This window comes from Streptomyces sp. NPDC031132 (assembly GCF_055570595.1).
The window spans coordinates 1-87,051 of record NZ_JBVIGX010000001.1; the positions used below are offsets into that span (position 1 = coordinate 1).

82 protein-coding genes and 1 pseudogene are annotated in these 87,051 nt (G+C 71.9%); 55 read left to right on the plus strand and 28 right to left on the minus strand.

Annotation, left to right across the window (positions count from 1 at the left end):
* The first annotated feature begins 256 nt into the window (after positions 1-256).
* Positions 257-1,360 (plus strand): alpha/beta hydrolase, encoded by a 1,104-nt coding sequence (locus tag ACZ49B_RS00005; RefSeq protein WP_468298876.1) that lies wholly within the window; start codon positions 257-259, stop codon positions 1,358-1,360.
* Positions 1,357-2,154 carry a trypsin-like serine peptidase gene (locus ACZ49B_RS00010; RefSeq protein WP_468298878.1) on the plus strand — a complete coding sequence of 266 codons (798 nt, stop codon included), beginning with the start codon at positions 1,357-1,359 and terminating at the stop codon, positions 2,152-2,154. The genes ACZ49B_RS00005 and ACZ49B_RS00010 overlap by 4 nt, the downstream gene beginning before the upstream one ends.
* A gap of 19 nt (positions 2,155-2,173) precedes the next feature.
* On the opposite strand, the gene ACZ49B_RS00015 is transcribed toward ACZ49B_RS00010, so the two are convergent.
* The 3 genes from ACZ49B_RS00015 to ACZ49B_RS00025 all read right to left on the minus strand — a co-directional run bounded on the left by ACZ49B_RS00015 (position 2,174) and on the right by ACZ49B_RS00025 (position 5,180).
* Positions 2,174-3,109 carry an EamA family transporter gene (locus ACZ49B_RS00015; protein WP_468298880.1) on the minus strand — a complete coding sequence of 312 codons (936 nt, stop codon included), beginning with the start codon at positions 3,107-3,109 and terminating at the stop codon, positions 2,174-2,176.
* 43 nt (positions 3,110-3,152) lie between these two features.
* Complete coding sequence (locus tag ACZ49B_RS00020) at positions 3,153-3,962, minus strand: isocitrate lyase/PEP mutase family protein (RefSeq protein WP_468298882.1); 810 nt, start codon at positions 3,960-3,962, stop codon at positions 3,153-3,155.
* Positions 3,963-4,064: 102 nt separating this feature from the next.
* On the minus strand, positions 4,065-5,180 hold the full coding sequence (locus ACZ49B_RS00025) for a threonine synthase (protein WP_468298884.1): 1,116 nt from the start codon (positions 5,178-5,180) through the stop codon (positions 4,065-4,067).
* 208 nt (positions 5,181-5,388) lie between these two features.
* Between ACZ49B_RS00025 and ACZ49B_RS00030 the strand changes: the two genes are divergently transcribed.
* The 7 genes from ACZ49B_RS00030 (at position 5,389) to ACZ49B_RS00060 (ending at position 13,545) form a co-directional block, all read left to right on the plus strand.
* Complete coding sequence (locus tag ACZ49B_RS00030) at positions 5,389-6,972, plus strand: S8 family peptidase (protein ID WP_468298886.1); 1,584 nt, start codon at positions 5,389-5,391, stop codon at positions 6,970-6,972.
* A gap of 125 nt (positions 6,973-7,097) precedes the next feature.
* Positions 7,098-8,237, plus strand: a complete 1,140-nt coding sequence (locus tag ACZ49B_RS00035; protein ID WP_468298888.1) for a DUF4190 domain-containing protein — start codon at positions 7,098-7,100, stop codon at positions 8,235-8,237.
* A gap of 150 nt (positions 8,238-8,387) precedes the next feature.
* Positions 8,388-9,140: a GntR family transcriptional regulator gene (locus ACZ49B_RS00040; RefSeq protein ID WP_468298890.1), complete on the plus strand. Its 753-nt coding sequence runs from the start codon at positions 8,388-8,390 to the stop codon at positions 9,138-9,140.
* Positions 9,141-9,534: 394 nt separating this feature from the next.
* On the plus strand, positions 9,535-9,720 hold the full coding sequence (locus tag ACZ49B_RS00045) for an SPOR domain-containing protein (protein WP_468298892.1): 186 nt from the start codon (positions 9,535-9,537) through the stop codon (positions 9,718-9,720).
* A gap of 30 nt (positions 9,721-9,750) precedes the next feature.
* Positions 9,751-10,182 (plus strand): (deoxy)nucleoside triphosphate pyrophosphohydrolase, encoded by a 432-nt coding sequence (locus tag ACZ49B_RS00050; RefSeq protein WP_468298894.1) that lies wholly within the window; start codon positions 9,751-9,753, stop codon positions 10,180-10,182.
* Between the two features lie 163 nt (positions 10,183-10,345).
* Complete coding sequence (locus tag ACZ49B_RS00055; protein ID WP_468299815.1) at positions 10,346-10,774, plus strand: ATP-binding protein; 429 nt, start codon at positions 10,346-10,348, stop codon at positions 10,772-10,774.
* Between the two features lie 158 nt (positions 10,775-10,932).
* Positions 10,933-13,545, plus strand: a complete 2,613-nt coding sequence (locus ACZ49B_RS00060; protein WP_468299817.1) for a SpoIIE family protein phosphatase — start codon at positions 10,933-10,935, stop codon at positions 13,543-13,545.
* A gap of 53 nt (positions 13,546-13,598) precedes the next feature.
* Here the strand turns inward: ACZ49B_RS00060 and ACZ49B_RS00065 are convergent, their stop codons facing one another.
* The 6 genes from ACZ49B_RS00065 to ACZ49B_RS00090 all read right to left on the minus strand — a co-directional run bounded on the left by ACZ49B_RS00065 (position 13,599) and on the right by ACZ49B_RS00090 (position 20,696).
* Positions 13,599-14,315 carry a PspA/IM30 family protein gene (locus tag ACZ49B_RS00065; protein WP_468298896.1) on the minus strand — a complete coding sequence of 239 codons (717 nt, stop codon included), beginning with the start codon at positions 14,313-14,315 and terminating at the stop codon, positions 13,599-13,601.
* A 32-nt stretch (positions 14,316-14,347) separates the two neighbouring features.
* On the minus strand, positions 14,348-16,426 hold the full coding sequence (locus ACZ49B_RS00070; protein WP_468299819.1) for a TPM domain-containing protein: 2,079 nt from the start codon (positions 16,424-16,426) through the stop codon (positions 14,348-14,350).
* Positions 16,427-16,853: 427 nt separating this feature from the next.
* A complete protein-coding gene (locus tag ACZ49B_RS00075; protein WP_468298898.1) occupies positions 16,854-17,627 on the minus strand; it encodes a succinate dehydrogenase/fumarate reductase iron-sulfur subunit in 774 nt (257 codons plus the stop codon).
* Positions 17,624-19,528, minus strand: coding sequence for a fumarate reductase/succinate dehydrogenase flavoprotein subunit (locus ACZ49B_RS00080; protein WP_468298900.1), 1,905 nt, complete (start codon positions 19,526-19,528; stop codon positions 17,624-17,626). The genes ACZ49B_RS00075 and ACZ49B_RS00080 overlap by 4 nt, the downstream gene beginning before the upstream one ends.
* 1 nt (position 19,529) lies before the next feature.
* Positions 19,530-20,351 (minus strand): hypothetical protein, encoded by an 822-nt coding sequence (locus ACZ49B_RS00085; protein ID WP_468298902.1) that lies wholly within the window; start codon positions 20,349-20,351, stop codon positions 19,530-19,532.
* 114 nt (positions 20,352-20,465) lie between these two features.
* Positions 20,466-20,696 (minus strand): hypothetical protein, encoded by a 231-nt coding sequence (locus ACZ49B_RS00090; protein ID WP_468298904.1) that lies wholly within the window; start codon positions 20,694-20,696, stop codon positions 20,466-20,468.
* 350 nt (positions 20,697-21,046) lie between these two features.
* On the opposite strand from ACZ49B_RS00090, the gene ACZ49B_RS00095 reads away from it, so the two are divergent.
* The 21 genes from ACZ49B_RS00095 to ACZ49B_RS00195 all read left to right on the plus strand — a co-directional run bounded on the left by ACZ49B_RS00095 (position 21,047) and on the right by ACZ49B_RS00195 (position 46,479).
* Positions 21,047-23,473 (plus strand): ABC transporter family substrate-binding protein, encoded by a 2,427-nt coding sequence (locus tag ACZ49B_RS00095; RefSeq protein WP_468298906.1) that lies wholly within the window; start codon positions 21,047-21,049, stop codon positions 23,471-23,473.
* A 328-nt stretch (positions 23,474-23,801) separates the two neighbouring features.
* Positions 23,802-25,706 carry a translational GTPase TypA gene (gene typA, locus ACZ49B_RS00100; protein WP_468298908.1) on the plus strand — a complete coding sequence of 635 codons (1,905 nt, stop codon included), beginning with the start codon at positions 23,802-23,804 and terminating at the stop codon, positions 25,704-25,706.
* A 426-nt stretch (positions 25,707-26,132) separates the two neighbouring features.
* Complete coding sequence (locus tag ACZ49B_RS00105) at positions 26,133-27,755, plus strand: peptide ABC transporter substrate-binding protein (RefSeq protein ID WP_468298910.1); 1,623 nt, start codon at positions 26,133-26,135, stop codon at positions 27,753-27,755.
* A 94-nt stretch (positions 27,756-27,849) separates the two neighbouring features.
* The gene (locus tag ACZ49B_RS00110; protein WP_468298912.1) at positions 27,850-28,794 is read left to right on the plus strand and encodes an ABC transporter permease; all 945 of its coding nucleotides are present in this window, start codon (positions 27,850-27,852) and stop codon (positions 28,792-28,794) included.
* Positions 28,787-29,749: an ABC transporter permease gene (locus tag ACZ49B_RS00115; RefSeq protein ID WP_468298914.1), complete on the plus strand. Its 963-nt coding sequence runs from the start codon at positions 28,787-28,789 to the stop codon at positions 29,747-29,749. Before ACZ49B_RS00110 ends, ACZ49B_RS00115 begins: the two co-directional genes overlap by 8 nt.
* Positions 29,750-29,762: 13 nt before the next feature.
* Positions 29,763-30,818 carry an ABC transporter ATP-binding protein gene (locus ACZ49B_RS00120; protein WP_468298916.1) on the plus strand — a complete coding sequence of 352 codons (1,056 nt, stop codon included), beginning with the start codon at positions 29,763-29,765 and terminating at the stop codon, positions 30,816-30,818.
* Positions 30,811-31,857 carry an ABC transporter ATP-binding protein gene (locus ACZ49B_RS00125; protein ID WP_468298918.1) on the plus strand — a complete coding sequence of 349 codons (1,047 nt, stop codon included), beginning with the start codon at positions 30,811-30,813 and terminating at the stop codon, positions 31,855-31,857. Before ACZ49B_RS00120 ends, ACZ49B_RS00125 begins: the two co-directional genes overlap by 8 nt.
* Before the next feature lie 124 nt (positions 31,858-31,981).
* Positions 31,982-32,947, plus strand: a complete 966-nt coding sequence (locus ACZ49B_RS00130) for a GNAT family N-acetyltransferase (RefSeq protein WP_468298920.1) — start codon at positions 31,982-31,984, stop codon at positions 32,945-32,947.
* 106 nt (positions 32,948-33,053) lie between these two features.
* Positions 33,054-34,688 (plus strand): peptide ABC transporter substrate-binding protein, encoded by a 1,635-nt coding sequence (locus tag ACZ49B_RS00135; RefSeq protein ID WP_468298922.1) that lies wholly within the window; start codon positions 33,054-33,056, stop codon positions 34,686-34,688.
* Between the two features lie 30 nt (positions 34,689-34,718).
* A complete protein-coding gene (locus tag ACZ49B_RS00140) occupies positions 34,719-35,642 on the plus strand; it encodes an ABC transporter permease (protein WP_053784538.1) in 924 nt (307 codons plus the stop codon).
* On the plus strand, positions 35,635-36,636 hold the full coding sequence (locus ACZ49B_RS00145; protein ID WP_468298924.1) for an ABC transporter permease: 1,002 nt from the start codon (positions 35,635-35,637) through the stop codon (positions 36,634-36,636). The genes ACZ49B_RS00140 and ACZ49B_RS00145 overlap by 8 nt, the downstream gene beginning before the upstream one ends.
* An 11-nt stretch (positions 36,637-36,647) precedes the next feature.
* Entirely contained in the window at positions 36,648-37,622 is a 975-nt protein-coding gene (locus ACZ49B_RS00150) for an ABC transporter ATP-binding protein (protein WP_468298926.1), read from the plus strand.
* Positions 37,615-38,685, plus strand: coding sequence for an ABC transporter ATP-binding protein (locus tag ACZ49B_RS00155; RefSeq protein WP_468298928.1), 1,071 nt, complete (start codon positions 37,615-37,617; stop codon positions 38,683-38,685). Before ACZ49B_RS00150 ends, ACZ49B_RS00155 begins: the two co-directional genes overlap by 8 nt.
* A 366-nt stretch (positions 38,686-39,051) precedes the next feature.
* Positions 39,052-39,246, plus strand: a complete 195-nt coding sequence (locus ACZ49B_RS00160; RefSeq protein ID WP_030291103.1) for a hypothetical protein — start codon at positions 39,052-39,054, stop codon at positions 39,244-39,246.
* A gap of 24 nt (positions 39,247-39,270) precedes the next feature.
* Positions 39,271-40,197 (plus strand): N-acetyl-1-D-myo-inositol-2-amino-2-deoxy-alpha-D-glucopyranoside deacetylase, encoded by a 927-nt coding sequence (gene mshB / locus ACZ49B_RS00165; RefSeq protein WP_468298931.1) that lies wholly within the window; start codon positions 39,271-39,273, stop codon positions 40,195-40,197.
* Complete coding sequence (locus ACZ49B_RS00170) at positions 40,194-40,577, plus strand: DUF6113 family protein (RefSeq protein ID WP_468298933.1); 384 nt, start codon at positions 40,194-40,196, stop codon at positions 40,575-40,577. The genes mshB and ACZ49B_RS00170 overlap by 4 nt, the downstream gene beginning before the upstream one ends.
* Before the next feature lie 206 nt (positions 40,578-40,783).
* Positions 40,784-42,760, plus strand: coding sequence for a peptidoglycan binding domain-containing protein (locus ACZ49B_RS00175; RefSeq protein ID WP_468298935.1), 1,977 nt, complete (start codon positions 40,784-40,786; stop codon positions 42,758-42,760).
* Positions 42,761-42,945: 185 nt separating this feature from the next.
* Positions 42,946-43,902, plus strand: coding sequence for an ABC transporter ATP-binding protein (locus ACZ49B_RS00180; protein ID WP_468298937.1), 957 nt, complete (start codon positions 42,946-42,948; stop codon positions 43,900-43,902).
* Positions 43,902-44,657, plus strand: a complete 756-nt coding sequence (locus ACZ49B_RS00185; protein ID WP_468298939.1) for an ABC transporter permease — start codon at positions 43,902-43,904, stop codon at positions 44,655-44,657. The genes ACZ49B_RS00180 and ACZ49B_RS00185 overlap by 1 nt, the downstream gene beginning before the upstream one ends.
* 50 nt (positions 44,658-44,707) lie before the next feature.
* On the plus strand, positions 44,708-45,865 hold the full coding sequence (locus ACZ49B_RS00190) for a sensor histidine kinase (RefSeq protein WP_468299821.1): 1,158 nt from the start codon (positions 44,708-44,710) through the stop codon (positions 45,863-45,865).
* Positions 45,862-46,479 (plus strand): response regulator, encoded by a 618-nt coding sequence (locus ACZ49B_RS00195; protein ID WP_468298941.1) that lies wholly within the window; start codon positions 45,862-45,864, stop codon positions 46,477-46,479. Before ACZ49B_RS00190 ends, ACZ49B_RS00195 begins: the two co-directional genes overlap by 4 nt.
* Before the next feature lie 51 nt (positions 46,480-46,530).
* Here ACZ49B_RS00195 and ACZ49B_RS00200 read toward each other — a convergent pair whose 3' ends face one another.
* Both ACZ49B_RS00200 and ACZ49B_RS00205 read right to left on the minus strand, forming a co-directional pair.
* Positions 46,531-47,322, minus strand: a complete 792-nt coding sequence (locus ACZ49B_RS00200; RefSeq protein ID WP_468298943.1) for a transglutaminase family protein — start codon at positions 47,320-47,322, stop codon at positions 46,531-46,533.
* Complete coding sequence (locus tag ACZ49B_RS00205; protein ID WP_468298945.1) at positions 47,319-48,305, minus strand: GNAT family N-acetyltransferase; 987 nt, start codon at positions 48,303-48,305, stop codon at positions 47,319-47,321. The genes ACZ49B_RS00200 and ACZ49B_RS00205 overlap by 4 nt, the downstream gene beginning before the upstream one ends.
* A 117-nt stretch (positions 48,306-48,422) precedes the next feature.
* On the opposite strand from ACZ49B_RS00205, the gene fdxA reads away from it, so the two are divergent.
* Together fdxA and dapC are read left to right on the plus strand one after the other, a co-directional pair.
* The gene (gene fdxA, locus ACZ49B_RS00210) at positions 48,423-48,749 is read left to right on the plus strand and encodes a ferredoxin (RefSeq protein ID WP_030291119.1); all 327 of its coding nucleotides are present in this window, start codon (positions 48,423-48,425) and stop codon (positions 48,747-48,749) included.
* A 122-nt stretch (positions 48,750-48,871) separates the two neighbouring features.
* Complete coding sequence (gene dapC / locus ACZ49B_RS00215) at positions 48,872-49,966, plus strand: succinyldiaminopimelate transaminase (RefSeq protein WP_468298947.1); 1,095 nt, start codon at positions 48,872-48,874, stop codon at positions 49,964-49,966.
* A gap of 88 nt (positions 49,967-50,054) precedes the next feature.
* Here the strand turns inward: dapC and ACZ49B_RS00220 are convergent, their stop codons facing one another.
* A complete protein-coding gene (locus ACZ49B_RS00220; RefSeq protein WP_468298949.1) occupies positions 50,055-50,468 on the minus strand; it encodes an ATP-binding protein in 414 nt (137 codons plus the stop codon).
* A 238-nt stretch (positions 50,469-50,706) separates the two neighbouring features.
* A complete protein-coding gene (locus ACZ49B_RS00225) occupies positions 50,707-51,663 on the minus strand; it encodes a hypothetical protein (RefSeq protein ID WP_468298951.1) in 957 nt (318 codons plus the stop codon).
* 86 nt (positions 51,664-51,749) lie between these two features.
* Between ACZ49B_RS00225 and dapE the strand changes: the two genes are divergently transcribed.
* Positions 51,750-52,829 (plus strand): succinyl-diaminopimelate desuccinylase, encoded by a 1,080-nt coding sequence (gene dapE / locus ACZ49B_RS00230; protein WP_468298953.1) that lies wholly within the window; start codon positions 51,750-51,752, stop codon positions 52,827-52,829.
* Positions 52,830-52,893: 64 nt separating this feature from the next.
* Positions 52,894-53,652 (plus strand): LOG family protein, encoded by a 759-nt coding sequence (locus ACZ49B_RS00235; RefSeq protein ID WP_468298955.1) that lies wholly within the window; start codon positions 52,894-52,896, stop codon positions 53,650-53,652.
* 34 nt (positions 53,653-53,686) lie between these two features.
* Here the strand turns inward: ACZ49B_RS00235 and folP are convergent, their stop codons facing one another.
* Positions 53,687-54,547, minus strand: coding sequence for a dihydropteroate synthase (gene folP, locus ACZ49B_RS00240; RefSeq protein ID WP_468298957.1), 861 nt, complete (start codon positions 54,545-54,547; stop codon positions 53,687-53,689).
* 82 nt (positions 54,548-54,629) lie between these two features.
* Between folP and ACZ49B_RS00245 the strand changes: the two genes are divergently transcribed.
* Positions 54,630-54,977: a DivIVA domain-containing protein gene (locus ACZ49B_RS00245; protein WP_468299823.1), complete on the plus strand. Its 348-nt coding sequence runs from the start codon at positions 54,630-54,632 to the stop codon at positions 54,975-54,977.
* Positions 54,974-55,549: a DNA-3-methyladenine glycosylase I gene (locus ACZ49B_RS00250; RefSeq protein ID WP_468298959.1), complete on the plus strand. Its 576-nt coding sequence runs from the start codon at positions 54,974-54,976 to the stop codon at positions 55,547-55,549. Before ACZ49B_RS00245 ends, ACZ49B_RS00250 begins: the two co-directional genes overlap by 4 nt.
* Before the next feature lie 49 nt (positions 55,550-55,598).
* On the opposite strand, the gene chcB is transcribed toward ACZ49B_RS00250, so the two are convergent.
* Positions 55,599-56,402: a 2-cyclohexenylcarbonyl CoA isomerase gene (chcB, locus tag ACZ49B_RS00255; RefSeq protein ID WP_468298961.1), complete on the minus strand. Its 804-nt coding sequence runs from the start codon at positions 56,400-56,402 to the stop codon at positions 55,599-55,601.
* Between the two features lie 333 nt (positions 56,403-56,735).
* On the opposite strand from chcB, the gene ACZ49B_RS00260 reads away from it, so the two are divergent.
* Positions 56,736-56,903 (plus strand): DUF3117 domain-containing protein, encoded by a 168-nt coding sequence (locus ACZ49B_RS00260; protein WP_003966491.1) that lies wholly within the window; start codon positions 56,736-56,738, stop codon positions 56,901-56,903.
* 142 nt (positions 56,904-57,045) lie between these two features.
* Here the strand turns inward: ACZ49B_RS00260 and ACZ49B_RS00265 are convergent, their stop codons facing one another.
* Positions 57,046-57,708, minus strand: coding sequence for an O-methyltransferase (locus tag ACZ49B_RS00265; protein WP_266664074.1), 663 nt, complete (start codon positions 57,706-57,708; stop codon positions 57,046-57,048).
* Between the two features lie 216 nt (positions 57,709-57,924).
* Between ACZ49B_RS00265 and sigE the strand changes: the two genes are divergently transcribed.
* The 5 genes and pseudogenes from sigE (at position 57,925) to ACZ49B_RS00290 (ending at position 62,231) form a co-directional block, all read left to right on the plus strand.
* Entirely contained in the window at positions 57,925-58,704 is a 780-nt protein-coding gene (sigE, locus tag ACZ49B_RS00270) for an RNA polymerase sigma factor SigE (RefSeq protein WP_468298964.1), read from the plus strand.
* Positions 58,701-59,285: pseudogene (locus tag ACZ49B_RS00275) on the plus strand (zf-HC2 domain-containing protein); the annotation flags it as partial. The gene sigE and the pseudogene ACZ49B_RS00275, both read left to right, overlap by 4 nt.
* A gap of 161 nt (positions 59,286-59,446) precedes the next feature.
* Entirely contained in the window at positions 59,447-60,763 is a 1,317-nt protein-coding gene (locus ACZ49B_RS00280; RefSeq protein WP_468298966.1) for a S1C family serine protease, read from the plus strand.
* Between the two features lie 106 nt (positions 60,764-60,869).
* On the plus strand, positions 60,870-61,313 hold the full coding sequence (locus tag ACZ49B_RS00285; RefSeq protein WP_468298968.1) for a sec-independent translocase: 444 nt from the start codon (positions 60,870-60,872) through the stop codon (positions 61,311-61,313).
* Positions 61,314-61,478: 165 nt separating this feature from the next.
* The gene (locus ACZ49B_RS00290) at positions 61,479-62,231 is read left to right on the plus strand and encodes a hypothetical protein (protein WP_468298970.1); all 753 of its coding nucleotides are present in this window, start codon (positions 61,479-61,481) and stop codon (positions 62,229-62,231) included.
* 54 nt (positions 62,232-62,285) lie between these two features.
* On the opposite strand, the gene ACZ49B_RS00295 is transcribed toward ACZ49B_RS00290, so the two are convergent.
* From ACZ49B_RS00295 to ACZ49B_RS00305, 3 genes are all read right to left on the minus strand, one after another.
* Positions 62,286-63,446: an Mrp/NBP35 family ATP-binding protein gene (locus ACZ49B_RS00295; protein ID WP_468298972.1), complete on the minus strand. Its 1,161-nt coding sequence runs from the start codon at positions 63,444-63,446 to the stop codon at positions 62,286-62,288.
* Positions 63,447-63,488: 42 nt separating this feature from the next.
* On the minus strand, positions 63,489-64,040 hold the full coding sequence (locus ACZ49B_RS00300; RefSeq protein ID WP_468299825.1) for a DUF1003 domain-containing protein: 552 nt from the start codon (positions 64,038-64,040) through the stop codon (positions 63,489-63,491).
* 133 nt (positions 64,041-64,173) lie between these two features.
* A complete protein-coding gene (locus tag ACZ49B_RS00305) occupies positions 64,174-65,445 on the minus strand; it encodes a magnesium transporter MgtE N-terminal domain-containing protein (protein ID WP_468298974.1) in 1,272 nt (423 codons plus the stop codon).
* Between the two features lie 214 nt (positions 65,446-65,659).
* Between ACZ49B_RS00305 and ACZ49B_RS00310 the strand changes: the two genes are divergently transcribed.
* Positions 65,660-66,442: a hypothetical protein gene (locus tag ACZ49B_RS00310; protein WP_468298976.1), complete on the plus strand. Its 783-nt coding sequence runs from the start codon at positions 65,660-65,662 to the stop codon at positions 66,440-66,442.
* Between the two features lie 103 nt (positions 66,443-66,545).
* Here ACZ49B_RS00310 and ACZ49B_RS00315 read toward each other — a convergent pair whose 3' ends face one another.
* Positions 66,546-67,058, minus strand: coding sequence for a hypothetical protein (locus ACZ49B_RS00315; protein ID WP_468298978.1), 513 nt, complete (start codon positions 67,056-67,058; stop codon positions 66,546-66,548).
* Between the two features lie 53 nt (positions 67,059-67,111).
* Positions 67,112-68,227, minus strand: a complete 1,116-nt coding sequence (locus ACZ49B_RS00320) for a magnesium and cobalt transport protein CorA (RefSeq protein WP_468298980.1) — start codon at positions 68,225-68,227, stop codon at positions 67,112-67,114.
* Between the two features lie 378 nt (positions 68,228-68,605).
* On the opposite strand from ACZ49B_RS00320, the gene ACZ49B_RS00325 reads away from it, so the two are divergent.
* The 4 genes from ACZ49B_RS00325 (at position 68,606) to ACZ49B_RS00340 (ending at position 71,547) form a co-directional block, all read left to right on the plus strand.
* Positions 68,606-69,190, plus strand: a complete 585-nt coding sequence (locus tag ACZ49B_RS00325; protein WP_133896959.1) for a suppressor of fused domain protein — start codon at positions 68,606-68,608, stop codon at positions 69,188-69,190.
* 61 nt (positions 69,191-69,251) lie between these two features.
* Positions 69,252-69,893, plus strand: a complete 642-nt coding sequence (locus ACZ49B_RS00330) for a DUF6758 family protein (RefSeq protein WP_468298982.1) — start codon at positions 69,252-69,254, stop codon at positions 69,891-69,893.
* A 120-nt stretch (positions 69,894-70,013) separates the two neighbouring features.
* Entirely contained in the window at positions 70,014-70,880 is an 867-nt protein-coding gene (locus ACZ49B_RS00335; protein WP_468298984.1) for a PHP domain-containing protein, read from the plus strand.
* A 61-nt stretch (positions 70,881-70,941) separates the two neighbouring features.
* Positions 70,942-71,547, plus strand: a complete 606-nt coding sequence (locus tag ACZ49B_RS00340) for a MarC family protein (RefSeq protein WP_468298986.1) — start codon at positions 70,942-70,944, stop codon at positions 71,545-71,547.
* Between the two features lie 104 nt (positions 71,548-71,651).
* Here ACZ49B_RS00340 and ACZ49B_RS00345 read toward each other — a convergent pair whose 3' ends face one another.
* The 3 genes from ACZ49B_RS00345 to ACZ49B_RS00355 all read right to left on the minus strand — a co-directional run bounded on the left by ACZ49B_RS00345 (position 71,652) and on the right by ACZ49B_RS00355 (position 75,099).
* Positions 71,652-71,804, minus strand: coding sequence for a hypothetical protein (locus ACZ49B_RS00345; RefSeq protein ID WP_166663124.1), 153 nt, complete (start codon positions 71,802-71,804; stop codon positions 71,652-71,654).
* Positions 71,805-71,900: 96 nt separating this feature from the next.
* On the minus strand, positions 71,901-72,758 hold the full coding sequence (locus tag ACZ49B_RS00350) for an alpha/beta fold hydrolase (protein WP_468298989.1): 858 nt from the start codon (positions 72,756-72,758) through the stop codon (positions 71,901-71,903).
* A 103-nt stretch (positions 72,759-72,861) separates the two neighbouring features.
* On the minus strand, positions 72,862-75,099 hold the full coding sequence (locus ACZ49B_RS00355; RefSeq protein ID WP_468298991.1) for a DEAD/DEAH box helicase: 2,238 nt from the start codon (positions 75,097-75,099) through the stop codon (positions 72,862-72,864).
* A 305-nt stretch (positions 75,100-75,404) separates the two neighbouring features.
* Between ACZ49B_RS00355 and ACZ49B_RS00360 the strand changes: the two genes are divergently transcribed.
* Entirely contained in the window at positions 75,405-76,163 is a 759-nt protein-coding gene (locus tag ACZ49B_RS00360) for a ferritin-like fold-containing protein (RefSeq protein ID WP_030291173.1), read from the plus strand.
* A 150-nt stretch (positions 76,164-76,313) separates the two neighbouring features.
* Here ACZ49B_RS00360 and ACZ49B_RS00365 read toward each other — a convergent pair whose 3' ends face one another.
* The 4 genes from ACZ49B_RS00365 to ACZ49B_RS00380 all read right to left on the minus strand — a co-directional run bounded on the left by ACZ49B_RS00365 (position 76,314) and on the right by ACZ49B_RS00380 (position 78,223).
* Positions 76,314-76,616, minus strand: coding sequence for a hypothetical protein (locus tag ACZ49B_RS00365; protein ID WP_399246738.1), 303 nt, complete (start codon positions 76,614-76,616; stop codon positions 76,314-76,316).
* Positions 76,617-76,746: 130 nt separating this feature from the next.
* On the minus strand, positions 76,747-76,974 hold the full coding sequence (locus ACZ49B_RS00370; RefSeq protein ID WP_468298994.1) for a DUF3107 domain-containing protein: 228 nt from the start codon (positions 76,972-76,974) through the stop codon (positions 76,747-76,749).
* A 176-nt stretch (positions 76,975-77,150) separates the two neighbouring features.
* Positions 77,151-77,804: a TetR/AcrR family transcriptional regulator gene (locus tag ACZ49B_RS00375; protein ID WP_468298996.1), complete on the minus strand. Its 654-nt coding sequence runs from the start codon at positions 77,802-77,804 to the stop codon at positions 77,151-77,153.
* Positions 77,805-78,007: 203 nt separating this feature from the next.
* The gene (locus ACZ49B_RS00380; protein WP_468298998.1) at positions 78,008-78,223 is read right to left on the minus strand and encodes a hypothetical protein; all 216 of its coding nucleotides are present in this window, start codon (positions 78,221-78,223) and stop codon (positions 78,008-78,010) included.
* Between the two features lie 145 nt (positions 78,224-78,368).
* Between ACZ49B_RS00380 and ACZ49B_RS00385 the strand changes: the two genes are divergently transcribed.
* The 7 genes from ACZ49B_RS00385 to moeZ all read left to right on the plus strand — a co-directional run bounded on the left by ACZ49B_RS00385 (position 78,369) and on the right by moeZ (position 86,933).
* A complete protein-coding gene (locus ACZ49B_RS00385; protein WP_468299000.1) occupies positions 78,369-79,349 on the plus strand; it encodes an alpha/beta fold hydrolase in 981 nt (326 codons plus the stop codon).
* 5 nt (positions 79,350-79,354) lie between these two features.
* On the plus strand, positions 79,355-80,815 hold the full coding sequence (locus ACZ49B_RS00390; protein WP_468299002.1) for a DUF3152 domain-containing protein: 1,461 nt from the start codon (positions 79,355-79,357) through the stop codon (positions 80,813-80,815).
* 272 nt (positions 80,816-81,087) lie between these two features.
* The gene (gene pelF, locus ACZ49B_RS00395) at positions 81,088-82,845 is read left to right on the plus strand and encodes a GT4 family glycosyltransferase PelF (RefSeq protein ID WP_468299004.1); all 1,758 of its coding nucleotides are present in this window, start codon (positions 81,088-81,090) and stop codon (positions 82,843-82,845) included.
* A complete protein-coding gene (locus ACZ49B_RS00400; RefSeq protein ID WP_468299006.1) occupies positions 82,842-83,747 on the plus strand; it encodes a hypothetical protein in 906 nt (301 codons plus the stop codon). The genes pelF and ACZ49B_RS00400 overlap by 4 nt, the downstream gene beginning before the upstream one ends.
* Positions 83,748-83,901: 154 nt before the next feature.
* Positions 83,902-84,954 (plus strand): NAD-dependent epimerase/dehydratase family protein, encoded by a 1,053-nt coding sequence (locus ACZ49B_RS00405; protein ID WP_468299008.1) that lies wholly within the window; start codon positions 83,902-83,904, stop codon positions 84,952-84,954.
* The gene (locus tag ACZ49B_RS00410) at positions 84,942-85,691 is read left to right on the plus strand and encodes a spherulation-specific family 4 protein (protein WP_468299010.1); all 750 of its coding nucleotides are present in this window, start codon (positions 84,942-84,944) and stop codon (positions 85,689-85,691) included. The genes ACZ49B_RS00405 and ACZ49B_RS00410 overlap by 13 nt, the downstream gene beginning before the upstream one ends.
* Positions 85,692-85,754: 63 nt before the next feature.
* Positions 85,755-86,933: an adenylyltransferase/sulfurtransferase MoeZ gene (moeZ, locus tag ACZ49B_RS00415; protein ID WP_468299012.1), complete on the plus strand. Its 1,179-nt coding sequence runs from the start codon at positions 85,755-85,757 to the stop codon at positions 86,931-86,933.
* Positions 86,934-87,051 lie beyond the last annotated feature (118 nt).

The following is an 87,051-nucleotide window of genomic DNA, read 5'->3' on the forward strand; positions in this document are numbered from 1 at the left end:
CCCCCCCCCCCCCCCCCCCCCCCCCCCCCCCCCCCCCCCCCCCCCCCCCCCCCCCCCCCCCCCCCCCCCCCCCCCCCCCCCCCCCCCCCCCGGCCGTACGCACGGAGCCCGGGGCCGGGGTCGGGTGGTGCAGGCCACGTCCCGCCGGTCCCAGGCAACCCATCCGATCGTTGACACCTCTGTAAGGGGTGTAAGGGGGACCGATCGGTCCGACCCGCGCTCTTCGGGAGCGCCGGAGAAGGAACGGGACAAATCCGTGCAGCATGACCAGCTTCAGGGTGACGGCGACCTCATGACCGAGGAAGGCCCGCTGACCACGGGCCGTCGCCGCCCCCAGCACAAGCGCAGGCTTCTGATCGGCGGTGCGCTGGCGTTCACGCTCGCCGCCGGCGGCGGTGCGGCAGCGTACAAGTACGGGCTCTTCTCGGACATAGGGGATCCGGTCTCCTTCGGGAAGGTGCAGCAGTCGGCCGCGGCCGAGGACATCCGGCAGGGGGTGAGCATGCCGACCGGCCCGAAGGCCTCGTTCGTCCGGACCTACCGGCTGCCCGACGGCACGCAGATCGGCCGCACGACCCTGACCGGCGCGAAGTCGGGGTTCACCGGCGACGTGTGGGTGTGGGTCCCGAAGGAGTACGACGAGCCGAGGTACGCCAAGAGCGCCTTCCCGGTTCTGATCTCCCTGCCCGGCGGCCGGGGCTACCCCACGAACTACTGGGGGACGGGCCCCGGCCTCGGCCTCCAGAAGGCCGTCAGCGACGGGGCGAAGGCCGGTACGAGCCTGCCCTTCATCCTGATCATGCCGGTTCACAACGCCGACACCAAGCATCACTTCGACGCCTCGGACATCCCCGGCCAGCCCAAGATGGGCACCTGGATGGCCGAGGACGTCCCGGATTTCACGAAGGCCAATTTCCGGACCTTCACCTCCCGGGACGGGTGGGCCTTCATGGGCTCCTCCGCGGGCGGATTCGGCGCCTTCAAGCACGTCCTGAAGTACCCCGACCGGTTCAAGGCGGCCATCGCGAGCGGGGTCGACATCGTCCCCGACTCCCCGCTGTGGAAGGGGAACACGCAGGCCATGGACGAGAACAACCCCGAGAAGCTTGCCGAGAAGCTGATCAAGGAGGGTGGTCCGGACGTGTACATCGACTTCCAGATCGGCACCAAGGAGAACGGCCGCGAGAAGGCGGAGAGGTTCATGAAGGAGCACGGAAAGGGCCCCGTGCACACCCAGCTCCAGGTGATCCAGGATGGTGAGCACAACGGGAAGTCGTACGTACGCGGTATGAGGGAGGGCGCTCTGGAGTGGATCAGCAAGGTCATGCTCGCACCGACCCCCGACCCCGGCGTGCGATGAACGTAGTCGTCAAGGGTGCGTCGGCGGCGGCCGCCGCCGGGGTGGCGGCGGTCCTGGCCGTCGGCTTCCTCAAGGCGACGGACGTGGACGCCCATGCGGTCCACGCCTTCCCCGGCGTCGGCGTGCTCATGGCGAACGGGGAGCACTGGTGCACGGCGAGCGTCGTCGACAGCCCCAAGGGCACGGTCGTCGCGACCGCCGCGCACTGCGTGGCCCCGGCGGGCGAGGACGGCGAGCCCGGAGCGGTCGCCCCCGACGGCCGCGCCATCGGCGACCTCTCCTTCGCCCCCGCGTTCACCGGGGAGGGCGTCGGCCGCCAGCCCCTCGGGGTGTGGAAGGTCCGCGCGGTCCACGTGGACGAGCGCTGGACCAGATGGGGCGAGGACACCGCCGACTTCGCCTTCCTCAGCATCGAGCCGGACGAGGACGGCCGCACCGTGCAGCAGGCGGTCGGCGGCGCCCAGGAGGCCCCGAAGCCCGACTGGACCTCCGGGTACGAGCGCGAGGTGACGGTCGTCGGCTATCCGGAGTCGGACCGCAACCCGCAGAACAAGCCCATCTCCTGCACCACGCAGACCAGCCACTACCAGGAGGACCCCGCGATGCTGTACATCGGCTGCGCGGGCTTCTGGTCGGGCACCAGCGGCAGCCCCTGGATCGCCGACCGCGGCGGTCCGGGCAATCCCGGGCGGCTGATCGGGGTGCTCAGCGGCGGGGACACGGACGTGGACTCCACGGCGGCCCTGTTCGACGAGAAGGCCAAGGCGCTCTACGAGCAGGCCGCGCGGGACTGAGTCCGAGCCCCGGCCCCCGCTACTGTCTGCGCTCGGTGCTGACGATCACGCACACCGCCGCGACGACGACCGCACCGCCGACCAGGATCGGCCAGGTCAAGGCCTCGTCGAGGATCAGCGCACCCAGCGCGACGGCGACGACGGGGTTGACGTACGCGTACGTGGCGACCAGCGACAGCGGCGCCGACTGGAGCAGCCATGCGTACGCCGTGAACGCGACCAGCGAGCCGAACACGACGAGGTGGCCCAGGGCCAGCCAGGAGGCGGTGGAGTAGCCGGCCCAGTCCAGCTCCCGGTGCTCGCCGCGCAGCAGGCCGACGACGATGCCGCCGGCCCCGCCCGCGAGCATCTGGTACGCGCTGCCCGTGAACGGGTTGCCCGGCAGCGACAGCTTCGACGCGGAGAACGAGCCCAGTGACCAGAGCACCGACGCCGCCAGCACCAGCAGCACCCCGGAGAGCGCCACCGCACCGCCGATGCCCGGACTGGTCAGCACCGCGAGCCCGGCGAAGCCCAGGACCACGCCGCCCAGGGTGCGCAGCGGCGGCCGGTCGCCGGTGGCGGTCCGCAGCACCACCAGCCACATCGGCACGGCCGCGATGAGCAGTGCGGCCAGACCGGACGGCACCTCGGTCTCGGCGAGCACCACGAGGCCGTTGCCGCCGAGGATCAGCAGCAGGCCGACCACGACGGCCGAACCGACCTGGGCACGGCTGGCCCGGAGCGCGGCCGGCCCGTACCGCCAGGCGACGAGGCCGAGCAGCAGCAGGCCGGCCGCGATGAAGCGGGCACCGGCGGAGAGGAACGGCGGCATGGTCTGGACGACCACACGGATGGCGAGGTAGGTCGAGCCCCAGAGGACGTAGACGAGGGCGAGCGCGAACCAGACCGCGCCGGTGACCCTGCGGGCGGTGGATTCCGACGGCTTGCTCTCAGCAGTCTCCGAGGTGCGCATGACGGGATCCTAGGGTCGTTGGCGCGTACACGCTTCCTGGGTCTCAGCCCTTGAGCAGGGCGTTCAGCTCCCCGTACGGGAGGGAGGCGTCGAGCGCGGTGTACGTGCCGCCCGCGATCAGCTCCTCGGCGGCCCGGCGGACCACGTCGTACGCGGCCGACGCGACCCAGGAGCCGAGGCTGACGCGGGCGACGCCGAGGGCGCCGAGCTCGGTGACGGACGGGGAGCCGGGGCCGACGAGGATGTTGAGCGGCGCGTCGATGCCCTTGACCAGCTCGGTGACGGTGGCCGGGTCGGTGACCCCGGGGACGAAGATGCCGGTGGCACCCGCGCGGAGGTAGGCGGCGGCGCGGGCGAGGGTCTCGTCGAGGCGGTTCGCCTCCTCGCCGAGGCCGAAGAGGAACGTGTCGATGCGGGCGTTGACGTACAGCGGGACCCCGGCGGTGTCGGCGGCGGCCCGGGCCGCGGCCACCCGCTCGGCGTGGTCGGCGGCGTCCCGGGTGCCGTCCTCGATGTTGATGCCGACCGCGCCGGCGGCGAGCACCCCGGTGACGGTCTCCGCGACCCCGGCGGGGTCGGCGCCGAAGCCGCCCTCGATGTCGGCGGTCACCGGGACGGAGACGGCCGCGGCCACGCGGGCGACGAGGTCGAGGGCGCGGTCGCGGGTCAGGGCGTCCCCGTCGGGCGCGCCGAGGGACCAGGCGACACCGGCGCTGGTGGTGGCGACGGCGGGGGCGCCGGCTGCCTCGACGAGGCGGGCGCTGACGACGTCCCAGGCGTTGGCCAGGGCCAGCGGCGCGGCGGGGTTGTGGAGCGCGGTGAAGCGGCGGGCGAGATCAACGGTGGTGGTCATGGGCCCAGTTCAGCAGACCATGCCCGTCTGCGGCTGGCGATTTTCCGACGTGTAGGGGGCGGCGCGGCGCCGTTGCCGGGGCTCCGCCCCGGACCCCGCGCCTCAACCGTCGGCGGCGCTGGATTTCAGACCTGCTCCGCACAGCGGGAGGACCGTCGTGCGGCCCTGGAGCGGGTCGGTGGGGGCGAGCGGGCCGACCGCCGCCCAGCAGGCCGCCGCCGTCGGCTCCACGAAGAGCCCGCGCCCGGCCAGGTCCCGCTGGGCCGCGCGCAGGGCCGGCTCCGGGACCGTCAGGAAGGTGCCGCCGGACTTGCGGACCGCCGCCAGGATCTGGCGGGCCCGCGGCGGGGCCGGGATCGCGATGCCCTCGGCCAGGGTGGGCCGCTGTTCCACCGGGTCGGCGTCCTCCGCGCCCGCCGCGAAGGCCGTGGCCAGGGGGGACACCGCCTCCGCCTGTACCGCGATCAGCGCCGGCGGCTTCACCCCGCGCCGGGCCAGCTCCTCCACCGCCAGCGCCACCCCCAGCAGCAGGGTGCCGTTGCCGACGGGGACGACGAGGGTCTCGGGGAGCCGGCCGCCGAGCTCCTCCCACACCTCGTACGCGTACGTCTTCGTCCCGTGCAGGAAGTACGGGTTGAAGACGTGGCTCGCGTAGAAGACCCCGGGGAGGTCGGCCGCCTCCCGGGCCGCCACCGCCGTCGCCTCCCTGCCGCCCGGTACGAGGCGGACCGCCGCCCCGTGCGCCCGCATCTGCTCCGTCTTCTTCTCCGAGGTGCCCTCGGGCACGAAAACTTCACATGTCAGCCCGGCCCGCGCGCAGTACGCGGCCACGGCCGTCCCCGCGTTCCCGCTGCTGTCCGCGACCACCCGCTCCGGAGCCAGCCGCCGGGCCAGCTCCGCGAGCATCACCGCGCCGCGGTCCTTGAACGACAGCGTCGGCATCAGGAAGTCGAGCTTGGCGTGAATCCGCTCCCCGAGCGGGACCAGCGGGGTGTTCCCCTCCGACAGCGTCACGGAGAAGGCCCCCGGCAGCGGCAGCACGGGCCCGAACCGCCAGAGCGAATTGGGTCCGGCGGCCGGTTCGAGCGGACTGGCCGGATCCGGTGTGAAGTCGAGATCCCACGGTCCACCGCAGAGCGGGCAGCACCAGGGCGCCGTCCGGGCGTCCGCGCGCGCCGCGTCTTCGGGGCAGACGTAGCCCGGCAGTGCGTGCGTCATGTGCGGAGCGCCTTTGCTCGTTCATGGCCGTTGTATGGCACGGATGTTACGCGTTCGCCGTCCTCTTGTGGTGGGGCGAACGCGTGGGTCAACCTTTTGGAGGCGGCAGCCCGCAGACCCTCACAGGGTTGTCATGCACATGCCTTACTCGTGCGATTTCTGCCGCCTCACCCCCCGCAATGCACCGCCTATGAGGAGGACCCCTCACATGTCCGTGATGCGTCACACCCGCCGGAAACTCGCCGGCATCAGCGCGACCGCCGTCGTGGCCCTCGCGCTCGGCGCGGCCGCCGCGTTACCCGCCTCCGCGGCCGAGGACGGCCCCCAGGGCGTCATCGAGAACGCCGGCGCCCCCGGCTCGGTCGCCGGCAGCTACATCGTGACCCTGAAGGACTCGGCCGCCCGCTCCACCGCCGACAGCGGCAAGGCCGTCGCCCGGCGCTACGGCGCGACGATCGGCCGGACCTACAGCGCCGCCCTCAACGGCTACTCCGTCAAGGTCTCCGAGGCGCAGGCCAGGAAGCTCGCCGCCGACCCGGCGGTCAAGTCCGTCGTGCAGGACCGGACGTTCACCGTCGACGGCGCCCGGGGCACCCAGCCCGGCCCGCCGTCCTGGGGTCTGGACCGCATCGACCAGCACCCGCTCCCGCTCGACAACAGCTACACCTACCCGGACAAGGCCGGCGAGGGCGTCACGGCGTACATCATCGACACCGGCGTCCGCATCACCCACGGCGAGTTCGGCGGCCGTGCCTCCTACGGCTACGACGCCATCGACAACGACAACACCGCCCAGGACGGCCACGGCCACGGCACGCACGTCGCCGGCACCGTCGCCGGCACCTCGTACGGCGTGGCCAAGAAGGCGAAGATCGTCGGCGTCCGCGTCCTCGACAACAACGGCTCCGGTACGACGGAACAGGTCGTCGCCGGCATCGACTGGGTCACCCAGCACGCGGTCAAGCCGGCCGTGGCGAACATGTCGCTCGGCGGCGGAGCCGACTCCGCGCTCGACACCGCCGTACGCAACTCCATAGCCTCCGGCATCACGTACGGCGTCGCCGCCGGCAACGAGTCCACGGACGCGAGCAGCAAGTCCCCGGCGCGCGTCGCCGAGGCCATCACGGTCGGCGCCACCACCAGCACCGACGCCAAGGCCAGTTACTCCAACTACGGCTCGATCCTGGACGTCTTCGCCCCGGGCTCCTCCATCACGTCCTCGTGGGGGACCGGCGACACCGCCACCAACACCATCTCGGGCACGTCGATGGCCACACCGCACGTCGTGGGCGCGGCCGCCCTGTACCTCTCGCAGAACCCGGCGAGCACCCCCGCCCAGGTCCGGGACGGCCTGGTGGCCGCGGCCACCCCGAACGTGGTGACCGGCCCCGGTTCCGGCTCCCCGAACCGCCTGCTCTACGTGGGCGGCGGCACCACCCCGCCGAACCCGGGCACCCGCTTCGAGAACACCGCGGACTACGCGATCAGCGACAACTCCACCGTCGAGTCGCCGCTCACCGTGAGCGGAGTCTCCGGCAACGCCCCGGCGGCGCTGAGCGTCTCGGTCGACATCAAGCACACGTACACCGGTGACCTGAAGGTCGACCTGGTCGCCCCCGACGGCTCCGTGTACACCCTGCACAACCGCAGCGGCGGCAGTGCGGACAACATCATCAAGTCGTACACGGTCAACGCCTCTTCGGAGGTCGCCAACGGCGTGTGGAAGCTCCGCGTGAACGACAACGCCAACCTCGACACCGGCAAGATCGACTCCTGGGCGCTCCAGTTCTGACCCACCGGGAGTGAACGCGGTACGAGGCCGCGGTGAACTGCGGGGGCGACCGTCACGGCGGTCGCCCCCGCTGCGTACTATTTCGCGCATTCGTTCGCGCCCCCTGTGATGGAGCCCCACGCCCCGTGAGCACCCCGCCCCCGCCCTACTGGCCCGCTCCGCCCCCGCAGCCGGCGTACCGGGAGCCCGCTCTCAACGGATTCGCGCTCGCGTCGCTGCTGGTCGGGGTGTTGTGCCTGCCGCCGCTCGGCGTCGTCTTCGGGATCGTGGCGCTCGTCCAGATCGCGCGGAAGGGGGAGCGGGGCAGGGCGCTCGCGATCACGGGTCTGGCGGTGTCGCTCGTGATGACCGCCGCCGCCGTCTTCGCCGCGGACCGGGTGGCGGAGCGGCTGTTCGACCGGCTGGACACGCTCCAGCAGTTCGAGGGCGTCGAGGGCGAGTTGACCGCCACGGACGACATGCGCGCGGGGGACTGCTTCAACGTCCCCGGCGGGGACCTGCTCGACGAGAGCCCGCTCATCTACCGGATCGCGTGCACCGAGGTGCACGAGGGCGAGGTCACCGCCTCGACCCGGTTCGACGACGAGGTGTTCCCGGGCGGGCCCGAGCTGAAGAAGACCGCGACGGACGCGTGCTGGAAGGCGCAGGACGCGTACGCGATGGACACGTGGGCGCTGCCCTCGTACGCGGAGATGTTCTACTTCGCGCCCTCGCGCGAATCGTGGAGCGGCGGCGACCGGCGGCTGCTCTGCGTCATCGGCACGGCGGAGCGGGAGCACCACGGCAGCCTGCGCAAGGACGCCGGGATGCTGAAGCCGGAGCAGGTGGCCTTCCTGCACGTGATGAACGAGGCCGACCTGGCGCTGGGGAACGGGCCGGAGGAGGAGATCGACGAGGCGCTGGGGCGGTACCGGGAGTGGGCCCGCGAGGTCGACCGCGCGCTGGCCGCGGAGGCGGGGTTGCTGGACGGGGTGAAGGACCGGCCGGAGCTGGCCGGGCCGGTGCGTGCGCAGCTCAAGGAGGTCGAGGCGGCGCGGGCTGCCTGGCAGCGGGCGGCGAAGGCGACGAAGCCGGCGGAGTTCCAGGACGCGTGGGACGCGGCCTCGGGTGCGCTGTCCGTGGACACGGAGAAGGCGCTGCGCGGGGCGTACGGGCTGTCGACGAGGGTGCCGGACTGGCTCGCGGGGCAGCCGGGCAGCCCGGACGGTGACTCGGAGGACGACGCGGAGGGCGACTCGGACGGGTCCTCTTCGGCCTCGGTGTGAAGAGCCGTCGAGGATAGCCCGCGGTAACGCGCGGTAACGGGTTTGAGTGACCTGGCTTCATCACTTCGGGTGAAACTCTGGCCCTTGCTTGCGGTCTACAACCGTCGGTTGCCAGGGTGTAGCTGTCTGTCAACCTGATGGGAGTGGCCAGTGACTTTCGGTGAGCAGCCGGCCTATCTGCGCGTCGCCGGGGATCTGCGACGGAAGATCGTCGATGGGTCCCTGCCCCCGCACGCCCGGCTCCCTTCGCAGGCCCGGATCCGTGAGGAGTACGGGGTCTCCGACACCGTGGCGCTGGAGGCGCGCAAGGTCCTCATGGCGGAGGGTCTGGTCGAGGGCCGGTCCGGGTCGGGCACGTACGTACGGGAGCAGCCCGTGCCGAGACGGGTCGCCCGCTCGGGATACCGCACGGGCGGGACGTCGACGCCGTTCCGGCAGGAGCAGGCGGACGCGGGCGCGCGCGGCACGTGGGAGTCCAGCAGTGAGCAGACGGCCGCGCCGGCCGAGATCGCCAAGCGGCTCGGCATCGAGCCGGGCGAGCGCGTGATGCGGACGCGGTACGTGTTCCGCGATGCGGGGGAGGCGATGATGCTGTCGACCTCCTGGGAGCCGCTCGCGGTCACCGGCCGCACCCCGGTGATGCTGCCGGAGGAGGGGCCGCTCGGGGGCTCGGGGGTCGTCGACCGGATGGCCGCGATCGACGTCGTCGTGGACAACGTGGTGGAGGAGGTCGGGGCGCGGCCCGGCCTGGCCGAGGAGATCATGCTGCTGGGCGGGGTCCCGGGCCATGTGGTCCTGGTGATCGGCCGTACGTACTTCGCGTCCGGACGGGCGGTCGAGACCGCCGACGTGGTGGTCCCGGCGGACCGCTACCGCCTGGCGTACCACCTGCCGGTCCGGTGAGCGGCGTTCCCCGGGGGGCGCGGTCCCGGGGAACCGCCCACGGGTGACGGGGTGTCACCCGGCGGGTTTCGGCGCGATGGTGATCGCTCCCGTCGCCCCGGTCCTCGCCCTTCTCCGGACCGTCCGGCATCCGGGCCGCGGCCTGCTGCGCTTCGCCGCCTGCGCCGCTGCCGGACTGGCCCTCGTTCCGCGCCCGTTGAGCGCGGAATGTGTCCTGTGGTGCGCCGGTTCTGAACCGGCGTACACGGCCCGCTCGTACGCATGGCCGGATGCGTACGCCTGCGAGGTACCTCTTCGTGAAAAACCGTATCCGCTCCGTAAAGGTCGGGCGTAAGCTCGGGCATATGCGCAATGCGGTTTCCCGGGCAGGTACATCGGCGGAGGGTGAAACGCGATGAACGACGGCGGTGCCCTGCTCCCATGGCTGGTCATACGTCAGGACGACAACGGCAACCGCTACCGGGTGGGCCGGTACCCCACCCGGGCCGAGGCCCAGAAGGTCGTGGACAGCCTCGAAGACAGAGGCCACAAGCAGCTGTACTGGGTCGAGCGGATCGGTCAGGCCGCCACGACGAACTGAGCATCCCTGCGTTGACATAGGCTCCGCCCCATGACGGTACGAGTGGTCGTGGGCGGAGCCCTTTGTCATGAGGGCCGCCTGCTGGCCGCCCGCCGCAGCGCACCCCCGGAGCTGGCCGGACGCTGGGAGCTGCCGGGCGGGAAGGCCGAGCCGGGCGAGTCCGTCCCCGAGGCGCTCGTGCGCGAACTGCGCGAGGAGCTCGGAGTGGAGGCCGAGCCGCTGGAGCGGATCCCGGGGGAGTGGCCGCTCAGGCCCGGGCTCGTCCTGCACGTGTGGACCGCCCGGCTGCTGTCCGGCGAACCCGCGCCGCTCGAGGACCACGACGAGCTGCGCTGGCTCGGACCCGAGGAGCTCGAGTCGGTGGACTGGCTCGACCAGGACCGGCCGGCGGTCGCCGAGGCCGGCCGCCGGCTGCGCGCCGAGCGCGCCGAGCAGCACACCAGGTCGCACGGGGGCGCGTGACGCGCGTGCACTGGGCCGTCTGCGCCACAGTGCGCCGGTGCATGAAGGATCGGGTGGTACGACGCCTCGAATATCGGGTATGTCGCTATTAGTCCCAATCGTGTACTGCCCCTCGTGGCTCTGTCCCTGATGAATCGGACTGGGGTCGTTGCCGGCCCGGGAAGTGATCGGCGTGATCGACACAGACGGTGAATGCGCCGAGTGGGCCTTCCCCGCCGAACCCGGCGCCGTCCGCACCGCCCGGCACGCCGTGCGCGGCACGCTCGGATCCTGGGGCCTGGACTCCGTCGGCGACGTCACCGTCCTGCTGGTCAGCGAGCTGGTCACCAATTCACTGAGGTACGCCTCCGGCCCCATCGGCGTCCGCCTGGTGCGGCGCAATCCGGCCAGTGGAAGTGTGACGGGGGGCGCCGCCCTGCTCGTGGAGGTTTCCGATCCGCTTCCGGATCCGCCCCGCGAACGCGTTGCGAAGCCGGACGACGAGGGTGGCCGGGGGCTCCACCTGGTGGCCGCCTCCGCGCAGCGCTGGGGAACGCGCCACGGGAAATCCGGCAAAACTGTGTGGTTCGAGTTGGCACTTCCTGGTGAGTAACAAGGTGAAGGATGGCCGACGATCACACGGCATGGCTCGAAATAGTCGGGACCTTTTTGTGATCGTGAACGCCGTGCCGTACAGGGCCGTGGTGCTGAATACTTCGGGCATGGCCGGTCCGGTTGCGGTGAGCTGGAGGGGACGGTCGCGTGAGCGAGATACCTGCGCAGGCACATCAGGCCCATGTGCCCGGGGAGACATGGCACGACTCCCTGTGGCACAGCAGCCCGCCTGGCTCGATATATGACTACATAAAGGTCGCGTCCTTCTCCATCGGACCCGACGGGCTCATCGACCAGTGGAGCCTGCGCGCCGAGGAGCTGTTCGGGCTGACCGCCGCACAGGCCGTGGGCCGGGACCCGGTGGACGCCTTCATGCCGCCGGAGCTGCGCGCCGGCGGGCACCGCAGGGTGGCCGAGATCCTCGACGGCAAGGAATGGACCGGCCTCGTCCCGTTCCGGATCCCCGGTGGGAACGGCGCCCACGGCGTGGCCGAGATCTATGTGATGCCCACCCAGACCGAGACCGCCGAGCGGGCCGCGCTGTGCGTCGTGGTCGACGTACGCGCGCTGCGCCGGATCGAATCCGACCTTGCCGCCTCGCAGGCCATATTCGGCCAATCTCCCTTCGGCTTCCTGCTCTTTGGGACGGACCTCACCGTTCAGCGGGCCAACCGCCGTTTCGCGACCGTCTTCGGCGGCGCCGTCGAGGAACACCGCGGCCGCACCGTCCACGACTACCTCCCGCCCCAGGAGGCCGACCGGATGGCCGACGCCCTGCGGCGGGTCCTGGAGACCGGCGAATCCGTCACCGACCTCCGGATCACCGGCGCCGCCCCCGGCAGCCGGGAGCACCGCCACTGGTCCATCAACCTCTACCGCGTCCACGGCGGCACCGGCCGCCCCATCGGCGTCGCGGGCCTCGGCACCGACGTCACCCGCCGCCACCTCGCCGCCCGCGAGGCCGCCGGGGTCCGGCGCAATCTCGCCCTGCTCAACGAGGCAGGGCACCGCATCGGGAACTCCCTCGACCTCGAGACCACCGCCCGCGAACTGCTGGACGTGACCGTCCCGGGCTTCTGCGACCTCGCCGCCGTCGACCTCTACCAGGGGCTGCTGCTCGGCGACGACGACCGCCCCGCCCGGCCGCAGGGCCCCGGCGTGCCCTCACTGCCGCCCGGGCTGGGCGCCGGCCGGGCGCCCTCCGCGCCCCTGCGGCGCGTCGCCTTCGCCTCGGCCGTGTCGGACGCCCCGCTGTCCGGTCCGGGCGCGCTGGTCTCCGTAGGGGAGATCCACCGCTACCCGGCGGCCTCGCCGGGGGCCCTCGCCCTGAGGACCGCGCGGCCGCGGCTGATCGAGGGCGGCGGAGCGGACGACCTCGTGCAGTCGACGCTCGTCGTCCCGATGGTCGCGCACGACACCGTCGTCGGGCTCGCCCAGTTCTCCCGTACGAAGGGCAGCGAGCCCTTCGGGGAACGGGACCGGGCGGTGGCCGTCGAGCTCGCCGCCCGGGCCGCCGTCTGCATCGACAACGCCCGCCTCTACCGGCGCGAGCACGAACGGGCCCTGATACTGCAACGCAGCCTGCTGCCGCCCGGGGACCCCGAGGCGGCCGGCCTGGACATCGCCTGCCGGTACCTGCCGGGGAACGCGGCCACCGAGGTCGGCGGGGACTGGTTCGACGTCATCGAACTGCCCGGGCACCGCACGGCGCTGGTCGTCGGCGACGTCATGGGCCGCGGCCTGCGGGCGGCCGTCGCGATGGGCGAACTGCGCACCGCCGTACGGACCCTGGCGCTGCTGGACCTGGAACCGGCGGAGGTGCTGACCGCGCTGGACGAGATCGCCCGCGGGCTCGGCGCGCCCGGCGGCTCCCAGCAGGCCTCCCGGGCGGCCCTGCACTCGCGGGACGCGGACCGCTCCGAGGTGTACCTCGCGACCTGCGTGTACGCCGTCTACGACCCGGTGACGCGGCGCTGCACCATCGCCAACGCGGGCCACATGCCGCCCGTGCTGGTGGAACCGGCGGAACCGGGCGCCCCGCCGCGGCCCGCACTGCTGTTGGAGGTGCCGCCCGGGATGCCGCTGGGAGTGGGCGGAGAACCGTTCGAGGAGGTCGAGGTGGACCTCCCGGAGGGCGCCCTGCTCGCGCTGTACACGGACGGGCTGGTGGAATCGCGGGACCACCCGCTCGAGGAAGGGCTGCGGGGGCTGCGGGACGCCCTGGCCGACCCGGTGCGGCCGCTGGAGGACGTGTGCGACCACGTGCTGAACACGCTGGACACGCGGCACGGTGAGGACGACATCGCGCTGCTGATGGCGCGGGTGCAGGGGCTGCCGTTGGAAGCGGTGGGGGACTGGCAGCTGCCGCGCGAGGCGCGGTCGGTGGGCCGGGCGCGGGAGCTGGCACGGGCCAAGCTGCCGGCCTGGGGCCTGGAGGGGCTGCTGGACACCACCGAGCTGCTGGTGAGCGAGCTCGTGACGAACGCCCTGCGGTACGGGGAGGGCGAGATCCGGCTGCGGCTGCTGCTGGACCGCACCCTGGTCTGCGAGGTCTGGGACGGCAACCTGGTGCAGCCGCGGCGGCGCCGGGCCCGGGACACGGACGAGGGCGGGCGGGGGCTGCAGCTGGTCGGCATGCTGTCGGCGGGCTGGGGCACGCGCCGCACCCACCGGGGGAAGACGGTCTGGTTCGAGCTCCCGCTCCCGGGCGCGGCGGCGCAGGCGGTCTCGGAACTCTCGGCGGAGCAGCTGCTGAGCATGTACGGCTGACCGCCGGCCGGGCCGGTCCCGCTGCGCGGGGTCTCCTCCGCGCAGCGGGACGGCTACGCCGCCCGGCCTTTCAGGGCGGCCAGCCGGGCCTCGATCTCCGACGACGTGTCGAGGTCGTCCAGGGCCTCGAACTGGGCGTCCAGGGAGGACGCCGCCAGTTCCTGCCGGCCCAGGGCCCTGGCCTCCTCCCGCCGGACCTTGTCCTCGAAGCGGGCGATGTCGCTCGTCGGGTCCATGACGTCGATGCTCTTCACCGCGTCCAGCATGGTGTTCTGCGCCTGCGCGGTCTTCGCCCGGGCCACCAGCTCGTCCCGCTTGGCCGTCAGCTCGGTCAGCTTGTCCTTCATCGCGTCCAGCCCGGACTTGAGCTTGTCCACGACCTCCGTCTGCGCGGCGATCGTCGGCTCCGCCGTCTTCGCCTCCTTCTCCGCCTGGAGCTGCCGGCCGAGGGCGACCTTCGCCAGGTTGTCGAACCGGTCCGCATCCGCCGCCGAGCCCGCCGCCCGCAGTTCGTCCGCCCTCCGGCTCGCGGCGAACGCCTTGCCGCCCCACTCCGAGGCCGCCTCCACGTCCTCCTTGTGGTCCGCCTCCAGCAGCCGCAGATTGCCGATCGTCGTGGCGACCGCCTGCTCCGCCTCCGAGATGTTGTTCGTGTAGTCGCGGATCAGCTGGTCCAGCATCTTCTGCGGATCCTCCGCCTGGTCCAGCAGCGCGTTGATGTTGGCCTTCGCGAGCTGGGTGACGCGGCCGAGGATGGTCTGCTTGCTCATCGGTGACCTTTCACGGGGTGAGGGAAAGTGGGTCAGAAGCGGCCGCCGCCGCCCATGCGGCCGCGGGTCCCGCCGCCGCCGAAGGAGCCGGGGCCCGGCCCGCCGCCCCCGAAGCCCCCGCCGCCCCCGAACCCGCCGCCGAAGCCCCCGCCGCCGCGGCCGCCGCGCAGGATCTCGCCCAGGATGATCCCGCCGAGGACCGCGCCGCCCCTGCCGCCGCCCTGCTGCCGCTGCCCGCCGCCTCCGTACGGGTCCTGGTACGCCCGTACGTCCTGCTCCGCCAGCTGCTGCGCCTGCCGCGCCAGCCCGTCCGCCTGCTGGGCCTCCGCCAGCGCCGCCGCCGGGTCCGAGCCCGCCAGGGCCGCCGACCGCTCCATGCGCCGTTGCGCCTCCGCCAGCCGGGTGCGGGCCTGGCTGCCGACCGCGCCCCGGCTCGTGGTGATGTAGTCCGCCGCCGCGCCGATCGCGCTGCGCGCCGAGAGCACCGCCTGCTCCAGCAGGGCCGCCGCCCGCCGGCTGCCCGCCTCGCGCTCCCGGGCCCCGGCCAGCGCCTCGTCGAGGACGGCATCGGCCTCCTCGACCCGGCGCAGCGCGTCGATCGGGTCGTACCGGCCGGCCTCCTGCGCCCGCCGTACGTCGGCCACGACCGCCTCCGCCCGGCCGATCCGGCCGCGCAGATCCGCCGTCGAGGCCCCCTCCGCGGTGCCCGTCAGCAGGCCGCGGGCATCGGCGAGGTCGGTCTCCGTCTCCGTCAGCGCCCCGGGCAGCTTCCCGGCCGCCTCCGCCAGCTCCTGCGCCCGCCGCTCCACCGCGTCGACCAGCCTCGCCGCCTGGTCCACCGCGCCCTCGGCGGCCCGCACGTGGACGGCCGCCTTCCCGTTGTCGCCGCCCTCGAGCGCCGCCCGGGCCTCGCCGAGGCTGGTCGTCGCGAACAGCAGCCGGTCCTCGGCCTGTTCGGCGTTGGAGGCCACCGGCGCGGACGCCGAGTCCGCGTAGCGCCCGGCCAGCGCGGTCAGGGTGGCCTCGGCCGTCGTCGTACGCCCCGTCAGGTCCCGGAAGTGCGCCTCCACCGTCGCCACGGCCTGCGGGGCGTTCTTCTCCAGGTCCCGCAGTCGGTCGAAGTCCGCCGACTCGGCGTCGAGCCGCCGGTTCGCCTCCGTACAGCGGGCCACGATCTCGTCCAGCATCCGCCGCCGGGTGGGGTCGTCCTCGGGGTACGCGTCGTCGAGCTGCTGGCGCAGCCGGAACGCCGCCGTCAGCTCGCCCTGCGCGAAGGCCAAGGCCTCGGTGAACGTGCCGACCGCCGCTTCGCCGAACTGCGCGGAGGCGAAGCCGAGCTCCTCCGTGCTGGTGCGGATCGCGTCGTCGGTCTCCACCAGCAGCGCCTTGGCCTTGGCGTCCAGCTCGGGCAGCGGGAGGGCGGTCGTGGTCGCGGGCTGCTCGCCCCAGCCCGTCGTGCTGGCGGCCCAGCCCGCCTTGTGCTTGCGGCGGCTGTACGCGAAGGCCGCGAGCGCGCCGGCCGCAACGACGACGGCCACCGGGAGCACGTAGTCCCCGGCCCCGCTCTCGCCGCTCGCGCCGCCCGGGTCCGCCTCCCCGGGGGTGATCGCGGGCACGGGTACGGGCTTCCCGCCGAGCACGGCGCCGAACCCGTCGGCGGCGCCGATCGCGGCGCCCGCCCAGTCGTTCTGCTTCAGCGCGGGCTCGATGGCCGTACGGGCGACGTCCGCGAGCTGCTCCTCGGTGAACCCGGAGTCGACGTCGGCCGAATAGGCGTACTGGCGCGCCCCGGTCGCCACGGCCAGCAGGAGGTCGTCCCGCCCGAGGCCGTTCTTCTGCGCGGTGGCGTCCGCCCAGCTCTGGGCGGAGCGCCCGGAGAAATCGTGCACGTACGTCACGAAGAGCTGCATGCGGTGGTCGGCGTACAGGTTGTCCAGCGCGGCGGTGACGGCGGCCTTCCGGTCGCCGAGGGCGCCCACACGGTCGGTGATCTGCCCCTGCCGGGACAGGCTGACGGGATCATCGGCCCGAGCGGCCGGCGCCCCGACAACCCCCCAGCCGCCGAGCCCCAGCAGCGCGGCGGCCAGGACGAGCCCGGCCCGTACGGACATCCCGGCGGCGGTGGGTCGTCGCTTCGGCGGAGTCACATTCCGGAGGCTATGGCCACACCCCAGCCCCCGCGACCGGAGCGCCCCGCGGGCCTGAGCCCGGCTGGCCGTCGGTCCGAACGCCCCGCCGGCCGGCCGCAGGTCCGGCCGACTCCGGCCCCGGCCCCAGGGCCCGGCTCCGGCCCAAGGGCCCGGCCCCGGCCCCAGGGCCCGGCTCCGGCCCCAGGGCCCGGCTCCGGCCCCAGGGCCCGGCTCCGGCCCACGGGCCCGGCTCCGGCCCAGGGGCCCCGGCCCCGGCCCTGCCGAGTGGCCGGGGGCCGCATAGGGCTGGCGGCAAGGGCGCCGACCCGGTCAGGGCAGGGCGACCGCCGTCAGCTCCGGGCGTGCCAGGACGAGCTGCTCTGTCCGGCGAAATGAACGGCCGGGGGTGCTACAGGTCAGCACGCCTGCGGATCTTGTTGCCCAGCCACACCAGCGGGTCGTACTTGCGGTCCACCGCCCGCTCCTTCAGCGGGATCAGCGCATTGTCGGTGATCTTGATGCCCTCGGGGCAGACCTCCGTACAGCACTTGGTGATGTTGCAGTAGCCGAGCCCGTGCTCCTCCTGGGCCGTGCGCTTGCGGTCCAGGCCCGCCTCGGCCGCCGCGTCCAGCGGGTGCATGTCCAGCTCCGCCACCCGCATCAGGAAGCGCGGACCGGCGAAGGCGGTCTTGTTCTCCTCGTGGTCGCGCACCACATGGCAGGTGTCCTGGCACAGGAAGCACTCGATGCACTTCCGGAACTCCTGCGAGCGGTCCACGTCCACCTGCTGCATCCGGTACGCCCCCGGAGCCACCCCCTGCGGCGGTACGAAGGCCGGGACCTCGCGCGCCTTCTCGTAGTTGAAGGACACGTCCGTGACCAGGTCCCGGACGACCGGGAAGGCGCGCAACGGCGTGACCGTGATCGTCTCGGCCCGGTCGAAGGTCGACATGCGCGTCATGCACATCAGCCGCGGCCGGCCGTTGATCTCCGCACTGCACGAGCCGCATTTGCCCGCCTTGCAGTTCCACCGCACCGCGAGGTCCGAGGCCTGGGTGGCCTGGAGCCGGTGGACGATGTCCAGGACGACCTCGCCGTCGTGCACCTCGACGGTGAAGTCCCGCAGTTCCCCGCCTTCCGCGTCGCCCCGCCAGATCCGGAAGCTCGCGTCGTACGTACTCATTCGTAGAGCTCCTCTTCGGCGAGGTACTTGACCAGCTCTTCCTTCTCGAAGAGCGCGAGCAGGTCGGGGCGGACGGGTTCGGTCCGGGTTCGGACGAGGGCGATCCGGTCGGCGGCCGGGTCCTCGGGCGCCGGCTCGACCGGACGGCACAGCAGGTTCACCGGGCGCCAGTCGCGCTCCATCGACGGGCAGTCCTCCCGGGTGTGCCCGCCGCGGCTCTCGGTGCGCTCCAGGGCCGCGCGGGCCACGCACTCGCTGACCAGCAGCATGTTCCGCAGGTCCAGGGCGAGGTGCCAGCCCGGGTTGAACTGCCGGTGCCCCTCGACCCCGGCCCGGGCCGCCCGTACGCGCAGGCCCGCCAGCTTCCGCAGGGCCTCGGCCATCTCGCCCTCGCGGCGGATGATCCCGACCAGGTCGTTCATGGTCGTCTGCAGCTCCTGGTGGAGCGTGTACGGGTTCTCCGCGCCCTCGGCGGCGTGGAACGGGGCCAGCGCCTCCGCCGCGGCCGCGTCGATCTCCGTCTGGGAGACCGCGGGCAGCGCATCGGCCAGGCCCGTGGCGTACTCGGCCGCGTGCAGTCCGGCCCGCCGCCCGAACACCAACAGGTCGGACAGGGAGTTCCCGCCGAGCCGGTTCGAGCCGTGCATGCCGCCCGCGACCTCGCCCGCCGCGAACAGGCCCGGGACCCCGACGGTGGCCGCGGTGTCGGAGTCGACCGCGATCCCGCCCATCACGTAGTGGCAGGTCGGGCCGACCTCCATCGGCTCGGCGGTGATGTCCACGTCCGCCAGCTCCTTGAACTGGTGGTACATGGAGGGCAGCCGCCGCTTGATCCGCTCGGCCGGCATCCGGGTGGACACGTCGAGGAACACCCCGCCGTGCGGGGAGCCGCGGCCCGCCTTGACCTCGGAGTTGATGGCCCGGGCCACCTCGTCGCGGGGGAGCAGCTCGGGCGGACGCCGGTTGTGGTCCGGGTCCTCGTACCAGCGGTCGCCCTCCTCCTCGGACTCCGCGTACTTCTCCTTGAAGACGTCCGGGACGTAGTCGAACATGAACCGCTTGCCCTCGCTGTTGCGCAGCACCCCGCCGTCGCCGCGCACCGACTCGGTGACGAGGATGCCCTTGACCGAGGGCGGCCAGACCATGCCGGTCGGGTGGAACTGCACGAACTCCATGTTCAGCAGCGGCGCGCCCGCGAGCAGCGCCAGCGCGTGGCCGTCGCCCGTGTACTCCCAGGAGTTGGACGTCGTCTTGAAGGACTTGCCGATCCCGCCCGTGGCCAGGACGACCGCCGGGGCCTCCAGGACGAAGAACCGGCCGGACTCGCGCTCGTAGCAGAAGGCCCCCGAGACCCTCTGCCCGTGCTTCAAGACCCGCGTGACCGTGCACTCCTGGAAGACCTTGAGCCGGGCCTCGTAGTCCCCGAACTCCTTGAAGTCCTCCTGCTGGAGCTGGACGATCTTCTGCTGGAGGGTGCGGATCAGCTCCAGGCCGGTCCGGTCGCCCACGTGCGCGAGCCGCGGGTACTCGTGCCCGCCGAAGTTGCGCTGGGAGATCTTCCCGTCCGGGGTGCGGTCGAAGAGCGCGCCCCAGGTCTCCAGCTCCCAGACCCGGTCCGGGGCCTCCTTCGCGTGGAGTTCCGCCATCCGCCACTGGTTCAGGAACTTGCCGCCGCGCATGGTGTCGCGGAAGTGCACCTGCCAGTTGTCGCCCTCGTTGACGTTGCCCATGGAGGCGGCGATCCCGCCCTCCGCCATCACCGTGTGGGCCTTGCCGAACAGGGACTTGCAGATCACGGCCGTACGGGCACCCCGCTCGCGCGCCTCGATCGCGGCCCGCAGCCCGGCGCCGCCCGCACCGACCACGACCACGTCCCACTGCTGCCGGTCGACTTGAGCCATGTCAGAAGAACCTCGGATCGTTGAAGGCGCCGCTGGCCAGCAGGTACACGTAGAAGTCGCACAGGGCGACGCTGATCAGCGAGGCCCAGGCGAGCTGCATGTGGCGGGTGTTGAGCCGGCTGACCCAGCCCCACAGCCGGTAGCGCACCGGGTGCTTGGAGAAGTGCTTCAGGCGGCCGCCCATGATGTGCCGGCAGGAGTGGCAGGACAGCGTGTAGGCCCAGATCAGCGTGATGTTGACGAGGAACAACAGCGTCCCGAGGCCCATGTGGCCCCACTCGTAGTGCTCGTCGCGGAAGGTCAGCACCGTGTCGTACGTGAGGATGCCCGCGACCGGCAGCGCCGCGTAGAAGAAGTACCGGTGGATGTTCTGGAGGATCAGCGGGAAGCGGGTCTCGCCGGTGTACTTCGCGTGCGGCTCGGCGACGGCGCAGGCGGGCGGCGAGGCCCAGAAGCCCCGGTAGTAGGCCTTCCGGTAGTAGTAGCAGGTCAGCCGGAAGCCGAGCGGGAAGATCAGGATCAGCAGGGCGGGGGACAGGCCCCACCAGCTGCCGAACAGGTCGAGGTTGGGGCCGCCGCGCATCTCCTGGCAGTTCTCCGCGAGACACGGGGAGTAGAACGGGGAGACGTACGGGGCCGCGTAGTAGTCGGCGTTGGCGAAGGCCCGCCAGGTCGAGTAGACGATGAAGGCGAGCAGTCCGGCGGCGGTGACGGCGGGGGCCAGCCACCACCGGTCGGTGCGCAGGTGCCGGGCGGCGATCGCGGCCCGGGAGGCGTCGTGGACGCCGGTCAGCTGCCGGGGTGGTTCCGTGCCTGTGGCCAAAGGGGACTCCGGGTGGAGTGATGACGGATGACCCACGAGGCCCAGCCGCGGACGGCTGGGCCTGGTGGGGTGCGGGGGTACCGGCGCGTGCGGGGTGGAGCCGCGTACGCCAGGTCAGGGTGCCCGGCGGTCGCGGGCGCCGAGACCCTCGTCGTCGACGTCCTGCCACAGCGAGCTGTCGTACGGGGTGTCCGGAACGGGGACCATCCCCTCCCGGCTTGGGGCCCGCGGGGTGTCCGGGGCCTGCCGGGCTCCGTCCTTGACGTCCCGCTCCAGCCGCTCGACCGAGCGGACCAGCTCGTTCAGGTTGCGTCGTACGGCGGTCAAATCGTCTTGCAGGGACATGACTTGCCCTCACTTCCGCTGGTTGCGGTGGCAACGCTCATGTGCGCCTGCGAGTGTCGCGCCTCCCGTCCCCCGTTGTGAAGGGACGTGCAGCGATTGCGGGCGCGCAGGCGCAATCTGTGCGCCCCTCCCCGCTCCCATTTTGATCCCTCTTCCGAGGGAACGCCCGTCCGTGACGCAAGTGGGATTGGTCCGCACGGGTGGGGTTCGCGGCGTGGCGAGGGCCGGCTGCGGGAGGTGTGGCGGGCTGTGGATTTCAGTGTGTTGCGGCACCCAGTGTGATCAGCTCCATATACCGCCAAACGTGATCAAGCTGCCCCCTTTCACGCCCCGCCCCGGAGGTACCACCCATGTCCCAGAGAAGGCGCAGGTCCTTGGCGCTCCTGACCTCGGGAGTCCTCGCACTGCCGATGCTCGCGGGCTGCGGCGCTGGTGACGACGAGGGCGGTCCCGTGGCCGCCGGCCAGGACATCGCGGCCACCGCCCGCGACAAGGTCGCCGACGGCGGAGTGCTGCGCTGGGCCGTGGACAGCCTCCCGGACACCCTGAACACCTTCCAGGCCGATGCGGACGCCACCACCAACCGGATCGCCGGGGCGGTGCTGCCCCAGCTGTTCACGCTGGACGACAAGGGCCGGCCGGTGGCCAACCGGGACTACCTCGAGAAGGCCGAGGTCGTCGAGCGGGAGCCCAAGCAGGTCGTCCTGTACAAGCTGAACCAGCAGGCGGTGTGGAGCGACGGCCGCGAGATCGGCGCCGCCGACTTCGTGGCGCAGTGGCGGGCCCTGAGCGGCAAGGACTCCGCCTACTGGACGGCCCGCAACGCGGGATACGACCGGATCGAGAAGATCGAGCGCGGCAAGACCGACCTCGAGGTCAAGGTCACCTTCGCCAAGCCGTACACCGACTGGCGCTCCCTGTTCTCCCCGCTCTACCCCAAGCAGGTCACCGGCACCCCGGACGCCTTCAACGAGGGCGCCCGCGGCACCCTCAAGGTCACCGCCGGACCCTTCGACCTGGGGGCCATCGACAAGAAGACCGGCACCGCCGCGCTGACCCGCAACGCCCGCTGGTGGGGCCGGCCGGCCAAGCTGGACACGCTGGTCCTGACCGCCGTGCCGCGGGCCCAGCGCCCGGCCGCGCTGGCCGCCGGCAAGGTCGACCTGGCGGAGATCGACCGTGCGGGCGCCGACCGGATCGCACTGGCCCGCCGGGAGGCGGCGGCCACTCCGGGCTCGGGCGGGGGCCCGGCGCACGGACCGGGCGCCTCGGTGACCCCGGCCCAGGCCACGCTGTCGTGGGCGATCGCGTACGGCGCCGACGACGAGGGCAAGGCGACGACGGAGCGGGAGAACCGGGCGCAGAACGCCGAGGCGGTGAAGAAGTACGCCGACGAGCAGGCGGCCCTGCGCACCTTCACGGTCCGCAAGTCCCTGGAGCCGGCCTACACCCAGCTCGCCCTGAACGGGGCCGCCGGCCCGCTGGCCGACGAGCGGGTCCGGCGGGCGGTGGCCCGGGCCCTGGACCGCAAGGAATTGGCCGAGATCGTACTGAAGCCCCTGGGCCTGCCGGCGAAGCCGGTCGGCAGCCACGTGGCGCTGGCCGGGCAGCGGGCGTACGCGGACAACAGCGAGGCGCTCGGCGGCAAGGACATCCACGCCGCCGAGGCCCTGCTCGCGGACGCGGGCTGGCGCCGGGGCGGCAAGATCACCGAGCCGGTGGGCGCGAAGGCTGGCTCCGAGAACGCGGAGGACGGCCAGGACGACTCGAAGACCCCGTCGGGCCCGGGCACCGGCAACGACGGCCTCTACATCGTGGGCGAGACCGACGAGCGCAACGGCGACAGCCTCGACCGGGGGCTCCCGGCGGTCCGGTCCGCGATCAAGACGGACGCGGAAACGTTCGCGCAGGGCGACCGGGGGGCCCAGGGCGCCGGCAACGACTCGCTCGCCCAGGGAGCCCGGGGCGAGCGCCTCTCCCCGGTACTGGCCGCGGCCCCGCTCGCGGACGAGCAGCGGGCCGCCCTCCTCGCCCAGGCCGAAGCCCTCGGCGCCGACGCCCCCGACGCGGCAGACCCGGCGGACGCGGACTCCGCCGACGCCAAGAGCGGCCCGGCCCGCGACGGCGCCGCCCCCGAGCCCGGGAAGGCAGCGACCAGCCCCAGCCCGGCGCCCGCCCCGGCCAAGCAGACCCGTACCTCCGGAAACGTGCTGGCCAAGGACGGCAAGGCGCTCTCGCTGCGCTTCGTCCTCCCGTCCGGCCCCGGCTCCGAGGCCCTGCGCACGGTCGGCGAGCGGATCGCACAGATGCTCCAGAAGGTCGGCGTGCACACCGAGCTGACCAAGGTGGCCGACGAGAGCTTCTTCAAGGACCACGTCGCCTCGGGCCAGTACGACCTGGCGCTCTACTCCTGGCCCGCGACGGCCTACCCGGCCACCGACGCCCGCCCCATCTTCGCCAAGCCGGAGCCGGCCGCCGACGGCTCGCTCCTCGTCGAACAGAACTACACCCGGGTCGGCACCGACCACATCGACCAGCTCTTCGACCAGGCGCTCGGCGAGCTCGACGAGGAGGCCTCGCGCGAGCTGATGCGCAAGGCCGACGCCCGGATCTGGGCCGCCGCCGGCTCCATCCCGCTGTACCAGCGCCCCGAGCTGGTGGCCGCCAAGCCGAACCTGGCCAATGCCGGCGCCTTTGGCCTCGGCACCCCCCGTTTCCAGGACATCGGCTGGAAGAAGGCTCCAGGCGCCAAGGAAAATCAGGAGAAGAAGAAGTGACAAAACGGGGCCAGACAGATTGAGCTTCGGCTCACAAGCTCAGATGTGACTCAAGTCGCTTGCCCGCCGGATCTCCGGCGGGCAAGGTCGTGTCACACCCATTGACCACGCCTGTTGACCCGCAGCAAACGCGCAGGACCCAAGGCCGGGACACCCCACTCCACACCCGGTCCTTCTCAGTCGTCCGGCCTCTTGACAGACCCCCCGGCGAGCGGTTCCCGCCACGCGACGTACGATGGGGTAAGGCCGTGGCAGGTTTTCCGCCCGGTCGAGGCGCGCGTGCCGGACCGTACGCGACGCCATCCACGATCCCGGGAGAAGCGCCGAAGTGCCCACGCGCCACGACATCCGTAACGTCGCCATCGTCGCCCACGTCGACCATGGCAAGACGACCATCGTCGATGCCATGCTCAAGCAGGCCGGTGCCTTCGCCGCCCACCAGCACCTCGACGACCGCATGATGGACTCGAACGACCTGGAGCGTGAGAAGGGCATCACGATCCTCGCCAAGAACACGGCGGTGAAGTATCACCCCAAGGACGGCGGGGCCCCGATCACGATCAACATCATCGACACCCCCGGCCACGCCGACTTCGGTGGCGAGGTCGAGCGCGGTCTGTCGATGGTGGACGCCGTCGTTCTGCTGGTGGACGCCTCCGAGGGTCCGCTGCCCCAGACCCGCTTCGTCCTGCGCAAGGCCCTGCAGGCGAACATGCCGGTCATCCTCTGCATCAACAAGACGGACCGTCCGGACTCCCGGATCGACGAGGTCGTCAACGACACGTACGACCTCTTCCTGGACTTGGACGCCACCGAGGACCAGATCGAGTTCCCGATCGTCTACGCCTGCGGCCGTGACGGCGTCGCCTCGCTGACCAAGCCGGAGGACGGCACCGTCCCCGCGGACAGCGACAGCCTGGAGCCCTTCTTCTCCACCATCCTGGAGCACGTCCCCGCCCCGGTGTACGACGAGGAGGCCCCGCTCCAGGCCCACGTCACCAACCTGGACGCCGACAACTTCCTCGGCCGTATCGCGCTGCTCCGCGTCGAGCAGGGCGAGCTGCGCAAGGGCCAGACCGTCACGTGGATCAAGCGTGACGGCACTCAGTCGAACGTCCGCATCACCGAGCTGATGATGACCGAGGCGCTCACCCGCAAGCCGGCCGAGGTGGCGGGCCCGGGCGACATCTGCGCGGTCGCGGGTATCCCCGACATCATGATCGGCGAGACCCTGGCCGACCCGGAGAACCCGATCGCGCTCCCGCTGATCTCGGTCGACGAGCCGGCGATCTCCATGACCATCGGTACGAACACCTCCCCGATGGTCGGCCGTGGCGGCAGCGGCAAGGGCGCGGACGCGAAGTCCGCGGTCAAGGACCGCAAGGTCACCGCCCGCCAGGTCAAGGACCGCCTCGACCGCGAGCTGGTCGGCAACGTCTCGCTGCGCGTCCTCGACACGGAGCGTCCCGACGCCTGGGAGGTCCAGGGCCGTGGTGAGCTCGCGCTCGCCATCTTGGTCGAGCAGATGCGCCGCGAGGGCTTCGAGCTGACCATCGGCAAGCCGCAGGTGGTCACGCAGGTGATCGACGGCAAGATCCACGAGCCGGTCGAGCGCATGACGGTCGACGTGCCCGAGGAGCACATGGGCGCGGTCACGCAGCTCATGGGCATCCGCAAGGGCCGCATGGACAACATGTCGAACCACGGCTCCGGCTGGGTCCGCATGGAGTTCGTCGTCCCGTCGCGCGGCCTCATCGGCTTCCGTACGGAGTTCCTGACGAACACCCGCGGTACCGGTATCGCCCACTCGATCCACGAGGGCCACGAGCCGTGGTTCGGCACGCTGACCACCCGTAACAACGGTTCGCTGGTCGCGGACCGCGCGGGTTCGGTCACGCCGTTCGCGATGATCAACCTGCAGGAGCGCGGCGTCCTGTTCACCGACCCCGGCACCGAGGTGTACGAGGGCATGATCGTTGGCGAGAACTCGCGCTCCGACGACATGGACGTGAACATCACCAAGGAGAAGAAGCTCACCAACATGCGTGCGGCTTCCGCGGACAACACGGAGAACGTGGTTCCGCCGCGCAAGCTCTCCCTGGAGCAGTCCCTGGAGTTCTGCCGCGACGACGAGTGCGTCGAGGTGACCCCGGAGGCCGTCCGCATCCGCAAGGTCGTCCTGGACCAGAAGGAGCGCTCGCGCACCGCGTCGCGCGCCAAGTCCGGCAAGTAGTGCGGTAGTTCCCGTACGCCCCTAGGGCACCGTTCGAACGAGCAGCCCCTTCCCCACAGTTGTCTGTGGCGGGAGGGGCTGTTCGCATTTGTCAACCGGATTGATGCGTTCTGGTGTCCGCATTCCGACCGTGACACTCCGGAAGATGAGCTAACCGTCCGTTTCGCACGTGTCTGTCTCCTATCCGTTTGTCCGGATTTCGGGTTTTCGCCGGGTGGTGATGTTGTGAAAACGAGACCACTTAAGTGTGGTTTACGGTCTGGCAGTCCCTGAGGATGGCTCCATTGAGCTCGGGTCAATGGGTCACACGCTGTGGGGAGCGTCGACTCACGAGCACACACGACGGGGCCGGATTTCGCTGTCAGGGGTGTCAGCGAGGCCGGGTCCCTCACGTATCGACAGTGACTCCTGAGGAGGCAATTACCCATGCGCGGAGCAACGAGCGCCAAGTGGGTCGTGGGTGCCGTCATCGTGGCGATGGCAGCCACGGCATGCAGCACCAGCAAGGACAGCGACGCCAAGGCGGCCGGTGGCAGCATCACCGTTGGGCTCGGCGAGCCGCAGCACGGTCTGGTGGGTCAGAACACCGCCGAGTCCGAGGGTGCGCAGGTCCTCAACGCGATCTTCGTCGGCCTGGTCAAGTACGACCCGAAGACCAGCGAGCCCAAGCTCGCGGTCGCCGAGTCGATCGAGACCACGGACTCGAAGACCTGGACCATCAAGATCAAGGACGGCTACACCTTCCACAACGGCGAGAAGGTCGACGCAGCGTCGTTCGTCCGCGCCTGGAACTGGGGTGCCAACCAGGACAACGCCGCCGAGGGCCTGCCCTTCTACGCGAAGATCGACGGCTCCGACGAACTGGCTCCGGGCAAGGACAAGAAGCCCACGGCCACGGAGCTCAAGGGCCTGAAGGTCGTCGACGAGAAGACCTTCACCGTCACCCTGAAGGACCCGTTCTCCCAGTTCAAGACGATGCTGGGCTACAACGCCTTCTACCCGCTGCCCAAGGCGTTCGAGGCCGACCCGAAGAAGTTCGGCGAGAACCCGATCGGCAACGGCCCCTTCCAGATGGACGGCGCCTGGGAGCACAACAAGCAGATCAAGATCAAGCGCTACGACAAGTTCCCGGCCGACGGCCGTGCGAAGCTCGCGGGCGTCAACTTCAAGATCTACGACAACCTCGACACGCAGTACAACGACCTGCGCGCCGACACGCTCCAGATCGTCAACAAGCTCCCCGTCTCGGCGATGTCCTCCGTCTCCCAGGAGTTCGGCGACCGCTACATCTACAAGCCCGAGTCGGGCGTGGGCTACATCGGTCTCCCGATCTCCACCAACCCGGAGGCCTTCGGCAAGCCGGAGATCCGCAAGGCCATCTCCATGGCCATCGACCGGGACGCCATCGGCAAGACCATCTTCAACGGCACCCGCAAGCCGGCCGATGACTTCATCAGCCCGATCGTCCCCGGCTACCGCAAGGGCGCGCTCGGCGACGCGGGCACGTACGACCCGGCCAAGGCCAAGGAGCTCTTCCAGACGGCCGGCGGCATCCCCGGCAACAAGATCGAGCTCGGCTACAACGCCGACGGCGGCCACAAGGAGTGGATCGAGGCCGTCGCGAACCAGCTGAAGGCGAACCTCGGCCTCGAGGTCACCACCAAGCCGTTCGCCAAGTTCGGCGAGATGCTGGACGACCTCCAGGCGAAGAAGTACAAGGGCGCCTTCCGCATGGCGTGGCAGATGGACTACCCGGCCGCGGAGAACTACCTCCGTCCGATCTTCTCGAAGGTCGCGATCGAGAACGGCTCCAACTACGGCGGTTACGTCAACGAGGACTTCGAGAAGCTGATGGACCAGGCCGACAAGGCCCCCGACGCTGCCACGGGTCTCAAGCTGTACCAGCAGGCCGACGACATCCTCCTCAAGGAGCTGCCGTACATCCCGGTCTACACGTACATGTCTTCTTCGGCCTACTCCAAGACCGTGAAGAACGTCGAGGTCGACGCGCAGGGTCGTATCGACCTGCCGAACGTCGAGCTCAACTAATACCCCTCTTCACTTAGGGGACACCGGGGGCGGGCAGGCGGAATCAGGTTTCCGCCTGCCTGCCCTTTCCCCCTGTTCTTCCGCTGGAGGTCTGATGGGCCGCTACCTCATCCGCCGACTCATACAGGCGATCCCTGTACTGATCGGTGCCACGTTCCTGATCTACTGGCTGTCCTTCAAGCTCCCCGGTGACCCGATTCAGGCACTGGCCGGAGAGAAGAAGGCAGACCCGGTCGTCGCCGCGATGCTTCGCGAGAAGTACCACCTCGACGACTCCTTCCTGTCGCAGTACTGGAATTACATTTCCAACCTGATCCAGGGGAACTTCGGAGAGACCCTGACCGGACGATCCGTCTGGGACAAGATCACCGAGTCCTTCCCGTACACGATGAACCTCGCGATCGTGGCCTTCGTGATCGAGGCCGTCGTCGGCGTCTTCGCGGGCATCATGGCCGCCCTGCGCCGGGGCAAGTTCCTCGACCAGCTCGTCCTGCTCTCGACGCTGATGGTCATCTCCATCCCGGTCTTCGTCAGTGGCTTCATCCTCCAGCTGACGCTCGGCGTGCAGCTGAAGAACAGCTGGGGCATCGACTTCTTCCCCGTCTCCTTCAACGAGAACGACGGCATCCGCGCCTATCTCCTCCCGGCGCTCGTGCTCGCCTCGACCTCGCTGGCGTACGTGGCCCGACTCACCCGTACGAGCCTGATGGAGACGATGCGCGCCGACTACGTGCGCACCGCCACCGCGAAGGGCCTGCCGCGCCGCCGCGTCATCGGACGCCACGCGCTGCGCAATGCGCTGATCCCGATCGTCACCTTCCTCGGCGCCGACCTCGGCGGTCTGATGGGCGGCGCGGTCATCACGGAGAAGATCTTCAACATCCACGGGATCGGCGGCCTGCTGGCCGAGTCGGTCTACCGCAAGGAAGGCACCGTGATCGTGGGCGTCGTCTCGCTCCTGATCATCGTGTATCTCGTCGCCAACCTGATCGTGGACATGCTCTACGCCGTGCTCGACCCGAGGATCCGCTATGCGTGACACAACAACGGTGGGGGATGAGTTGACCGACACCCAGACCGCGGGCGCTCCCTCCACGAGCGGCCGGGCCACCAAGGACACCGGCAAGGCGCCGAAGGAGCGAGAGGCCAGCCTCTGGTCCGACGCCCTCGCCGACCTGCGCCGCAACCCGATCTTCCTGATCGGTGCCGCCCTGGTCCTCTTCCTGCTCCTGCTGGCCGCGGTGCCGCAGCTGTTCACCTCCGGCAGCCCCTTCGCCGCCAACGCCTGCCAGCTGGGCGACTCCCTGAAGACGCCGAGCGCCGACCACTGGTTCGGCTTCGACGTCCAGGGCTGCGACGTCTACACGCGAACCGTGTGGGCGGCCCGCAACTCGATCATCGTCGGCGTCGTGACCACCACCCTGGTCGTCGTCATCGGCGGTGCGCTCGGCATGCTGGCCGGCTGGGCCGGCGGGTTGACCGACAGCATCCTGTCCCGCTTCACCGAGATCTTCTTCGCCATCCCGCTGCTCCTCGGCGGCATGCTGATCATGTCGGGTCTCGGCAAGGGCAACGCCTGGACCGTGTCCGTCGTGATGGCCACGCTGGGCTGGCCGCAGATCTTCCGCATCATGCGGTCCTCGGTGCTGCAGAACAAGAACAACGACTACGTGGTTGCCGCCCGCGCCCTCGGCGCCGGCACGATGCGCATCACGGTGCGCCACATCCTGCCGAACGCCATCGCCCCCGTGATCGTGGTCGGAGCCATCAGCCTCGGTGTGTACATCGGTGCGGAGGCCGCCCTGTCGTACCTGGGCATCGGCGTCCAGCCGCCCGGCATCTCCTGGGGCCTGATGGTCAGCGACGCCTCCATCCGCTGGCTGCAGGCACCCCACGTGCTCCTCTTCCCGGCCGCCGCGCTGAGCATCACCGTGCTCGCGTTCATCATGGTCGGCGACGCGGTGCGCGACGCCCTCGACCCGAAGCTGCGCTGAGGAAGGGCGTACGTTGACCATCACCGAAAAGACCTCGAGCGTCCCCGGACCCCGGTCCGCCTCCGACGCGTCCCCCCTGCTCGAAGTGCGCGACCTGCACGTCGAGTTCCACACCCGCGACGGCATCGCCAAGGCCGTGAACGGCGTCTCGTACTCCGTCAACTCGGGCGAGACCCTCGCCGTCCTCGGCGAGTCCGGTTCGGGCAAGTCCGTGACGGCGCAGGCCATCATGGGCATCCTCGACATGCCCCCCGGCAAGATCCCGTCCGGCGAGATCCTCTTCCAGGGCACGGACCTGCTGAAGCTCCCGGCCGAGGACTTCCGCAAGATCCGTGGCCAGCGGATCGCCATGATCTTCCAGGACGCGCTCTCCTCGCTGAACCCGGTGCACACCGTCGGCGCCCAGCTCGGCGAGATGTTCCGCGTCCACCGCGGGATGTCCAAGAAGGACTCCACGGCCAAGGCCGTCGAGCTCATGGACCGCGTGAAGATCCCCGCCGCCAAGGCGCGCGTGGGCGACTACCCGCACCAGTTCTCCGGCGGTATGCGCCAGCGCATCATGATCGCCATGGCGATGGCTCTGGAGCCGGACCTGATCATCGCCGACGAGCCGACCACGGCTCTCGACGTGACGGTCCAGGCCCAGGTCATGGACCTGCTCGCGGAGCTCCAGCGCGAGATGAACATGGGCCTGATCCTGATCACCCACGACCTCGGCGTCGTCGCCGACGTCGCGGACAAGATCGCCGTCATGTACGGCGGCCGGATCGTCGAGAACGCCCCGGTCCACGAGATCTACAAGCGCCCGGCGCACCCGTACACCCGCGGCCTGCTGGACTCGATCCCGCGCCTGGACCAGAAGGGCCAGGAGCTCTACGCGATCAAGGGCCTGCCGCCCAACCTGCTCAAGATCCCCTCGGGCTGCGCCTTCAACCCGCGCTGCCCCAAGGCCCAGGACGCCTGCCGCACCGACGTGCCCGTCCTGCACCAGGTGACCGAGCGGGACGGCGCCGAGCTGCCCGGCCGCAGCAGCGCGTGCCACTTCTGGAAGGAGCAGATCCATGGCTGACCTGACCAAGCCCAAGGGCGAGCCGATCCTCCAGGTGCGCAACCTGGTCAAGCACTTCCCGCTGACCCAGGGAATCCTGTTCAAGAAGCAGGTCGGCGCGGTCAAGGCCGTCGACGGCATCTCCTTCGACCTCTACCGGGGCGAGACCCTCGGCATCGTCGGCGAGTCCGGCTGTGGCAAGTCCACCGTCGCCAAGCTGCTGATGAGCCTGGAGAAGGCCACCGCCGGCGAGGTCTTCTACAAGGGCCAGGACATCACCAAGCTGTCCGGCAAGGCCCTGAAGGCCGTCCGCCGCAACATCCAGATGGTGTTCCAGGACCCGTACACCTCGCTGAACCCGCGCATGACGGTCGGCGACATCATCGGGGAGCCCTTCGAGATCCACCCCGAGGTGGCTCCCAAGGGCGACCGGCGCCGCAAGGTCCAGGACCTCCTGGACGTCGTGGGCCTGAACCCGGAGTACATCAACCGGTACCCGCACCAGTTCTCCGGCGGCCAGCGCCAGCGCATCGGCATCGCCCGCGGCCTCGCGCTCAACCCGGAGATCATCATCTGCGACGAGCCGGTCTCCGCGCTCGACGTGTCGGTGCAGGCGCAGGTCATCAACCTGATGGAGAAGCTCCAGGACGAGTTCGACCTGTCCTACGTCTTCATCGCGCACGACCTCTCCATCGTCCGGCACATCTCGGACCGTGTGGGCGTCATGTACCTGGGCAAGATGGCCGAGATCGGCTCCGACGCCGCGATCTACGAGCACCCCACCCACCCGTACACGCAGGCCCTGCTGTCCGCCGTGCCCGTCCCGGACCCCGAGGTCCGCGAGGCCCGCGAGCGGATCATCCTCACCGGTGACGTCCCCTCGCCGGCCAACCCGCCGTCGGGCTGCCGCTTCCGCACCCGCTGCTGGAAGGCCGAGGAGCGCTGCACCACGGAGGAGCCGCTGCTGGCGATCCCGACGCGCTTCCAGGGCGTGAACACCCCGGCCGCGCACGAGTCGGCGTGCCACTTCGCGGAGGAGAAGGCCGTCCTGGCCGTCTGACCCGCACCGCCGTACGCAGTCAAGGGCGCCCGGACCGGATTCCTCCGGCCCGGGCGCCCTTTGCGTGCGGCGGCGCGCCGAAAGGGAGTTGCGGTCGTGCCGCGCCGGGGCCGACAGTGTCCGGATGCGCGAGACACCGTACGGCCACCGGGGCCGGAGCACGCTGACCGTACGGCCCGCAGGGCCCGGGGACGCGCCCGACATCTGCGCCCTGCTCAACGCCGTCGACGTTTTCGAGATCGGCAGACCGGAGACCGACCTCGGGACCGTCGAGGCCGATCTGCACCACCCCGAGGTCGATCTGGCGAAGGACTCCTGGCTGGCCTTCGAGGGCGGCCGGCTCGTCGCGTACGCCCTGGTGTGGACCGACTCCGGACCCGGCAGGGTCGACTGCGACCACTACGTCCTGCCCGGCCACCGCGAAGCCGCCGTCCGACTGCTGGAGCTGATGGAGATCCGGGCCCGCGAGCTCGCCGCCGGCGCGCAGGGGGCCGTCCTGCGGCTCCAGCTCAACGTGAAGCCCACCCTCGACGCCGATCTGCTGCCGGGCCGCGGCTACCGCACCGTACGCCGCTACCAGGTGATGACCCGCGCCCTCGCGCCGGCCGCCGACCTGCCTCCCGTCCCGCCCGAGGGGCTCGTCCTGCGCGACTGCGCCGCCGTCGAGGCCGACCGCCGCCGGGCCCACGCCCTGGTGGAGGCGACCTTCGCGGCCCACTTCGGCCATGCGGAGCGCCCGTACGAGGCATGGCTGGACCACCTCGACGCCCGCCGGCTCGACTGGTCGCTGGTCTGGATCGCGAGCCTGCCTGGCGAGGGCGACGTGGGCGTCCTGCTGACCCGCGACGACCGCACCAGCATGGGCTGGCTCAGCCACATCGGCGTCCGCGCGGACCAGCGGGGCCGCGGCATCGGCGGCTTCCTGCTGCGCCACGGCTTCGCCGCCTACGCGGCCCGCGGCCGGGACACCGTCGGCCTCGGCGTGGACGTCCACAACGAGACCGGCGCCCTCGCGCTCTACGAGGCACACGGCATGGGCCTGCACTACGCCGTCGACACCTGGGAGCTGCCTTTGCACCCGCAGGGGTGACAGGCGGGAGACGCGAGGGTGCAATCGGCCGAACCGGGAGTACTCGGGCGCCCACATAGGGTGACATGGGGCCCAAGTGAGTCTTGGGAGCCATAGGAGGCACTCCATGCGCGGAGCCACCCACGCCAAGTGGGCCGCATGTGCAGTGGCCGTCGCCCTCGTGGCGACGGCCTGCGGCGGCGGCAGCGACAGCGGCGGAGGCGGTGGCGGCGACACCGGAATCGTCAGCTCTTCGTGGGGTGACCCGCAGAACCCGCTGGAGCCGGCCAACACCAACGAGGTCCAGGGCGGCAAGGTCCTCGACATGCTCTTCCGCGGCCTCAAGCGGTACGACCCGAAGACCGGCGAGGCCAACAACATGCTCGCCGAGAAGATCGAGACCACCGACAGCCAGCACTTCACCGTCACGCTGAAGGACGGCTGGAAGTTCAGCAACGACGAGCCGGTCACCGCGCAGTCCTTCGTGGACGCCTGGAACTACGGCGCGGACGTGCGCAACAAGCAGAACAACGCGCCGTTCTTCTCCGACATCGTCGGCTACGCGGACGTCCACCCGGCGTCCGGCGAGCCCAAGGCCAAGACGATGTCAGGGCTGGTGGTCAAGGACGCCAAGACCTTCACGGTGGCCCTGAAGAACAAGTTCTCCACGTGGCCCGAGACCCTCGGCTACCAGGCCTTCTCCCCGCTGCCCAAGGCCTTCTTCAGCGATCACGCCGGCTGGCTGAACAAGCCGATCGGCAACGGCCCGTACACGGTGGACTCGTACACCAAGGGCACCGGCATGAAGCTGCGCACCTGGGCCGGCTACCCGGGCGAGGACAAGGCGCAGAACGGCGGAGTCGACCTCAAGGTCTACACCGACAACAACACCGCCTACACGGACCTGATCTCCGGCAACCTCGACCTCGTCGACGACGTCCCCGCGCAGCAGCTGAAGAACGTCAAGAACGACCTCGGCGACCGGTACATCAACCAGCCGGCCCTCATCATCCAGACCCTCACCTTCCCGCTGTACGACCCGCAGTGGAGCAAGGAGGGCATGGAGAACGTCCGCCGCGGCATCTCCATGGCGATCAACCGCGACGAGATCACCAAGCAGATCTTCCGCGAGACCCGCACCCCGGCCAAGGACTGGACCTCCCCGGCCCTCGGCGAGAAGGGCGGCTTCAACGCCACGCTCTGCGGCGACGCCTGCAAGTACGACCCCGCCGCGGCCAAGAAGCTCATCCAGGACGCCGGCGGGCTCCCCGGCGGCAAGGTCACGCTGACGTCCAACGTGGACACCGGCTCGCACCGCGACTGGATGGACGCCGTCTGCAACAGCATCAACAACGCGCTCGGCGAGGGCCCGGTCTGCACGGTCAACCCCATCGGCACCTTCGCCGACTTCCGCAACCAGCAGAGCTCCTTCAAGCTGACCGGCCCCTTCCGCTCCGGCTGGCAGGCCGACTACCCGCTGATCCAGAACTTCCTCCAGCCGCTCTACTACACCGGCGCCTCCTCCAACTACGGGAAGTTCAGCAACCCGGACTTCGACAAGCTCGTCGACGAGGCCAACCAGGAGAGCGACGCCGCCAAGGCCATCACGAAGTTCCAGGACGCCGAGAAGATCCTCGCCGCGCAGATGCCGTCCATCCCGCTCTGGTACCAGAACGGCAGCGCCGGCTACGCCGAGCGGCTCACGGACGTGGCGCTCAACCAGTTCAGCGTCCCCGTCTACAACGAGATCAAGGTCAGCTGACCCTCCGTCGGATCGATCCTGGAGCAGTCCATGGGACGTTATGTGATCCGGCGGCTGCTCCAGATGATCCCGGTGTTCATCGGCAGTACGTTCCTGATCTTCTTCATGGTGTACGCGCTCGGCGACCCGGTCGCGGCCCTGTTCGGCGACAAGGCGCCCGACCCCGCCACCGCCGCGCGCATCCGCAAGGACCTCTACCTCGACCGTCCGCTGTGGGAGCAGTACCTCCACTACATGGGCCAGATCTTCCAGGGCGACTTCGGCACGGCCTTCAACGGCCAGCCCGTCACCGAGCTGATGGCCTCCGCCTTCCCCGTCACCCTGCGCCTGACCATCGTCGCGATCGTCATCGAGATCGTCGTCGGCATCACCCTCGGCGTGATCAGCGGCCTACGCCGCGGCAAGTCCGTCGACACCACCGTGCTGGTCCTCACCCTCGTCGTCATCTCCGTGCCGACGTTCGTGACGGGCTATCTGCTCCAGTACCTCTTCGGCGTCCAATGGGGCTGGGTCCGGCCCACCGTCTCCCCGGACGCCCCCTTCAACCAGCTGATCCTGCCCGGCATCGTGCTCGCGCTGGTCTCCCTCGCCTACGTCACCCGGCTCTCGCGCACCTCCATCGCCGAGAACGTCAAGGCCGACTACGTGCGCACCGCCGTCGCCAAGGGCCTGCCGCGCCGCCGCGTCGTCACCCGCCACCTGCTGCGCAACTCGCTCATCCCCGTCGTCACCTTCATCGGCACCGACATCGGCGCCCTGATGGGCGGCGCCATCGTCACCGAGCGGATCTTCAACATCCACGGCGTCGGATACCAGCTCTACCAGGGCATCCTGCGCAACAACTCCCCGACGGTCGTCGGCTTCGTGACCATCCTCGTCATCGTCTTCCTGGTGGCGAACCTGCTCGTCGACCTGCTCTACGCGGTCCTGGACCCGAGGATTCGTTATGCCTGAGCGCAACGAGCCCGTCTTCGACCCGCTCCAGCCGGCGGACGGGGAGGCCATCGCGCCCACCGGCCTGGGCGGGCCCATAGACCTCGCGCTCGAGGAGGCCGAGAGCCTCGAGAAGAAGCTGGGCGACGCGCCCACCGGCCCGACCGAGAGGGCCCGCTCCCTGTGGTCCGACGCCTGGCACCAGCTGCGCCGCAACCCCGTCTTCGTCATCTCCTCGCTGATGATCCTTTTCCTCGTGGTCATCTCGATCTGGCCGCAGCTCATCGCCAGCGGCGACCCGCTGCAGTGCGACCTGTCCAAGTCCCAGCAGGGCTCCGCCCCCGGCCACCCCTTCGGCTACGACACCCAGGGCTGCGACGTCTACACCCGAACCGTCTACGGGGCCCGCGCCTCCATCACCGTCGGCGTCTGCGCCACCCTCGGCGCCGCCCTGCTCGGCTCGGTGCTCGGGGGGCTCGCCGGGTTCTTCGGCGGCTGGGGCGACGCGCTGCTCTCCCGGGTCGCGGACATCTTCTTCGGCATCCCCGTCGTCCTCGGCGGCCTGGTCTTCCTGTCCGTGGTCACCAGCACCACCGTCTGGCCGGTCGTCGGCTTCATCGTGCTGCTCGGCTGGCCGCAGATCGCCCGCATCGGCCGCGGCTCCGTCATCACCGCCAAACAGAACGACTACGTCCAGGCCGCCCGGGCCCTCGGCGCCGGCAACGGCCGGATGCTGCTGCGGCACGTCGCGCCCAACGCCGTCGCGCCCGTCATCGTCGTCGCCACCATCGCCCTGGGCACGTACATCGCCCTGGAGGCCACGCTGTCGTTCCTCGGCGTCGGCCTGCGCCCGCCCACCGTCTCCTGGGGCATCGACATCTCCAACGCGGCCTCGCAGATCCGCAACGCCCCGCACATGCTGCTCTATCCGGCGGGCGCGCTGAGCCTGACGGTGCTCGCGTTCATCATGCTCGGCGACGCGGTGCGCGACGCCCTCGACCCCAAGCTGCGCTGAGGAGTGGGCACATGCTGCTCGAAGTCCGCGACCTCCATGTGGAGTTCCGTACGCGGGACGGAGTCGCCAAGGCCGTCAACGGCGTCAACTACTCGGTGGACGAGGGCGAGACGCTCGCCGTGCTCGGCGAGTCCGGCTCGGGCAAGTCGGTGACCGCCCAGGCCGTGATGGGCATCCTGGACGTACCGCCGGGCCGGATCGCGGGCGGCGAGATCCTCTTCAAGGGCAAGAACCTGCTGAAGATGAAGGAGGAGGAGCGGCGGAAGATCCGCGGCGCCGGCATGGCGATGATCTTCCAGGACGCGCTGTCCTCCCTGAACCCGGTGCTCAGCGTGGGCGCCCAGCTGGGCGAGATGTACGAGGTCCACCGCGGGATGTCCCGCAAGGCCGCCAAGGCCAAGGCCGTCGAGCTGATGGACCGGGTGAAGATCCCGGGGGCGAAGGAGCGGGTGGGGGACTACCCTCACCAGTTCTCGGGCGGCATGCGCCAACGCATCATGATCGCGATGGCGTTGGCCCTGGAGCCCTCCCTGATCATCGCGGACGAGCCGACGACGGCACTGGACGTCACCGTCCAGGCCCAGGTGATGGACCTGCTGGCCGAGCTCCAGCGCGAGCTCAACATGGGGCTCATCCTCATCACCCACGACCTCGGCGTGGTCGCGGACGTGGCCGACAAGATCGCCGTCATGTACGCGGGCCGGATCGTCGAGGCCGCCCCCGTCCACGAGATCTACGCCGCACCCGCCCACCCCTATACGAGGGGTCTGCTCGACTCGATCCCGCGCCTGGACCAGAAGGGCCAGGAGCTCTACGCGATCAAGGGCCTGCCGCCGAACCTGCTGGCCATCCCGCCCGGCTGCGCCTTCAACCCGCGCTGCCCGATGGCGCAGGCGGTCTGCCGCACCGACGTCCCGCCGCTCGCGCAGGTGGGCCCGGACCGCGCGAGCGCGTGCTTCTTCTGGAAGGAGTGCCTCGGTGGCTGAGCCCATCCTGGAGGTCAGGGACCTCGTCAAGCACTACCCGCTGACCCAGGGCATCCTGTTCAAGAAGCAGGTCGGCGCCGTCAAGGCGGTCGACGGGGTCTCGTTCGGCCTCGCCCGGGGCGAAACCCTCGGCATCGTGGGCGAGTCGGGCTGCGGCAAGTCCACGGTCGCCAAGATGCTGGTCAACCTGGAACGCCCGACGGCCGGCGCGATCTCGTACAAGGGCGAGGACATCACCAAGCTGTCCGGCAAGGCGCTCAGAGCCGTCCGCCGCAACATCCAGATGGTGTTCCAGGACCCGTACACCTCGCTGAACCCCCGGATGACGGTCGGCGACATCATCGGGGAGCCGTACGACATCCACCCCGAGGTGGCCCCGAAGGGCGACCGGCGCCGCAAGGTCCAAGAGCTCCTCGACGTGGTCGGGCTGAACCCGGAGTACATCAACCGGTACCCGCACCAGTTCTCCGGCGGCCAGCGCCAGCGCATCGGCATCGCCCGCGGACTCGCCCTGCAGCCCGAGGTCATCGTGGCGGACGAGCCGGTCTCCGCGCTCGACGTCTCGGTCCAGGCCCAGGTCATCAACCTGCTGGACCGCCTCCAGAACGAGTTCGACCTGTCGTACGTGTTCATCGCCCACGACCTCTCGATCGTCCGGCACATCTCCGACCGGGTCGGCGTGATGTACCTGGGCCGGGTGGTGGAGATCGGCACCGACACCCAGATCTACGACCACCCCACCCACCCCTACACCCAGGCCCTGCTGTCGGCCGTGCCCGTCCCGGACCCGCAGGCGCGCGCCCACCGCGAGCGGATCATCCTGACCGGTGACGTGCCCTCCCCGGCCAACCCGCCCTCGGGCTGCCCCTTCCGCACCCGCTGCTGGAAGGCGCAGCAGCGCTGCACGGACGAGGTCCCGCTGCTGGCCGTCCCCGAGGTCTTCCCGTCCGGTCCGGCGGCCCACCCCTCGGCCTGCCACTTCGCGGCGGAGAAACAGGTCGTGCCGCCTTCCGGCGAGCTTCCCCCGCCTCCCGCCCCGCCGGCCCCGCAGGCGAAGGAATGACCGGCGCAGACCCGAAGGGCGAAATCCGGCCACCCCGCGCGGATTCGCTCCGTCAGGGCAGCTTTTCCGCCAACGTGGTTTACACGCAGGCAACTTGACCGTTTCTGTCCCGAGATCTGGGGCGTGCAGCCTGGGTCCCGTGCGGCCGTGCGGGTGCCGACAGTCGGCCGGGGAGGCGTACAGGCTCCCCGGCCGGCCTCCCCCGTGACCCTGCGCATGCACGGCGTGCGCCCCTCGTGCTGCCGGAATTCGATCGATGCGCTGGTACGGATAGTTATGATCCGTAGCGCACGGTGGGTATGACTCCGCCGAGCACTGAGTACGAGTACGCGTACCGATGTCCGCTCGACGTGGAGGTGAAACGCCGTGGCACTCTCGATCTCGGCCGTGGTGCTGCTGGCGATCGTCGTCTTCCTGTTGGTCCGCCGGTCGGGCCTGAAGGCGGGACACGCCGTCGTCTGTGTGCTCCTCGGGTTCTATCTGGCGAGTTCGACCATCGCGCCGACCCTCAGCCAGCTGACCACGAACGTGGCCAGCATGATCAGTGGGCTCAAGTTGTAGGCCGGTCCTCGTAGTCTTGCCCCCATGAACGGTCTTCCCGCCCGTCGGCTTCTCCTCGTGCACGCGCACCCGGACGACGAGTCGATCAACAACGGCGTCACCATGGCCAAGTACGCGGCCGAGGGTGCCCACGTCGCACTCGTGACCTGCACGCTCGGCGAGGAGGGCGAGGTCATCCCGCCCGAACTCGCCCACCTGGCGCCCGACCGCGACGACACCCTGGGCGCCCACCGCATCGGCGAGCTCGCCGCCGCCATGGCGGAACTCGGCGTCACCGACCACCGGTTCCTCGGCGGCCCCGGCCACTTCCGGGACTCCGGGATGATGGGCGCCGAGCAGAACCGCCGCCCCGGCTCCTTCTGGTCCGCCGACGTGGACGAGGCCGCCGCCCACCTGGTCGAGGTCATCCGCGAGGTCCGCCCGCAGGTGCTCGTCACCTACGACCCCGACGGCGGCTACGGGCATCCTGACCACATCCAGGCCCACCGGGTCGCCATGCGCGGCGCGGAGCTGGCCGCGGAGGCCACGTACCGCCGGGACCTCGGCGACCCGTGGGAGATCGAGAAGATCTACTGGAACCGGGTCCCGCGCTCCGTGGTCGAGGAGGGCTTCGCCCGGCTGGAGGCGGCCTGGGCGCACCCCCCGACGGTGGTCGGGGGGGAGGCCAAGGCGCCCTTCCCGGGGCTCGCTTCGCCGGACGACGTGCCCGGTGTCGTCGCGGACGAGCGGATCACCGCCGAGATCGGGGCCGACGAGGCGTTCGTGGCGGCCAAGGCGGCCGCGATGCGCGCCCACGCCACCCAGATCGCCGTGGAGGGGCCCGTCTTCGCCCTCTCCAACGACCTCGCGCAGCCGCTGTTCGCCCGCGAGTACTACGAACTGGTCGCGGGCCGGCCGGGCGCCCCGGCGGGCGAGCGCGAGCACGACCTGTTCGCGGGGGTGCAGGCATGACCGGAACCCTGACGCCCGCGCGGATCGCCCTCCTGCTCGGCCTGTTGGTGGCGGGAGTGCTGACCGGCATCGCCGGCTGGCTCGTCGTGGACCTGTGGTTCCCCGGCGGGCTGCTGCTGGGACTGCTGGCGCTCTTCGGGCTGTTCCTCGGCGGCCGGATCGCCGTCGGGACCGGGCTGGGGGTGGGCGCCGGCGTGATCGGCTGGTTCCTCGCGTACGTGCTGCTCGGCGCCCCGCGCCCCGAGGGGGACTTCCTGCTCAGTTCGTCCGGAATCGGTATGTACGCCTACCTTTTGGGCGGGACGGTGCTGGCTGTGATGTGCGCCACGCTGCGCGGCCCCTTCGAGGGACCGGTTTCGGCCGCGCAGTCCGGCAAGTGACGTGCCGTTGAACTCCGTCGAGGTGCGCGTTCACGGGGGTTGGGCCGGGACTTCCGGGCTGCTCGGACGGGCTCTGGAAGACCCGAAGGGGAACCCCTGATTCCCCTAGGACAGTTGCGCGAGGGCGACGGCCAGTATGGTGGTCGGGCCGCCGAGCTGCCCGCGCACGGTATGACGGGCGGCGGAGCCAACCGGGAGAACCTGCCTTGAGTCGTGAAACCGACAGTTCGTCCTCCGGGCCCCAGGGGCGCGGTGGAGCCGCTTACCCCTCGGGTACACCGCCGTACGGAACCGGCCAGTACCCGTCCTTGCCCGTGCCGTCCGGGCCCGGCGCGGCGACTGCCTCGGAGGAGAACTCTGTGACCTCGAACCCGTCCACGCCCGACACCGACGGGCCGAAGACAGAGACCACCCTGACGACCCGGATCCGGATCAACATCCCGGGTTCGCGGCCGATCCCGCCGGTGGTCGTACGCAAGCCCGTGGCGGCTGCCGCCGCGGAGCCGGAGCCCGAGGCCGAGGCCGCCGCCGCGCAGGCCGCGGCGGAGCCCGAGCCGGCCGCCGAGCCGGAGGAGCCGACCAGCAACTGGTTCGCCCCCCGCAAGCCGGCCGCCGCTGCGCCCGCGCCGGCTCCGGCCCCGGCGCTGCCGACCCGTACCCCGGCCGCGGCGGGCCCTGCGCCCGCGCTGCCGACCCGTACCCCGGCCCCGCCCGCCGGGGGAGCTCCGGGCGCTCCGGCGTCCGGCTTCGCCCCGGGCGCCCCCGGCCCCGCGGGTCCGCGTACGGGCGCCCCGGCCGGCCCCCGCTTCGACACCCCCGCCCAGGGCTTCGCCCAGCCGCCCGCTCCGGCCGGGCCCGGCTACGGACCCGGCGGCCCCGGTCCCGGCGGCCCCGGCCCCGGTCCCGGCGCGCCGCTCGCGGCCCGGCGGCCCGGCGGCCCCGGCGTCGGCACGCCCCCGGGCGTCCCCGGCTACGGCGACGGCGGCCCCGCCACGGAGCCGTTCCCCGCGTACGGCGGCCCGGCAGGCCCCGGCGGCCCCGGCGCCCCGGCGGGCCCCACCGGCGGCCCCGCGCTCGGCACCGTCCCGCTCGGCGCCCCCCAGGGCGGCGAGTCCCCCCGGTGGCCCGGACCCGAGCTGGACGAACCGCTCCCGCCGATCCCGGCCCCGACTCCGGTCCCCGCCCCGGCACCGGCCGCCCCCGCGCGCCCGAAGCCGGCCAGTGCGACGCCGACCAAGATCAAGAAGGGCCGCTCCAAGCTGGTCCTCCTCGGCAGCGGGCTCATCGCCCTGCTCGGCGTGGCCTACGGCGCCGGGCTGCTCCTGAACCACTCCGACGTCCCCAAGGGCACCACCGTCCTCGGCGTCGACATCAGCGGCAGCCGCGACGAGGCCGTCGGCAAGCTCCAGACGGCCTTCGGCAACCGCGCCGCGGCCCCGCTCACGCTCACCGTCGGCGGCAAGCCGGTCGAGCTCAAGCCCGAGAAGGCCGGCCTGAGCCTGGACGCCCAGACCACCGTCCGCAACGCGGCGGGCAGCGACTACAACCCCGTCACGGTCATCGGCTCGCTCCTCGGCAACGAGCGCATCGCGGAACCCGTGATGCCGATCGACGAGGAGAAGCTCCAGGTCGCGCTCCAGGAGCTGGCCGGCACCGCCGGCACCGCCACCGAGGGCACCATCACGTTCGACACGGGCAAGGCCGTCGCCGTCCCCGGCAAGCCCGGCTCCACCCTGGACGCGGACGCCTCCGCGGAGCTGGTCAAGAAGGCCTTCCGCGACATGGTCGCCACCGGGAAGTCGGCCCCGGTCGAACTCCCGGTCGTCGCCAAGAACCCGGTCGTCGACCAGGTCGAACTGAACCGGGCCATGAAGGAGTTCGCGGAGCCCGCGATGTCCGCCCCCGCCACGGTCAAGGCCGGCACCAAGTCCATCCCCTTCGGCGCCAAGTCCCTGCCCAAGATCCTCAGCATGCAGGTCGTGGACGGGCACCTGGTCGAGAAGTACGACCTGGAAGCGCTCAAGGCGACGTACGGCAACACCTTCGAAGGCGTCCTGATCACGCGCGGCACGGGCGAGAAGACCGCGGTCACCCCGCAGGACGTCGCCGGCGCGCTCGGCACGGCCCTGCGCGGCAAGACCACGGCCGAGCGGACCGCCACCATCAACACCAACCCCAACTAGGCCGTCTGGCAGCCGGGCTGCACACGAGCCCCCGTCCGACCCCGGGCGGGGGCTCCGCCATGTCCGCCGCCGGCCCCGCCGCCGGGCGCGGCCGGGCCGTCATGCCGACCGCATGACATCTGTCATCCACTGCTCACGACCGCAGACACTGCCGCGCGCACCCCCGTACGGGGGAATCTTCCGTCATGACGACGACGACCCCGGCGCACACCACCGCCGCCCAGGACACCGGACCCGGCGCCGGCCCCGTGGTGGCCTTCCACGACGTGACCAAGAACTACGGCGCGGTCCGCGCGGTCGACGGCCTCTCCCTCGAACTCCACCCCGGCGAGACCGTCGCACTGCTCGGCCCGAACGGCGCCGGCAAGTCCTCCACCCTCGACCTGCTGCTGGGCCTGCGCCCCGCAGACTCCGGCACCGTCCGCCTCTTCGGCACCACCCCGCGCGAGGCCATCGCAGCCGGCCGGGTCGGCGCGATGCTGCAGAGCGGCGGCCTGATGGAGGACGTGACCGTACGGGAGATCGTCGCCCTCGGCTGCGCCCTGCACCCCCGCCGCTACCCGGTCGAGGAGGTGCTCAGCCGCGCCGGGATCACCGAGATCGCCGACCGCATGGTCAACAAGCTCTCCGGCGGCCAGGAGCAGCGCGTCCGCTTCGCCCTCGCCACCGCGGGACACAACGACCTGATCGTCCTCGACGAGCCGACCACCGGCATGGACGTCACCTCCCGCCAGGCCTTCTGGGCCACGATGCGCGAGCAGGCCGCCCAGGGCCGCACCGTCCTCTTCGCCACCCACTACCTGGAAGAGGCCGACGCGATCGCCGACCGGGTCCTGGTCCTCAACAAGGGCCGGCTGCTCGCCGACGGCACCGCCGCCGAGATCAAAGCCAAGGCCGGCGCCCGCCGGATCGCCTTCGACCTCGCCGCGGACGCCCCGGTGGACGAGGCTGCGCTGCGCGCCCTGCCCCACCTGACGGCCTACGAGCGCCACGGCGACACGGTCAGGCTCCAGTCGCGCGACGCCGACGCCACCGTCCACGCCGTCTACGCCCTGGGGCTCTACCCCCGCAACCTGGAAGTCGCCGGGCTGGGCCTGGAACAGGCCTTCATCGCCCTCACCGAGGCCGAGGAGGCCAAGTAATGCCGACCACCGGAACGCTCCAGCTCATACGGCTCGAGATCGGCCGCGCCCTGCGCAACAAGAAGTACCTGTTCTTCACCGTCCTCTACCCGGCCGCGCTGTTCCTGATGCTCGGCGGCACCCTGGACGGCACGACGAAGGTCATGGGCACCGAACTGACCATGCCCGCCTTCTACATGGTCGCCATGGCCTCCTTCGGCGCCCTGACGGCCGTCCTGATGGGCAACAGCGAGCGCATCGCCAAGGAGCGCGAGAAGGGCTGGGTCCGCCAGCTGCGGCTGACCGCCCTGCCCGGCCGCGGCTACGTCCTCGGCAAGACCGCCAGCGCCGGCGTGCTCTCCCTGCCCGCCATCCTCGTCGTGTTCGCGGTCGCCGCGGGCGTCAAGGGCGTCCGCTTCGACGCCTGGCAGTGGCTCGCCCTCACCGGCTCCATCTGGGCCGGCAGCCTGGTCTTCGCCGCCCTCGGCGTGGCGATCGGCTACCTCGCGAGCGGCGACACCGTCCGCCCGATCACGATGCTGTTCTACTTCGGCCTGTCGATCCTCGGCGGCCTGTGGATGCCGACGGCCAACTTCCCGCAGTGGCTGCAGAACATCTGCGAGTGGCTGCCGACCCGGGCGTACGCGGGCCTCGGCCAGGCCATCGAGCTCGGGGGCGCACCGCACCTGAAGGACGTGGCGATCCTGGCGGTGTACTTCGTACTCTTCACCGGTGCCGCCGCCTGGCTGTACCGCAAGGACTCGCTGAAGGCATGACGGGTGTGACGAGCGTGACGGGTGCGACGGAACCGGGGACCGGGACCGGCATGACGGGGACGAAGGGCGGGCCCCGGATCGGGCTCCGCCCCGAGAACCGCCGGCAGAAGATCGTGAAGTCGCTGTGGATCAGCGTCTGGCTGTTCTACCTCAGCGCCCCCGTCACCGACCTGATCAGCGGCGGACACAGCCTCGGGGCCCGGCTGCTCGGCGGCCTGGGCCTCGTGACCTTCGTCGCCTGGTACCTGGTCCTGGTCTTCCGTACCGCCCGGCAGGACGAGGTGCGGCGCGTGCTGCTCTCGGTGGCGGTCCTCTCCGCGCAGGCCACGATCCTGTCGCTGGCCCTGGGCCGCGAATGGCTCGTCCTCTTCGTGTACGTGGCGATCGCCTCCGGCGCCGCCCTGCCGGGGGAGATCTCCCGCTTCACGGTGCCCGGCGCCACCGCCCTGCTCGCGCTGACCGCCTTCGCGGTGCCGGGCGGCGACGCCTACCTGGCCGGACTGCTGATCCCGGCCCTGATGGGCGGGTTCGCGATGGTCGGCATCCGCGCGATGATCCGGACGACGATAGAGCTGCGCGAGGCCCGGGCCACGGTGGCGCAGCTCGCGGCGAACGAGGAACGCCTGAGGATGGCCCGGGACCTGCACGACCTCCTGGGCCACTCGCTGTCCCTGATCACGCTCAAGAGCGAGCTGGCGGGGCGGATGCTGCCGGCGAATCCCGAGCAGGCGGCCCAGCAGGTGGCCGACATCGAGCAGGTCAGCAGGCAGGCGCTGGTCGACGTACGGGAGGCCGTGAGCGGCTACCGGAGGGCGACCCTGCCGGGCGAACTCGCCGGCGCGCGCACCGCACTGACCGCGGCGGGTGTCCTGGCGGACCTCCCGGCGGAGCCGGTGGAGGACCTTCCCGAGGAGGTGGAGTCGGCACTGGCCTGGTCGCTGCGGGAAGCCGTGACGAACGTGGTCCGGCACAGCGGTGCGCAGCGGTGCACGGTCCGGCTGCAGACCCTCCAGACCCTGGCAGGACCGGTGGTGGAGCTGTCGGTCGCGGACGACGGCGCGGGTGGCCCCTCGGTCGCGGGCAACGGCCTGACGGGCCTGACGGAACGCCTCGAGGCGGTCGGCGGCACGCTGTCGGCCGGCCCGACCGGCAAGAAGGGCTTCCGCCTGCTGGCCCGCGTCCCCCTGGCCCTAGGATCGGGATCATGAGCCGACGCCCCATCCGGATCCTCCTGGCGGAGGACCAGTCCATGGTCCGGGAAGCCCTCGCGGCCCTCCTCGGACTGGAGCCCGACATCGAGGTGCTGGCCCAGGTCGCCCGCGGCGACGAGGTGGTGACGGCCGCCCGGGCGCACGACGTGAACGTCGCGCTGCTCGACATCGAGATGCCGGGCATGACGGGCATCGAGGCGGCGGCGGCCCTGCGGACCGAGGTCCCGGACCTCAAGATCGTCGTCCTGACGACCTTCGGCCGCCCCGGCTACCTGCGCGGCGCGATGGAGGCGGGGGCCTCGGCGTTCCTGGTCAAGGACGCCCCGGCCGCGCAGCTGGCGGAGGCGGTGCGCAAGGTCCTGGCGGGCGAGCGCGTCATCGACCCCACCCTGGCGGCGGCGGCCCTGGCGGAGGGCGCGAACCCGCTGACCGACCGGGAACGGGAGGTCCTGCGCGCCGCCGAGGACGGTGCGACGAACGCCGAACTGGCGGCCCGGTTGCACCTGTCCCAGGGCACGGTCCGCAACTACCTCTCGACGGCGATCCAGAAGCTGGCGTCCCGCAACCGCGCGGAAGCGATCCGCACGGCCCGGGAAAAGGGCTGGCTGTAGCCGGTTCGGCCCCGCCGGCACCCTCCAGCCCCGCCGGCGTCCGAGCCCGGGTCAGTTCAGCAGCGCCCTGGCGGACAGGGCCTCCGAGCGGATCCGGGCCGCGGCCGGCGAATCGATGGCGTCGACGATCACCGCGTACGCCTCCAGCTCCGCCGCGCCGGAGGCGAACTCACCCCGCTCGACCAGCAGCTTGGCCCGCTCGTACCGCAACGACGCCGGATGCGACGGCAGCAGCAGCGACAGCTCCAGCGCCCACAGCGCCACCCTCGACTGCTCGGGCCGGGCCGAGGCCCACGCCCTGATGTTGTTCAGGATCCGCAGGACGATGTCCCGCGTCCGGGCCGGCGTCCGCGGCCCCTCGGCCAGCTCCGCAGGACCGGCGCCCAGCGAGGCGCCCCCGGCGAACGGGTCCACCACCAGCCCCTCCTCCGGATCCCCGAACCCCACCACGAAGTGCCCCGGCAGCCCCAGCCCGTACACCGGCGCACCCGCCCGCCGCGCGACCTCCAGCCAGACGACGGACAGGAGGATCGGCAGGCCCCGGCGCCGCCGCAGCACCTCGTGCAGCAGCGAGGACGACAGCCGGTCGTAGTCCGCGGGAGTGCCGTGGAAGCCCATCCGGCCGCCCAGCAGCTCGGTGACCGCCGAGGCCCACGCCTTCCCGCCGTGCAGTCCGTACGGCAGCATCCCCGCCAGCCGGTCCAGCTCGATCTGCGCCCAGTCCATGGCCCGTTCGTCCAGCTCCGGGTCCGCCTCCGCGGCGAGCAGCAGGCACAGCAGCGCCAGGTCGGGCCGCTCCGAGCGGGCCTCCTCGGCGAACCGCTCCCGGGATTCCGCGCTCATCGCGCCGCCCGGAAGTGGTGGTACGCGTGGTGCGTCGCGAAGCCCAGGCCGTCGTACAGCGCCCGCGCCCCCGCGTTGTCGGCCTCCACCTGCAGCCACGCCGCCGACGCGCCCTCCTCCAGCGCCTGCCGCGCCAGGACCGCCATCACCGCCGTGCCCAGGCCCGAGCGCCGGTGCTCCGGATCGACCTCGACCGCCGCGAAGCCGGCCCACCGGCCGTCCACCACCAGCCGCCCTATCGCCCGTCCGGGCAGCGTCGCGAACCACACCGACGGCCCCGCGACGAGCACCTGCCGGGCCACCTCCGGGTCCTTGACCCGCCCGTACCGCCCGAGCCACTCCTCGTCCGGGGCGCGGGACAGCCGTACCTCCGGGGCGGTGGCGGCGGTGTCCACGTCCGCGATCGGCGCCAGCGCCGCGATCCGGACCTCCGCCGACACCTCGTTCACCCAGCCCCGGCGCTCCAGCTCCGCGCCCAGCAGCTCCTGGGTGCCAGCCGCCCCCGTCGCCGTCTGCACGTACGCCGGAAGCTCACGTTCCGCGTACCAGGACGTCACTCGCGCGAGTGCTTCGTCCAGCGGGACCCCCGGGTCGCCGAGCGGCAGCACGGAATTGGCGCGCCGGGTGAACCCGCCGGCCGCCCGCAGCGTCCACTCACCCAGCGGCTCGCTCTCCAGCGGCTGCCAGGCCCGCGCCCCGATCCGCGCCAGCTCCTCGAAAGAGGCCGCGGGACCCCGCCGCCGGGCCGGGGCCGGGGGCACGATCTTGCCCGCCACCAGCGCTGATTCCGCGATGTGGACGGACTCGCCGCTCTTTCGTGTGATCGTCAGCACACCCTGGTTCCAGGATGTGAGAACTCCTACCGTGTCGGTGAACGACGGTGACCCGCTCGAGCCACTCTCCACCCGTCGTACAGAGACACGTTTACCCACGTCAGCCGGGGTAATACGGATCTCCAGCAGCCCACCGGCAGTGATTTCCACAGCTCTGTCCGCCCCTCCTGTTCGGATCGTGCCCGGGAACGGAGATACTAGGCGTGGGCATCGACGACGCCGCGCTCCCGCGCGATATGGAAAGCCCTACCGAGGAGGAACGAGAGCGTGACCTACGTCATCGCGGAGCCTTGTGTCGACGTCAAGGACAAGGCATGCATCGAAGAGTGCCCCGTCGACTGCATCTACGAGGGCCAGCGGTCCTTGTACATCCACCCGGACGAGTGCGTCGACTGTGGTGCGTGTGAGCCGGTCTGCCCGGTCGAGGCCATCTTCTACGAGGACGACACTCCGGAAGAGTGGAAGGACTACTACAAGGCGAACGTCGAGTTCTTCGACGAGCTCGGTTCGCCCGGTGGTGCCTCCAAGCTGGGCCTGATCGAGCGCGATCACCCCTTCATCGCCGCGCTGCCGCCCATGGGCGAAGGCCACTGACGGCCACTGCCCCACACGGCAGAACGCGTGCTTCGGTCCCGTACGGCCCCCGTGCCGCGCGGGACCGAGTCGTTTGCCCGTACGTCCAGCACGTCCAGCACCAGTAGAGAGCAGAGAACACCGTGGCCGCAGTATCCGCACGTCTTCCCGCCTTCCCCTGGGACAAGCTGGAGCCGTACAAGAAGACGGCGGCGGCCCACCCGGACGGCATCGTCGACCTGTCCGTCGGCACGCCCGTGGACCCGGTCCCGCAGCTGATCCAGGACGCCCTCGTCGCGGCCGCGGACTCCCCGGGCTACCCCACGGTGTGGGGCACCGTCGCGCTGCGCGACGCGATCACCGGCTGGCTGAAGGGCCGCCTCAGGGCGAGCGCCGCCGGGCACCGCAACGTCCTGCCGGTCGTCGGCTCCAAGGAGCTGGTGGCCTGGCTGCCGACCCAGCTGGGCCTGGGCGCCGGCGACAAGGTCGCGTACCCCCGGCTCGCGTACCCCACGTACGAGGTCGGCGCGCGGCTGTGCGGCGCCGAGGCCGTCGTCTACGACGACCCGATGGACCTCGACCCGGCCGGCGTGAAGCTGCTGTGGCTCAACTCCCCGTCCAACCCCACCGGGAAGGTCATCCCGAAGGAAGACCTGATCCGGATCGTGGCCTGGGCGCGCGAGCACGGGATCCTGCTCTTCAGCGACGAGTGCTACCTGGAGCTGGGCTGGGAGGCCGAGCCCGTCTCCGTCCTGCACGACGACGTCTGCGGCGGCTCGTACGAGGGCATCGTCGCGGTCCACTCCCTCTCCAAGCGCTCCAACCTGGCGGGCTACCGTGCCGCGTTCATCGCCGGTGACGCCGACGTGCTCGGCGAACTGCTGGAGATCCGCAAGCACGGCGGCATGATGACCCCGGCCCCGGTGCAGGCGGCCACGGTCGCCGCGCTCGGCGACGACGCGCACGTCGAGGAGCAGCGCGTGCGCTACGCCGCGCGCCGAGAGGCGCTGCGGGCGGCCCTGGTGGCGCACGGCTTCCGGGTCGAGCACAGCGAGGCCAGCCTGTACCTGTGGGTGACCCGGGACGAGCCCTGCTGGGAGACGGTCGCCCACCTCGCCGAGCTGGGCGTCCTGGTCGCGCCGGGCGACTTCTACGGCGAGGCGGGCGCGCAGTTCGTCCGCGTCGCCTTCACGGCCACGGACGAGCGCGTCGAGGCGGCGGTCAAGCGTCTCGCCTGATCCGGCGCCGGGTCCGTCCGCACCCGGCACAGGCCGAGGGGCCGGGAGTTCGTGCTCCCGGCCCCTCGGCGTTCGTGCTCGCGGCGGATCAGCCGCCCAGGGGGAGGGCGCCCAGCGGCAGCCCCTGGGTGGGCACCGCGCTGGTGAGGTCGCCGGCCGGCACGGCGTCGGTCGGCAGGTTCCCGGTCGGCAGGCCCTTGGCCGGCAGTCCGCCGAGCAGGCCGGTCGCGGCGTCGGTGACGCCGGCGGGGGCGGCCGGTACGGCCTTGGCGGCGGTGTCCGTCGCGGTGGTGGCAGCGGCCTCACCGGTGCCGACCACGTCGCCCGCGGTACCGACGGCGTCCGCGGTGCCCGCGGCGTCCGGGCTGGTGAGGGCGCCCAGCTGCGGCACGGACTCCAGGCCCGCGGCGCTGGCCGCGCCGGCCGCACCGACCACGGGAGCTGCCCCGGCTGCGAGCAGCAGCGCGGTACGGGCGATCCGGCGGGTCAGGGGGAGGGACATGATGCTCCTAAGCGGTAGCGGCTGAGTACGCCGTGTACAACCGCTCAGGGGGCGGGTGGAGTTGCGGAGCCACCGGGTAAAGGATCAGTAACGCATCGTTTAATCGGCTTCCGCGAAAAGCCCATTGAATGCGCGCCGACCAGGGCTTCCGTCCTCCCGGGGGTGGATCGGGCCGCCCGCCGGGTCACCCCCGTACGGGGGACGTCTCGTACGCGTGACCGCGCCGCGCGGCGGGGCGTCAGCGGGCCACGAAGATCCGTACCTCGTCGTGCTCGGCGCCGTAGGGATCGCCGGAGCCCGACTTCCCGCCCTGGGCGCCCTTCTGCTGCCACTTGCCCTTGGCCTCGCCCGCCACCCAGCCGTCCCGGCCGTACGAGACGCGCGCGATGCCCATCCCCCGCGCGTTGGCCACCGCCCAGCCCGCCATCGCCTTGCTGCCGCGCGCCGCGGACGCGCCGCCGCCCTGCTTCTCGACGACGGTCACCTCGGCCTCCTTGACCTCCCCGCCCGCCTCCGCCGCCCGGCGCGGCTGCGCGGGAACGGAGTGCAGCTTGTCCTTGGCGAAGATCCGGGTGAGCTCCGTCCGCACCTTCTCCGGGTCGCCCGGGGCGGTGGGCGCGGGCCCGCCGCACGTCAGCTCGCCGTCACCGGCGAAGGCGGCCGTCAGGACGGTCGCGTCCGGCTCGTGCTTCGCGTACGCCTGGGGGAAGCCGCTGAGCTGCACCTGCTGCGCGGCCTCCGTCAGCGGGAGCCGCGAGTACCCCTTCACCGCGACGAGGCGCTCGTAGAAGATCCCGGCCGAGTACACCGGGTCCATGATCTGCTGCTCGGTGCCCCAGCCCATCGAGGGCCGCTGCTGGAACAGGCCCAGCGAATCCCGGTCGCCGTGGGGCAGGTTCCGCAGCCCGGACTCCTGCATCGCGGTCGCCAGCGCGATGGTCACGGCCCGGTCCGGCAGGCCCTTGGCCACGCCGACCGCGGCTATCGTCGCCGCGTTGCCCGCCTGCTCGGGGGTCATGTCGACGAGGGCCCGACTCGTCCGCATGGCAGCCGTGCAGTGCGGGGCGCCGCCACCGCCGTTCGTGGAGTCGTACTGCACGGCGAAGTAGCCGATCAGCGCGAGCAGCACGAACACACCGGAGACTTTGAGCAGCGGCCGGCGGCGGCGAGGGCGGGGGTGATCGCTCTTGGACACGCCGCCCACCGTACTTGAGCCATGTGACGCGTCCACCGGCCGGACGTGGGACGTTCGTCGCAGCCCGGGGCGTTAGGGTCAGAGCCATGTCCGAATCCGAGCTCGACCTCACCCTGGACGCCGCCGAGCTGACCGCCCGGCTCGTCGACATCCCGTCCGTGAGCGGCGACGAAAAGGTCCTCGCCGACCTGGTGGAACACGCCCTGCGGACCCTTCCCCACCTCACGGTCGACCGGTACGGCAACAACGTCGTGGCCCGTACGAACCTCGGCAGGGCCGAGCGCGTCGTGCTCGCCGGCCACCTGGACACCGTGCCGATCGCCGACAACGTCCCGTCCCGCCTGGACGAGAACGACGTCCTGTGGGGGTGCGGAACCACCGACATGAAGTCCGGCGTCGCCGTGCAGCTGCGCATCGCCGCGACCGTGCCCGAGCCCAACCGCGACCTCACGTTCGTCTTCTACGACCAGGAGGAGGTCGCCGCCGACCTCAACGGCCTGGGCAAGGTCGCCGAGGCCCACCCCGACTGGCTGACCGGCGACTTCGCGGTCCTGCTGGAGCCGTCGAACGCCGAGGTCGAGGGAGGCTGCCAGGGCACCCTGCGCGTCCTGCTCCGCACCTCCGGCGAGCGCGCACACTCCGCGCGCAGCTGGATGGGCTCCAACGCCATCCACGCGGCGAGCCCGATTCTCGCCAAACTCGCCGCCTACGAGCCCCGCAAGCCCGTCATCGACGGCCTCGAGTACCACGAGGGCCTCAACGCGGTCCGCATCGAGGGCGGCGTCGCCAACAACGTGATCCCGGACGCGTGCACGGTGACGGTCAACTTCCGCTTCGCCCCCGACCGCAGCATGGACGACGCGATCGCCCACGTCCGGGAGGTCTTCGCGGACTGCGGCGTCGACGAGTTCGTGATCGACGACTTCTCGGGCGGCGCCCTGCCGGGCCTCTCCCACCCCGCCGCGGCGGCCTTCATGGAGGCCGTCGGCGGCCGCGCCATGCCGAAGTTCGGCTGGACGGACGTGTCCCGCTTCAGCGCCCTCGGCGTCCCGGCGGTGAACTACGGCCCGGGCGACGCCCTGCTGGCCCACAAGGTGGACGAGCGCGTGGAGACGAAGGCGATCCTCCACTGCGAAGAACGACTCCGCGCCTGGCTGACCTCCTGAATTCCGCTTCTCGTCACCTTTGTGCGCCTACCCTGATCCAACGATCAGCAGGAGGGAGCACATCATGGGCAACCCCGAAGGCAACGCTCGTCGTCGGCCCGAGGAGCAGCAGCTCGGGCCGGTGCTGCGCAGGCGGAGCCAGGTGCAGGCGGGCAGTACGACGGACCAGCGGCTGCTGGATTCGGCCGGGCCTTCCGAGTGGGTGCACACCGATCCCTGGCGGGTCCTGCGCATCCAGTCGGAGTTCATCGAGGGCTTCGGCACGCTCGCGGAGCTGCCGCCGGCGATCAGCGTGTTCGGCTCGGCCCGTACGCCCGCCGGTTCGCCGGAGTACGAAGCCGGCGTGCAGATCGGCAGCGCGCTCGTCGAGGCGGGCTTCGCGGTGATCACGGGCGGCGGCCCGGGCGCGATGGAAGCGGCCAACAAGGGAGCCCGGGAGGCCAACGGCATCTCCGTGGGCCTGGGCATCGAGCTGCCCTTCGAGCAGGGGCTCAACCAGCACGTGGACCTCGGGCTGAACTTCCGGTACTTCTTCGTCCGCAAGACGATGTTCGTGAAGTACAGCCAGGGCTTCGTGGTCCTGCCGGGCGGACTCGGCACGCTGGACGAGCTGTTCGAGGCCCTGACCCTGGTCCAGACCCAGAAGATCACCCGGTTCCCGATCGTGCTGTTCGGGTCGGAGTACTGGTCCGGTCTGATCGACTGGCTCAAGAACACGGTGATCGCGCAGGGCAAGGCCTCGGAGCGCGACCTCTACCTGTTCCACGTCACGGACGACGTGGACGAGGCGATCGCGCTCGTCACCAAGGAAGTCGGCAAGTAGCCGCGCCGCGGGGCCCCGGCCCTCGGGTCGCGCGCTACGCGAGCCCCCGGCGGGCGACCGCCGGGGGTCGGTGGCCCTGGATGGACGCCACCATGTCCAGGATCTGCCTGGTCTCCGCGACCTCGTGGACGCGGTAGACCCGGGCGCCCAGCCAGGCCGAGACGGCCGTCGTGGCCAGGGTGCCCAACAGGCGCTCCTTGACCGGCTTGTCGAGGGTCTCGCCGACGAAGTCCTTGTTGGACAGCGAGACCAGCACCGGCCAGCCGGTGTCCGTCATCTCGCCCAGGCGCCGGGTGGCCTCCAGCGAGTGGCGGGTGTTCTTCCCGAAGTCGTGGCCCGGGTCGATCATGATCGCGTCCCTGCGGACGCCGAGCGCGGCGGCCCGTTCGGCGAGACCGACCGTGACGCGCAGGATGTCCGCCACCACGTCGTCGTACGTCGTCCGGTGCGGCCGGGTGCGCGGCTCGACCCCGCCCGCGTGGGTGCAGACCAGGCCGACGTCGTGCCGGGCGGCGACCTCCGCCAGCTTCGGGTCGACGCCGCCCCAGGCGTCGTTCAGGAGGTCGGCCCCGGCTTCGCAGACCGCCTCGCCGACCTCGTGCCGCCAGGTGTCGACGCTGATCACCACGTCCGGGTGGCGGCGCCGTACCTCCGCCACGAAGCCGACCGTGCGCCGCGCCTCCTCGGCCGCGTCCACGTGCTCGCCCGGGCCCGCCTTGACCCCGCCGATGTCGATGATCGCGGCGCCCTCGGCGACCGCCTGCTCGACCCGGTCCAGCGCGGGCTCGTCGCGGAACGTCGCGCCCTGGTCGTAGAAGGAGTCCGGAGTCCGGTTCACGATGGCCATGATCACCGGCTCGTGGGTGTCGAACTCGCGCCTGCCCAGTCGCAGCATCCCGTTCTTTCCTCCTCCGGCGGCCCTCGCGCCTCGCTGCGACCTTAACCTGGTGGCCGGTGGCCCGATGTCTCTCAGGGAGTTGCACGTGTTCTGGTTCTTGCTGATCGCGCTGGTCGTGGTCGTCGCGGCGGTCACGCTGGCCGTGGTGGGCGGTGGTTCCGAGGCCGTGCTGCCGGACGCGGAGCCGGACCGGGTGGCCGACGCGCTGCCGGAGAGCCGCCCGGTCGTACGGGCCGACATCGACGCGCTGCGGCTGCCGGTCGCCGCGCGCGGGTACCGGATGGCCGAGGTGGACGACGTACTGGAGCGGCTCGCGGCGGAGCTCGCCGAGCGGGACGCGCGGATCGCGGAGCTCACGGCAGCGGCCGCGCACGGCCGCGCGCAGGCGCAGGGCGGCGCGGTCGACCTGCACAAGGAGGAGCAGTGACGGCCGTCGCGGGTCCGGACGGCGACCTGCGCTGTCCCTGGGCGCTGGCCACCGAGGACTACATCGCCTACCACGACACGGAGTGGGGCCGCGCGGTGCACGGGGACGACGCCCTGTACGAGCGGCTGTGCCTGGAGGCCTTCCAGTCCGGGCTGTCCTGGCTGACGATCCTGCGGCGGCGCGAGGGCTTCCGTACGGCCTTCGCGGGGTTCGTGATCGCCGAGGTCGCGGAATTCGGGCCGGCCGACGCGCAGCGACTGCTCGCCGACGAGGGGATCATCCGCAACCGGGCCAAGATCGAGGCCACGCTCGCCAACGCGAAGGTCCTGGCGGGGTGGGAACCGGGCGAGCTGGACGCGCTGATCTGGTCGCACGCCCCGGAGTCGGGCCGCCCGGCCCCCGCGACGATCTCCGAGGTGCCGGCGGTGACGCCCGAGTCCACGGCCCTGTCCAAGGCCCTGAAGAAGGCCGGGATCCGCTTCGTCGGCCCCACGACGGCCTACGCCCTCATGCAGGCCTGCGGGCTGGTCAACGACCACCTGGCCGCCTGCGCCGCCCGCACCCCCGCCTGAGCCGGGCGGCGGCCGGGGCGGGGGCGGGCGGCACCCGGGGGCGCCGGGCTCAGCGGCCCAGGTACTTCGGCGGCTGCTTGGCGAGGAAGGCCTCGACGGCGATGGAGTGGTCCTCGGAGGCGCCCGCGCGGGCCTGCAGGGTGTCCTCGTGGGACAGGGCCTCCGCCAGCGAGTGACCGGCGCCGTAGGCCAGGGACTCCTTCAGGGCCGCGTAGGCCACCGTCGGGCCGGCCGCCAGGGTGCGGGCCACCGCCTCGGCCTCGGCGTGCAGGGAGTCCGAGGGCACCAGGCGGTTCACGATGCCGAGCTCGTACGCCTCCTGCGCCTTCACGGAGCGGGGGAAGAGCAGCAGGTCGGAGGCCCGGGAGGCGCCGATCAGGCGGGGGAGGGTCCAGGAGACGCCCGAGTCCGCGGTCAGCGCCACCCCGGCGAAGGAGGTGTTGAAGGAGGCCGTGTCGGCGACGACCCGGAAGTCCGCCGCCAGCGCGAAGCCGAAGCCCGCTCCGGCCGCGACGCCGTTGACGCCCGCCACCACCGGCTTGGGCATCTCGGTCAGGGCCCGCACGATCGGGTTGTAGTGGTCCGCGACCGTGCTCATCGTCAGCGAGGACCCGTTCTTGCGGTCCGCCGCCAGGTTCCCGATGTGCTCCTTGAGGTCCTGGCCGACGCAGAACGCCCGGTTGCCGGCCGCGGTCAGCAGCACCGCCCGGACGGCCGTGTCCGCGGACGCCGCCTGGACCGCGTCGCGGAGCGCCACCTTGGCCTCGGTGTTCATCGCGTTCATGGCGTCGGGACGGTTGATCGTGATTTTTGCGAGTCCGTCGGTCACTTCGTAGAGCACGCTGTCGGCCATGGCAGGGGGTCCCCCTTCGTCGCGGGCTTGGCTACCGGCCGGTACCGGCCGGTGCAAGGGCCAGCATGGCGGACCGGACCGTCCCGGGGCATGTGATGTGCGTCAAAGAAAGCGGAGGGCGGACGCCGGGTGCAGCGGCGAAGTATCGCAGGCACGTCCCCGAAATGAGTGGTTTTGGCCGAGCGCGTTGCCCAAGCGTTCCCTGCCGATGTTGGTCATCGGGTCCTGACATGCGGGATAATGGCCAGGAAGCAATGTGTTCGATGCCGGGTTCCAGGCGCCTGAATGGGGCCGTCGGCTGACGATGAGCTGGTTTCAGGAAGGGGAACGAGCATGGCGGCCATGAAGCCGCGGACGGGCGACGGCCCGCTCGAGGTCACCAAGGAGGGGCGGGGCATCGTCATGCGCGTACCGCTCGAGGGCGGCGGTCGGCTTGTCGTCGAGCTGACTCCGGACGAGGCGGACGCCCTGGGTGACGCCCTGAAGAAGGTCGTCGGCTGACCCGCTGACAGCACTGCCACCTTCTGGTTTTTCTGCATACTCTGCGCTGCCCCGACCGCGATGAGCGGCCGGGGCAGTGTTGTGTCGTCTCCGGGCACGCCGTCTGCGACGGGCCACCGGGTCCCGCCGGGCCGCGAGGGCCTCAGCGCCGGACCGCGCACAGCAGGCCGTCGCCCACCGGGAGCAGGGCGGCCTCCAGCGCCGGGCTCTCCCGGACGCTGCGCAGCAGCTCCCGCACGCGCATCACCTCGATCTGCTGGGCCGCCGAGTCGACGGTGCGGCCGTCGGAGAAGACCCCCTCGAAGCACACCAGCCCGCCGGGGCGCAGCAGGCGCAACGATTCGGCGAGGTAGTCGAGGGACTCGGACGGGTCCCCGTCGCAGAAGACGAGGTCGTACCCGCCGTCGGCGAGCCGGGGGAGTACGTCGAGTGCGCGGCCGGGGATGAACCGGGCGCGGTTGCCCGCGAAGCCGGCGGCGCGGAAGGCCTGGCGGGCGAAGGCCTGCCGGTCGGCCTCGGGGTCCACGGTGGTCAGCACCCCGTCGGGGCGCATGCCGTGGAGGAGGTGGATGCCGGAGACGCCGGTGCCGGTGCCGATCTCGGCGACCGCCTTGGCGTCCGCGGTGGCGGCGAGCAGGCGCAGCGCGGCCCCGGTGCCCGGGGAGACGGAGCGCAGGCCCGCTTCCCTGGCCCGGTCGCGGGCCCACCGCAGAGCGTCGTCCTCGGCGACAAACGCGTCGGCGAACGCCCAGCTCGTCTGCCGGTTGCCGGTAATGACCCTCTCCTGTCCCCATAGTTGGCGCAACGGTGACTGTATCCGTTGACGTCGGGAACCCGCAGATGGGACCGGGCGTTGAAGAAAGCAGCGGCGGAAAGGCCCAGCGAGGCAAAAGGGGCGTAAGGGCGGGGCGCAGCCGGGATAGATGGGGACGGCACCGGGCAGATCGACGGCCCGGCGTGTCGAAGGCACGGGCAAAGTTACTGCAAAAATGCTTATCCGGAGCTGACGGGAGGGGTGGCTATGGTAGGGACTCCACTGGACACCACCAGAGCCGATAGGGGAGGTGCGGCTGCGCCTGTGGATCGTGGAGGCGTATTCAGACGCCTCTTCTGGTCGGCGGGTGAGCCGAAATCCGTGACCAACATTGCTGACCGTTTCCACGTTGCCGCGACCGCAACCACCGCGACCTTTGCCGCCGATGCGGGCACCCAGGCGTGGACCCCTCCCTCGTGGGAGGAGATCGTCAGCACGCACAGTGCGCGGGTCTACCGCCTTGCCTACCGTCTGACGGGTAACCAGCACGACGCCGAGGACCTGACGCAGGAGGTCTTCGTCCGCGTCTTCCGCTCGCTGTCCACGTACACGCCGGGCACGTTCGAGGGCTGGCTGCACCGGATCACCACCAACCTGTTCCTGGACATGGTCCGCCGCAAGCAGCGGATCCGCTTCGACGCGCTCGGCGACGACGCCGCCGAGCGGCTGCCGAGCCGCGAGCCGTCCCCGCAGCAGGTCCTCCACGACACCCACTTCGACGCGGACGTGCAGCAGGCGCTGGACACCCTTGCGCCCGAGTTCCGCGCGGCCGTGGTGCTGTGCGACATCGAGGGCCTCTCGTACGAGGAGATCGCCGCCACGCTGGGCGTGAAGCTCGGCACCGTGCGCAGCCGTATCCACCGGGGCCGTTCGCATCTGCGCAAGGCGCTCAAGCACCGGTCTCCCGAGGCCCGTGCCGAGCAGCGTGCGCTGGCGGGAGTGGCGGTGGGCGCGCCGGGCGCCGGGGGAGAGGGCGGAGCCGAGTGAGCGGAGTCAGTCCGTCTCCTGCCGAACAGCACCTGGGCGACCGTCTCGCCGCGCTGGTCGACGGGGAGCTGAGCCATGACGCGCGCGAGCGGGTCCTGGCGCATCTGGCCACGTGCGCCAAGTGCAAGGCCGAGGCCGATGCGCAGCGCCGTGTGAAGAGCCTTTTCGTCGAGAGCGCGCCGCCGCCGCTGTCGGCCGGACTGCTGGCCCGGTTGCAGGGGCTGCCGGGCGACGGTCCCGAGGGGCCGGCCGGTCCACAGGGTCCGCAGAGTCCGCCGGGGGCGGAGCTCTTCGGGTACGTGCCGCCGACCGCACCGCAGCAGGGTTTCCGCATTCACGAGGTGGGGCGTCCGCGCCGCCGCTTCGCGTTCGTGGCGGCCGGCGCGGTCTCGCTGGCCGCGATCGCGCTGGGCGGTTCGCTGCCGGTCGACACCCTCGAGCCGAACGTGCGGGGCGAGGCCCCGGCGACGCGGCCCGGCCCCGCGGTGTCGGTGACCGATGCGGTGGTCCGGGACCGGGCGCCGAGCCCCGGATTCGTCGCCGGCCCGCGCCCCACGGGCCCGCTGCCACCGGTCCACCCGTCGATCTCCGCCTCGCCCCGCCCGGTCTCCCTGACCCGCTGACGTCCGGGGCTGCGGGGTTACGGGAACCAGGGGTGCGGCCCCCGGAAGGCGGGGGACCTGGTTGAATCTGCGGCAGATGCGCCGCCCGGCGGTGCTACAGGTACCCCCGGGGAGCGCCCATGGCCGACCAGCAGCAGTCCGACACGGCTCCGTCGTGGTGGAGCCGCCCCGCCGGCCCGGCGGCAGCGGCCGGGGCGGAGCCCGGGCCGGAGGCCGAGCCGGGCGCAGGCTCCGATCCGGCGGACGGGCCCGCTCCACAGGCGACGGTGCCGGCGCCGCGGTACGACCCGTGGGGCGAGCGGCCGCTCCAGGTCGCCGACCAGGGCAAGGCGCAGGGCGGGCGCGGCATCCGGCTGCGGCAGGCCGCGGCCCTCAGCCTTGGCACGGCCCTCCTCGCCGGCGGCATCGGCGGCTGGCTCGGCGTCCTCGCCGAACGGCAGAGCAGCACCCGCCTCGAACTCCCGCAGGCCGCCGTCGAGAGCAAGGGCCGGGCCCCCGAGAGCGTGGCCGGCATCGCCGCCACCGCGCTGCCCGGCGTCGTGACCCTGCACGTCCGCGGCACCAGCGGCAGCGGCACCGGAACCGGGTTCGTACTCGACCAGCAGGGCCACATCCTCACCAACAACCACGTCGTCTCCGACGCCAAGGACATAACGGTCACCTTCAGCACCGGCGAGAGCGTCACCGCCGAACTGGTCGGCCGGGACAGCGGCTACGACCTGGCCGTCGTCAAGGTCGAAGGCGTACGGGGCCTGCAGCCGCTCTCCCTCGGGAACTCCGAGAACGTGAAGGTCGGCGACCCGGTGGTGGCCATTGGCGCGCCCTTCGACCTCTCCAACACCGTCACCGCCGGCATCATCAGCGCCACCGGCCGGCCCATCACCGCGGGCGGCGACAAGGGCGACGGCAGCGACATCAGCTACGTCGACGCCCTGCAGACCGACGCCCCCATCAACCCCGGCAACTCCGGCGGCCCCCTCCTCGACGCGAAAGCCCACGTGATCGGCATCAACAGCGCGATCCGCGGAGCCGACAAGGGCGAACCCGACAAGCAGAGCGGCAGCATCGGGCTCGGCTTCGCCATCCCGGTCAACCAGGGCAAGCGCGTCGCCGAGGAGCTCATCCGCACCGGCCGCGCCACCCACCCCGTCATCGGCGTCACCCTCGACATGGAGTACACCGGCGACGGGGCCCGCGTCGCGACCAAGGGCGACGGAGGCAAGCCGGCCGTCATCGCCGACGGCCCGGGCGCCCGCGCCGGGATCCAGGGCGGCGACGTGATCACCAAGGTGGACGGCGTCCGCGTACACGGCGGCGACGAGCTCGTCATCAAGATCCGGGCCCACCGTCCGGGTGACCCGCTCACCCTGACCGTGCTGCGCGACGGCCGGGAGCGCACCCTGGAGCTGGTCCTCGGTTCGGCGAACGGATCATGACCATACGGAGAATCCGAGGCTGATGCCGCACCGAGGTATGGGCCCGTCGGCAACGCCGGGTACCGTGTGTCGTGGCCCGAAGTGAAGAGAGCCGAGGAGCGGCAAGGTGTTCAACGACATAGGCGCACTCGAGCTGGTCACGATCGTGGTGCTCGCCATCCTCGTCTTCGGCCCGGACAAGCTGCCCAAGGTGATCCAGGACGTCACCGGGGTCATCCGGAAGATCCGCGCGTTCTCCGACAGCGCGAAGCAGGACATCCGCTCCGAACTCGGTCCCGAGTTCAAGGACTTCGAGTTCGAGGACCTGAACCCGAAGACGTTCATCCGCAAGCAGCTGACCGAGAACGAGGACCTGAAGGAGATCCGCAGCACCTTCGATCTCCGCAAGGAGCTGAACGACGTCACCGACGCCGTCAACAGCAGGGAGACGGCCCCCGCTCCGGCCGCCGGCACCTCCGCCGCGCCCGCCGCCACCGGCCCGGACCTGCTGAAGAAGCCCGCCGCCCCGGCCGCCGAACAGCGCACCCCGTACGACGCCGACGCCACCTAGCGGGTGTCCGACGAGACACCCCCTGATTCGAGCCTTCCCCGGTGATCCGGGGTCCGGTGGCTATCCTCCATGAGTCCGGACCCAGGACGCCCCAGGGTGGGGGTCCCCCCGACGAGATGTGGGGGAGGGCGCGTTCCGGACCCCACGGAACGAGAGGCCGCATCGATGGAGACGACGAGCAGTAGCCGGGTAGGGGTGCAGCCCGCCGAGGCGCCCGCTCCCGCTGCCGCACCAGCAGAACCAGCCGCACCGGCGGAGGCGGCGGCTGCATCCCCGCAGCCCGCCCCCGCGCAGCCCCAGGAAGCCGCAGCACCCGTCCCGACGGCCCGCCGGACGGCCGACGGGTACCTGCGGGCCGATTTCCCCTGGTACGGGCTGGACGGGGCCTTCACCGGCCCCCGCTGGCTCATGCAGGTGGGCACCGGCGCCGACGGCACCGTCGAGCACGGTTCCACCGGCCACGGAGACGAGCCCTCCGCGCGCGGGGAGCTCGCCACCGGTGAGAAGGAGCGCTTCGCGGTGGTCGTCACCGTCGCGAGCAACCCGCTGCGCCGCAGCAGCGACGGCACCGGCGTCCTGGAGGCCACCTCGGTCTCCTCGGCCGCCTGGCTGGCCGGCTCCGGGCTGCTGGCGTACAGCTGGCCCGGCCAGATGGACCACACCCTGCGCGACGACTGGCTCGACCAGCAGACCGAGGCCGCGTGGGAACTCGCCGACGACCTCGAGGGCGCGGACTGGTCGACGCTCTCGCTCCCGGTCGACGGGGAGCCGACGCCGTTCCACTACCGCGAGTCGGAGTTCGGCTGGGTGCTCGCCGGTTCCACGCGGGGTGGCGTGCACCTGGGTGCGTACGGGCGCGGGATGAGCGCGTACGGGCTCGGCTTCTCGGTGATCGGCGACATCGCGTCGTACGAGTAGCCCGGGTATGGGAAAGGGCACCGCCGGCCGGCGGTGCCCTTCGCGTCGTACGGGTCAGAACTTGTTGCGCGGGGTGATGCCCAGGGACATGCCGGCCAGGCCGCGGGCGCGTCCGCCCAGCTTGCCCGCGATCGAGCGCAGCGCCGCACCGGCCGGGGAGTCCGGGTCGGACAGGACGACCGGCTTGCCCTCGTCGCCGCCCTCGCGCAGCCGCACGTCGATCGGGATGGAGCCGAGCACCGGGACCGTCGCACCGACCGTCTTGGTGAGGCCGTCGGCGACCTTCTGGCCACCGCCCGAGCCGAACACGTCGACCATCTCGTCGCAGTGCGGGCACGGCATCCCGGACATGTTCTCGACCACGCCGACGATCTTCTGGTGCGTCTGCACGGCGATCGAGCCGGCCCGCTCCGCGACCTCGGCCGCAGCCTGCTGCGGGGTCGTCACGACCAGGATCTCCGCGTTCGGCACCAGCTGGGCCACGGAGATCGCGATGTCGCCCGTACCCGGCGGCAGGTCCAGCAGCAGCACGTCCAGGTCGCCCCAGAACACGTCCGCCAGGAACTGCTGCAGTGCCCGGTGGAGCATCGGACCGCGCCACACCACCGGGGTGTTGCCCGGGGTGAACATGCCGATGGAGATGACCTTCACGCCGTGCGCGGACGGCGGCATGATCATGTTCTCGACCTGGGTCGGGCGGCCGTCCACACCGAGCATGCGCGGCACGCTGTGGCCGTAGATGTCCGCGTCCACGACGCCGACCTTCAGGCCGTCCGCAGCCATCGCCGCGGCCAGGTTCACCGTCACGGACGACTTGCCGACGCCGCCCTTGCCGGACGCGACCGCGTAGACGCGGGTCAGCGAGCCCGGCTTGGCGAACGGGACCTCGCGCTCGGCGGTGCCGCCGCGCAGCGTGGCCGCCAGCTCCTTGCGCTGCTCGTCGCTCATCACGTCCAGCGTGACGGCGACCGACGTGACGCCGGCGACCCGCTCGACGGCCTCGGTGACGTTCTTGGTGATCGTCTCGCGCATGGGACAGCCCGACACCGTCAGGTAGACCGTGACGGCGACCTCGCCGCCGTCGCCGATCTCCACCGATTTGACCATGCCGAGCTCGGTGATCGGCCGGTGGATCTCGGGGTCGTTCACCGTCGCCAGGGCGTCGAGGATCGCATCCTGCTCAGGCACGGCGGCGGAGCTTGTGTCGGTAGCCATGCCCCGATGGTACGGCTCGGTAGCCTGCCTCAGGAAAGGCCGCTAGCGGTCGCCTTCGTCACTCTCGAGCGGGAATAGCCGCCGCTCGTCCATCTCCTTGATCAGGTCCTGGAACTCCGACCGGATCCAGTCGCGGGTCGCGACCTCGCCCAGGCCCATCCGCAGCGCCGCGATCTCCCGGGTCAGGTACTCGGTGTCGGCGATGGAGCGCTCGTTCTGCTTGCGGTCCTGCTCCAGGTTCACCCGGTCCCGGTCGTCCTGCCGGTTCTGCGCGAGCAGGATCAGCGGGGCGGCGTACGAGGCCTGCAGCGACAGCATCAGCGTCAGGAAGATGAACGGGTACTGGTCGAAGCGCAGGTGGTCCGGCGCGAAGATGTTCCACAGCACCCAGACGATGATGACCAGCGTCATCCAGACGATGAACCGGCCCGTGCCGAGGAACCGCGCCACCCGCTCCGACAGCCGCCCGAACGCCTCCGGGTCGTAGACCGGCAGCAGCCGCCGCCGGTCCGTCCGGGGCTGGTCCAGCCGCGCGCGCGGCGACCGGGTCAGCGCGGTCGACCCGGTCCCGGAAGCGGCCGTCCTGGCCCGCAGCCGCTCGGCGACCTCCTCCTCCCGGCCCGTGAGCCCCTGCTCCCGTGCGTGCTCGCGTGCGTGCTCGCGCGCCAGCTCGCGCCGCACGCGGATCTGCTCACGGCGCCGTTCGCGCGCCGGCTCACCCCGTCGCTCACCGGGCACCGGGGACCTCCTCGGCGTGGTAGTCCGTCTCCCGCCAGTCGTCCGGCAGCAGGTGGTCCAGTACGTCGTCCACGGTCACCGCGCCCAGCAGCGAACCGCTCTCGTCGACCACCGGTACCGCCACCATGTTGTAGGCGGCGAGATAGCTCGTCACCTGGGGCAGCGAGGCGTCCGGGCGCAGCGGCGGCAGGTCCGTGTCCACGATCGAGCTCACCAGCGTGAACGGGGGGTCCCGCAGCAGCCGCTGGAAGTGCACCGTACCCAGGTACTTGCCCGTCGGCGTCTCGTCCGGCGGTCGGCACACGTACACCTGGGCTGCCAGCGCCGGCGACAGGTCCGCCTGCCGTACGCGCGCCAGCGCGTCCGCAACCGTGGCGTCCGGGCGCAGCACGATCGGCTCGGTGGTCATCAGACCGCCCGCGGTGTTCTCCTCGTACGACAGCAGACGGCGCACGTCGGCCGCGTCGTCCGGCTGCATCAGCGTCAGCAGCCGCTCCTTGTCGTCCTCCGGGAGCTCCGAGAGCAGGTCGGCCGCGTCGTCCGGGTCCATCGCCTCCAGGACGTCGGCGGCGCGCTCCTCCTTCAGCTTGCCGAGGATCTCCACCTGCTCGTCCTCGGGCAGCTCCTCCATGACGTCCGCGAGGCGGTCGTCGTCGAGGGCGTTGGCCACCTCGGCGCGCCGCTTCGGCGTCAGGTGGTGCAGGACGTTCGCGACGTCGGCCGGGCGCATCTGCTCGAAGGTGGCCACCAGGTTCTCGGCACCCTGGCCCTCCTCCTCCAGCGAGAAGCCCGTCACCGCCGACCACTCCACGGTCAGCGTCTCGCCGCGCCGGCGCAGCGCGCCGCCCTTGCCCTTGCGTACGAAGATCTTGTCGATCTCCCAGTCGCGGCGGGCCGGCAGCTGCTGGATGGCGACGTCGAGGACGGTGACCTCCTCGCCGGTGCCGCTTAGCGTCACCCGGCGGTCCAGCAGTTCGCCGAGGACGAGCCGCTCGGTGGGCCGCTGCTCGAAGCGCCGCATGTTGACGACGCCGGTGGTGATGACCTGTCCGGACTCCACGCCCGTCACCCGGGTCATCGGGAGGAAGATCCGGCGCCGGCTGACCACCTCGACCACCAGGCCCAGCAGTCGCGGCGGACGGCCGCCGACGCGCAGCATCGCGACGAGGTCGCGGACGCGGCCGACCTGGTCGCCGTTGGGGTCGAAAACGGGCACACCCGACAGATGCGAGACGAAGATCCGCGGGGCGCCACCAGCCATGCGAGCGCCTCCTAGAGCGTCGATCTCAGTCCTGCCGCCCCTCAGGCTAGCCCGTGCCCTGGGAGACCGTCCTGGTGGGGCGGTCCGCCCGGGCGCAGCCGGGGGAGGCGCGTCGGCCGGGCGGGCCGGGTGGGCCGACCACCCGCCCGGCACGGTGGCTACGGGCGGGTACGCTGCCTGCTGCTCGAAGACGCACGACGAGAGGCACCTGCCCGTGACTGCCTACCTCCCCGCCGCACGGCTACGCCGGGCGGCCTTCGCCGGTGTCCTGTTCGCGGGCCTGGCCGTCACCGGCGCGGGCTGCGGGGCGGACCCCGACGAGGGCACCAACGGGGTCGGCAAGCTCTCCGCCGACCAGATCGAGGACAAGGCGAAGGCCGCGGCCGGCGCCGCGGACTCGGTCCACCTGTCCGGCACGCTCGTCAGCGGCGGCAAGTCCTTCACGCTCGACATGCGGCTCAAGAAGGACGGCGGCTCCGGCGAGGTGAAGTCGCAGGAGGACACCTTCCAGGTGCTGCGGGTCGGGGAGCAGCTCTACCTCAAGGCGAGCGCCGCCTTCTGGGGCAAGTCCGACTCGGCCGGCAAGCTCGGCGACAAGTACGTGAAGGTGCCCGAGAGCGACCCCACGTACAAGCAGTTCCGCGGGTTCACCGACATGCACGTACTGCTCGACGGGCTGCTCGGACTCGACGGCAAGCTCGCCAAGGGCGACTACACCAAGGTCGGGCCCACCCGCGCGGTCCTGGTCACGGCGGACAAGGGCAAGGGCGGCAAACTGTCGGTCTCCCTGGAGGGGACCCCGTACCCGCTGCGCCTGGAGCGGGCCGGCGGGGCGGGCCGGGTCGACCTCGCCGAGTGGGGCAAGGCGTTCCCGCTGGAAGCGCCCGCGCAGGACCAGACCGTCGACTACGGGTCCCAGATGCCGACGACCAAGGAGCAGAGCGGGGCCCCCGCCCCGGGCAAGGGCTCCGGCCAGGGCTCGAACCCGACGAAGTAGCAGAAGGGGAGGGGCCCCTAGGGGGTGTCGTCAAAGTCCCACTCTGGCCGGCGGGGCCCGGCCCCGCCCTCACGGGCGGACGACGCTACTTTGACGACACCCCCTAGCGGGCCGCCTTCTTCCGCTTGAGCAGCAGCTTCGGCAGGCCGGCCGGGACGGGGCGGCGGGTGACCGCCGGCGAGCCCAGCGGGGCCGCGGCCAGCGATCCGCCCGGCAGGTCGGTGCTCGCCGTCACCGGCTCCAGCCGCAGCAGCCGGCACTCGCGCGCCCACCGCTCGGTCATCTGCTCCGAGTCGGGCGCGTTCAGCCGCTTCCCCTTGAGCTCGGCGACCGCGGCCTGCCACTCCTCGCCGCGGGGCGGGAGCTCCCGCACGGTAGCGGTCCAGGCCACCAGCCGGCCGCCCTTGTCCTTGCTGCGTACGGTCACCTCGGCGGTCGCGCCGTCCGCGAGATCCGGGAACGGCTGCTCACCGGGACCGTCGCCCAGCACGTGCGCCGCGCCGTCCACCCAGGCGTGCCACAGGGCCCGGTCGGCCCCGGAGCCGCGGACCCAGATCAGGCCGGACTTCTTGGTGGCCTCCTCGACGAGGGCCAGGTCGAGCGTGCTGAGAGTCATGCGCACCAGAGTAGGGGGTGCCCCCGGAGCCGGAGCCGGGCCCTCGAGACGGTCTAGAGCCAGCCGTGGCGGCGCAGGGCGCGGTGGATGGTGAAGCAGATGCCGACGATGGTCGCCATCACCATCGGATAGCCGTAGCGCCACTGGAGCTCCGGCATGTGCTCGAAGTTCATCCCGTAGACCCCGCAGATCATCGTCGGGACGGCGATGATCGCCGCCCAGGAAGTGATCTTGCGCATGTCCTCGTTCTGGGCGACCGTCGCCTGGGCCAGGTTGGCCTGGAGGATCGAGTTCAGCAGCTCGTCGAAGCCGACGACCTGCTCGTGCACCCGCGCCAGGTGGTCGGCGACGTCGCGGAAGTACTTCTGGATGTCCGGGTCCACCAGCCGCATCGGACGCTCGCTCAGCAGCTCCATCGGCCGCAGCAGGGGGGCGACGGCCCGCTTGAACTCCAGCACCTCGCGCTTGAGCTGGTAGATGCGGCCCGCGTCGCCGCCGCGCGCACTGCCCTTGGCGGGCGCGGCGAAGACCGCGCTCTCCACCTCGTCGATGTCGTCCTGGACGGCCGCCGCGACCGCGATGTACCCGTCGACGACGTGGTCGGCGAGGGAGTGCAGGACCGAGGAGGGGCCCTTGGCCAGCAGTTCGGGGTCGTCCTGGAGCCGGTGGCGCAGCCCCTTGAGGGATCCCTGGCCGCCGTGCCGGACCGTGATGACGAAGTCCGGGCCGGTGAAGCACATCACCTCGCCGGTCTCCACCACCTCGCTGGTGGCGGTCAGTTCGGCGTGCTCCACGTAGTGGATCGTCTTGAAGACGGTGAAGAGGGTGTCGTCGTAGCGCTCCAGCTTCGGCCGCTGGTGCGCGTGCACCGCGTCTTCCACGGCGAGCGGGTGCAGCCCGAAGGTGGCGGCGATCCCCGCGAACTCCGCCTCGGTCGGCTCGTGCAGGCCGATCCACGCGAATCCGCCGCCCTCGCGGACCCGGGCCATCGCCTCACGCGGCGTCAGGCAGGCCTTTCCCAGGGCGCGTCGGCCGTTGCGGTACACGGCGCAGTCGACGACTGCGCTGCTCGCGGACGGGTCGCGGGTGGTGTCGTAGCCGGGCTGGGCCGGGGTGGACCTGCGCAGGGCCGGACGTACGGCGGCACGCAGGTAGGGCAGCATCGACATGGCAGGCTCCTTCGCACGCACGGCTGCGGACCGTACGGGTGGGAGGCCTTCCGTCGCCGCCGGCGGGCAGGGCCGGGCAGACGGAAGGAAGCAGGACGGGAGGACAAAGTTCTGCCGTCGCTCTTCGACTGATCAGATGATCAAACGGGCTGGAACGTGCCCGTACCGGGAGTGGAAGAGCGGTTGGTACTGCACGATCGACTTCGATCCATTGCAGCCCCACCTCCTCCGGCCGGTCCCCCGTGGAGGACGTCCTGTCGTCGGACGCCCCGAAACAACTCTTCCAGAGTGTGGCCCCGACCAGCGGTCAACATTATCAGCCGACGGATGGTCAAGACCCGCCCTTTACCCGCCTCATACGAGTTCTATGCTCGCTTCATGGCAGAAATTCTGGCTCTCGTCGAAGCCCGGCTCCGCAGCGCACTCGGCGAACCCGACGCCCGCGCCGCCGTCACTTTCCTCGGCACCGACCGCATCGAAGTACTCCGCTTCGCCGAGGGCGACCTCGTGCGCTACGCGACCCTCGGCATGTCCGCGCATCCGATGGCCGACCCGACCGCCGTGGTCGCCGACCCGCTGCGCGGACCGCGCGCCGAGCTCGTGCTGACCGTACGGGCGGGTCTGGCGCCCACCGACAAGCTGCTGCGGCCCCTCGCGGTGCTGGGCGCCTCGCCGCAGGTGGAAGGGCTGGTCGTGGCCCCCGGTGCCTCGCTCGACGTCGGCGGCCCGCTGTGGGACGGGGCGCCCTTCACCTCCGTACTCGTCGCGGAGCCGGGCGGACTGGTCGAGGACCTGGAACTCGACGAGCCCATGGACCCGGTGCACTTCCTCCCGCTCCTGCCGATGACGGCGAACGAGGCCGCGTGGAAACGCGTGCACGGCGCGGCGGCGCTCCAGGAACGCTGGCTGTCGCACGGCACGGATCTGCGGGATCCTCTTCGTACCGCCGTGGCGCTGGACTGAGACATCCGGACGGGTGATCGTGTCTTGACGGGGCGCCGGGCGGGGAGGAGCGTGGCTTCTTATGAGGGGCGAACCAAGTTGCCCGAAGTGCGGTGGCCGGGTCAGGGCGCCCGGGCTTTTCTCCGACTCCTGGCAGTGTGCGCTGCACGGCACGGTGCACCCCCTGCAGCCCGTCATCCCACCCAGCGTCGAAGGCCTGGGCGTCGTGGTGAACCGGGCGAAGGTGCCGGTGTGGATGCCGTGGCCGCTGCCGGTGGGGTGGCTGTTCACCGGGGTGGCGGCGGCCGGTGACGACCGCAGCGGGGGCCGCGCGACGGCAGTGGCCTGCTCGGGTCCCGGACCGCTCGGCGGGATCGGGGAGCTGCTGCTGGTCGCCGAGGAGTTGGGGGTCGGCCTCGGCGCGCGGTACGCGGGGATCGACGGGCCCGACCCCGGTACGTACATCGACGTCTCGGCGCCGCCGCACGCCAAGGTCGTCGCGGCGGGCCGCCCGACACCGCTGTGGCACGTGAAGGGAGCCCCGGAGGACCGGGCCGTGTTCGCCGGCGAGGCGCGCGGGCTGTGGCTGTGGGCCGTGGTCTGGCCGGAGCAGTCGGGCCTGCTGATGTACGACGAACTGGTGCTGACGGACCTGCGGGACGCGGGCGCCGAGGTCGAACTCCTCCCGTGCGGCGCCCTGAGCCCGCGCGTCCTGGGTCCGTAGCCCCGGACACCCCCAAGGCCCCTGCCGGGGCCGGGCGTCGGGTGGCGTGGCGCCTGCGCGGCAGGCGGGCGGTATCCTGGGGTGTCCCCCCGTACCCGCGAGACCCCTGGAGCCCCGGCCGTGCGCATCGATCTGCACGCCCACTCCACGGCCTCCGACGGGACCGACACCCCCGCCGAACTGGTCCGCAATGCGGCCGCCGCCGGGCTGGACGTGGTCGCTCTGACCGATCACGACACCGTCGGGGGATACGCCGAAGCCCTCGCCGCGGTGCCGCACGGGCTCACCCTCGTCACCGGCATGGAGCTGTCCTGCCGGCTCGACGGCATCGGGATGCACATGCTCGCGTACCTCTTCGACCCCGAGGAGCCCGAGCTCGCGCGGGAGCGGGAGCTCGTCCGCGACGACCGTACCCCGCGCGCCCACGCCATGATCGGCAAGCTCCGGGAGCTCGGCGTCGACGTCACCTGGGAGCAGGTGTCCCGGATCGCCGGCGAAGGCTCCGTCGGGCGGCCGCACATCGCGACCGCGCTCGTCGAGCTGGGCGTCGTACCCACCGTGTCCGACGCGTTCACCACGGACTGGATCGCCGACGGCGGCCGCGCGCACGCCGAGAAGCACGAGCTGGACCCGTTCGACGCCATCCGCCTCGTCAAGGCGGCCGGCGGGGTCACCGTGTTCGCGCACCCCGCAGCCGTCAAGCGCGGCCGGTGCGTGCCCGAGTCCGCGATAGCCGAGCTCGCGTCCGCAGGTCTGGACGGGATCGAGGTGGACCACATGGACCACGACACCGACACGCGCGCGCGGCTGCGCGGCCTGGCCGGCGAACTCGGACTCCTCACGACCGGGTCCAGCGACTACCACGGCAGCCGCAAGACCTGCCGCCTCGGGGAGTACACGACCGACCCCGAGATCTACGGCGAGATCACGCGCCGCGCGACGGGGGCCTTCCCCGTTCCGGGCGCCGGCGGAGCGAGCGGCGCGTAACCGCGCCTCGCCGCCCCTTCTTCCTTCTTCGTGACACCCCTCTCTCCTGCAAGGCATCACTGTGTTCGACTTCGCCGTCTTCGGATCCCTATTTCTCACCCTTTTTGTGATTATGGACCCCCCGGGGATCACGCCGATCTTCCTCGCCCTGACCTCCGGCCGCCCCGCCAAGGTGCAGCGCCGCATGGCCTGGCAGGCCGTCTGCGTGGCCTTCGGCGTCATCGCCGTCTTCGGCATCTGCGGCCAGCAGATCCTGGACTACCTGCACGTCTCCGTCCCCGCGCTGATGATCGCGGGCGGTCTGCTGCTCCTGCTCATCGCGCTCGACCTGCTCACCGGCAAGACCGACGAGCCCAAGCAGACCAAGGACGTGAACGTCGCCCTCGTCCCGCTCGGCATGCCGCTGCTCGCCGGTCCCGGTGCGATCGTGTCCGTCATCCTCGCCGTGCAGAAGGCGGACGGGGTCACCGGTCAGGTCTCGGTCTGGCTGGCGATCATCGCCATGCACGGCGTGCTGTGGCTCACGATGCGCTACTCGCTCGTGATCATCCGGGTCATCAAGGACGGCGGTGTCGTCCTCGTGACGCGGCTCGCCGGCATGATGCTCTCCGCGATCGCCGTCCAGCAGATCATCAACGGCGTGCTCCAGGTCGTGCACGGCGCCTGACCGGCGCGCGCTCCTGGTCGACGCCGCGTACGCGAACGCCCCCGCACCGGATCGGTGCGGGGGCGGCTGCGTCTTGGATGGATGGTGCGAATGGTGCGGAGGTGTCAGGAGGACGCACTCTCGGCCGGTCGGATCAGAATGCGCTGGCCTACGGCGGCCGCCTGCTGCACGATCCGGTTGACGGAGGCCGCGTCCACGACGGTGCTGTCCACGGCGGATCCGTCGACATCGTCCAGGCGCAGAATCTCGAAGCGCATGGGGCTTCTCCCTTCGTCAGTGTTCTCCTTGCACTGTTCCAACGAAGTGTAAGAGGCAAACATTCCCTACGCTAAGGAAATTTTTTCATTCGCTAACTAAACCTGGGGGTGGGCATCCCAGAACGCGGCCAGCGCACCCGCCGTGACCTGCGGATCCTCCGCGTTGGGGGAGTGCTCGGTACCTCGTACGACCACCCGCTCAGCACGCAGTCGATGTGTCATGTCGTCCATCAAGGGGACCGGCCACGCGTAGTCGACCTCGCCCGACAGCACCAGCTTCGGCAGGTCCACGCCGCTCAGCCCGTCCACCCGGTCCGGCTCGGAGACCAGGATCCGGCCCGTGGCGATCAGCTGCTCGGGCACCGTGGCCAGCCACCGCCCGCGCAGGAACTCCGCGAGCTCGGGGGGGTCGGGCACCGCGTCCTCGGGATCGAAGGACCGCATCGCCGTCCATACGCCCGGCATGTCGTCCCGCATCGCCTCCAGGGCGGCGACCAGCAGCTTCGTACGCTCCTGCTGCGGCTCCGAGATCGCGGCGGGCCCGCTGCTCATCAGGGTGAGGGAGGCGAAGGGCGCCGCATCGCGCAGTACGGCGGCCCGTGCGATCAGCCCGCCCAGCGAGTGGCCGACCAGGTGGACCGGACCCCCGCCCAGCGCGGCGGCCTGGGCGAGGACGTCCAGGGCCAGCTCGTCCAGCGCGTACGCCGATTCCTCGCGCGGTCCGGGGCTCTCGTGCTGGCCGCGCCCGTCGACCGCGACCACCCGGTACCCGGCGCCGGCCAGCGGCTCGAGGAGGCCGATGAAGTCCTCCTTGCTGCCCGTGAATCCGGGGACCAGCAGGGCGGTGCCGCGGACGGGCTCGCCCGCCTCGTGCACGGCGAACCCGCCGCGGGCGGTGGACAGGACGTGCGCGCGGGCACCGGGCGGCAGCGTGAGGCGGGGCGGCTTGCTCATGGCCAGAGGTTACCGGCCCGTAGGGGCGTCTCGAGCCCGGGTACGCCGATGGCCCCGGCCCCCTCGGAAGGGGACCGGGGCCACCGGACGGCGGAACGGGGGATCAGGCCTCCGTGGTCTCCGCGACGGCCTTGCGGGTCCGCGTGCGCTTCGGCTTCGCCGGGGCCTCCTCGGCGGCCGGCGCGGCCGGAGCCTCGACGACGGCGGCGACGGCCTTGCGGGTCCGGGTGCGCTTCGGCTTGACCGGAGCCTCCTCGGCCACCGCGGCGGCCTCGGCGACCGGAGCGGCCTCCGCGACCTTGCGGGTCCGGGTGGTGGCGGTACGGCGGGCCTTGACCGGGGGCTCCACCGGCGGGGCCACCTGGAAGTCCGGCTCCGGGGCCGCGGCGACGACCTTGCGGGTCCGGCGGGCCTTGACCACCGTCTCCGCGGCCGGAGCCTCGGCGATCGGGGTCACCTGGGCGAGGACGGGCTTCTGGGTCGGGACCCGGCGGGCCCTGACCGGCTCGGCCTTGACGGGCTCGGCCTTGACCGGCTCGACCGGCGGGACCTGCTGGAACTCCGGCTCGGCCGCGACCGGCGCCTCGGCGACCTTGCGGGTCCGGGTCCGGCGGGCCTTGACCGGGGCCTCCTCGACGGGCGCCTCGGCGACGGGGGTCACCGGGGCGGCCTCGACGACCGGAGCGACCGGGGCCGCCTCGGCCACGGCAGCCGCAGCGGCGGCAGCCGTCGTCGCGGAACGCGTCCGGCGGCGCCGCGGCTTGCGCGACTCGTCGGCGGCCGGAGCCTCGGGGGCCTCGGCCTCGGCCTCGACCACGGGGGTGACGGCCGCGCCCTCGGCGAGCTCGGCCCCGCCCCGCGTACGGCGACGCTGGCGCGGGGTGCGCGTACGGGCGGGACGCTCCTCGACCACCGCAGCGGCGGCGGCCGGGCCACGACCGCCACGGCCACCGCGGCCGCCGGTCTCGCCCAGGTCCTCGAGGTCCTCGGCCTTCAGGCCGGCCCGCACGCGCTCGGCGCGCGGCAGGATGCCCTTGGTGCCGGCCGGGATGTTCATCTCCTCGAACAGGTGCGGCGACGTGGAGTACGTCTCGACCGGGTCGTGGAAGTCCAGCTCCAGCGCCTTGTTGATCAGCTGCCAGCGCGGGATGTCGTCCCAGTCGACCAGCGTGACGGCGATGCCCTTGTTGCCCGCGCGGCCGGTACGGCCCACGCGGTGCAGGAAGGTCTTCTCGTCCTCCGGCGTCTGGTAGTTGATGACGTGGGTGACACCCTCGACATCGATACCGCGCGCGGCGACGTCCGTGCACACCAGCACGTCGACCTTGCCGTTGCGGAACGCGCGCAGCGCCTGCTCGCGCGCGCCCTGGCCCAGGTCGCCGTGGACGGCGCCGGACGCGAAGCCGCGCTTCTCCAGCTGCTCGGCGATGTCGGCCGCCGTGCGCTTGGTACGGCAGAAGATCATGGCCAGCCCGCGGCCCTCGGCCTGCAGGATGCGGGAGACGAGCTCCGGCTTGTCCATGTTGTGCGCACGGAAGACGTGCTGCTTGATGTTGGCGACGGTCACGCCCTCGCCCTCGGGCGAGGTGGCGCGGATGTGCGTCGGCTGCGTCATGTACCGGCGGGCCAGGCCGATGACCGCGCCCGGCATGGTCGCCGAGAACAGCATCGTCTGACGCTTGGCCGGCAGGTAGTTGATGATCTTCTCGACGTCGGGCAGGAAGCCCAGGTCGAGCATCTCGTCGGCCTCGTCCAGGACGAGGGCCTTGACCTGCGACAGGTCGAGCTTGCGCTGACCGGCCAGGTCGAGCAGGCGGCCCGGGGTGCCGACGATCACGTCGACGCCCTTCTTGAGCGCCTCGACCTGGGGCTCGTACGCGCGGCCGCCGTATATGGCGAGGACGCGGACGTTGCGGACCTTGCCCGCGGTCAGCAGGTCGTTGGTGACCTGGGTGCACAGCTCGCGCGTCGGGACGACGACGAGGGCCTGCGGGGAGTCGGTGAGCTGCGCGGGCGTGGCCCGGCCGGCCTCGACGTCCGCGGGAACGACGACCCGCTCCAGCAGCGGAAGGCCGAAACCGAGCGTCTTGCCGGTTCCGGTCTTCGCCTGGCCGATGACGTCCGTGCCGGAAAGGGCGACGGGGAGGGTCATCTCCTGGATCGGGAAGGGGGACACAATGCCGACGGCCTCAAGGGCTTCGGCCGTCTCGGGAAAGATCCCGAGGTCTCGGAACGTAGTCAGGGTGCTGCCTCTTCTGTGAGACGCGGCGCGAGGCGGCGAGGGGGGTCGTACCGTGCCTGGCTTGCAGTACTGCGCCCTCCCAAGGTTCGGGAGAGCCATTACGAAGCTGCGCGGGACCACTAGCCTTCGCTCAAGCGCTTGTGCCGCTGAGGGGGCCCCTCGTGGAGAGGCGGTACGCATGGACGTACGCATCACGCCGAGGGCGGTCGGGTGGAGCCGATCGGGCCACCGACCGGGCATCCTCATTCGGATGGCCCGCCGAGTATCCGGCAGGCGCATTACCACTGTACCCCGGAATCGCGCAGCTGTGTCGGGTGAATTCACCTGGTAGTCGCGTTTAGGCGGACCGTCAGTGACCGGATGCGGTGCCTTGCAGGGCGTTCCGGCGGGCTATTGTGCGGAGCATGTCGACCGTTGAAAACGCATCGCCCTCCGACGACGGCGCCGCCGCCCAGGCGACCGGGATCGCTGCCCAGGACTGGGCGACCGCCTCCGCCTCGCCGCAGTACCGGGCCGCCGTCGTGGACCTGCTGGGCGCACTCGCGTACGGAGAGCTCGCGGCCTTCGAGCGCCTCGCGGAGGACGCGAAGCTCGCACCCACCCTCGACGACAAGGCCGAGCTCGCGAAGATGGCCTCCGCGGAGTTCCACCACTTCGAGCGGCTGCGCGACCGGCTGGCGGCGATCGACGCCGAGCCCACCGCCGCCATGGAGCCCTTCGCCAAGGGCGTCGACGACTTCCACCGCCAGACCGCGCCGTCGGACTGGCTGGAGGGCCTGGTCAAGGCCTACGTCGGCGACTCGATCGCCAGCGACTTCTACCGCGAGGTCGCCAGCCACCTGGACACCGACACCCGCGCCCTGGTCGTGAGCGTGCTGGACGACACCGGCCACGGCGGCTTCGCCGTCGAGAAGGTGCGGGCCGCCATCGAGGCCGACCCGCGCTGCGGCGGCCGGCTCGCGCTGTGGGCCCGCCGGCTGATGGGCGAGGCCCTGTCGCAGGCGCAGCGCGTGGTCGCGGAGCGCGACGCGCTCTCCACCATGCTGGTCGGCGGCGTGGACGGGATGGCGGCCGGCTTCGACCTGGCGGCCGTCGGCGAGATGTTCACCCGGATCACCAAGGCGCACACGAAGCGGATGGCCGCACTGGGCCTCGCCGCCTGATCGTGCCACCTGCTCGCCCTCATCTGCTCGTACGCCGGCCCCGGCGCGGAATCCCGCGCCGGGGCCGGCGTACGTGGTCAGTCGGAGGAGTCGGAGGAGTCCGAAGTGTCGTCCGAGGTGTCGAAGGCGTGCGGGGCGTCCGAGGGCCGTTCAGCCCTGCGACGGGAGCGAAAACGGAGTCCGGTGGGATGAGCGCCGGGGCCCCGCGCCGGGACGCAGCAGCAGCGACAGCACCACCGCGGACACCAGCACCGAGCCGACGAGGGTCGCCGTCAGCGTGTTGTGCCCCGGGCCGAGCGCGAACTGCGTGAGATAGGCCCCGAACAGCGCTCCCAGCATCCCGCTGACCAGCACCACTCTCGGGGAGGGCAGCCGCTGTGCGAGCACCCGCACGGCCACTCCGGCCAGGGCGAGGCCCAGGAGGGCAGAGCCGAGCGCTTCCATCAGCAGCATGTGGGCCTCCCGCAGGTCAGGGGCAAACCGGTTCACTGCGGTCCTACCCGAAGCGGAAGAAAGGGAAACGGCCCGGTGGGGTCAACCACCGGGCCGTTCCACCCAGTTCTCGAACGCCGGTCGCGCCGCCTCAGAGCGCGCCGAAACCGACCTTGCGCACGCTCGGCTCGCCCAGGTCGACGTACGACAGGCGGTCGGACGGCACCAGGACCTTGCGGCCCTTGTTGTCGGTGAGGCTCAGCAGCGGCTCCGAACCGGTCAGCGCGGCAGTGACGACGCGCTCCAGCTCCTCGGCGCTCAAGTCGCTCTCCAGCACGATCTCCCGGGGTGCGTGCTGCACGCCGATCTTGACCTCCACGGCTTTGTCCCTCCGATGGTCGGTTGTGCGCGATCAGCCGCGCCGTACCGGTCCACATTAGCCCGGAGAGGGGACGCGGATGCGGCGCTCCGGACACGCTCGCAGCGAACAGCGGCCGGTCAGGCCCCGACGGGCCGACGGGGCCGACGGGGCGGCCCGGCCCGGCGGGCCGGGGGTCAGGCCTGCGCCTGCCCGCTCTCCGTGCCGTGCAGCGGGAAGCCGGCGATACCGCGCCAGGCCAGCGAGGTCAGCAGCCCCACCGCCGTGTCGCGGGCGACCGGGCTCTCGCTGGAGAGCCAGTACCGGGCCACGACCTGCGAAACCCCGCCCAGGCCCACGGCGAGCAGCATCGACTCGTCCTTGGACAGGCCGGTGTCCTCGGCGATCACGTCGGAGATGGCCTCGGCGCACTGCAGCGAGACGCGGTCGACGCGCTCGCGCACCGCCGGTTCGTTGGTCAGGTCGGACTCGAAGACCAGCCGGAACGCGCCGCCCTCTTCTTCCACGTACGCGAAATAGGCGTCCATGGTCGCGGCCACGCGCAGCTTGTTGTCCGTCGTCGACGCGAGCGCCGTGCGCACGGCGAGCAGCAGGGCCTCGCAGTGCTGGTCCAGCAGCGCCAGGTAGAGGTCGAGCTTGCCCGGGAAGTGCTGGTACAGCACCGGCTTGCTGACTCCGGCACGCTCGGCGATGTCGTCCATCGCCGCCGCGTGGTAGCCCTGCGCGACGAAGACCTCCTGGGCCGCGCCCAGGAGCTGGTTGCGTCGGGCTCGGCGCGGCAGTCGCGTGCCCCGGGGACGCGCTGCCTCCGTCTGCTCGATGGCTGTCACGCCGCCTCCCACTTTCTCTAAGAACACAGTGCGCTCTGCGCCGCGCCGCCATCGTACTTTTCGGTAACCGAATCTGTAGGGTCGAAGCCGAGTTTTCTCGCTGTACGGACCGCCCGGAGGCGCTGGTCAGCGATGCTCGGCAGGGGTACCGCGCGGTAGCTTGGAGCTGGGGATACCTCCCGGGCCGCCTGGCCCAGGGGGAATCAGCGGTAGTCGTCCTCGTCCAGGGTCACCACCCGCGCCTGCTCGACGGCGTCCCCGTCCGCAGCCTCGTCGCGGTCCACCCCGGTGACCGGGTCGTCGTCATCGGGCTGCAACTCGGCCAGCTGCTCCGCAGCATCGGCCTCGGGCGCCTCGGCGTCGAGGGTTTCCCGGAATCGGTCCTGGAAGGTATCCGGCTCTGCGGGGTCGACGGTCATGTGGCTCCCCTTCTTCCCTCACCCCTCGTGGGCCTGCCCTATCTAAGAGCCTAGGAGGATCGCGGATACCCCGCTACGCGGATCCCCATGCATCTGTGATGCCGAACACAAGAGTCCGGACGTGATCGTCTCGTAACATTGCCGCATGTCTTCGACCGAGCTGCCGGGTGTGCGATCCACATCCGAGCCGTCCCCCCAGGTGGGAGCCGTCCACGTCGCCGAGGGGGAGCAGCTGCGCACCGCCGTGCTGCCCGGACTGGAGCTCGCCGTCCGGTCCCGGCCCCCGCGGCGCACGGATCTGCCCCCCGCGCTGTTCGTACACGGACTCGGCGGTTCGTCGACGAACTGGTCGGACCTCATGGCGCAGCTGGAGGACACCGTCGACGGCGAGGCCGTCGACCTGCCGGGCTTCGGCTGGTCCCCGCCGCCCGCCGACCGGGACTACTCGGTCACGGCGCTGGCCCGCGCGGTCATCCGGCACCTCGACGCCGCCGGCCGCGGCCCCGTGCACCTCTTCGGCAACTCCCTCGGCGGCGCCGTCTCCACCCGGGTCGCGGCCGTCCGCCCCGACCTGGTGCGCACGCTCACGCTGGTCTCGCCCGCGCTGCCCGAGCTGCGGGTGCAGAGGTCGGCCGTGCCGACCGCCCTGCTCGCCGTACCCGGCATGGCTTCCCTGTTCGTCCGGCTGACCCGCGGGCTGACCGCCGAGGAACGCACCCGCGGGGTGACCGTCCTCTGTTACGGGGACCCCTCACGGGTGACGCCGGAGGGCTTCGGGCACGCCGTCACGGAGATGGAGCGGCGGATGGCCCTGCCGTACTTCTGGGACGCGATGGCCCGCTCCTCGCGCGGCATCGTCGACGCCTACACCCTCGGCGGGCAGCACGGGCTGTGGCGCCAGGCGCAGCGGGTACTCGCCCCGACCCTGCTGGTCTACGGTGGCCGGGACCAACTGGTCTCGTACCGTATGGCGCAGAAGGCGGCGGCGTCCTTCCGGGGTTCGCGGCTGCTGACCCTGCCCGAGGCCGGGCACGTGGCGATGATGGAGTACCCCGAGGTGGTGGCGAACGCCTTCCGGGAGCTGCTGCACGACACCGACCGAGATACCGAAGACGGCAGAGGCTGAGGACCGTGGGACGACATAGTCGCAAGGGCCCTGCTCCGGCCCCCGCCCCTGACCGCCCGGCACCGGCGGCGGAACCCGCAGCGGACTTCCCGTACGGGGAGCACGCGCCGTACGGGGAGCAGCAGTCGTACGGACAGCAGCCGTCGTACGCCGAGCACCCGCCGTATGCGGAGCAGTACCTTCCGTACCAGGAGCCCCCGTATCAGGAGCCTCCGTACCAGGAGTCCCGGGAGTACCAGGGCCAGGAGCACTTCCCGTACGAGGAGCAGTTCCCGTACGAGGAACCGCGCGGCGGCCACCCCGAGCAGCGCGAGCCCGGCGGCGCCTGGGGCGTGGGGCCCGACGCGGTCTACGGGGACTGGCGCGGCGTACCACGCCCGCGGCGTTCTGCCGCCGCCGTCATGGACAGCGACACGCCGGCCTTCGGCACCCCCGCGGTCGGCTTCCCGCAGGTGATCCTCCCGCAGCCCGCGGCCGACCCCTTCACTTCCACCGGCTCGCACGGCCTGGTGCCGGGACCCCGCGCACCGGTGGCCGCGGCTGCCGCGGCGCCGCCGGCGGCGCCTGCAGAACCTGTGGCTCCGGCCGCCCCCGCCGACCCGGCCGACGAGGAGCAGCCCGGGCCCGGTCGCGGGCGGAAGGTCCGTGCGTACACCGGGATGGCCGCCGCTGCGGTCACCACCGTGCTCGCGGTCGTCGTCGCCGTACAGATGGGCACCGACGGCGACAGCGGCTCCTCGCCCACCGCCCGGGCGGCCGGCGACAACCCGAAGCGCGCCGAGCCCGACCGGTCCCCGGCCTCCCGCTCCGACGGCCGGGCGACCCCGGCCGCGCCCGCCGCGCCCGGCGTTCCCGTGCAGGAGCTGTCGTACGAGCAGAAGATGGCCCAGCAGCTGCCCATCGACGAGAAGCTGAAGGGACCCGGGACCTTCGACACCGTCCCCGGGGTGGCGCCGGCGCCCGGCAAGGGCAAGAAGATCCGCTACCGGGTCGACGTCGAGCAGGGGCTCGGCCTGGACGCGCAGCTGTTCGCCGAGGCCGTGCACCGCACCCTCAACGACGACCGCAGCTGGGGCCACGGCGGGACGAAGACCTTCGAGCGGGTGCCGGGCGGCGAGGCCGACTTCGTCATCACGCTGGCCAGCCCCGGCACCACCGGCGTGTGGTGCGAGAAGTCCGGTCTGGACACCACCGTCGACAACGTCAGCTGTGACTCCGCGTCCACCGAGCGGGTCATGATCAACGCGTTCCGCTGGGCGCAGGGCTCGCCGACGTACGGCCCGGCCCAGATGTTCGCCTACCGGCAGATGCTCATCAACCACGAGGTCGGCCACCGGCTCGGGCACGGGCACGTGAACTGCCAGACCCCGGGCTCGCTCGCGCCGATCATGCAGCAGCAGACGAAGTCGCTCGACATCGGCGGCATCCAGTGCAAGCCCAACCCCTGGGTGTTCCCCGGGAATTGACGCTCTCCGGCGGCGCGCTGCCGCCGTGGCGGCCCCGGCCCGGGGCTTCCCGCGGAGCGGGAGAGACGTGAGAGGCGCGCGAGGTACGAGGGCCGCAGGCCCTTTGTAGCGCGCTCGAACGCGGGCCGCAGGCGAAAGTTACGACTCTTCACCCCTTCCGGTGGCGCGACGGACAACCGTCCGTCGCGTCATCGGCATATCCGCTTGAGTTTCCCGCGGCGGGTCACCGGACCGACGGCGACCGCCTGAACGGGAGATCGGGGGTGCCACTCGTGCGGATCGGACTGCTCACGGAAGGTGGTTATCCGTATGCGACGGGAGAGGCGAGGCTGTGGTGCGACCGGCTGGTCCGCGGGCTGCCGCAGCACGAGTTCGAGCTCTACGCGCTGAGCCGCAGCGCCGAGCAGGAGGAGCGCGGCCGGGTCGTCCTGCCCGAGCACGTCACCCGCGTCTGGACCGCCCCCCTCTGGGCCCCGGCGGACGACGGCCGCACGTACTCCCGGCGTGAGCGCCGGCGCTTCGCCGAGTGCTTCAGGGACCTGGTCCGCGGGATCTGCGCGGGCGAGCCCGAGCCGTTCGCCGCCGGCCTGTACGGGCTGGCGGAACTCGCCCGGGAGCAGGGCGGGTTGTACGCGGCCCTGCGCTCCGAGACCGCGGTGCGGGCGGTGGAGTCCGCCTGCCGGGCCCCCGGGGCGCTGCGCTCGGTACAGCGCGCCCAGGTGGCCGATCTGCTGGACTTCGTCGACGAACTGGAGCGGCTGCTGCGGCCGTTGTCCCTCGACTGGTACGAGGACCTGCGCGAGGTCGACGTCTGCCACGCCGCCGCCGGCGGGGTGGCCGCGCTCCCCGGCCTGCTGGCCAAACGCTTCTTCGGGGTCCCGCTGCTGGTCACCGAGTACGGGGTCCAGCTGCGTGCCCACTATCTGGAGCACGCGGCGGACGCTGTCTCCGGGCCCGCCGGACCCGGCGGCCCGGGAGCGGGCCGAGGCGCCCCCCGGCCCGCCGTCCGGGCCCTGCTCGCGGCCTTCCACATGCGGCTGGCCGCCGAGATCTACGCCCGGGCCGACCTCCTCACCCCCGGCAACGCGCACGCCCGGCGCTGGCAGGAGCGCTGCGGCGCCACCCGCGACCGGCTGCAGACGGTGTACCCGGGGATGGAGGCGGACCGATTCGCCACCGTCGGCGAGGACCCGGACTGCGGGGACCCGGACACCCTGGTCTGGGTCGGCCGGATAGAGCCCGCCAAGGACCTGATCGCCCTGCTGCACGCCTTCGCCGATGTGCGCAGGGCCGCCCCGGACGCCCGGCTGCGGATCTTCGCGACCGCCGTGGTCCCCGGCTACCTCGCCGACTGCCGCTCGCTCGCCGCGCAGCTCTTCCCCGACGAGGCCGCCGACGCCGTCACGGTCGGGGAGAACCCCGTCACCTTCGAGGAGATCGGCGGGCCCGAGGCCCCCTCGCCGGCCGACGCGTACGGCGCCGGGCGGGTGGTCGTGCTGTCCTCGGTGATCGAGGGCTTCCCGATCACCCTCGCCGAAGCGATGCTCTGCGGCCGGGCCACCGTGTCCACCGACGTCGGCGCCGTGTGCGAGGTCATCGGCGGCACCGGCCTCGTCGTCCCGCCGCGCAACCCGCGGGCGCTGGCCGACGCCTGCCTGTCGCTGCTGCGGGACCCCGAGCGGGCCCACCGGCTCGGCGCGGCCGCCCGGGCCCGGGCCCTGGAGCTGTTCACCGTCGAGCAGAACGTGGCCGCCTTCCGGGAGATCTACCTGCGGCTGCTGGCCCGCGGACCGGCCCGCCCCGACGGCGGGATCCCCTTCGAGCAGCCCCCCGAGGCCCGGGTCCCCGGCCACTGGACGAGCCCCACCTGGGCGGCTCCGGCTGCGGACCGGGTCCCGGTGGCCCCGGCCGGCGCGCCGGGGGCGGGTGCGGGTGCGGGTTCGGGTGCCGGGGCGGCTTCGGCGGCCGGCCCGGTTCCGGTCCCGGCCCAGACCCCGGCCACCACCACGACCACGGAGGCGACGGTATGACCCTGGACGAAGCCGCCCCCGTCGCCCCGGCCCCCCGCCGCAGGGCCGGCGGGGATCCCGTCAAGACGCTGCTGCACCGGCACCGGGCACTGTGCGAACGGGCCGTGGACCCGCTGGAGATCGCCGCCGGGCTGGAGGTGCAGGGCATCACCGACCGCACCGCCGCGCGCTTCCGGCACCGGGACGTGTTCTCGCTCGCCGAGGAGCTCTACGCCCGCACCCCGCGCGGGGACGAGCCGGCCGCGCCCCGTGCCGTCCGCCCGTCCGACGCCCGGGCGTTACGCGGCTTCGGGTACGCCCTGCTCCCCGGGGCCCTCGCGCTCGGGGCGGCCGCCGCCGGGATGCCGTACGCCGGGCCCGTCGCCGTGCTCGCCACCGTCGCCGCCCTGGTGTGGCCCGGCAGGCCCGGGCGGACCGGGCGGCCCGCCGCGGGCCGGTTCCCGTACGCCGCGCTCCTGCTCGCCGCGGGCGTCGTCGGCTGGGCGGTGCTCCGCCACGGCACGCCCCTCGGCGTCGGCCTCGCACTGGCCGCGGCCCCCGGCCACGTGGTCGGCGCCGTGTACGCCGCGCGCGCCCGGAGCCGGCTCGCCGGCAGCCGCGCCCTGGAGGACTTCGCCGACCGGGCCCGGCCGCTGCTGATCGCGGCCGCCCTGGCCTTCGCCGCGACCGCCGCGGGGGCGGCCGCGCTCGCCGGGACACCGCCGGCCGTCGCCGTACCGCTCGCCGTGCTGCTCTTCCTGACCCGGCTGCTGCTCGCGCACGGCGCCGCGCGCGGGCCCGTCGCCGCAGCCCTGGCCCTCGCGCTGGTCCCGACCCCGGCGGCGGTGTCCGCCGCCGCGGCGGGGCTCCTCGTACACGCCGTCCTGGTGCTGTCCCGCGCGTCCGCGCACGCCCGGCCCTGAGCCGGCTCCCTCCTGTCCCGCCGCCGCTCTGCCGCTCTTCGGAGCCGGCGCCGAAAACGCCGTACCCCCACCGGATCCCCGACCCCCGACCCCCTGCCCATCGACCAAGGAGACACAGGATGACCGGCCAGCCAACCAACCGAGGGACCGCGCGATGAGGGTGCTGCTGATCGGAGCCAACGGATACCTCGGCCGCTACGTCGCCGACCGGCTGCTCGCCGACCCCGCCGTCCAGCTCACCGCGCTCGGCCGCGGCGACGACGCGGACGTCCGTTTCGACCTCGCCACCGGCAGCCCCGGCGCCCTCACCCGGTTCCTCGACGCCGTCCACCCGGGCGTCGTCATCAACTGCGCCGGCGCCACGCGCGGCGGGGCCAGGGAGCTGACCCGGCACAACACCGTCGCCGTGGCCACCATCTGCGAATCCCTGCGCCGCAGCGGCTGCGGGGCCCGCCTCGTCCAGCTCGGCTGCGCCGCCGAGTACGGTCCCAGCCAGCCCGGATCGTCCACGGCCGAGGACGCCGTGCCGAGACCGGGCGGACCGTACGGCGTCAGCAAGCTCGCCGCCACCGAGCTGGTGCTCGGGTCGGGGCTCGACGCCGTCGTCCTGCGGATCTTCTCGCCCGTCGGACCCGGCACCCCCGCCGGATCCCCGCTCGGCCGGCTCGCCGAGGCCATGCGGCGCGCGATGCAGAACGGGGACGGCGAGCTCAAGCTCAGCGGGCTCGGGGTCCAGCGCGACTTCGTGGACGTACGGGACGTGGCGCGGGCCGTGCACGCCGCCTCGCTCTCCGCCGCCCAGGGCGTCGTCAACATCGGCACCGGGCGCGCGGTCCGGCTGCGCGACGCGGCGGCGGTGCTGGCCCGGGTCGCCGGGTACGGAGGCGCCCTGCACGAGCTCGACGTACCGCAGCAGGGACAGCACGGGCAGGGGCACGGCCACGGGCCCGGGCACGGCTCCGGCCACGGCCTCGGGCCCCAGGGCCGCTCGTCCGGGCTCGCCGCCATCGGCGCCCCGCGCTCCGAGGCGACGGCCGAGCAGCTCGCCGCCGGCGCCGGGGCGCCCGCGTACCCGTACCCCGACGGCTGCGGCGCCTGGCAGCAGGCCGACGTGCGCACGGCCCGGGACCGGCTCGGCTGGCGGCCCCGGATCAACCTGGAGGAATCCCTCGCGGACATCTGGATGGAGGCGGCGTGCCGCATCTGACGACGGCAGCCACGGCGGCCGCCGCGACCGAGGCGGGCCGCCTCGGCCTCGGCGTCCCCGGCTACGCCCACCCGCTGCTCGCCCCCGTCGAATGGGCCGAACTGACCCGGCCCGGGACCCCGCTGCACTGGACGGTGCTCAATGTCACGGACGGGCCGGGCGGCCGGCCCGACCCGCACTGCACGGAGGCCGCGGGCAAGCTCAGGGAGGCCGGCGGCACCGTCCTCGGCCATCTCGCGATGCGAGACGGCGTGCGGTCGTTCGGTGAGCTGGTCTCCGACGCCCACCGCTTCCTCGACTGGTACCGCGTGGGCGGCTTCTACCTGGCCGACGCCCCGGCGGGCAAGGCCGAACTGGCCGAGGTGCGCCGGGTCGCCGACACCCTGCGCGGGCTCGGCGACGGCCTCCGTATCGTGCTGGGACACGGCACGCACCCGTACGAGGGCTACGCGGAGGCCGCCGACCAGCTGGTCACCTTCTCCGGGGCCTGGGCCGACTACCGCTGGTCGCAGGTGGCGGAGTGGACCGCCGAGTACCCGCCCGAGCGCTTCTGCCACCTGGTCCACGGGGTGCCGCGGACGCATCTGGAGGAGGCCGTCCGGGTCGCCCGCTGGCAGGGCGCCGGCACGATCTGGTTCACCGACCGGGGAGGCGCCGCCGGGCGCGATCCGTGGGCGTCGATGCCCGCGTACTGGGACGAAATCGTCTCGCGGATCGGACCGGGTGTCTCGGAATGAAGGAGGGCGTGGCAGTGTTACGGGAAGAACCACCGTTAAGACTTAACCATCTACGGAGTCCCCGTGTCGCTGCCACCCCTGGTCGAGCCAGCTGCTGAGCTCACCGTTGACGAGGTCCGTCGGTACTCCCGCCACCTGATCATCCCGGATGTCGGGATGGACGGCCAGAAGCGCCTGAAGAACGCCAAGGTGCTGGCCGTGGGCGCGGGCGGCCTCGGCTCCCCCGCCCTCATGTACCTGGCCGCGGCCGGTGTGGGCACGCTGGGCATCGTGGAGTTCGACGAGGTCGACGAGTCGAACCTGCAGCGCCAGATCATCCACAGCCAGTCGGACATCGGCCGCTCCAAGGCCGAGTCCGCCCGCGACAGCGTGCTGGGCATCAACCCGTACGTGAACGTGGTCCTTCACGAAGAGCGGCTCGAGGCCGAGAACGTGATGGAGATCTTCAGCCAGTACGACCTCATCGTCGACGGCACGGACAACTTCGCCACGCGCTACCTCGTCAACGACGCCTGCGTGCTGCTGAACAAGCCGTACGTGTGGGGCTCGATCTACCGCTTCGACGGCCAGGCCTCGGTCTTCTGGTCCGAGCACGGGCCGTGCTACCGCTGCCTGTACCCGGAGCCCCCGCCGCCGGGCATGGTCCCGAGCTGCGCCGAGGGCGGCGTGCTGGGCGTGCTCTGCGCGTCCATCGGGTCCATCCAGGTGACGGAGGCCATCAAGGTCCTCACCGGCGTCGGCGAGCCGCTGGTCGGCCGTCTGATGATCTACGACGCCCTGGAGATGCAGTACCGCCAGGTCAAGGTCCGCAAGGACCCCGACTGCGCGGTGTGCGGCCCGAACGCGACGGTCACCGAGCTCATCGACTACGAGGCCTTCTGCGGCGTCGTGTCGGAGGAGGCCCAGGAGGCGGCTCTCGGCTCCACGATCACTCCCAAGCAGCTCAAGGAGTGGATCGACAGCGACGAGGCGATCGAGATCATCGACGTCCGTGAGATCAACGAGTACGAGATCGTCTCGATCCCCGGCGCGAAGCTGATCCCCAAGGGCGAGTTCCTGATGGGAACCGCCCTCCAGGACCTCCCGCAGGACAAGCGCATCGTCTTGCACTGCAAGACGGGTGTCCGCAGTGCGGAAGTCCTCGCGGTCCTGAAGTCCGCGGGCTTCGCGGACGCGGTCCACGTCGGCGGCGGCGTGATCGGGTGGGTCCACCAGATCGAGCCCGAGAAGCCGGTCTACTAGTCACGTCCCGGGGGGGGGGGGGGGGGGGGGGGGAAGAGGGGGGGGGGGGGGGGGGGGGTGGCGCGGTTGTCGGGGGCCGTAACAGGAGGGGGCGATGTGTCGGGTGTGCTAACCGGGG

Coding starts and splice junctions, on each gene's coding strand:
- ACZ49B_RS00380 (WP_468298998.1), bottom strand. CDS start 78,223: ATGACCGTCGACCCCGCAGAGCCGGATACCTTCCAGGACCGATTCCGG.
- ACZ49B_RS00180 (WP_468298937.1), top strand. CDS start 42,946: ATGACGACGACGACCCCGGCGCACACCACCGCCGCCCAGGACACCGGA.
- folP (WP_468298957.1), bottom strand. CDS start 54,547: ATGCTGCGACTGGGCAGGCGCGAGTTCGACACCCACGAGCCGGTGATC.
- ACZ49B_RS00105 (WP_468298910.1), top strand. CDS start 26,133: ATGCGCGGAGCAACGAGCGCCAAGTGGGTCGTGGGTGCCGTCATCGTG.
- ACZ49B_RS00185 (WP_468298939.1), top strand. CDS start 43,902: ATGCCGACCACCGGAACGCTCCAGCTCATACGGCTCGAGATCGGCCGC.
- ACZ49B_RS00315 (WP_468298978.1), bottom strand. CDS start 67,058: ATGACTCTCAGCACGCTCGACCTGGCCCTCGTCGAGGAGGCCACCAAG.
- ACZ49B_RS00140 (WP_053784538.1), top strand. CDS start 34,719: ATGGGACGTTATGTGATCCGGCGGCTGCTCCAGATGATCCCGGTGTTC.
- ACZ49B_RS00125 (WP_468298918.1), top strand. CDS start 30,811: ATGGCTGACCTGACCAAGCCCAAGGGCGAGCCGATCCTCCAGGTGCGC.
- chcB (WP_468298961.1), bottom strand. CDS start 56,402: ATGGCCGACAGCGTGCTCTACGAAGTGACCGACGGACTCGCAAAAATC.
- ACZ49B_RS00090 (WP_468298904.1), bottom strand. CDS start 20,696: ATGTCCCTGCAAGACGATTTGACCGCCGTACGACGCAACCTGAACGAG.
- ACZ49B_RS00295 (WP_468298972.1), bottom strand. CDS start 63,446: ATGGCTACCGACACAAGCTCCGCCGCCGTGCCTGAGCAGGATGCGATC.
- ACZ49B_RS00350 (WP_468298989.1), bottom strand. CDS start 72,758: ATGAGCAAGCCGCCCCGCCTCACGCTGCCGCCCGGTGCCCGCGCGCAC.
- ACZ49B_RS00200 (WP_468298943.1), bottom strand. CDS start 47,322: ATGAGCGCGGAATCCCGGGAGCGGTTCGCCGAGGAGGCCCGCTCGGAG.
- ACZ49B_RS00080 (WP_468298900.1), bottom strand. CDS start 19,528: ATGGCTCAAGTCGACCGGCAGCAGTGGGACGTGGTCGTGGTCGGTGCG.
- ACZ49B_RS00190 (WP_468299821.1), top strand. CDS start 44,708: ATGACGGGGACGAAGGGCGGGCCCCGGATCGGGCTCCGCCCCGAGAAC.
- ACZ49B_RS00130 (WP_468298920.1), top strand. CDS start 31,982: ATGCGCGAGACACCGTACGGCCACCGGGGCCGGAGCACGCTGACCGTA.
- ACZ49B_RS00355 (WP_468298991.1), bottom strand. CDS start 75,099: ATGGCTCTCCCGAACCTTGGGAGGGCGCAGTACTGCAAGCCAGGCACG.
- ACZ49B_RS00400 (WP_468299006.1), top strand. CDS start 82,842: ATGACCCTGGACGAAGCCGCCCCCGTCGCCCCGGCCCCCCGCCGCAGG.
- ACZ49B_RS00325 (WP_133896959.1), top strand. CDS start 68,606: ATGGCAGAAATTCTGGCTCTCGTCGAAGCCCGGCTCCGCAGCGCACTC.
- ACZ49B_RS00150 (WP_468298926.1), top strand. CDS start 36,648: ATGCTGCTCGAAGTCCGCGACCTCCATGTGGAGTTCCGTACGCGGGAC.
- ACZ49B_RS00145 (WP_468298924.1), top strand. CDS start 35,635: ATGCCTGAGCGCAACGAGCCCGTCTTCGACCCGCTCCAGCCGGCGGAC.
- ACZ49B_RS00260 (WP_003966491.1), top strand. CDS start 56,736: ATGGCGGCCATGAAGCCGCGGACGGGCGACGGCCCGCTCGAGGTCACC.
- ACZ49B_RS00020 (WP_468298882.1), bottom strand. CDS start 3,962: ATGACCACCACCGTTGATCTCGCCCGCCGCTTCACCGCGCTCCACAAC.
- ACZ49B_RS00065 (WP_468298896.1), bottom strand. CDS start 14,315: ATGAGCAAGCAGACCATCCTCGGCCGCGTCACCCAGCTCGCGAAGGCC.
- ACZ49B_RS00095 (WP_468298906.1), top strand. CDS start 21,047: ATGTCCCAGAGAAGGCGCAGGTCCTTGGCGCTCCTGACCTCGGGAGTC.
- ACZ49B_RS00110 (WP_468298912.1), top strand. CDS start 27,850: ATGGGCCGCTACCTCATCCGCCGACTCATACAGGCGATCCCTGTACTG.
- ACZ49B_RS00405 (WP_468299008.1), top strand. CDS start 83,902: ATGAGGGTGCTGCTGATCGGAGCCAACGGATACCTCGGCCGCTACGTC.
- ACZ49B_RS00045 (WP_468298892.1), top strand. CDS start 9,535: ATGAACGACGGCGGTGCCCTGCTCCCATGGCTGGTCATACGTCAGGAC.
- ACZ49B_RS00305 (WP_468298974.1), bottom strand. CDS start 65,445: ATGGCTGGTGGCGCCCCGCGGATCTTCGTCTCGCATCTGTCGGGTGTG.
- ACZ49B_RS00360 (WP_030291173.1), top strand. CDS start 75,405: ATGTCGACCGTTGAAAACGCATCGCCCTCCGACGACGGCGCCGCCGCC.
- ACZ49B_RS00385 (WP_468299000.1), top strand. CDS start 78,369: ATGTCTTCGACCGAGCTGCCGGGTGTGCGATCCACATCCGAGCCGTCC.
- ACZ49B_RS00135 (WP_468298922.1), top strand. CDS start 33,054: ATGCGCGGAGCCACCCACGCCAAGTGGGCCGCATGTGCAGTGGCCGTC.
- sigE (WP_468298964.1), top strand. CDS start 57,925: ATGGTAGGGACTCCACTGGACACCACCAGAGCCGATAGGGGAGGTGCG.
- ACZ49B_RS00220 (WP_468298949.1), bottom strand. CDS start 50,468: ATGTCCCTCCCCCTGACCCGCCGGATCGCCCGTACCGCGCTGCTGCTC.
- ACZ49B_RS00050 (WP_468298894.1), top strand. CDS start 9,751: ATGACGGTACGAGTGGTCGTGGGCGGAGCCCTTTGTCATGAGGGCCGC.
- ACZ49B_RS00290 (WP_468298970.1), top strand. CDS start 61,479: ATGGAGACGACGAGCAGTAGCCGGGTAGGGGTGCAGCCCGCCGAGGCG.
- ACZ49B_RS00280 (WP_468298966.1), top strand. CDS start 59,447: ATGGCCGACCAGCAGCAGTCCGACACGGCTCCGTCGTGGTGGAGCCGC.
- ACZ49B_RS00195 (WP_468298941.1), top strand. CDS start 45,862: ATGAGCCGACGCCCCATCCGGATCCTCCTGGCGGAGGACCAGTCCATG.
- ACZ49B_RS00015 (WP_468298880.1), bottom strand. CDS start 3,109: ATGCGCACCTCGGAGACTGCTGAGAGCAAGCCGTCGGAATCCACCGCC.
- ACZ49B_RS00320 (WP_468298980.1), bottom strand. CDS start 68,227: ATGTCGATGCTGCCCTACCTGCGTGCCGCCGTACGTCCGGCCCTGCGC.
- ACZ49B_RS00025 (WP_468298884.1), bottom strand. CDS start 5,180: ATGACGCACGCACTGCCGGGCTACGTCTGCCCCGAAGACGCGGCGCGC.
- ACZ49B_RS00115 (WP_468298914.1), top strand. CDS start 28,787: ATGCGTGACACAACAACGGTGGGGGATGAGTTGACCGACACCCAGACC.
- ACZ49B_RS00075 (WP_468298898.1), bottom strand. CDS start 17,627: ATGAGTACGTACGACGCGAGCTTCCGGATCTGGCGGGGCGACGCGGAA.
- ACZ49B_RS00170 (WP_468298933.1), top strand. CDS start 40,194: ATGACCGGAACCCTGACGCCCGCGCGGATCGCCCTCCTGCTCGGCCTG.
- ACZ49B_RS00070 (WP_468299819.1), bottom strand. CDS start 16,426: ATGTCCGTACGGGCCGGGCTCGTCCTGGCCGCCGCGCTGCTGGGGCTC.
- ACZ49B_RS00235 (WP_468298955.1), top strand. CDS start 52,894: ATGGGCAACCCCGAAGGCAACGCTCGTCGTCGGCCCGAGGAGCAGCAG.
- ACZ49B_RS00365 (WP_399246738.1), bottom strand. CDS start 76,616: ATGCTGCTGATGGAAGCGCTCGGCTCTGCCCTCCTGGGCCTCGCCCTG.
- ACZ49B_RS00345 (WP_166663124.1), bottom strand. CDS start 71,804: ATGCGCTTCGAGATTCTGCGCCTGGACGATGTCGACGGATCCGCCGTG.
- ACZ49B_RS00010 (WP_468298878.1), top strand. CDS start 1,357: ATGAACGTAGTCGTCAAGGGTGCGTCGGCGGCGGCCGCCGCCGGGGTG.
- dapE (WP_468298953.1), top strand. CDS start 51,750: ATGTCCGAATCCGAGCTCGACCTCACCCTGGACGCCGCCGAGCTGACC.
- mshB (WP_468298931.1), top strand. CDS start 39,271: ATGAACGGTCTTCCCGCCCGTCGGCTTCTCCTCGTGCACGCGCACCCG.
- ACZ49B_RS00030 (WP_468298886.1), top strand. CDS start 5,389: ATGTCCGTGATGCGTCACACCCGCCGGAAACTCGCCGGCATCAGCGCG.
- ACZ49B_RS00330 (WP_468298982.1), top strand. CDS start 69,252: ATGAGGGGCGAACCAAGTTGCCCGAAGTGCGGTGGCCGGGTCAGGGCG.